Origin of the sequence: Rothia sp. P5766 (genome assembly GCF_048513555.1) — a bacterium.
In the GTDB taxonomy this organism is placed as follows: Bacteria; Actinomycetota; Actinomycetes; order Actinomycetales; family Micrococcaceae; genus Rothia.
In genome coordinates this window covers 1-115,343 of the sequence record NZ_JBLXXS010000008.1, presented here as the reverse complement: position 1 = coordinate 115,343, position 115,343 = coordinate 1, and the positions used below count along the sequence as shown (strand labels likewise).

Genomic DNA, 115,343 nt, shown 5'->3' with positions numbered 1-115,343 from the left:
GAAATCGCTTCAGTAGTACACTTTTTACTCTCATCAGCTTCCTCCCACATCACACTTGCCGAGTTGACCGCCGATGGAGGTGCTACACAACGATGAATGCTAAAAATAAGCTCCCGCTCTTCGACTTTGTAAGCCAAGGTAAACATCTCAGCGTCCCATCAGGTACCTGTCTTAGCCTACCCCTGGCTCAGTGTTCATTAGATGATCTTTTCTCTACCTACGGTGATCAGGACGCAATCATTTGCGGCATCATTCCCTTTGATCCCAAAAGCCCCTCCACGCTCATTCACAGCACAGATTATTCCTTTGCTCCCCACCAGAAAACTGTATCTGTTCCTGAGCCAGACCTGGATTTCATACTTGCCACTGAGGATGACAACCAGATTAATAGGGAAAGTGCTCTGAGCTTCCGGCAGGCTGTAGAGGAAGCACTGACCGAGATTAGCTCAGGAGACTATCAAAAGATTGTTCTTTCCTGGAAAAAAACCCTCGACCTAGCTACTGCCCCAGAGAATATAGCGGCGTTCGATCGCCTTGTCTTTGACCGTTTGAACCGGAACAATCCTCACGCCGACGTCTTCCGTGTCCCCCTATCAGGCCATGAAACATGGATTGGTGCTTCCCCAGAAGTCCTGGTCGATTTAAACTCGGGAAGTTTCACTACCCATCCCTTGGCTGGATCAATTGCAGCCCATCAGGCCAAAGATCTGCAAGAGGCTCAAAAGATTTTGCTCCACTCCCCCAAGGACCTCTTTGAACATTCCCTGGTAGTGGAGCATATCCTCAAGCAACTTGAGCTTTTTGATGGAATAGAGATTTCTAGGCCCAGTGGCCCTGAGGTCATGTCTACGGATTCAATGTGGCACCTTGGTACTCCTATTAGGGCTCAGGTCCCTCCAGGTATTAGCTCGCTAGATCTAGCAGCTTCGCTTCACCCAACCCCAGCAGTTTGTGGTGCTCCCCAAGCTCTCGCTCAGCACCGCATTAGCCAGCTGGAGTCTTACCCAAGAGGCTACTACAGTGGGATTGTGGGCTGGGCAGATAGTCAGGGTAACGGGCGCTGGTCGCTGGTGCTTCGTTGCCTGCAAAGAGTCTCGTCTAAGGTTAATGTTTTTGCTGGAGCCGGTATTGTCTCCGGCTCTGATCCTGCCAAAGAACTAGCCGAGACCCAGGCAAAAATGCAAACGGTTCTTGCAGCCCTCAAGGCCAGTGTGCCCGCGGCCAAGAGCTAGGCGCTGGCTTGTCCGCCACAAGGTCTGTTTTTAGCCCACCAGACTAGGTGCCATCTCTTGCGACCTTTTCCTCTTAAGCCCTACCGGAGCTATCACTTCACCAGGGCCCACGTCAGTATCTACCGGCTTGATTTTTGGTGCGCCGCCAACCACCCCGGCCTGGAAAGCTTTTGGACTTCATTGACACAGGCCGAACAGGAAAAAGCCAGCAGACTGGACCTTTTAGATCCCCAGGGCTGTCGTGGCAAGCACTGGGCGCTCACCCGGATACTCCTGCGGCTTAGCCTTTGTCAGCCTTTGGGCCTAAGCCCCGGTCAGGTAGAGATTAGCTATGGCCCCTGGGGCAAGCCCCTGTGCCCCGGAGCTAGCTTTTCACTCTCTCACAGCAACCAGTGGCTTGCCATTGCCCTAGCTCGGCAGGCCCACACCCCTGTCGGAGTAGATCTGGAATGTCTGGCCACTAGCAGAGCAGGTGACTGGCTCCTACCCTATTTACACCCCGCAGAAAAGGAAGAGCTGGGGGACCTTTCCGAGGCCGAACTCACCGAAAGATTAACCTGGCTGTGGACCAGGAAGGAAGCCTACCTCAAAGCCCGGGGGCAGGGCCTGGCTCGTTCTCTGAGCCTAGACTACCTAGGCTGGGAATATCCTGACCAGCAACCGCCCGGACTGGACATGATAAGCATAGATTCGGGGCAGGGCCCTCTTTGCTCCCTGGCTACCCTTGATAGCTGCCTCTAAAACTTCTGGCCCCTCCACCGGGATGTGGAGGGGCCAGAAGTGTGAGGAGTCCTGCCTTAGAGCAAGTGTCTACTACTTAGCAGATGCTTCCACATCTAGCTTGTCCTGGTAGCGGTAGACGAAAGCTGCCATAGCATCGCGCTTGATGGGGGTCAGTGGGCGGAAGGTCTCATCGGGCCAGCCGGTGGTAATACCCTGGTCCTTGAGCCAGGAAATCTCCTTGTAGAATGCAGTGCTTGACTGGACATCCTTGAAGGCACCATCACCTGAGGGGGTGTAGTCGGGTGAACCAGCAGCCCGGTAGAAGAAAGCGGCCATAGCATCACGGTTGATGCTTTCACTAGGACGGAAGGTCCCATCGGGCCAGCCGGTGGTGATTCCGGCCTGCTGCAACCAGGCAATCTCCTTGTAGAAGGGGTGGTCGGTGGAAACATCACTAAAGGGTGATACCTCGGGTGCGTGGTAGCGGGGTGAGCCAGCCAGGCGGTACATGTAGGCCGCCATAGCTCCACGTTCGATGTTTTCAAAAGGCCTATAGGTATTATCAGGCCAGCCCTTGGCAACACCGTGCTCAGCAACCCACATAATCTCCTGCTGGAACATGAGGGATTCCGGCACGTCCTTGAAGCTCACAGTGACGAAGTCTTGATCTGTGGTCTTAGTCAGCTCAGGGTAGCCCTGGAAATCCACCTGGGCAGGGTCGATCTTCTTGGGGCTGACAGGGGTAGCAGCCTGCGGTGCTGCAACAGTAAACTTGAAACCTACCGCCCGGCGCTTGTCATTCTCAGCCATTGACCCGGTCAGGAAGCGCACGTTGTGCTCAGTGCCAGCTGCCCATTCCTGAGGCTCAACACTTGAATTGTCCTGAGTGGGGAAGGGCATGGTGAGGGTCCAATTACCCTGCTCATCTGCGGCAACTGCACCGTAGACGGTCTTATTCTTGATGGGGTCACCGGTGACGGGGTTCTTGACCGGCTCATTGACGCTGACACCACCGTCATCCAGCTTTGCAACAATGACAGAACCCTTGCCGTCTTCGGTGGTCCAACCGGTTCCACTAAATTCTAGAGCCTGGCCTTCCTGTACGGCCTTAACACCGGTTACGGTGACACCGTCAGTGGTCTCAGTTGACTTTTCTGCCTCGGGCAGTGTGGCACCCTTGGCGTCAACAGTCAGGCGAGTAAAGGAATTGACCTCAATGTCGACGGTCTCACCACTGGAGAAAGTGGTTGTACCGGGGGCATTCTGGCCGGTAGCGAAGTCAAGAGCAAAAGGAACGCTCAGGCCGGTCTTGTAGGGGTTCTTATCAACGGCGAAGACAGAACCATCGGCAGCCATAGCTAGGTCGTTAGTCTTGGAGTCACCGGTGTTAACTTCGGCAACCAGCTGACCGGCAGCCGCATCAATAACACCCACTGATCCCTGACCGAAGTCAGCTACGTAGACCAGGTCACGGTCCTCGTCATTGACAATACCCAGTGAACGAGTACCGAAGGGGATGCTCTTCTTGTATTCGTGAGTGTTTAGATCGTAAACAGTCACGCCAGAGTTAGCGCCATCCTTGCCCTGGGAGGAGATGAAGATTTCATTCAGAGAGTGATCGATAGCAACCGCTGAAGGCAGGGTGTCTGCTGCAGGGTCATCTGCGTGAACAGTAAATTCAGATTCCAGGCTGAAAGTGTCCAGGTCCACAATCTGAACAGTACCGCTAGAGCGCTCAGGAACGTAGAGCTTACCGGTCGTCTCATCGATGGTGGGGTTCATGGTCAGAACACGGACATCACTTTCTGGCTTGATGGCCAGGTTCTTGACCTCGTGTGAGGTCAAATCAATCGACCAAACATTGTAGCGACCGGTGACATAGGCCTTATTGCGCTTGTTATCAATAATGATTGACCGGGGGTGCTCAACGTCAGTGTCGGTCGCAAAATAGTCGTAGCTGGTCCAGACCAGCTCCATGCTGTCCTGGTCGTAGACAGAAATCGAGTCGTTACGAGTATTGGTTACCCAAACCTTGTTGTTGGCATCGTCTACCGCTACGCCGTAAACGCCCATGTAGCTGTAGCCTGAGCTCTTACCGCTACCAAAGCGGACGGTCGGAAGCTCTGCGACTGCTTCAATTTTCATGGTTTCAGGATTGACTCGCGCCAAAGATGAAACGGTCATATTACGGCCGAATGAGCCGGTGACCCACATCTTGTTGTTCTTGGCCGAGTAGGATGCCTGGTACTGACCGGGGATACCGGCGGTTTGCTGGGCCTGTACGCTGATATCACGGGCGGGGGCATCGGCTGCCTGTGCGGGCACCATAAAGGAAGAGCCCAAAAGGCTCAGGGCGCACACTCCAACCAGAGCTGAGCTTAGGGTGCGCTTGGGGTGGGGGCTGTTCATAAGATTTTCTCCTTAGGAGACTAAGGCCGGAGGCCTCATGTACTGTGCATTGACAGGGCATCGAGTTTGGCATTCTTCACCCGTCGAGCCCCAATTAAGGATTACCTAATTTCTAACTTATTTCAACCTGATTTAAAAATCAGGGTAACCTTTTAATCCTGATTGAATTAGGAAAGAAAATACTGTACTATTTCAACCCTTCATGGAGCAGGCGGCGCAAAGCCGGGATCAGCGAACCTCGCCAGCAGGCATAATCATGCCCTCCGTTATAGGTCTGATAGTCCACCATGACACCCAGTTCACGGGCACGAGTGACAAAACGTTCGTGGGCTGGTAATAGCACCCACTCTTGCTCCCCCACCTCAAGGAATAAGCGGTGTCTAGGAGAAAGGGCTTGGTCTTGACTGGCATCCTCCAGCTGGCTAAAGGCTATCTCCTGCCAGAGCGAGGCCGACTGGGCGCATGCCGCAGTGAAAACATCAGGGCGTTTAAGTACCGCCAAAAGCGCAGAAAGGCCACCTAGGGACTGGCCCACCACGACAACCTCTTGCTCCCCCAGTTTCTGTGCTGTGCCTTCAAGTGCCTCAACAAGTAACTCATCAGCCAGGAAGTCAGCAAATGGGAAATCACCGGCCTGCTCTTGCCAACGTTGCTCCCGCCCCCCTGAGTGGACAAAAATGAACAGGCAGGAGGGCAGGTACTTATCCTGGTGGGCTGCCATCAGCATTCCCTTAAGCCCCATAGACAACCATTGTTCCCCATCCAGAAGGCAGACAATAGGCGATCCAGGCTCAAGTTGGCCCAACCTACATAGAAAATATTGACGGCCTCCACTGGTCCTCAACCAGGCAGACTCATGCGGCTGGGAGTCAGAGAGGTAGGGTTGTAAGGGCGCCTGCTCTAGTTGTACAACCGAGAGTTCCCGGCCACGACTATTTAGACAGCGTAGGGGGTTGTGGGGATCAGTAACCCCTTCATCCAGAGCCTGCCGGAGCTGCCACTGATTGAAAGCAGCTTCCCAAGGAGCTGCATGATCAAGCTCCTGAACGATAAAACAATAGGAGGCCCGCCAATCCTTCTTCATACGAAAGCTAATGGCAAAGTATGATGACTGGCCCACCGGTTCCATCAGAGAATCAGCTAGATTCCGTTCATCGGTCAAGCGATTGATAAAGATCAGCACTCGCTGAGCAGAAGGGTGCTTGTACAGGAAGGTAACTATCTGTTCATCAGCTGCTGTGGCTTCGGCAGGAGGTGTCTCTACCAGAGGTGTTCCTTGAGCCGTCAGCGCTTCAAGCTCATGATTCAGGCTTGCAGTATCTGCTGGCCCTAACCGGTCCAGGAGGGCACCTAGCAAGGGCGAGCTGACCCGCGGTGCTGGCAGAGGACGGGGTATCTTGGGCGGAGTGGGATGACTCTTCATGGGCTAGGCCCCCTGAGAGAAGGTAGGAATAACCAGGGGCGTACCGGAGCAGGGGTCTTCAATGACCAGGGAATCTAGACCGTACACTTCTTTGATAAGGCTCTCAGTCACAATCTGGCGAGGGTCCCCTTGGGCAAGAATTTTACCGGAACGCATCAAGACTACGTGTGTAGCGTACCGAAAAGCTAGATTAAGGTCGTGAAGAACCACCACCACAGTACTCCCCTGCCGGTACAGTTCCCGAGTCAGATTAAGCACCTCTATTTGATGGGTGATATCAAGATAGGTAGTTGGCTCATCGAGGAGGACCAGGGGGGTCTGCTGAGCCAGGGTCATAGCAATCCAGACCCGCTGGCGTTGCCCCCCAGAAAGCTCTTCGATACTGCGCTCAGCCAAATCTAAAACCTGAGCTGAGGCCATAGCTTGAGTACATATTTCTTGGTCTTGAGCGGACCAGGTTTTCAGAAAACCCTGGTGGGGGTAACGGCCCCTAGCCACAATATCCGCAACAGTCGCACCTGCAGGAATATCCGGTGTTTGCGGCAACATAGCTAGAACCCGGGCAATATCTTTCGATTTGAGCGATTGCATCAGTTCCTGGTCTAAGAGAACCTGCCCTCCTTGAGGTATCAAGACTCTTGACAGTGCTTTGAGAAGGGTAGATTTTCCGCAGGCATTAGGGCCAAGAATGACCGTAAGCTCTCCTTCGAGAACATCCAAGTCAACACCTTCAAGAACAGCCTGAGCCCCGTAGCCAAGGCAGAGGTCCCGAGCCTGAAGTCTCGATTCGGGCTGAGCTAGCACCATCAGCGCTTTCCTTCCATAGCAATCAGGTAGACCAAATATATACCGCCTAAGGCACCGGTAACGACCCCCACCTGTAGAGGGGCCCTGAAGGCGTATTGACCGATAAGATCCGATAGGAGTACCAGGCAAGCCCCAGTAGCTGCTGCACTTGCCAGCCCGGCACCCTGGACTCTAGTAATTTTTCGGGCAAGGTGCGGTGCCGCCAAGGCCACAAATGCCAAAGGACCGGTCACTGCCGTAGCAAGGGAGACAAGCAAAACTCCTACGAAAAGTGCTGTAACCCTGACCTTTGTCAGAGGAACACCCAGCCCTACCGCAATCTGTCCGCCAAAGGTAAGAGAGCCCAGGGGCCTGCTCAGGCTCCAGCTCAGGGGAAGCAAAATGACCAGTCCCAGAGCCAAGAAACTGATTTTTCCCCAATTCATGGTGTTGAGGCTCCCCGCCATCCATGAGGCAGCAGTTTGAGCCTGAGTGAGGGAGGCCCCTACCACCAAGAGAGCATTCAAGGCCGAAAGAGTGGCCCCTAAACCCAGCCCAATCAAGACCAGACGGGTACCGCGAAGCCCTGTTTGACGTGTCAAAAACCAAACGATGAGAGAGCTGACCAAGCCACCGCTAATAGCGCCACAGGCTATCCCTAAGGGGCCAGCATCAAAAATAATGATGTTGATCAGTGCGCCTGTAGCCGCACCATAGGTAAAACCAATGATATCTGGGGAGCCCAGCGAGTTACCGGAAATAATCTGAAAGATAGCGCCGGAAACTCCCAGGGCTAGGCCTACTAAGAGAGCAGCAACAATTCGGGGAGCTCTTACTTCTCTCACAAAATAGCTAGCTAAGGCATCATCAGAACCACCTTTGAGGGCCTGAAGAACCTGAGCGGGAGACAGGTCATAATCTCCCTGAGTCAACGCCCAAAGGCCAAGGGCAAGAATCAGTAGGTAGAGGCAAAGGTTGTAGAAAGCCAGCCGCAGGGGCAGCTGAAAGTTCATCAGGCCAGATACGGCCAGGACCGGCCTGCCCGCCAGATCCCGCGCTCTGCTGATATGTAGACCGCGCTGCTGGGTCAGACTCATAGAACCACCTCTTTACGGCGGCTCATCATGATCACAAAAAAGGGGGCCCCGACCAGGGTAGCTATGATGCCCACATGGGTCTCCTGGGGCGCGAAGATCAGGCGAGCCAGAACATCTGCACTCAGAAGCCAGCAGGGACCCAAAATCATGGAGCCTAAGTTAACCCACCGAAGATCATTACCTACGAAATATCTCACCATATAGGGAACGGCTAGACCGACAAAAGCTATAGGACCAATAGCAGCCGTCACCAAACCTGCCAGCAGTGTTACAACAACCAGAGTCAGGAAATAAGTTTTCTTCAGGTTGACCCCCAAAGATATAGCGCTCTCCTCACCCATAGCCAGTGCATTGATAGCCGGGGTAACCCAGAAAGCAAGGAGAAAACCCAGGCCCAGCAAAGGACTGAGCGCTAAGAATACATCGCTCCCCCGCCCCTGAAGAGAACCGGCAACCCAGAATCTAAACTCGTCATAGGCTTCTTGGTTAGATAGGATCAGGACCTGATTAAGAGCACTCAGAGCAGCCGATAAAGCCACCCCTGCCAGCGCCAGTCTGATGATGGAGGACCGAGCCCCCCGCCCCAGCAGATAAACAGCTAAGGTAGCCAGGCAGGCCCCCACCAGAGCGGCTCCCATATACCTATATATACCGGCAGCTCCCCATAAAACCACAGAAAGGACAACGGCAACCGAGGCTCCCGCGTTGATGCCCAGTAGGCCCGGTTCTGCCAAGGGGTTACGAGTCAAAGACTGCATCAAGGACCCGGCTAGAGCCAAAGCAGCTCCGCAGACCAGGGCTAGGCCCGTGCGGGGGATGCGCTGTTCCCAAATAATCTTCTGAGCTTGATCTGGGCCCTGCCCCCCAAGCACCTGGAGGACAGTACTGCTATCTAGCTGGTGCGAGCCCCAAAAAAGTGATAAAGCGATACTGATCCCAAGCAGGGTCAAGAACAACAGGAACCACCACACAGAGCGCTTACCGATGACCGGCCGCTGGATATCTCCCATGACAGCTTTTGCGTACTTGGCCATTGATGATGCTTAGGCCTGGCGACGACGCCATAGGACAAAGCCAGCAGCCAAGGCCGCTAGGCTCAAGCCAATGATGCCGATCCAGGGAAAAGAACCTTCTTGCTGCTTCTGGCTAGCTGGCTGGTCCTGGGCTACCGAACTGGCCGAAGCAGAGGGATCAGGCGAAGCAGAAGCGGAGCTTGAAGCCGAAGCGGAGGCAGAACCCGAAGCCGATGCTGAAGGCTGGCCTTGCTCCTGCTCTTTCATGAGGGCATCATACTCCTCTTTGCTAATTTGGTTGCCCTCAGCATCCTGATAGATAACTTCCTCTTGGCCGCTGCCATTGCCATCTGTCTGCCCGCTGTCGGTTCGCCCCTGGGAGGTTCCAGAGGTCCCGCTATTAGAGCCCGCATTCTGCTGGCCTTGATTCTGGCCTCCGGAGTTCTGGCCTTGACCTGCCTGCCCCTTATCACCGGGAGCTGCCTGCCCGCCCGAGGAGCCACCCTGGGAGTCCTGCTCCCCGCTCTCAATGGTGAAGGCCGGGGACTGGTTTGAATATCCCCTCGTTCCGTTTTGTTGTCCATCGGAGTTATAGATAATCTCTGTAGCCAGGAACCGTAGGGTATGTTGGCCGGGTGCTAATTCCCGCGACAGCACAAAGGAGCCCGAGGCCTTGCCCTGGGAATCCGTTTTTAGTTGGTGAACCACGCAGGCCCCCTGAGGGGAGTCAGAGGGGCAGGCATCCCCGTTATCAATTTTGACGTTGACTTGCTCGTTGGCAGGGAAACCCGAGACAGTGAAGCTGATGGTGTCACCAGCACGCAGGCTACCAGGAGTAACCGTTGAAGAAGTACCTGGGGTATTGGCGCTAGCCCCACCCGGTGGGATGGCCAGGGCCTGGGGGGCACTGAAAACAAGAGTTGAGCCAAGAACCGTAGCTGCTAGCAGCTTTCTCATGGAGGTTTGTAGAGGCATGTTTTTTGTCTTTCTATCCGAAATTTTAGGCAAGGAGGTCTACTGTTTCTTGCGCGGTAGCAAGACCACAACAAGCACAAGGAGCGCGCCAGCGAGCAAGAGCAGATTATTGAAAAGAGACATATCGGCACCCGGTTCGACCGTCTCTTGGCTAATGAGCGGGTCCTGAGCCGGCTCAACTCTCGCGGATTGGGGGGCCTTTAGGACCCGATCCGAAGCTGAGGGCGTGGGTTTTTTAGAGTCTTGAGGTGCCTGCTTGACCTGGGCTGGGGCAGGAGCCACGCGAACAATCCTGCTCAGTTGAGAACTACTGTTGTTAGCGCCTGTCAGCCCACCAGCGGCTGGATTTTGGGCCCTGCCCAAGACACCAGCCTGACTTGTGACACCAAGTTGGGTTCCCACACTAGCCCTGCTCAGTCCAGTAGCCTGCGCAGCATTGCCACCGGCTAGCACCTTGCTCCAGGTAGCTGACTTACCAGTATCCTGGGACTCTTGCGCTACTTTAAGGCTGGCCCACCCCATCAATTTGCCAAAGCTCTCTTGATCACCGCTCTGGACGACAAACTTGTAATCCCCTGCTGCCAAACTCTCAGGCATGGAGTAGTGGATGCTTCTGTCCTGATCTAGCTGTTGCCATGTACTGCCCCAGCGTGCTCGAATCGAACCGCCCAGGTAGGGATTGACCCTTACCCACTGGCCGGGCTCTGCTTGGGGAACTGTCACAGAGATCTTGAGGCCATCTCGCTTAACCATGACCTCATTGCGGGGGCTAGAGGTAATCTCCTCTTCACTAAGCACATCAGGCATTCTGGTGGGAGCATACTTACCGACGATAAAGTCCAGGGTGCCAGTTCCACCGTAGGAAACCCTCATGTCACCAGCTTGAAGCGAACCTGCCAAGAGCCGTAAGCTATGAGCTCCCTCAGAGAGCCCCGGTTCTGAGTCACTGCCATCAGCGGCAGGAAGCTGAATCCAGGTATCAATTTCTCCGGTTTTGGGGTCAGGTTCGATAATCGCCCAGATAGTCTTATTGCTATGAACCGCCGTATCTCGGTGCGAGATAGCGGCATCATCAATCTTAACCGCTATACGGGGTGCTCCCTTACCTTGGGGGTTACACCAGCCCTGCCCCAGCAGGTGCAAGCTACCGCCTGCCTGAACCGTCTTTTGGGCCAGCCGGGCCGAAGGTGAGGCCTGCTCGGTCTGGCAAGTGACCTGGTCATCTTTCTTCCCCTCCTGAGAGGCAAGCCCATTAACCGGCACCGGCTCAGAACGAGCTGAACGCCGGGTATCTCCGGGGGCAAAGCGACCAGAAAGGGTCTGGACTGCCAGATACTGCCCAGCTTGGGCCTGGCGCAAGGGTTCTGGCACCTCTAGCTCTAGATCGAAGGAACCATCTGAACTGATGAGATAGATGCCCTCTTGAGGATTAGCCACCGACGCATCATCTGTTAGCAGTGCCCAAATAGTCCGGTCCTCCCCCAGCTCAGCTTGCCCCAGGGTTCTCAGATAGGCGTTTTGGGCACTGTTATCTGCCCTCTCATAGAAAGTATCCTGACCGGAGGCCAGTTTGAGGGCTACGACGGACCCGCCCTGACCTTGGCCTTTAACCCAGCCCTGGCCCCGCACCCGGATTTTTTCACCAGATTGGTAGGGCTTAATGAACAGCGAGGCCTGACCGGCGCTTAGCTTGGTCCATTGGCTGGTATCAGGGGCAGGGGCCGGCGAATCAGGCTCGCCTTCAATGGTTACCGGTAGTACCAGGGCTCGCATAGCATCCCCGGCCTTGCCTGAACCTGTCAGAAAATGGAAAATATGCTCAGAGCCTGGCTCCCACTCTTGATCAAAACCGTTAGCCAGGCTGGGGTAGTCGAGAGTGAGCTTGAAGCTACCATCGTCCTCCGCCGTAAAAGTTTTGAGGATATCACTGCCGCCCCGGGTCAAGCCCCTCTTGTCTGCCTTGAGGGTAATGGTAGAACCACCCCCTTCTGGGTGTAGCCAGCCGCTACCGGTCACCTCTATAGTCTGCCCAAATTTTATGGAATCTGGCCCTTTGACTGTAGCCCCCTCGGGGCTAGTGACCTCTACCTGCGGGCTGGCCTCCAGCGCATGAGCACCTAAGCCTAGTCCAGAGGGATCTATACTGGGTTGCACCAGGGCAGGACAGAGGACCAAACCCGATGAAAGAGTAAGCGCGGCTAGGTAGCGACGCCCTCGAATAGCTTTGGGAGAGTTTTGACTCATCACGAATTCTTACCTAACGCTCGTTATTTTCTAGGGACCTTGAGAATCTACCGGGCAGAATCTGTCAGTAATACCTCACGGATATTCTCAGCAATTCCCTTCATGAGCAAGGGACCACCTGTTGATGTCCATAGCGAGCCGTCAACCAAAATAATATGGTCCTGACGATAGGCTTTGAGATCGGTAAAGCCTGATGTCTCTTGAGCAGCCTCTAAAGCTACTTGCGCGCCCTGACGATCAGCCCCGGTCTCGGAGTGGGGGTTATCTTGGCTGGCGCCACCCAAGGTGCCAAAAAACATATAGTCAGCATCAATGAGAGATAGGTTCTCCAGGGATACAGGTTCAGAATGCCCCCTACCCAAACGATCCTGACCAGCAGGTCTGGCCAATTTAAGGTCTGAAAGCACCTGACCGGCCGGTAGTTCCTTAAGAATCAGAGAGGGCCCGCCCCCCTGCCAGCGAACTACAGAAAAGGTTTTATCCGAGTATTGAGGGGCAAGTTCTTGGGCTAAAGAACGTGTCAGCTGGGCATATTCATCTTTAACCTGCTGGCCCCGATCTTGCAGATTCAGTGCCTGGGCCACAAAGTCCAGATTGGTCTGCCACGGACCACCGGCATACCCACAAAAAACCAAGGGAGCTATGGCCTTTAAAATATCCAGAACATCGGGGCGGTTATTGATACTGGTGCCATCAGCCAAGATCAAATCTGGCTTGAGAGCCCCAATGGCCTCATAGTTGAGCTCCGAGACAGAACCCAGGATTTTAATATCTGCTGCTTTATCTTGAAGATAGTGGGGTACTGTTGCCTGCCCCCTGCCTGAAACTGTACCCGCCGGCATAACCCCTAAGGCCAAGGCCGCATCTAGGGTCGGTTCAGAGAGAGTCACTACTTTCTGAGGTCGCTCAGGCAACCTGACCTCATTACCTTCAACATCTACTACGATCCGGCTGGCTCCAGACTGAGCGGCCGATGAGGTCTCCGCCTGTGAGCAGGCGGTAAGCCCGCTTGCTGCCGCTAAACCTGTTGTCAGAAAAAAAGTACGTCTATTAAGGGGTAACAAAGTGAAGCCTCAGAAAGTGGTTGGGATAATAAGCTAAGCCTTACCTTACTTTATTGAGTCATGGGCTTCAAGCAGAAGCAGGGCGCAAAAAGGTGCCCTCCCCCAAATAATAATGGGAAAGGGCACCTTGAAAAGTCAGCACCAGGTCTGACTCATCTCTAGGGCTTACTTAGCCTTTTCGATGATCTCCACGACGCGCCAGCGCTTGGTAGCGGATAGCGGACGGGTCTCAGCCAAGAGAACCAGGTCACCAATACCAGCAGTGTTCTGCTCATCGTGTGCCTTGATCTTGGAACTACGGCGCATAACCTTGCCGTACAGTGCGTGCTTCACGCGGTCCTCGACCTCAACGACTACAGTCTTGTCCATCTTGTCGGACACAACGTAGCCGCGGCGAGTCTTGCGGTAGCCGCGCTCTTCAGTCTTTACTTCACTCATGTGATTTAACCTTCGGTTGCGGGACGAATACCGAGCTCGCGTTCGCGAAGCACAGTGTAAATACGTGCAATGTCGCGCTTGACCGAGCGGATACGACCGGGATTTTCAAGCTGACCAGTGGCTGCCTGGAAACGGAGGTTGAATAGCTCCTCCTTCGACGCACGCAGCTTCTCTACCAGATTCTCGTTGGAGAGCTCTGCGAGGTTGTCGATGCTCAGATCCTTTGATCCAACTGCCATTTCTATTCACCACCTTCGCGACGCACAACGCGTGCCTTCATCGGGAGCTTGTGGATTGCGAGGCGCATAGCTTCGCGAGCCACTTCTTCGGATACACCGGAGAGTTCGAACATAACTCGACCGGGCTTTACGTTTGCGACCCACCATTCGGGTGAACCCTTACCGGAACCCATACGGGTTTCAGCAGGCTTCTTGGTTAGCGGACGGTCGGGATAAATATTGATCCAAACCTTACCGCCACGCTTGATGTGACGGGTCATTGCAATACGTGCAGCTTCAATCTGACGGTTGGTGACGTATGCGGGAGTCAGAGCCTGAATGCCCCACTCACCGAACGCTACCTCGGTGCCACCCTTAGCCATACCTGAACGCTTGGGGTGATGCTGCTTGCGGTACTTAACTCGACGGGGAATTAGCATTTATGCCTCACCGTTTTCTGCAGTCTTTGCTTCAGTGGGTGCTGAAGCGTTGTCGGAACGACGTTCACGGCGGGGCCCACGGCCACCTGCACGACGACGGTCGCCACCACGGTTGTTGCCGCGACGGTTACCAGAAGCCTGCTGTGCAGCAAGCTCCTTGTCGGTGAGGTCACCCTTGTAGATCCATACCTTGACGCCAATACGGCCGAAGGTGGTCTTTGCTTCGAAGAAACCGTAGTCGATGTTCGCACGCAGGGTGTGCAGGGGCACACGGCCTTCGCGGTAGAACTCTGAACGTGACATTTCAGCGCCACCCAGACGGCCGGAGCACTGGATACGGATACCCTTAGCACCTGCACGCTGTGCGGACTGGATTGCCTTCTTCATTGCGCGGCGGAATGCTACGCGTGAAGCAAGCTGCTCTGCGATGCCCTGGGCAACCAGCTGAGCTGACAGATCGGGGTTAGCAACCTCGAGGATGTTCAGCTGAATCTGCTTGCCGGTGAGCTTCTCGAGCTCGCCACGGATACGGTCTGCTTCGGCGCCGCGGCGGCCGATAACGATACCGGGGCGTGCGGTGTGGATGTCCACACGAACACGGTCACGGGTACGCTCGATCTCAACCTTTGCGATGCCTGCGCGTTCCATACCCTTTGACAGGAGTTCACGAATCTTTACATCTTCGCGAACGTAGTCTGCGTAGCGTTCGCCTTCCTTGTTGGAGTCAGCGAACCACTTTGAAACGTGGTTGGTGGTGATACCAAGTCGGAAACCGTTGGGGTTAATTTTCTGACCCATTTAGCGGCCCTCCTCCTTCTCCGGGGTAGCAACTACCACGGTGATGTGGCTGGTGCGCTTGTTGATGCGGAACGCACGGCCCTGGGCACGAGGCTGGAATCGCTTCATGGTGGGACCTTCGTTCGCGTATGCTTCGCTGATGAACAGCTCCTCCTCCTTGAAGGGCAGACCCTGCTGGGTTGCCTTCTGGCGAGCGTTTGCAACAGCTGATGCAACGATCTTGTATACCGGTTCTGAAGCGCCCTGAGGAGCGAACTTCAGAATCGCCAGAGCCTCTTCCGCCTGCTTGCCACGGATAAGGTTGATGACGCGGCGTGCCTTCATAGGCGTAACGCGTACGTACGACGCAGTTGCCTTGGCTTCCATTGCCTATCTCTCTTTCGTCTATTGCCGAAAGGGAAACGTATCTAAAAACGGTTACCCGTTCTTAGCGACGCTTGCCCTTGCGGTCGTCCTTAACGTGGCCACGGAAAGTACGGGTCGGTGCAAACTCGCCGAGCTTGTGTCCGACCATGGACTCAGTGATGAACACGGGTACGTGCTTGCGTCCGTCGTGCACTGCGATGGTATGACCGAGCATGTCGGGAATAATCATCGAGCGGCGGGACCAAGTCTTGATAACGTTCTTGGTGCCCTTCTCGTTCTGAGCTGCAACCTTTACAAAAAGGTGCTGATCAACGAAAGGGCCCTTCTTCAAACTACGAGGCATGTTTCAGGCTCCTTAGCGCTTCTTGCCAGTACGACGGCGACGAACAATGAGCTTGTCGCTTTCCTTGTTGGGGCGGCGGGTGCGGCCCTCGGGCTTACCGTTGGGGTTAACCGGGTGACGGCCACCTGAGGTCTTACCTTCACCACCACCGTGGGGGTGGTCAACGGGGTTCATGACGACACCGCGAACGGTCGGGCGGATGCCCTTCCAGCGGTTACGGCCTGCTTTACCCCAGTTGATGTTTGACTGCTCAGCGTTACCAACCGAACCAACGGTTGCGCGGCAACGGACATCAACGTTGCGGATTTCGCCGGAGGGCAGACGCAGCTGAGCGTACTTACCTTCCTTTGCAACCAGCTGGATAGATGCGCCAGCTGAGCGGCCCATCTTGGCACCGCCACCGGGGCGGAGCTCAACAGCGTGGATCACGGTACCCACAGGGATGTTACGCAGGGGCAGGTTGTTGCCGGGCTTAATATCGGCCGCGGGACCTGACTCAACGATGTCGCCCTGAGCAAGCTTGTTGGGGGCGATGATGTAACGCTTGGTGCCATCAACGTAGTGGAGCAGTGCGATGCGAGCGGTACGGTTGGGATCGTACTCGATGTGTGCAACGCGTGCGTCAACACCGTCCTTGTCGTGACGACGGAAGTCGATCAGACGGTACTGGCGCTTGTGTCCACCACCCTTGTGACGGGTGGTGATGCGACCGGTGTTGTTACGGCCGCCCTTCTTGGGGAGCGGACGGACCAGGGACTTTTCCGGGGTTGAGCGGGTGATTTCTGCGAAATCTGATACGCTCGAGCCACGGCGACCCGGGGTCGTCGGCTTGTGTTTACGAATACCCATTTAGATATTTCTTTCCTTCGCTAAAGTGGTCTCCGGAGCCTATGCTGCCGGACCGCCGAAGAGGTCGATTGCGCCTTCTTTGAGGGTTACAATCGCACGCTTGGTGTTCTTACGAGCACCCCAACCGTGGCGGGTGCGCTTGCGCTTGCCTGCACGGTTGGCGGTGTTGATGGAAGCAACCTTGACATCGAAGATGGTCTCGATGGCCTGCTTGATTTCCAGCTTGTTGGAGCGGGGGTCTACGAGGAAGGTGTACTTACCTTCGTCGAGCTGACCGTAGCTCTTTTCCGACACGACGGGAGCGATAATCACGTCGCGGGGATCCTTGAAAGTTGAGGTGGTAACAGACATTACTTAGCAGCCTCTTTCTTGGCCTTGGAAGCAACTGCGACAAATACGTCGTAGGCATCCTTGGTGAAGATAACGTCATCTGAGATCAGAACATCGTAGGTGTTCAGCTGATCTGCGTAGATAACGTGTACGTTCTCCAGGTTGCGTGCTGACAGTGCTACCAGGTCGTCCTTGCGGTCGATGACAACCAGTGCATTCTTGCGGCTGGTGATCTCTGCGATTGCTGCCTTAGCTGCCTTAGTGGAAGGCTTGGGGCCTTCAACCAGGGTTTCGACAACGTGAACGCGATCGTGACGAGCGCGATCGGAGAGAGCGCCGCGCAGGGCAGCTGCAATCATCTTCTTGGGGGTCCGCTGAGCGTAGCTACGGGGGGTCGGGCCATGTACAACGCCACCACCGGTCATGTGGGGGGCGCGAATGGAGCCCTGACGTGCACGGCCGGTACCCTTCTGCTTGAAGGGCTTACGGCCTGCGCCGGAAACTTCGCCGCGGTTCTTGGTCTTGTGAGTACCCTGACGAGCTGCTGCGAGCTGGGCAACTACCACCTGGTGAAGCAGGGGTACAGATGCCTGAGCGTCGAAGATATCAGCGGGCAGGTCTACCTTTACGGTCTTGACAGCCATGGTGTATTAGGCTCCCTTCACAGCGGTGCGAACCAGAACAACGCCGCCCTTAGGACCGGGGATTGCGCCCTTGATCAAAAGAACATTGTTTTCTGCATCTACACCCTGAATAGTGAGGTTCATGGTGGTGTGGCGTGCAGCGCCCATACGGCCTGCCATGCGCATACCCTTGAACACGCGTGCGGGGTATGATGCGCCACCGATTGAGCCGGGCTTACGGTGGTTCTTGTGGGCACCGTGTGATGCACCTACACCTGCGAAGCCGTGACGCTTCATAACACCGGCGAAGCCCTTACCCTTGGTCTTGCCTACTACGTCAACCTTCTGGCCAGCTTCGAAGAGCTCAACGGTCAGTTCCTGACCGAGTGAGTATTCTGCAGCGTCTGAGGTGCGGAGTTCAACGAGGTGACGGCGAGGAGTTACGCCTGCCTTCTCGAAGTGACCGGCGAGGGGCTTGGTTACCTTGCGAGCTTCGATAGCACCGAAACCGATCTGGATAGCTTCGTAGCCATCGGTTTCAGCCTTGCGCAGCTGGGTAACAACGTTTGAATCGGCCTTGACGACAGTAACGGGCACGAATTTGCCGTTTTCGTCCCAGACCTGGGTCATGCCAAGCTTGGTGCCCAGCAGGCCCTTAACCTGGCGCTCGAACTTGTTAGTCATTTAGATGCGATCCTCTACAGCTTGATTTCGATGTTTACGTCTGCCGGAAGGTCAAGACGCATGAGGGCATCAACAGCCTTGGGGGTCGGATCAACGACGTCGATCAGACGCTTGTGCGTGCGCATTTCAAAGTGCTCGCGGCTGTCCTTGTACTTGTGAGGCGAACGGATAACGCAGTACACGTTCTTTTCGGTGGGTAGGGGCACGGGGCCAACTACCGTAGCGCCTGCACGCGTAACTGTCTCAACGATTTTCCGAGCTGAAGAATCAATGACCTCGTGGTCGTATGACTTCAGACGGATGCGGATTTTCTGTCCCGCCATCTGTCGGACTCTCTTTCTTGTCTACTTCCCTGTAACGGAGCGGTTGCTCCTTTTTATGGCGCTTAAGGTAAAGAGATGAATCTTCATTTCTTTCGCGCCGCCTCTAACAGGCTGAATCCGGCATCTGCCGGGTTCCTCACCCTGCCGAGGCACCGACCCCCGAACTCGGGCGTGTCGCCTATGCAATGCATAAAAAGCGCGCACTATTCCCTCGAACTGATCGATTGGGTCATATTTGGGTTTGCCTTCACCATCTATCAGAACTGCTATCTGGCTACTTTCAGCGGGCAAACGCTTGAACAACGTACTCAATCATGCCAGAGTTATCTATTCTTAGCAAGATTTTCTTTCTTGAAGTGTTCAGACCCACATATATTAACAGGTACCCTGCTAGAGCCACCCCTCAAAGAGCCTCCCTGAGATCAGAGGTTTCCAAGACGCAAGGACTCAAAAGGCTACACAATATAAAAGGGCTGGCCCCGCAGATTACTCTGCGGGGCCAGCCCTTGCGCTTCTACCCTAGGGGTAGTTGCAGATCTTAGGGTAAGTCAGACTTACTTGATGATCTTGGTTACGCGACCTGAACCGACGGTGCGACCGCCTTCGCGGATTGCGAAGCCCAGGCCCTCTTCCATAGCGATTTCCTGGATGAGCTCAACGGTCATCTCAGTGTTGTCGCCGGGCATAACCATTTCGGTGCCCTCGGGAAGGGTGATAACACCGGTAACGTCGGTGGTGCGGAAGTAGAACTGAGGACGGTAGTTCGAGTAGAAGGGGTTGTGGCGGCCGCCTTCATCCTTGGAAAGGATGTAAACGTTAGCCTCGAACTGGGTGTGGGGGGTGATTGAGCCGGGAGCAACAACAACCTGACCACGCTCTACGTCATCGCGCTTGAGACCGCGAAGCAGCAGACCACAGTTCTCGCCTGCCCAAGCTTCGTCGAGCTGCTTGTGGAACATCTCGATACCGGTAACGGTGGTCTTCTGGAGGGGACGGATACCAACGATCTCAACTTCGGAGTTGATCTTGAGGGTACCGCGCTCTGCACGGCCGGTAACAACGGTACCGCGACCGGTGATGGTGAAGACGTCCTCGATGGGCATGAGGAAGGGCTTGTCCTTCTCACGTACGGGGTCGGGAATGTAGTTGTCAACCTCTTCCATGAGCTCTTCAACCTTAGCAACCCACTCGGGGTCACCTTCCAGAGCCTTCAGAGCGGAAACGCGAACAACAGGAGCGTTGTCGCCATCGAATTCCTGTGAGGACAGAAGTTCGCGAACTTCCATCTCAACCAGGTCGAGAAGTTCTTCATCTTCAACCATGTCTGACTTGTTGAGAGCAACAAGCAGGGTGGGAACGCCAACCTGGCGAGCCAGCAGAACGTGCTCGCGGGTCTGTGCCATGGGGCCGTCGGTGGCAGCAACAACCAGGATTGCGCCGTCCATCTGAGCAGCACCGGTGATCATGTTCTTGACATAGTCAGCGTGGCCGGGAGCGTCAACGTGTGCGTAGTGGCGCTTCTCGGTCTGGTACTCGATGTGAGCAATGTTAATGGTAATACCGCGCTGGCGCTCTTCGGGAGCGGAGTCGATCATACCGAAGTCGCGCTTCTCGTTCAGGTCAGGGTACTTGTCTGCAAGAACCTTAGAGATAGCAGCGGTCAGAGTAGTCTTACCGTGGTCAACGTGACCAATAGTACCGACGTTTACGTGAGGCTTGGAGCGCTCGAACTTAGCTTTTGCCAAGAGTTTTTCCTCCTATAGAGAAGATTTGAGAACCTGCACTCGGGTTTGATACCGGCGCACTCCGCCATAGAAGGCGGTCTAGCTACCACAATAGCGGATAAGGCCGGTCAGGCGAAACCCAGAGAGGTTCATTTATTAGGTTTTTTGAAAAGCGGTACGGCTCACATTAAGCGAGCCGTACCAGGGCGAGAATTATTCGCCGCGGCTCTTCTGAATGATTTCATCAGCGACGTTCTTGGGAACCTCTGAGTAGCTGTCGAACTCCATGGAGAAGACGGCACGACCCTGGGTCTTTGAACGGAGGTCACCGATGTAACCGAACATTTCTGACAGCGGAACAAGAGCGTGAACGATCTTGACGCCTGCTGCATCTTCCATCGACTGGATCTGACCGCGGCGTGAGTTCAGGTCGCCGATCACGTCGCCCATGTACTCTTCCGGGGTACGAACTTCAACAGCCATCAGGGGTTCAAGCAGAACCGGGTTAGCGCGACGTGCGCCTTCCTTGAAGACCATTGAGCCAGCAATCTTGAAGGCCATTTCTGATGAGTCGACGTCGTGGTAAGCGCCGTCAATCAGAGTAGCCTTGACACCGACTACGGGGTAGCCAGCCAAGATACCCAGCTGCATTGCGTCCTGGATACCGGCATCAACAGAGGGGATGTATTCGCGGGGAACGCGACCACCGGTAACGACGTTATCAAACTCGTAGAGCTCTTCTGCGTCCAGGGGAACGGGTTCGAAGGAAACCTGAACCTTAGCGAACTGACCAGAACCACCGGTCTGTTTCTTGTGGGTGTAGTCAACCTTCTCGACAGCCTTGGTGATGGTTTCGCGGTAGGCAACCTGGGGCTTACCCACATTTGCTTCAACCTTGAATTCACGCTTCATACGGTCAACGATGATGTCCAGGTGGAGCTCGCCCATACCGCCAATTTCGGTCTGGCCGGTTTCTTCGTTGAGTGAAACAGTGAAGGTGGGGTCTTCTGCAGAAAGCTTCTGAATCGCAGTTGACATCTTCTCCTGGTCACCCTTGGTCTTGGGCTCAATGGCCACGAAGATCACGGGTGCGGGGAAGGTCATGGATTCCAGAACCACGGGGTTAGCAATATCGCAGAGGGTGTCACCGGTGGTGGTGTCCTTCAGGCCGATAGCTGCGTAGATGTGGCCTGCCTGGATCTCTTCAACAGGGTTCTCCTTGTTGGAGTGCATCTGGAAGAGCTTACCAATACGTTCCTTCTTACCCTTGGTGGCGTTCAGAACCTGCTGGCCCTGTGCAGCCTTACCGGAGTAAACGCGGATGTAGGTCAGCTGACCGTAGAAGGGGTGTGCTGCGACCTTGAAGGCCAGAGCCGCGAAAGGCTCATCTGCTGAGGGCTTGCGGGTTACTTCTGCCTCTTCGTCGGTGGGCAGGTGACCAACCATAGCAGGAACATCCAGCGGTGAGGGCAGATAATCCAGAACAGCGTCAAGCATGGGCTGCACGCCGCGGTTCTTGAATGCTGAACCACACAGAACCGGGTAAGCCTCATTGTTGACGGTCAGCTGACGGATACCGGCCTTGATTTCCTCAAGGGTCAGTTCCTCGCCTTCCAGATACTTGTTCATGAGTTCTTCGGAGGACTCAGCTACAGCTTCAACCAGCTGTGAACGGTACTCTTCGGCCTTCTCAACCAAGTCCGCAGGAATCTCGCGGGTTTCGTAGGAAGCGCCCATGGTAACGTCGCCCTTGGCATCGCCGGGCCATACGTAGGCCTGCATCGTGAGCAGGTCAACGACGCCAATGAAGTCGTTTTCAGCGCCGATGGGGAGCTGTAGGACCAGGGGGGTTGCGCCCAGACGCTTGACGATGGTGTCTACGGTGAAGTAGAAGTCAGCGCCCAGCTTGTCCATCTTGTTGACGAAGCAGATGCGGGGAACTTCGTACTTGTCAGCCTGACGCCAAACGGTTTCAGACTGAGGCTCAACGCCTTCCTTACCGTCGAACACGGCTACAGCGCCGTCGAGGACGCGCAGTGAACGCTCAACCTCAACAGTGAAGTCAACGTGGCCGGGGGTATCGATGATGTTGATCTGGTTGTTCTTCCAGAAGCAGGTGGTAGCCGCGGAGGTAATGGTAATACCGCGTTCCTGTTCCTGAGCCATCCAGTCCATGGTTGACGCACCGTCGTGGGTTTCACCAATCTTGTGGTTAATACCGGTGTAGAAGAGGATGCGTTCGGTTGTGGTGGTCTTACCGGCGTCAATGTGCGCCATAATACCAATGTTGCGGACCTTTTTTAGGTCTGTAAGCACGTCTAGTGCCACTTTGTTCTCCCTTGTGAGAAACTCCGATAGCCTACCGCTATGTACTTTTGTACATAGCGGCAGGCTACGAAAAAATTACCAGCGGTAGTGTGCGAAGGCCTTGTTGGACTCTGCCATCTTGTGAGTGTCTTCGCGACGCTTCACAGCTGCACCGAGACCGTTGGAAGCATCCAGGATCTCGTTCATGAGACGCTCGGTCATGGTCTTCTCGCGACGAAGCTTTGAGAAGCCAACGAGCCAGCGAAGAGCCAATGCGGTTGCACGGCCTGCGCGAACCTCGACGGGGACCTGGTAGGTCGCACCGCCAACGCGGCGTGAGCGGACCTCAAGTGAAGGCTTGACGTTGTCCATAGCCTTCTTGAGGGTTGCTACGGGATCTGCGCCGGTCTTCTGAGCAACGCCTTCGAGTGCACCATAAACGATGCGCTCAGCGGTTGACTTCTTGCCGTCCAGCAGAACCTTGTTGATGAGCTGGGTGACCAGCGGTGAACCGTAAACAGGATCGTTTACGAGGGGACGCTTAGGAGCGGGACCCTTACGAGGCATTACTTCTTCTCCTTCTTTGCGCCGTAGCGTGAACGAGCCTGACCGCGGCCCTTAACGCCCTGGGTATCCAGTGCGCCACGTACAATCTTGTAACGAACACCGGGGAGGTCCTTCACACGACCACCGCGCACCAGCACGATAGAGTGTTCCTGAAGGTTGTGGCCCTCACCGGGGATGTATGCGGTAACCTCGATGCCGCCGTTGAGCTTAACACGTGCGACCTTACGCAGTGCTGAGTTCGGCTTCTTCGGGGTAGTGGTGTATACACGGGTGCATACGCCACGCTTCATGGGGTTGCCCTTAAGTGCGGGCGCCTTGGTCTTGACGACCTTGGGTGCACGGCCCTTACGGACCAACTGCTGAATTGTAGGCACTTGTTCTCCGTTTGGTTTCGGCTGGGCTGTTAGGCTCAACCGGCTTTACTTGCCTTCTGCAACTTGGAAATAAGTGCAAAAGAAATTCTTACGCTTAGCAGAATGTACCCAGACATAACAAAAAATGGCATTTAGGCCTCAAGATCACTTTTCGACCGAAGTCGAGAGTGAACAAGGCCAAAGGACGGTGTCCATTCTGCCATTGGTTCTCATGTACTGAGCTAGGAGCTTACGCCACTGCTAAGTACTCCAGGTATGACTATAGCCTGTTTTGCGCGCTTTAATCTACCCCAAAGCCTGCTCAACCTCAGCTTTAAACCCGCGATCGTGGTGATATGAGGCACTTAAGACAGGTTCCACCCTCCTTTACCTACAAAAATGGTGCCCGCCCCTCACATAGAAGAAGGACGGGCACCGCAAGAAGTCACAAGGTGCTAGCTGACCTTAAACTCCCGGCTGGTTCCAGTAAAGGGAGTAATCTTTCCGTTGGCTTGCTTTGAATCACCGTAGTAGACAAGGCGATAAGTACCGGGCAGAGCCTCCTCAGGTACCTGCCATTCAATGCTGACGCGCGATTGGGCAGCCCAGTGCCGCCGCCAATGGAACTTGGTATTGGGGTCGTTATCGGCTGCAACCCTCACCCAACTGTCCCCTTGCTTTCGCTGAACCTCAAGATAGGTGGCGTTGAGCTTGTGATTATTATTGGGGTGCGCGCCCACAAAGAGAGCGCTTACCTGGCCCCCAGCATGAGTATCACGCGGTTGAGCCAAAACCTTGCCATAGTAGTTACCCCAGCCGGGGCTGTCATACCAGACCTTGCCGACAGTCGACTCCATAGGCTTGCGCATAAGAGGCTTATCACCAATATTCAGTTCTCTACCCTCTTTCAGGGAGCTACCCACAGTCTGCAAGACCTGACGGAAGGCACCCATCTCGTTGATGCCAAAGACAGTTGCTCCGCCTTCATACTGCTGGGTCACATATTCCTGAGGCGTGGTCACATAATGGCTATAAGCATTAGTGTAGCCCTGAACAATGATATGAGATACATCTACCCCAAACAGTTCTGCCATATCCTGCCGGTATTGCGCCCCCACAGCGCTCGTCAGTTCACCGGGCATACCCAAAAGGTAGTAGTCACCAAAACGCATGACCTGAACCGGTAACTTTTGCTGGATCTGCTGATGAACCGCCAAAAGATTTGCCTTAGGGTACTGGCAGGCGGTCAAGTCCGAGGATGCGCTATAGGCAAGCCAGTTAAAGCCGCTCCACACCTTATTAGCATTTACCCCCTCATTGAAACCATCAGCTCCCGGCCCATCTTCCACACTGCCGGCTGCGAAAGGTGCACCCAGGGAAGCATTACAGGTTCGCCCGGCATAACCAGTGCCCGTGAACTGCTGGCTCACATTTACTGAAGAGAAATCCGTATACGTAATTCGGGAGTCCAAGCCCCGGCCAAGGGGCACTCCGGGGTTTGCCAACTGCTGCCGGACGGCATCAGCCTGGCGGCTACCCTGGATCTTCAGGTTTTCAAACTGATCATCGGTGGGGCCCATTCCAGGTTTCAACCAGGTATTGGGTGAGACATCACCAGCGCTACTATTAGCAAAAGCAGCCACAAAATCAGGCTGATCACTTTCCTGATTAAGGTCCACCCCGTGATCGACCGTCTCTAGCAGGTACTCGGCATAGCCCTTATTATCAGAAGAAACCAGAGTATTTTGGTTGGTCAAAGACGTAGCATGCACCGCATACCAGTTGAGAACCGCCCTTGTTACCCCATTGTGCTCGAACCGAAAAGTAGTGCTGGAAGGATCTACACCATCAGTCAACATCCGCAAAAGTTCCGGTGGATCTTGCCGCTGAGCAACAGCCGAACGGTTGACACCGACCCCGGTCAATTCAGACTGGGAGACCGTGACGTTCCCGGGCGCTAGATCAGCTAGAGCCTGGCGAATAGCGCGCATGGAGCCAGTGACCTGAGCATCAAAAGTAGCCTTGTGGAAGCCCAAGGTAGTGATGTTATAGAGGGCATCCTTACTCACTCCCCCAGGAGTGGCATGCGTATGGCTGGCTGTAATCATGATATTGGCCTCTGAAAACTCAGGGCCAAACTCAGCTCGAATCTGATCCACCAAAGCCTCACGCAGACTACCCCAACCACTGAGAGCGTCCAAAACCACTATCAGGTTACGTTGCCCGTCTACCGGATCAATCACAACAAAGGCACGGGCATACTGACGAGTATGCAGACCGCTGCCCTTCTGTGTGGCCGTCCCATAGCCAATAAAGCCCACCTCAGCTACCTCACCGGTAATATCGGAAACCCCGGCTCCCACCAAAAAAGGATTAAGCTCTGTTGGCTGACTAGAACGGATTAGGTCCGAGACGCTGGCAGCGCTGACTGTCGCGGGGGTTACCTGGTTGGCAGCCTCTGCAGGCATCAGAGAGCTACCGGCGACAAGAGCCAACGTAGCACCCAGGGTAGCTATCCCCGACCCTATTCTCTTCTTTGACATCATGGTGACCTCAATATGTGCGATTGCTTTGTACTAAGCAATAGAGTGATATGTACGGTTATAGACTACGCCTCCACAGACACCCTTGAGCCTCAGAAAAACGGCAAGGAAAGCCAGACCCCGATTTTGATGCAGGTCAGCACCCAAACCCGATCGAATGTTACTTTCCGCACGCACCGATAGTCCATCGACCGCTCGCCGCCTCATCAGCCAAGCCTCCTCCCCCTCCTTTTCAGAGCTCCTCTCCCAGAGAGGGCCAACCAGCTAACCTCAAACCGCCATCAGCTCAGAAACTGCCGGACAGGGCAAAGGGCGCTCCCCCACCAATGTGGAGAAGCGCCCTTAACTTTGCGGCCTAGAAGCTGCCTGGCCTAGAGACTAGCGAATCTCGTAGTCATCCAGCGGAATAGCCTGGAACTCGGGGCTGATAGCACCCTCATTGGTCTCAGCGTAGCTGAAATCGTTGTAAGGGGTCGCGGTCTGAGCGAACAGGGCCTCACGCGCCTCGTCGGTAGGTTCAACCTCAATATCGTTATAACGAGCAAGACCGGTACCGGCGGGGATCAGCTTACCAATGATGACATTCTCCTTAAGGCCGACCAGCGGGTCTTCCTTGCCTTCCATCGCAGCCTGGGTCAGGACGCGAGTGGTTTCCTGGAAGGAAGCGGCCGACAGCCACGACTCGGTAGCAAGTGATGCCTTGGTGATACCCATCAGCTCGGGACGGCCCGAAGCGGGGCGCTTACCCTCAGCAACTGCCGCACGGTTAGCGTTCTGGAAAGCCACGTTCTCAACCAGCTCACCGGGCAGCAGGTTGGTCTCACCGGAATCAATCACGGTAATACGGCGGAGCATCTGACGAACGATAACCTCAACGTGCTTGTCGTGGATACCTACGCCCTGTGAACGGTAGACGCCCTGAACCTCATCCACCAGGTGCTTCTGAGCCTCACGGGGACCGCGAATACGCAGGATCTCCTTAGGATCAACAGCACCGGCAACCAGCTGGGTACCGACGGTGATATGGTCACCCTCGGCAACTTCCAGGCGGGCACGACGCAGAATGGGGTAAGCGATAGGATCATCGCCGTTATCAGGGGTGATGACAACCTTGAGGGACTTCTCAGTGTCCTCAATGCTGACGCGACCGGTGACCTCGGAGATCGGGGCAACACCCTTGGGGGTGCGAGCCTCGAAGAGCTCCTGAATACGGGGCAGACCCTGGGTAATATCGTCAGCCGATGCGACACCACCGGTGTGGAAGGTACGCATGGTCAGCTGGGTACCGGGCTCACCAATGGACTGAGCCGCGATAATACCGACGGCTTCACCAATGTCGACCAGGTTACCCGAAGCCATGGAGCGACCGTAGCAGAGGGCACAGACACCAACAGCGGACTCACAGGTCAGAACCGAGCGAACACGAACTTCCTGGATACCGGCCTTGAAGAGATCATCAATAACGATATCTGAAACGTCAGCGCCAGCTTCTGCCAGAACGGCGCCGTCCTCAGCCTTGATGTCCACAGCAAGTGAACGACCGTGGATTGAAGACTCAACATTCTCGTGCAGGGTTACTGCACCGCTAGCCTGGTCAACCTGAACCAGGGGCAGAGCCAGACCACGGTGGGTACCACAGTCGTGCTCACGCACAATGACGTCCTGCGAAACGTCCACCAGACGACGGGTCAGGTAACCCGAGTTAGCGGTACGCAGCGCGGTATCAGCCAGACCCTTACGAGCACCGTGGGTAGCGATGAAGTACTCCAGAACCGACAGGCCTTCGCGGTAGGAAGACTTAATCGGGCGAGGCATAATTTCACCCTTGGTGTTAGACACCAGACCACGGATACCGGCAATCTGACGGACCTGCATCCAGTTACCGCGAGCACCAGAAGTAACCATGCGGTTAATGGTGGTGTTCTTCTCAGCCAGATTTTCCTTCATAGCCTCAGCAACCTCATCGGTTGCCTTAGTCCAGATGTCAATCAGCTCGGTACGACGCTCATGGTCGTCAATCAGACCCATAGCGAACTGGGACTCGATGTTAGCAGCCTGAGCCTCGTAGCCTTCCATAATGGCGGGCTTGGTGGGAGGCGCAGCGATATCGGTAACCGCAACGGTCACACCTGAGCGTGAGGCGTAGTAGAAACCGGTGTTCTTGAGTTCATCCAGTGAGCGAGCAACCACGTGCATGGGGTACTTCTCAGCCAGATCGTTAATCAGGGCACCCAGGCTCTTCTTGTCTGCGACACCGGTATACCAGGGGTAGTCAGCGGGCAGGGTCTGGTTGAAGATAACCTGACCGACAGTGGTCTCCACCAGCACGGGCTGACCGGGCTCGTAGCCCTCGGGGGCTTCCCAGCCCTCGTAGGGTACAAAGTCGTCAAGAACAATCTTGACCTTGGTGTAGAGCTCAATCTCGTGGCGGTCCAAAGCCATAATGGCTTCGGCGTATGAGGAGAACAGGCGACCCTCGTTCTTCTCACCCTCCCGAGCGGTGGTCAGGTGGAAGAGACCGATAATCATATCCTGGTCAGGTACCGCAACAGGGCGGCCATCTGAAGGCTTCAGGATGTTGTTAGATGAGAGCATGAGGATGCGAGCCTCAGCCTGCGCCTCGGGTGAGAGGGGCAGATGCACAGCCATCTGGTCACCGTCGAAGTCCGCGTTGAAAGCGGAGCAAACGAGCGGGTGCAACTGGATAGCCTTACCTTCAACCAACTGGGGTTCGAAGGCCTGAATACCCAGGCGGTGCAGGGTAGGTGCACGGTTAAGCAGAACGGGGTGCTCGGTGATGATCTCTTCGAGAACGTCCCAAACCTGGGGGCGGAAACGCTCAACCATGCGCTTAGCAGACTTGATGTTCTGAGCGTGGTTCAGATCAACCAGGCGCTTCATGACGAAGGGCTTGAAGAGCTCCAGCGCCATCTGCTTAGGCAGACCGCACTGGTGCATCTGCAGAGTGGGGCCACCGACAATAACGGAACGGCCTGAGTAGTCAACGCGCTTACCCAGAAGGTTCTGGCGGAAACGCCCCTGCTTACCCTTAAGCATGTCCGAGAGGGACTTGAGGGGGCGGTTACCGGGACCGGTCACAGGGCGACCGCGGCGACCGTTATCGAACAGGGAGTCAACAGCTTCCTGAAGCATACGCTTTTCGTTGTTGACGATAATCTCGGGGGCACCGAGTTCCAGCAGACGCTTGAGGCGGTTGTTGCGGTTAATAACGCGACGGTAGAGGTCATTCAGGTCGGAGGTGGCAAAGCGACCACCGTCAAGCTGAACCATGGGGCGCAGTTCCGGAGGAATAACGGGAACGTAATCCAGAACCATACCCAGCGGGGAGTTATCGGTGGTCAAGAAAGCGTTGACAACCTTCAGACGCTTGAGCGCACGGGTCTTCTTCTGACCCTTGCCGGTCTGAATGATGTCCTTGAGAGCCTCAGCTTCCGCTTCCATGTCAAAGCTCTCAAGACGCTTCTTGATAGCCTCAGCACCCATGGAGCCTTCAAAGTACATGCCGTACTTATCGACCATGCCACGATAGAGCGACTCGTCACCTTCAAGGTCAGCGACCTTGAGGTTCTTAAAGCGATCCCAGACGCGCTCGAGCTGCTCGATTTCGCGTTCTGCGTTCTTACGAACCGCAGCCATCTGACGCTCAGCGGCATCACGGAGCTTACGCTTCTCAGCGGCTTTACCACCCTCAGCCTCAACGCGAGCGAGTTCCTCTTCGGTCTCGCGAGCAATCAGGTTAATGTCGGCGGCAAGCTGATCCTCCAGGACCTTCTTATCGCGGTCGTGAGCGGCCTGCAGGTTAGGCAGGTCCTCGTGGCGGGCTTCTTCGTCAACATGAGTAATCATGTAGGCGGCGAAGTAAATAATCTTTTCCAGGTCCTTAGGAGCCAGGTCAAGCAAGTAGCCCAGACGGGAGGGGACACCCTTGAAGTACCAGATGTGGGTGACAGGAGCTGCCAGCTCAATGTGACCCATGCGCTCACGGCGCACCTTGGCACGGGTTACCTCTACACCACAGCGCTCACAGATGATGCCCTTAAAACGGACACGCTTGTACTTACCGCAGTAGCATTCCCAGTCGCGGGTGGGGCCGAAGATGCGCTCGTCGAAGAGGCCTTCCTTCTCGGGCTTTAGGGTTCGGTAGTTGATGGTTTCAGGTTTCTTAACCTCGCCGTAGGACCAATCCAGAATATTCTGGGAGGTCGCCAGGCCAATACGCATCAAACCAAGTGAAGATTCGTTGGACATTTGGTCCTTATCTCTTTCCTAGTGTTTTGAAGTCTTTGAGAACAGATGAGGAATCTAACCGCTTAGGGGTTAGACCTCTTCGACAGAGCTGGGCTCTGCGTGGGACAGGTCAATACCCAGGTCATCTGCTGCACGGAAGCCTTCTTCTTCTCCATCGCGCATTTCGATGGTCTTACCGTCAGTTGAGAGAACCTCAACGTTCAGGCAGAGGGACTGCATTTCCTTGATCAAGACCTTGAAGGACTCGGGAACACCGGGTTCGGGGATGTTCTCGCCCTTAACGATAGCCTCGTAGACCTTAACGCGGCCGTGGACGTCATCGGACTTGACGGTCAGGATTTCCTGCAGGGTGTAAGCGGCACCGTATGCTTCCAGTGCCCACACTTCCATCTCACCAAAGCGCTGACCACCAAACTGGGCCTTACCGCCCAGGGGCTGCTGGGTAATCATGGAGTAGGGACCGGTTGAACGAGCGTGGATCTTATCGTCCACCAGGTGGTGCAGCTTGAGGATGTACTGGTAGCCCACCGAAACGGGTTCGGGGAAGGGCTCACCGGAACGGCCATCAAGCAGACGTGCCTTACCGGAACGGTCAATCAGACGATCGCCGTCGCGGTTGGGGTTAGCGTGATCAAGTAGCTCAAAGAGTTCCTCTTCACCGGCACCGTCGAATACCGGGGTTGCCACGTTGGTGGGGCCGGTTTCCTTGGGGAAGTTGTGAAGCTTATCGAGCCAGGCGGGGTTGCCCTCAATCTTCCAGCCCTGCTTAGCCAACCAGCCGGTGTGAACTTCGAGTACCTGACCGATGTTCATACGACCGGGAACGCCCAGCGGGTTGAGGATGACGTCAACGGGGGTGCCGTCTTCCATGAAGGGCATATCCTCAACGGGCAGGATCTTGGTGATAACACCCTTGTTACCGTGGCGACCTGCCAGCTTATCGCCAACAGTGATCTTGCGCTTCTGAGCAACATAGACACGGACCAGCTGGTTAACACCGCTGGGCAGGTCTTCGTCTTCGTTTTCGCGGTCAAAGATACGAACGCCAATAACGGTTCCGGACTCACCGTGGGGAACCTTCAGGGAGGTGTCACGGACTTCGCGGGACTTCTCACCGAAGATAGCGCGCAAGAGGCGCTCTTCGGGGGTCAGCTCGGTCTCGCCCTTGGGGGTGACCTTACCGACCAGGATGTCGCCGGCTTCAACCTCTGCACCGATGTGGATGATGCCGCGCTCATCAAGAGCAGACAGGACCTCTTCGGAGACGTTGGGGATATCGCGGGTAATCTCTTCGGCACCCAGCTTGGTGTCGCGGGCATCAATTTCGTGTTCCTCAATGTGGATTGAGGTCAGCACGTCATCGGAGATCATGCGCTGGGACAGGATGATACCGTCCTCAAAGTTGAACCCTTCCCAGGACATGTAAGCAACCAAGAGGTTTTTACCGAGGGCAAGCTCGCCCTTGTCGGTGGAGGGGCCATCGGCAATCAAGCCGCGAGCTTCAACCCGGTCGCCCACCTTAACAACAACACGGTGGTTGTAGCAGTTACCGGGGTTGGAGCGCTGGAACTTGAGAATCGGGTAGGAGGTGGTGGTGCCGTCATCGTTGCGAACAACAACCAGGTCAGCTGACACCTCAGAAACCACGCCAGCTTTCTTAGCCAGAACAGAGTCACCGGAGTCAATCGCTGCATAGCGTTCCATGCCGGTACCTACAACGGGAGCCTCAGACTCCAGCAGGGGAACAGCCTGACGCTGCATGTTAGCACCCATGAGTGCTCGGTTAGCGTCATCGTGTTCCAGGTAAGGAATCAGAGCGGTTGCAACAGACACCATCTGGCGGGGTGAAACGTCCATGAACTCAATCTCGGAGGCATCAACCAGAACAGCTTCACCGGATCCATCGCCTGCACGGCAAAGGACCTGCTCTTCAGAGAAGGTCATGTCGGCGGTCAAGGGGGCGTTAGCCTGCGCAATGGTGTTGCCCTTTTCATCGTCGGCGGTCAGGTACTTGACCTCGTCGGTGACCTTACCGTTACGAACGATACGGTAGGGGGTTTCGATGAAACCGAAGGGATTGATGCGGGCGTAGGTTGCCAAGGAGCCGATCAGACCGATGTTGGGGCCTTCAGGGGTTTCGATGGGGCACATACGGCCGTAGTGGGAAGGGTGGACGTCTCGAACTTCCATGCCCGCACGGTCACGGGACAGACCGCCGGGGCCCAGTGCGGACAGACGGCGCTTGTGGGTTAGACCTGCAAGCGGGTTGTTCTGGTCCATGAACTGGGAGAGCTGGGAAGTGCCGAAGAATTCCTTGATAGAGGCAACAACCGGGCGGATGTTAATCAGGGTCTGAGGGGTGATAGCCTCAACGTCCTGGGTAGTCATACGCTCGCGGACAACGCGCTCCATACGGGACAGGCCGGTACGAATCTGGTTCTCGATCAGTTCGCCCACCGCACGGATGCGACGGTTGCCGAAGTGGTCGATATCATCAACGTCAACGCGGACGTCAACTTCCTGGCCGTCACGGACACCCTTGATAGTGGTGCCACCTGCGTGCAGAGTGACCAGGTAGCGAATCATAGCCGCGATGTCGTCCTGAGACAGAACAGAAGCAGAAGGATCGTTAACGGGAGTATCAAGGCCCAGCTTGCGGTTAACCTTGTAGCGGCCGACCTTGGCCAGGTCGTAGCGGCGGGGGGTGAAGTACATGTTGTCCAGCAGAGCCTGAGCAGCATCAACTGTCGGGGGTTCACCCGGGCGCAGCTTGCGGTAGATATCCAGCAGAGCTTCGTCGCGGGTCTGGACGGTGTCCTTCTCAAGGGTGGCGCGGATTGAGTCGAATTCACCGAATTCAGACAGAATCTTAGCCTCGCTCCAGCCAAGAGCCTTAAGCAGGGTGGTCACGGACTGCTTACGACGGCGGTCAAGACGGACGCCGACCTGGTCGCGCTTATCGATTTCAAGTTCAAACCATGCACCGCGGGAAGGGATAATCTTCGCGCTGTAGATGTCCTTATCGGAGGTGCGGTCTGCGGTCTTTTCGAAGTAGGCACCGGGTGAACGGACTAGCTGCGAAACGACGACGCGCTCGGAACCATTAATCACAAAGGTGCCGGATTCGGTCATCAGGGGAAAATCGCCCATGAACACGGTCTGCTGTTTGATTTCACCCGTGTTGTTATTCATGAATTCGGCCTTGACGTACAGCGGAGCCGAGTAGGTCGCGTCGCGATCCTTGCACTCTTCCATGGTGTACTTGGGGTCAGCGAACTCGGGATCGGAGAAGGACAGGGACATGGTGCCCTGGAAGTCCTCGATCGGAGAGATTTCTTCGAAAATATCTGCCAGGCCAGAAGTTTGGCTGACGGAGGTGTCACCGGTTTCGGCGGCTACAGCGGCTTTTGCCGCCCAGCGTTCGTTACCGACGAGCTGATCAAAGCTGTCGAGCTGGAGCGCCAGCAGGTTGGGTACCTGCAGGGGCTCAGCGATTTTTGCGAATGAGATTCGACTGTGCGAATCTACGCCGTTAGCGGCTTTAGTATGAGAGGTGCTCGAGGCGACCAAGATGGGATCCTTCCACAGACATGTCTGTTCGTACCCGCTCCCCCGCCAGGGGTGGTACGCGAAGAACCCTGAAAAAGACAACTTGCTAAATGGGCACCTGTGCCGTGCTGGTTAGCTAGAGTATGTTCGAGGGTACTGGGGCGTACTTAAAACCTGTAACAACCTGCCCACCGCTATATGAAGGCACAGAAGATTAGGGAAGCGCAAATATTCATACTACAGCAAGCCAGCAAACTTGTCTATACCGAATATGGCCGCTTTGTGCAACCCTCCCCCTCAGAGGCCCCTTTGCCTACCAAAGGCCGCTACCCCCTCTAGAACGGTAGCGGCCCCCATGTTTTGGCTTCTAGCACTCCACCACGTTGACCGCCAGGCCGCCCATGGAGGTCTCCTTGTAACGGTGGGACATGTCCTCACCGGTCTGGCGCATAGTCTCAATCACCTGGTCCAGGGAAACACGATGCTGGCCGTCCCCACGCAGGGCCATCTTGGCCGCAGTCACAGCATTTGAGGCCGCCATAGCATTGCGCTCAATACAGGGAATCTGCACCAGGCCACCCACCGGGTCGCAGGTCAGGCCCAGGTTGTGCTCCATAGCGATCTCGGCAGCATTCTCTACCTGCTCATTGGTTCCGCCCATCACCTGGGCCAAACCGGCAGCGGCCATAGAGGAGGCGGTCCCCACCTCACCCTGGCAACCCACTTCAGCGCCCGAGATAGAGGCTCGTTTCTTGTAGAGCGCACCGATGGAGGCAGCGGCCAAGAAGAAGTCCACCACAGCATCATCCACCACTTTCTGCCCGCGGTGGCGCACCGCTGGAAGGTAGTTCAGGGCGTAGTGCAGGACGGCGGGAATAATCCCCGAGGCACCGTTTGTGGGAGCAGTGACAATCCGGCCGCCAAAAGCGTTTTCCTCGTTGACCGCCAGCGCTATGAGGTTCACCCAGTCGATAGCGAACTCGGGTGATTTTTGGGGATCCTCAGCCAAGAGGTCACGGTGCCACTGGCTGGCACGGCAACGCACTTTCAAAGGCCCGGGCAGATACCCCATACGCTCTAAGGAGGAACCGATACACTCCTTCATGACCTGGCGGATGTGGAGAATACCCGCGCGAACTTCTTCTTCGGACCGTACGGTTTTCTCGTTCTCCATTTTGAGCTGGGCAATAGAAAGACCCGCGGTGTTGGCCATATCCAGCAGCTCAGCACCCGATCCGAAGGGGTAGGGAGCCTGGGTTAGCCCGCTAGAGCCAGCACTTTCCTCATTCTCTTCCACGATGAAGCCACCGCCAATGGAGAAGTAGGTACGCTCTAAGAGCACCTGCTCCCCCGCTTTTGCGGTCACCTTAATGCCGTTGGTATGACGGGGCAAGACGGTCAGCGGTCGCAGGGTAATATCCAGCTCGCGGTAGTTCACAACCGGACCTATTATCTTGGGGGTAGCTGCACCGGGGGCGCCCTCGGCAAAGGCGGCTGATGGGTAGCCGGCAAGGGGCAGAGTGCCATCGACCTGGTTACGGTCCATGAGCGCTTCAGCTGCCAGGATATCAATAGTTTCAGGAACAAAACCGCACAGGCCTTTGAGGGCAGCGCTCATAGTTCCGTGACCTGTCCCGGTGGCAGCCAGCGACCCGTACAGGTCAATGTGCACACCGGTGACACGGTCGAGATTGCCCGCATCAATCAGCTCAGCAATAAAACGGTTGCTTGCCCGCATAGGGCCTACAGTGTGTGAACTAGAAGGCCCAATACCAATAGAGAAAAGCTCAAAAACACTGATGTCATATTCCAGGGCTTCAGCCTGCCTCTGGATACTCGGCTGGGGTGTCTTGTGCCCCGGGGAAAAATCAGGGACGTAATCAATCTCCAAGAACTTTCTGGCCTTTCCTTAAAGAGAGCGGGTGGCCTTTCAAGGGGCCACCCGCTCACCAGATTCTCTACTTACTTCTGGCGGGTGTAAAAAGGTAGTTCAACAATGTCGAAAGGTGCTACCTTACCACGGATATCGACGCTGACTGTAGCTCCCGTTTGAGCGTACTCACTGGCTATAAGAGCCATAGCAATGGGGTATCCCAGGGTCGGTGAGGGAATGCCCGAAGTGATTTCACCGATCACCTGTCCCTGCTCGTCCAAGAGCTGGGACCCGGCCCGCCCGGGGCGCTTGCCCTGGGCCTTCAAACCAACCAGGCTACGGGCGGGAGTCTGCTCTGCGGCCTCGGCCAGGGCAGCCCGACCCAGGAAGTCTGCGCTCTTCTTGGTCAGGGCAATCTCTACCAGCTTGCCCATGCCCGATTCCAAGGGGGTAATGTCCAGGCCCAGCTCGTGGCCGTAGAGGGGCATGCCTGCTTCAAGGCGCAGTGAATCACGGGCGGCCAAGCCAGCGGGCAGAATACCGTGCTTCTGTCCGCGCTCGGAGGCCAGCGCCCACAATTCAGCTGCTCTCTCGTTGGCAACATAGAGCTCAAAACCATCCTCGCCGGTGTAGCCGGTGCGGGCCAGGAGTACACTCACGCCGTTCAGTTCCAGGGGCACCGCAGCGTAGTAGCCCAGGGAGGTGACCAGCTCGGGATCAGACGGGTCCATATCCAGCACAATGGCCTCGGAGGCAGGGCCCTGGATAGCAACCAGTGAAGTGCTAGTGGTTTCGTCGGTCAGGGTCACGTCAAAGCCCTCGGTGCGAGCGCTCATAGCTTGATAATCAACTGCTACGTTGGCAGCGTTGGGAATGACCAGGAACTCTTCTTGGCCCAGCCGGTAGGTGATCAGGTCGTCAATGACCCCGCCTGCCTCATTCAGGAGCAGGGAGTATTTGGCTTTGCCGACCTTGAGGATAGACATATTAGAGAGCAGGGCGTAGTCCAGGAAGGCGGCAGCATCGGGACCGGTGACGCGGAACTCCCCCATGTGGGAGAGGTCAAAGAGGCCAGCTGCGGAGCGGACCGCGCGGTGTTCTTCAACATCGTTGGTGTATTTGAGGGGCATGTCCCAGCCGCCAAAGTCGGTGAAGGAGGCACCCAGGTCGGCGTGGACCTGGTAGAGGGAGGTTTTCTGGGGTGACACGGTGAACCTTTCAGGCAAAAGAAGGGGTGATGGAGTGCCGCCCCGCCCCCGGTGAGGGCGGTGGCAGCCGGGGCAGACTCTCGGTCGCTAGAAGGACTCAGTGGGCAGGTGCCCCAGGGTCTGGGCGCACGTCTTAAGCGCTCGGAGCTTCTAGGTCGAAGGCTTCCATGGGCGGGCACTCGCACACGAAGTTACGGTCGCCGCCAGCGCCGTCAATACGGGCTACCGGGCTGAAGTACTTGTTCTGGCGCAGTGCCGGGAGTGGGTAGGCGGCCTGGCTTCGGCTGTAGGGGCGGTTCCACTCATCGGCGGTGACGGCCTCAACGGTGTGCGGGGCCTTACGGAGTACAGACTCTTCGGCGCTCACCCTGCCGTCAATGACCTCCTGAATCTCGGCGTGAATCTGGGTCATGGCATCGATGAAGCGGTCCAGCTCTGCTAGGGATTCTGACTCGGTGGGCTCGACCATGAGGGTACCGGGAACGGGGAAGGCCAGGGTGGGGGCGTGGAAGCCGTAGTCCATGAGGCGCTTGCAGACATCCTCGGCGGTGATGCCGGAGGCGGCGGTCAAATCTCGCAGGTCCAGGATGCATTCGTGGGCCACCAGGCCGGTGTCGCCGCTGTAGAGCACGGGGTAGAGTTGGCCCAGCTTCTTGGCAATGTAGTTGGCCGAAAGGATAGCTACCTCGGAGCAGGCGCGCAAACCATCGGCTCCGGTCATGGCAATGTACATCCAGGAGATAGGTAGCACACCGGCTGAACCGAACATGGCCTGGGAAATGGGCAGGGGTGCCTGGGTTAGCTTGCCCTGCTCATCGGCTTGGTAACCGTTACCGGGCAGGTACTTCTGCAGGTGGGCACCCACCGCAACCGGTCCAACTCCGGGGCCGCCACCACCGTGAGGGATAGCGAAGGTCTTATGCAGGTTCAGATGCGAGACATCCCCGCCGAACTTACCGGGCTGGGCAAGTCCCATCTGGGCATTCAGGTTAGCGCCGTCCACATAGACCTGTCCCCCGGCCTGGTGGACCAGCTGGCAGACCTCAACAACCTGCTCCTCGAAGACACCGTGGGTGGAGGGGTAGGTAATCATGATGCCCGCAATGGTATCGCCGTACTTGGCGATCTTGGCTTTGAGGTCCTCTACGTCAATGGAGCCATCGGGTGCGGTGGCAACACCGGCTACGCTCAGACCGGCTAAGGCGGCGGAGGCAGCGTTGGTGCCGTGGGCGCTCATAGGGATCAGGACCACGGTGCGCTGGGTGTCGCCCCTGGCTTCGTGATAGGCGCGGATAGCGCGTAGACCGGCGTACTCACCCGATGCCCCGGAGTTAGGCTGCAGGGAGATAGCGTCGTAGCCGGTAATCTCAAGGAGCCAGGCGGAGAGTTCCTCAATCAGGGCCTTCCAGCCGGCGGCCTGGTCAGCGGGTACGTTGGGGTGGATTCCGGCAAATTCAGGCCAGGAGATGGGTTCCATCTCGGAGGCCGCGTTGAGCTTCATAGTGCAGGAACCCAGCGGAATCATGGTGCGGTCCAGGGCCAGGTCCTTATCAGCCAAAGAACGCAGGTAACGCATCATGGAGGTCTCTGACCGGTAGAGGTGGAAGACCGGGTGAGTCATGTACTCATCGGTGCGCAAGAGGGTTTCAGGAATCTCGTAGGCATCGCTCTCCCCCAGGGTGCCGCCCAGGGCAGTGACCAGGTCTTGGAGTACCTGCTCGCTGTGGGATTCGCCCACCGAAATGGAGATGCGGTCAGCGGAGAGGCGGCGGATGTTGATTCCGGCTTCCAGAGCTTTATCTACCAGCTGGTCGGCCTGCCCGGGGGCCTCAAAGGCTACGGTGTCAAAGAAAGTCTCGTGGACCGGGCGCAGGCCTACCTGGGCCAGAGCTTCAGCGACCCGTGCCGCCTTATCGTGCAGGCAGGTGGCAATGGCGCGCAGACCTTCGGGGCCGTGATAGACGGCGTAGGCACCTGCGGCAATAGCTAGCAGGGCCTGGGCAGTACAGATGTTGGAGGTGGCCTTTTCGCGGCGGATATGCTGTTCGCGGGTTTGCAGGGCCAGGCGGTAGGCGGGCTTACCGAAGGCATCCTTGGAGACACCGACCAGACGACCGGGCAGGTTGCGTTCCAGACCTTTGGTGACGGCCATGAAAGCGGCATGGGGGCCACCGTACCAGAAAGGCAGACCGAAACGCTGGGAGGAGCCAACAGCGATATCGGCCCCCTGGTGACCGGGTGCAACCAGCAGGGTCTGGGCTAACAGGTCAGCGATGACGGTGACTAGGGCACCGCGTTCTTTGGCGGCCTGGATGAGCGGGGCGATGTCTCGGACCTGGCCGTCCTGGCCCGGGTTAGAGATGATGATGCCGTAGAGGTCGCCCTCGGGCAGGCCCTTTTCAAAGTCGGTAATAACGAAGTCAATGCCCAGGGCTTCGGCGCGGCCGCGTACCACGGCCAGGGTTTGGGGCAGGGCGCGGGAGTCGATGGCGAAGAAGCCGTTTTTGACCTTGCGGTTGGCTCGCTGCATCATGACGGCGGCTTCGGCGACTGCGGTTGCTTCATCGAGCAGGGAGGCGTTGGCGATAGGCAGGCCGGTCAATTCCATGACCGTGTTCTGGAAGTTGAGGAGGGCTTCTAGGCGGCCCTGAGAGATTTCAGGCTGGTAAGGGGTGTAGGAGGTATACCAGCCGGGGTTTTCTAGGATGTTGCGGCGGATGACTGCGGGGGTGATGGCATCGTAGTAGCCTGCTCCAATCATCTGGTGCTTGACCTGGTTAAGGGCAGCGTAGGAGGCAATTTTTTGCTGGGCTTGGTGCTCGCTCAGGGGTGCAGGCAGGTTAAGGTCATCGGCCAGGCGGATGTTGGCGGGGATGACCTCGTTGATGAGGTCGCTCAGGGACTCGTAGCCGAGGACGGAAAGCATGCTTTCCTGGTCAGCGGAACGGGGCCCAAGGTGGCGGTCAAGGAAGGACATGGTAACTCTCCAAGGTAAAAGTTAAACCTGCCTACAGGGTGCCCTGTAGACGGTGTCCTCCCCGCTCTGTTACAACCTGAGAGTTTTGGTTCGCGGCTTTCCTTTCACGCCTGGAAAGCGGGTGCGAATTTTGCCCCTTCGGTGGGGGTTTGACGCCCCTCTCCAGAGTTGCCTTAGCTGAGCGGTACGTGTGCCTGAGAGTTTCCCGGGGAGGGTTTGCTCCTTCGGCGCCGGCCTGGCGGTCCCTCAACCGCCGGGTATCCGGTCTCTCCCGCGCCAGTTATTAGCGACGTTTTAGTTTATCAACCCTTATTGTGCCACACATTACACAGGGGTACCATACTGGGGTACCAGATAGGGGCACAGAACTGGTTTGAAGAGTCTCAACGATTAAGCCAAACACCGCCCCTGCCCGTAGCAGAAGCGGTGTTCACAGTGGATAAAAACTGGAGTTTAGGCTTTTTTATCTGACTTCATCCAGAGTGAGATAGCCAGAGAAACCAGGCAGGCAGCAGAGAGGGCAAGAAGGCCCCAGGAGTAGTGGCCGGTTGATGTGTAGGCGGCCCCCATAATCAGCGGAGGGAAATAACCGCCCAAACCACCAGCGGCAGAAACAAGGCCCGATACAGTACCGGTTTCTTGAGGCTTAACAACCTTACCCAGCCAGCCATAGATGGTGCCGGTGCCAAAGCCCACAAAGATAGCCATCAGCACGTGTAGCAAGGTATTGGCTGCGGTACTGGCAGGTTCAAAGGAGATCAGTACGGCTAGAACAGCCATAGCTAAGAAGGCTATCAAGGTGGTGAGCTTGCCCCCGAACTTATCTGCCGCTACGCCACCGCAGGGCCGGGCAAGCACGGCGCAGACGGCGAAGAGGGCTGCGAAGCTACCACCTGCAACGGCTTCGTAGCCGTAGACGTTTTGCATGTAGGTGGAGAGGAAGTTGGAGAAGGCAACGAAGGCCCCAAAGACTACAGCGTAGATAAAGCAGAGCTGCCAGGTGATGAGTTCCTTGGAGACAGCAAGGATCTTGGGCAGCATTGGTTGAGGGGTGCGGGCCTTCATAACCGGTGAATCACGGATAACCAGCCAGACCACTGCTGCATAGGCCAGGGCTACACAGGCCATAATGACATGGGTTGGGAAATAACCGAAGGCTTTGAGCATGCGAGGGTTGAAAAAGGCCGCGCAGGCTGTACCGACCATACCCATACCGAAGATACCCGTTGCTAGACCCTTGCGGTGGGGTTCAAACCAGGCGGCTGAGAAAGGGATTCCAACAGCAAAGATAGCGCCCCCGATGCCCAGGAAGAAGGCGGTGACCAGCAGCAGGGTGAAGTTACCGGTTTGTCCAACTAAACCGGTGATGAAGACCATGGAACCGGTGAGGGTAAGCATGATGGTAAACATGATCCGCCCACCAAATCGGTCGGTGAGGGCACCTACCGGGATGCGGGCAACAGAACCTACGATGACGGGAGTTGCGATCAGCAGGGAGCGCTGGCCTTCGGTCAGGCCATATTCTTGGGTGTAGTACTTGGCCAGGGGGCCAATCATGGTCCAACCCCAGAAGCCGATCATGGAGGCGAGCGCCGCCATAATGACGTACTTGAACTGGCCAGCTAGCTGTGGGTCTTTTGCAGCAAGAGCTCTTGTAGACATAGTGTTTTCCTTAGTATCAGTCTTTGAAGCAGGTGATCTGTCTCAATGGGGCGGGGATTCCCTGCAACCGGCTGGCTGGGGCTGGAATGAATTGCGACGAGCCCCGGGCCAGGGGCAAGAAGGATAGCCGGCTAAGGGGAATCCCCGTGCCTTTCTTTAGTGGTGGTGGTTCTGCCGTTCGACGGCGCGAGCGTCTTTGTTGACAGAGTCTGCGGTTCCTACCGGTGACCAGCCGCGCTGGTAGTTGCGTTTGCCGCGGGAGCGGTAGACGATGTAGGGCCGGAAGATGTAGTGCAGGGGTGCGGTGAAGGCATGGACCAGGCGGGTGAAGGGCCAGAGGCAAAAGAGGATCATGGCGACAACCACGTGGATGTGGAAGGAGGTGGTGGCGCTGGCCATGGCTTCGACGTTGGGTTGGAAGTAGAAGAGGGAGCGGAACCAGACGGAGACGGTTTCGCGGTAGTTGTGGTGACCTTCGATTTCCATGGCGTTGAAGAGGGTGGCAACTGATCCGAGGACGATAGCGCTGGTGAGGGCAACATACATCATTTTGTCGTTCCAGGTGGTGGCCCGGAAGACGGTTGCGCTGGTGCGGCGGCGGTAGATCATGGCGAAGAGGCCAATGAGAGTGGCGACCGCTGCCACTGAGCCAAGGATGAGAGCGTTGAGGTGGTAGAAGTGCTCTGAGATGCCTACGGTATCGGTCCAGGACTTGGGAATAATCAGGCCCACGATGTGACCTACCAGGACCACGAGGATTCCGTAGTGGAACATGGGTGAGGCGATGCGTAGAAGTTTGGACTCGTACATCTGTGATGAGCGGGTGGTCCAGCCGAACTGGTCGGTCTTGTAACGCCAGATGGTGCCGCCGATCACGGTGGCTAGGGTGATGTACGGGAAGATCCCCCAGAGGAAGAAATCAAGGGCGTTCACTGGTGTGCTCCGTTCTGTGTGTGGGGCATAGCGGGGGCGAGACTGGGTGGGGCGGTGTTTTTGTCCGCACCGATCTTCGCTCCGGGGGTTTGCTCGTGGGGCAGAAGAAGAGGTAGCAGGCGGGGGTCACCCGGTGCTAGGGAGAGGCCTACGCTCTCTGCCGGTGGCCCTGCGGTGACGAGTTTTTGTACTTCCTCCTGGGTTTGGGGTGAAACTCCAGGCAGGGTGTGGCAAACAGCTTCAATCAGCCGGTGGTAGGGCAGCTTGTCATCGCGTAGGGCTAGGCGCAGCAGTTCCAGGGAGGGTCTGTAGGCCTGGAGGGCGGCCCGCCCCGCCCTGGCGTTGACCAGGGCGGTGAACTCAAGGACCATGGGCAGGTAGTCGGGTAGTTCCCCGTGCAGGGTGGTGACCATGCCGGAGTCCCGGTACATCTGTTTGAAGCGGGTGAGAGCCTCACCGCGCCGCCGGGTGTCACCTTCGGTCCAATAGGACAGGTGGAAGGCGTGGCGGCGAGAGAGGTCATATTCCTGCACATACTCGGCCTGAATTTCTTCCAGGCTGTGCTCTTGGTACCAGCGGCTGATGGCGGCAACACCTTCTAGAAGGTCGGTATTGCCGGTTTCAGCGGCGAGTTGGCTGAGTTCAGGTAGTAGGGCCTGAGTCTCTTGGCAGGGGTAACGCATGAGCACGGAGGTGACCTGGTAGATTACGGCGTCCTCAGGGGCACCGCTGCCCCAGTCCATGTCAAAGGGGTCACCCGATGCAGGTAGCTCGGGTTCCGCCTCAGCCGGGGTCCCTTGGATGAGCTTGGAGAAAAAACCAGCCATACCTAGACCTTCTTACTACCGGAGGTATCGGGGAAGAGGGAGTCGGGGCGGGTTTTGCCGTCCCAGAGGAAGATATCGACTTTGCCGTCGGCACGTTGGGCGTTGGCGTAGCTGCCGGCCGATACGGGAACCGGGCGGTCACCGGGGTCGGTGAAGGCGCTGTCGTAGAGCATGCCGGGGCCGCCGTCGGTATCCAGGGAGCAACCGATTTCTTCCAGGTTGTGGGCATCTTCCAGGTGAGCTGGAGGAATGACGTAGCGTTCCTCGTACTTGGAGATAGCCATGAGACGGTACATCTCGTACATTTGGGCACCGGTCATGCCCACTGCCTGGGCGATGTCCTCCTTGCCAACCCCACCTAAGGTGATGTCACGCATGTAGGCACGCATAGCGGCCAGCTTCTTGAGCACATTGACCACGATGGTGGTGTCCCCGGCGGTGAAGAGCTCGGCTAAGTATTCCACGGGAATACGCAGGGCATCGATAGCACCAAAGAGGTTGGCCTTGCTCTCGGCATCGTGACCCTGCTCCTGGAGCAGGTCGATGATGGGTGAGAGCGGCGGGACATACCAGACCATGGGCATGGTGCGGTATTCGGGGTGCAGAGGAAGGGCGATCTTCCATTCCTTAGCCAGCTTGTAGACCGGTGACTTCTGGGCAGCTGTCATCCAGGAGTCGGGGATACCCTGTTTGGCGGCCTCGCGGATTACCTCAGGGTCGAAGGGGTCAAGCATGATATCCAGCTGTGCCTGGTAGAGCTGCTTTTCATCGGGAACGCTGGCGGCCTCGGTGACCCGGTCAGCGTCGTAGAGGAAAATGCCGATGTAGCGCATGCGGCCCACGCAGGTTTCGGCGCAGACGGTGGGGATACCGTGCTCGATACGGGGGTAGCAGAAGGTACATTTTTCGGCTTTACCGCTCTTATGGTTGAAGTAAATCTTCTTGTAGGGGCAGCCGGTGATGCACTGACGCCAGCCACGACACTGGTTCTGGTCCACCAGCACGATGCCATCCTCCTCGCGCTTGTAGATAGCGCCGGAGGGGCAGGATGCCATGCAGGAAGGGTTGAGGCAGTGCTCGCAAATGCGGGGCAGGTAGAACATGAAGGTGCGTTCGAACTCGAACTTGATCTTCTCTTCTGACTGCTGGCGCACCTTCTCAACCAGGGGGTCCAGGTGGCCGTTTTCGGTCGCGCCGCCCAGGTTATCGTCCCAGTTGGGGCCCCACTCGATGGAGGTGTCCTCACCGGTAATCAGTGACTTGGGGCGGGCGGTGGGGAAATCATCGCCCAGCGGTGCGCTGGTCAGGTTCTCGTAGTCGTAGGTCCAGGGCTCGTAGTAGTCCGAGAGCTCGGGCTGGACCGGTGAAGCAAAGAGGGTAAAAAGCTTCTTGAAGCGGTTACCGCTCTTGAGTTCTAGACGGCCGCGCTTGTTGAGAACCCAGCCGCCCTTCCACTTCTCCTGGTCTTCGTAGCGGCGGGGGTAGCCCTGGCCGGGGCGGGTTTCAACGTTGTTGAACCACACGTACTCGGTGCCAGCCCTGTTGGTCCATGCCTGCTTACAGGTCACGGAGCAGGTGTGGCAGCCCAGGCACTTATCGAGCGCCATAATCATTGATACTTGGGCCATAACGCGCATTAGTAGGTTACCTCCTGCTTGCGGCGGCGGATTCTGGAAACAATATCTCGCTGGTTACCGGTAGGTCCCAGGTAATTGAAGGCATAGGACTGGTGGGCGTAGCCACCGATAATGTGGGTGGGTTTAACCATGATGCGGGTGACCGAGTTATGGATACCACCGCGCTTGCCGGTGCGCTCGGCCTTGGGCACGTTGACCAGGCGTTCCTGGGCGTGGTGCACGTAGACAACGCCTTCGGGCATACGGTGGGAAACCACCGCACGGCCCACAAAGACACCGTTGGTGTTCTCGCACTCAATCCAGTCGTGATCTTTCACGCCAATCTTTGCTGCATCCTGAGGGCTCATCCAGGCGTGGGTGCCACCGCGTGAGAGCGTCTGCATGTAGAGGTTGTCGTGGTAGGAGGAGTGGATAGCCCACTTGTTGTGGACGGTGACGTAGCGGACGGCAACGGAGAGGTCGCCGGTCTCGCCCAGCTCGGGCTCGCCAAAGAGGTTGTGCATATCTAGCGGGGGGCGGTAGACCGGGAGCTGCTCCCCCATCTCGCTCATCCAGTCGTGATCCAGGAAGAAGTGCATACGACCGGTCAGGGTGTGGAAGGGCTTGAGCTGCTCAATGTTCAGGGTGAAGGGCGCGTAGCGGCGGCCACCTGTTTCTGAACCTGACCATTCGGGTGAGGTGAAGACGGGAACCGGGCGGTCCTGGGTGTCGCGGAAGCGGATGCGCTTCTCTTCGTTGCCCTCGGCCAGGTGGTGCATCTTTTTGCCTACCCGTTGCTCCAGGGCTTTGAAGCCCTTAAGGGCAACCGGGCCGTTGGAGGTACCCGAGAGTGCCAAGATGGTGTCGGCCAGCTTGACGTCGGTATCTAGGGCGGGAAGACCCGCGCCCTTACCGCTGCCCATCACGCCGTGTTCTTGGGCTAGGGTTGCCAGCTCGTCGTTTACATCGACGGTCACGAACTTGGTGGTGGTTCCCAGTTTGGAGAGCAGGGGCCCCACCGAGGTGTACATGTCATAGAGAGCTGGGTAGTCACGTTCCACCACAGTAAAGACCGGCATATTCTTGCCCGGAATGCCCTGGATCTTCTGGTTCTTCCAGTCCGGGGCGTGACCACCGGGCTGGGCAATCTGGCCGGGGGTATCGTGCTGCAGAGGCACAGAGACCAGGTCCTTACGCACCCCCAGATGCTTCTTAGCCAGCTTGGAAAAGACGTAGGCCAGTTCCTTGAAAATCTGGTGGTCGGTCTTGGTTTCCCAAGGCGGGTTAATTGCCGGTGAGAAAGCGTGAATGTAGGGGTGCATATCGGTCGAGGAAATATCGTGTTTCTCGTACCAGGTAGCGGCAGGGAATACGACATCCGAGGACAGGGTCGAGGAGGTCATGCGGAAGTCGGTGGTGACCAGCAGGTCCAGTTTGCCCACCGGTGCATCGTCCTGCCAACGTACCTCATCGGGGCGGTTCTCGGCGTCCTTGCTGATCTTGGCGTTCTCATTACCCAGCAGGTGGCGCAGGAAGTACTGCTCACCCTTAGCCGATGAACCCAGTAGGTTATTACGCCAGAGCATGAGGGTGCGGGGCCAGTTAGCCGGTGCGTCGGCGTCTTCAACGGAGAACTCCAGATCCCCGGAGTTCAGGCGCTGGGCTACGTAGTCAGCGGGTGACTGGGCGGTACCGGCCTCCGTTGCTTCTGCACCCTTATCAGCCAAATCCAGGGAGTTCTCGGGGAACTGCGGGTAGAAAGGAGTCCAGCCCATGCGCACGGCGCGGGCCAAGAGGTCAGCGGTATGTACGCCGGCCAGTTCGCCCTTGGCCAGCGGTGACTGAAGCGAATCAGCAGAGTATCCGTCCTGACGGAACTGGTCGGTGTGCATATACCAGAAGCTGGTGCCAGCCTGGGTACGCGGCGGGCGGTACCAGTCCAGGGCGTTAGCCATGTGTGCCCAGCCGGTAATCGGGCGGGCTTTCTCCTGGCCAACGTAGTGGGCCCAGCCACCACCGTTACGTCCCTCGGCACCGCACATCATCAGCAGGGCCAAGATGGAGCGGTAGGTGGTATCACCGTGGTACCACTGGCAGATACCGGCGCCCATGATAATCATGGTACGACCGCCTGAATCAATGGAGTTCTGGGCGAACTGACGGGCAGTACGAATCACAGCATCGGCGGGTACCGAGGTAATAGCCTCCTGCCAGGCAGGAGTGTACTGGGTCTCTGCGTCCTCGAAGTTCTCTGCCCAGTGACCGGGCAAGCAGGGGCGGCCCACCCCGTACTGGGCCAGCATCAGGTCGAAGACGGTGGTAACTTCGTGGCCCTCAACAATAATGGTGGGAACGCCACGGGTCACGACCTTGCCTCGGCCTGAGGGCTCATCAAAAGCGGGGAGCTTAAGCTCAGCGGCACTGGTCAGGGTAGCTTGGGGCAAATCTAGGATAGAGAGCGCCGGCCTTACCCCCTCTAGGTCAAGGTTCCACTTACCCTCGTCCTGAGCGTTGTAGCGGTAACCCATAGAACCGTTGGGCACCACAACCTCGCCGGTTTCACGGTTGAAGAGGACGGTCTTGAAGGCGGCATCGGCAGCATGACGGTGAGCGGCCAGGTCAGCGGCGGTCAGGAACTTGGAGGGAACCTTGCTACCATCTTCACGGGTTTCTAGGGTCACCAAGAAGGGAAAGTCGGTGTAGGTGCTGGTGTAGTCCTCAAAGAACTCCACCCGCTGGTCCACAAAGTTCTCTTTGAGAATGACGTGGCCCATGGCCATAGCCAGGGCGGCATCGGTGCCGGGCTGGGCGGGGAGCCATTCGTCGGCAAACTTGGTGTTGTCGGCGTAGTCCGGGGAGACAGAGACAACCTTGGTGCCACGGTAGCGAACCTCGGCCATCCAGTGGGCATCGGGGGTGCGGGTCACCGGAATGTTGGAGCCCCACATCATCAGGTAGGTAGCGTCCCACCAGTCGCCGGACTCCCGCACATCAGTCTGGTCACCAAAGACCTGGGGTGATGCTACGGGCAGGTCTGCGTACCAGTCGTAGAAGCTGGTCATCACACCGCCCATGAGCTCGATGTAGCGGGCACCGGAGGCGTGGGACACCATGGACTTAGCCGGAATGGGCGAGAAGCCGATGTTACGGTCAGGGCCGTAGGTCCTAATGGTGTGAATCTGGGCGGCGGCCACCATTTCTAGGGCTTCTGCCCAGCTACCGCGCACCAGGCCGCCCTTACCGCGCGCGCAGGTGTAGGCACGACGCTTGTCCGGATCCGAGACAATGGAGGCCCAGGCTTCAACGGGATCCCCCAGGCGGGTGCGAGCCTCGCGGTACATTTCCAGGAGTACACCGCGAATGTAGGGGTACTTCACGCGGGTGGGCGAGTAGGTGTACCAGGAGAAAGCCGCGCCACGGGGGCAGCCGCGCGGTTCGTATTCGGGGCGGTCGGGGCCGACTGTGGGATAGTCGGTTGCCTGGGCTTCCCAGGTAATCACACCGTCTTTGACGAAGACCTGCCAGGAGCAGGAGCCGGTGCAGTTGACACCGTGGGTGGAGCGGACTACCTTGTCGTGGCTCCAGCGGTTGCGGTAGAAAACGTCACCGGAGCGGCCACCGGTGAGGAAGGCGGCGCGGCCGTCGTCGGTTTCGTCCCACTTGGTAAAGAACTTGCCGAATTTGATGAGCTTATCGGTCATCGGCCCGTCAGGGCCTGCTGTGTGTGATGCCTGCTGAGTCATGAGTTTTAGTTTACCCAATAACTCGCATAAAAAATACCGAATAAAAATGTGTGCTAATTACCCTCCGCTACCCAGCAGAAAACGGCCTATTGGCCTGGGTCTATCAACAGCTTTGAGAGGGGCGCCGCACCCCTTTTTTTATTCCGAGCCCCCAGCACTCAGCCAGGCGTCCAGGCCACCCTCTATGCTGTAGAGGTCACTAAAACCTGCGGCCGTCAGCAGCTTAAGCGCCTTGAGGGAGCGCACTCCGGTGGCACAGTAGAGGGCATAGCGGCCCTGGCGGCTGGGCAAAATAGCATCAATCGTCGGTTGCAGGCTGGTGTCCTGCCCAGCTTGCTCAATAAGAGACAGGGGTAGGTTAAAGCTCCCGGGCACAGCCAGCGCCCTATGCTCGTGGGGTTCGCGCACATCAAGGAGCGGCACATCGGCAAAATAAGGGGAGCCGCTGATATCTGACCAGGTAACCTCAAGGCCGTACTGGTCAGGCTCGGCACCGTCCGGCTCAGGGAGCTGGTGCGGGCCTGTATTAAGCGCGGAGTTCTTGGCGGCCTCCCCCACCGGCCCGGTGGCAGAAAGAGGCTGGGAAGTCTGAGCACTAGAACCTGAATACGCCCGAGAGGCAAGCAGCGGAATGTATTCCCACCTGCCGGTGAGCCCGCTGTAGTAGCCCACCTGGCCCAGCAGGGGTTGCCCGATACCGGCAAGGAGCTTGACCGTTTCAAGGGCCATAGCTGTGCCCACCACCCCAGCCAGGGCACCTATTACACCGGCTCTTGCACAGTTAGGCACCGATCCCGGATCAGGTTCTGCCGGGTAGAGGTCCTCATAGCGGGGGCCGCGACCCGCCCAGAAAACACTCATCTGAGCATCAAAGCCCAAAATAGCGCCCCAGACGTGGGGGATGCCCAGGTGGGCCGCCGCACGAGAGGCTGTGTAGCGGGTTGGGAAATTATCGCTACCGTCCACCAGAACATCAACATCAGCCAGCAGATCAGCGGCGTTCTCATCACTTAGCCGCACTTTGAGGGAGTCAACCTGCACCAGAGGGTTGAGTTCACGCAGGGTCTGGGCCGCCGAATCAGCTTTCGAGCTACCCACCCGCGCGTAGGAATGAATAACCTGACGGTGCAGGTTCGACAGCTCAACCGCATCATCATCGAGCACCGTAATACGGCCAATCCCCGCGCCAGCCAAATACAGCAGGGCCGGGGAGCCCAAACCGCCCGCACCAATGACGGCAACATGAGCCCGGCTGAGCTTTTCCTGGCCTGCCTGCCCCAGCTCGGGTAGGATCATCTGCCTCCCGTAGAGGCGGTAGGCAAGGGGCGGGAGTTCGGGTGAGATCATGCGTTTTTCCTTCCGGCTACCGGGCGGGGGTGTCTATACCCACCCACTGCACTGATCCGTCGGTTAGTTCCTGTTCTTTCCAGATGGGCACCTGAGCTTTGATGCGGTCAGCGGCCAGGGAACAGGCGGTAAATGCGGCCCCCCGGTGGGCAGCGGCCGCCAGCACAGTCAAGGCTGACTGCCCGATAGGGATAGGGCCCACTCGGTGGGCGGCCCAGAGCCGGATCCCCGGAATCTCCTGTGCTACCGCCGCAAGGACATCTGCCAAAAAGTCAGCGGCCTGCGGGTGGGCACTGTAGGACAGGGCACGGACAGCCTGCCCGTGGTCGTGGTCGCGCACTATACCGTCAAAGACCACCAGGGCACCCATGGCAGCTGTCATGGTGGCCGCCTTGGCCTCTACCAGGAGCGGTTCCAGGGGCTCCTCGGTCACGGCAGTGAACACCACCTGCGATTCGGTAGGTTCTAGCGGTTTGCCTGCATAGGGGTTAGCCGTCGAAGCATCAAGCTGGGCATTCTGAGCGTCTTTAGTGGTCATGATAGTCCTCAAGCTGGCGGCAGATATGGGAGATAAGCGGGGTGAGTACCGTACAGCCGTCGCGCACCCCGCCCTTGGACCCGGGCAGGGTCATGATGAAGCTACGCCCGATCACACCGGCCACCCCGCGCGAGAGCACCGCCGCTGGTGTGTTCTGAAGCCCCTGCGCCCAGAATGCCTGCATGATGCCGGGTACTTCTTTTTCTAGGTGGGGGCGTACAGCCTCTACGGTCATATCGTCACTGTTCAGGCCGGTGCCACCGCTGGTCAGGATAAAGGTGGGCAGGTTCCCAGCCTTGACCAGCTCATCAAAGTAGGGGCCGAAATCAGCATCGGCCACCACCACGGGGGCAGGGGTTTCAAAGCCCATCTGGCGCAACCAGTCAACGGCCAGGGGGCCGGATTCATCGGTGTAGATACCGCGGGCGGCGCGGGTGGAGGCCACAATCACCAAACCGGTGGAGTCGCTCGGCAGGGTGTAGGCCTTACTCATCATTCTTTGCCCCCTTGTGGGCGGCGGGCGATTGGCCTGCAACCGTCCAGTCACCGGACTTACCGCCGCTCTTCCCAAGCACACGGATACCGCTGATAAGGGCCTGCTTATCGACTGCTTTGACCATGTCATAGAGTGTCAGGGCAGCGCCGCTGACGGCAGTCAGGGCCTCCATCTCAACCCCGGTGACCCCGCGGGTTTTAACCAGTGCCTCAAGACGGATCCGGTCCTCCAACCGTTCAAAGTCCAGGGTGATTTTACCCAGGGGTAGGGGGTGGCAGAGGGGGATAATATCGGAAGTTTTTTTAGCCGCCATAATGCCTGCAACCCGGGCCAAGGGCAGGGCATCGCCCTTGGGTAGGTCGGCACCGTAGATTTTGTCGATAACATCGGGCCGGGTTATCAGGTAGCCCTCGGCAATAGCGGTGCGGGTGGTGCTATCTTTACCGGTGACATCGACCATGTGGGCGGTGCCGTCAGCTCTCAGGTGGGTTAGGTTATTGGTGTGGGTCATAGCGTCCTTGGGTTCTGCCGATGATGACGACAGCAATAAATAGGTATCTATTATACGGTATTGGTTTTTGTTGCTCAGAGCTGGTAGTAGCGCACGGTCTCTCCCCCCTTATAGGTCACGCCGGGTTCCAACTCAATCAGGGCATTAGCTTGAGCCGCGCGGTGGAGCAGGTGCGAACCGGTGGCCGTATCCGGTTCGACCAGAGCCTGCCGTGCTCCGCCCTCGGTCACCAGGTAGCGTAAGCGTGCGCGCAAGAACTGGGTCTTCTGGGCAGGAGCCTGTATGCGCTCTCCCAGCACCAACCGGCCTACTGTGCGTTCGGGTTCCCGGCCTTTGAGCCTGCCCAGGACGGGGCGAATAAGGAGGTGATAAGAAATCAGGGTGCTCACGGGGTTACCGGGTAGGCAGAGCACCGGGACGGTGAGGCCCGCTGTTTCCAGCAGGGCGAGCCCTTGGGGGCCTGCAGGCTGTTGGCTGACATGACCAAACCAGCAGTCGGTGACGCCAACTCCCTCGGGTGAGCGCTCGGCCAGGTGTGTTAAGGCCCGGCGAATGACCTCGTATTTGCCGTGGCTAATCCCGCCGCTGGTTACCACCAGGTCAGGCTTTTGACGGGCCAGCTCCCCCACCAGAAGGTTGATAAAGCTCTCCACTGCATCGGTGGACGATACCCGCCGCACCTGGCATCCATCCTCCTGGGCAAGGGCCTGCAGCATAGGTCCGTTGGCATCAAAAATACGGCCAGCCTGCAGCCGGGTGCCCCCGTTAGTCAGCTCATCACCGCCGGTGACGACTAAGAGCCGGGGCGGGGAGTAAATCTCTACTTTCTCTATGCCCTGGGCTGCTAAAGCTCCTGCGAGCGCCGGAGTCACGGTGCTCCCGGCAGGTGCCAGTAGGTCACCGGCTTTAATGTCCTCGCCGGTACTGCGCACAAACTGCCCCGGTGGGGCGGGGGCAAGTTCCACAAACTCCCCCTGAGCGGCAAAGCCGGCATCATCGCCCGGTCCGCTGAGGGGGCGGCTTTGTTCCACAGGAACCACAGTCTCATAGCCTTGGGGCAGGGGTGCGCCGGTCATGATGGGGTAGGCAATACTGTCGTTGATTTCTAGGTTTTTCGGTGCAGAACCGGCGGCAATGTCCTGCCCCACTCTAAAGGTTCGGTTAGCTTGCCCACCGGCCTGTGCGGTCAGGGCGTAGCCGTCCATCTGGGAGTTGGCGAAGGAGGGCGCGGGGTAAAGGGCCTGCAGATCGCTGGCAAGCTGACGACCTAGGCATTGATCCAGCGGTAGGCTTTCGGTGCGCCGGTGCAGCCTGGTGACCAGCAGATCGCTGACCGCCTGGGCGTAGTCGCCCGGAGCGATAGGGGCACGGTCTGGCAGGGAGCTGGGCAGGTGGGTGGTCACGGGCGAAGCCTTCCTTTCAGTCTGCGAAGCCACAGGGCACAGCCTAAGGCGGCCAGAATCATCAGGTAGAGGGCAATGAGCATGAGCGCCCCGCCCAGGGCTTGGGTCATGTCGTTGGAGCTGAGCGCCAGCTCGATAGCTAGGGGGATGGTACGGGTGGAGCCCGCCACGTTACCGGCGAAGGTGACGGTGGCACCGTATTCTCCCAAGGCCCGGGCAAAGCTGAGGACGGCGGCTGTGAGCAGGCCCGGGGCGGCCAGCGGCAGGAGAACCCGGCTGGTGACTTCGGCAGGGCTGGCTCCTTCAAGCCTGGCGATTTCTTCATATTCCACGGGTAGTGCTCTGAGGGTGGTGACGGTGGTGGCGATAAAGAAGGGCAGGGCCACAAAGATTTGGGCCAGCAGGACGGCCAGCGGGGTGTAGCCCACAGATAGACCTGCGGTTTCGAGCCAGCTACCAACCAGCCCCCGTCTGCCCCAGAGGAAGAGTAGCGCCAGGCCCGAGACAACCGGTGAGAAGATAATGGGGGCGTAAATCAGCCCGTAAAGCACCCAGGTCAGGGGTAGGGCGCGGGTTCGTTCAAGAACGGTTGACAGCACCAGCGAAGTAGGAGTTCCCAGGAGGGCGCAGATAACGGTGGCCCCCAGGGCGGTGAGTGTTGAGAGACAGGTGGCTTCAAGTACTCCGGGGTCGTTGAGTAACTGGGGTAACTGCCGCCAGGGGATTCTGGTGAGTAGGGCAAGGAGCGGGCCCAGGATGAGCGCAAGTACTGCAAGGGCTGGTAGAGCCGCATGAGCTGGTACCGAGGTAAAGAGCTTTGCTCGACCTCTTGCGGAGGTGTCCCTGTTTTTGCTCATGGAATCTAGTTTAGGCGGGGTTGAAGCCGTAGTGGGCAAGAATGGCGCTAGCCTGTTCTGATTCGGTCAGCCAGCTGGCAAAATCTCTGGCTGTGGGGTTAGCCTGCCCCGCCTCAGTGAGGGCCATGGGGTAGCTATTGGATTCCAGACCGGGCAGTTCAATAATCGTAATGTTTTGGCTGGCGGAGAGCGCCTTAGCATCGGTGGAGTAGATAAAGCCGGCGTCGGCTTGGCCGCTTGAGATTTTGGTGGTAACGGCTGAGACGTTGGCTTCTTGGGTGGATTTTGCCGGTGTGATATCGGTTTGGGCCAGTTCTTGCTGGGCCAGTCGACCGCAGGGTACCTGGGGTGCGCAGAGGGCGGTAATGACACCGGGTGAGGCAAGATCATTGACTGAGCCGACGCTCGCTGGGTTGCCCGGGGCTGTGGCTAGGACGAGTTTATTGCTTGCAATGACCTGCGGACGGGCTTGGGCTAGAGCGTCTATGTTGGCTTGGGCTGTCTTCATGGTGGCGGTGTCTGCTGTGATGAGCAGGTCAGCGGAGGCTCCTTCCCCCATCTGGGTCACCAGTTGGGACGAGCCTGCGTAGGTGGCGATAATCTCTACGTCAGGGTGTTCGGTGCGGTAGGCGGTTATGAGTTCTTCACCGGCTTGTCCCAGGGAAGCGGCGGCAAAGACCGTGACGGTGTGATCTGTCGTCTCTATTTGGGCAGAAGATGAGGCGCAGGCTGCCAGAGGCAGGGTCAGGCAGGCCAGGACGCCGATAGTGGTTCTGATACGGGGCATTATGACTCCTGGTGGCCTGGGCAGACTGTTTTCTATAGATTAGTGTAGAGCAGAGTGGTGTTCGAGCTCAGGTTTCGATACCCTAAATATTACATTTTAAATACGAATTAACCTGTGGAAGTGTGGGTATGCCCCAGTCCTCTCAAACCAGTGACGCTATTAGCCTGGGGGCAAGTATCCCGGTGCGAGTCCCCCCAGCAGGGCGGGGCTCCGGCCTACCAGCCAGCGGCCCCCTTGCTGACCGCTGGGGCAGGGTTGCTACCGATTTGCGCATCTCACTCATGGATAAGTGCAATCTGCGCTGTGTCTACTGCATGCCGGCAGAGGGTCTTGACTGGCTCCCTACAGCCAGCCTTCTAACCGCCGATGAAATCTTCCGGCTGGTTGATGTTGGGGTGCGAGATCTGGGTATTGAGGAAGTTCGGTTTACCGGAGGGGAGCCGCTGGTTCGTGCCGATCTGCCGCACATTATCCGCCAGATTCGCTCGGCTTACCCCCACCTGCCTATCGCTCTAACCACCAACGGTATTGGCCTAGATAAGAAAGTAGACGCGCTCCTTGAGGCAGGCCTGAACAGGGTCAATGTTTCTCTGGACACCATCTGCCCCGAAACCTTTGCTCAGCTGACCCGCAGGGATAAGCTAGCCAGCGTGCTAGCCGGTATTGATGCGGCGGCTCAAGCGGGTCTGAGCCCTATCAAAATCAACGCGGTTCTGATGCGCGGCATCAACGACGCGCAGGGCCACCAGCTTCTAGCCTGGGCGCTTGAGGGCGGCTACCAGCTCCGCTTCATTGAGCAGATGCCCCTGGATGCAGACCGCTCCTGGACCAGGGAGGGCACCATCACCGCCCATGAGATTCGTGACAGCTTGGCCGCCCACTACGACATGGTTCCGCATGGTCGGCCCAGGGGAGCTTCCCCCGCCCAGCTCTGGGACGTTTTCCCGCTGGGGAGCACCGGGCAGTTGCCGGAGCTGTGGCCGCAGGCCTTGGGTCAGGTCGGTATTATCGCGTCAGTGACCGAGCCCTTCTGCTCGGCCTGCACACGCACCCGGATTACCGCTGACGGTAAGGTGCGCTCCTGCCTATTCTCGCTGACCGAAACCGATCTTATGGGCGCTCTGCGTGGCGGTGCAAGTGACCGGGAACTAGCCAATATCTGGCGGGGTGCCATGTGGACCAAGCCCAGGGCGCACGGTAAAGACCAGGCAGGTTTCGAGGCCCCCGACTTTACCCAGCCCGATCGTTCCATGAGTGCCATTGGAGGCTGACCATGCAGATTAACTTTTTTGCCGCGGCCCGAGCGGCAGCTGGTGTTCCCTCGCTGACCCTAGAGAGCACTGAGCTAACAGAAACCACCTTAGAAGCCCTTATGGCTTACCTGCTAACCCGGTACCCGGGAGCTACTCCCTCGGGTCAGACCCTAGCCGATATTCTGCCCCAGTGCACTTTCCTGATTGATGGGGTGGCTACCTCCGCAAAGGGCAGCCTTCGGGGCGCAAGCAGGGTCGATGTTCTACCTCCTTTTGCTGGCGGGTAAAAGAAACATGGAACAGGCCCTTTCTTTTTCAGCCCTGATTCTGGCCGGTGGGCGTTCGAGCCGGTTGGGTGGAGCCCCTAAGGCCCTGCTCACGGACGGCCACCAGACCCTGCTAGAGAACGTCCTCTCAGCCTGCCAGGGAGCCAGCTACCGTGTGGTGGTTGGCCCCGATTCTCTGCCTCTACCCCGCCAAGTGCTGATTACCCGTGAAAGCCCTGCTTTTAGCGGGCCCGCCGCTGGAATCACAGCAGGTACCCGCGAACTGGTTAAGCATCTAGCACCCGAAGCTCAGCACCAGCACTGGGTTCTTCTACTTTCCTGCGACCTGCCTCGGGCGCACAAGGCCGTGCCTGTGCTCTTGGCCGCCGCGGCTCATGCCCCCCTGCAAGTACAGGGCTTCTGGGCGCTAGCAGAGGGCATCACTCAGCCGCTGCTGGGTATCTACCGTCTCGATTCGCTCACCGCCGCCTTTAACCGGGACACGGCTCATGCCTCAGTACGCCGTTTCCTGGTACAGCTCGCACCGCAAGAAATCCCCCTGGAGGCAGCCTGGGCAACCGATATTGATACTTGGGAGGCGGCCCGTGCCGCAGGCTATAGCTACCCAGCCCCATAAGAACCGCATAAGCCCATACATCCCTTAGTCCGCCACTGCCATCGAAAGGACCACCCGTGCATTCTGTGAGCTGGAACCATGCCCGTGCCCTCCTTTACCGCGACGGTCAGGCTCTGCCCCTACCCACCGAGTGGGTACCCCTGGGGCAGGCCATCGGGCGGGTTCTTGCCGAGCCGGTGCGCACGGTCTTACCGGTGCCCCACTACGATTCATCGGCCATGGACGGTTTTGCGGTGAGTGGCCCGCCACCCTGGCAAATTCTCTGGCCAGCCCCGGCTGAACCGGGTGAGAATATCCACCGGCAGGTTAGCCCCCTCCTCCCCGGTCAAGCTAGGCCCATTCTGACTGGCGGCCTACTCCCGCCGGGGGCCGATGCAGTCCTGCGGCAGGAAGAGGCACTGGTTACCAGCCATAGGCTTAGCCCACGGTCGGGGGCTTTCTCCCCAGAGCGCCCCTACCCGGTAGCCGGGGCAGATATCCGCAGGGCCGGGGAAGAACTGCCCGCTGGCTCACAGGTAGCACAGGCCGGGACTCTGCTCAGTGCCCGCCATATCGGCGCCCTTGGCGTGCTGGGTCTTGATTGGCTGACTCTGTATCAGCAACCCCGCATAGCTATCGCCTATACCGGGAACGAGGTCATTACCAGTGGACTGCCCCAGCCCGGTCAGGTTCGGGACGCCTTTTCCCTGCAATTCCCGCAGATTCTTGCAGACTTTGGTGCTCGCTGTGTCAGCACCACCCGTCTGGTAGATACCCAGGAGGACTTCTTTACCTGGCTCACCACCGCCGAGGCCGACCTGCTCCTGCTGACCGGTGGCTCGTCCACTTCCAGCGCCGACTGGCTGCGCCGTACCCTGGCAGAGATGGACGCTAACTATCTCTTCGAGTCAGTCTCTGTGCGCCCGGGCCACCCCGCTCTGGCCGCCAGGCTCCCCCACACCGCCAACCCAGCAGCGCCCCTGGTTCTGGGCTTACCGGGCAACCCGCTTGCGGCTCACACCGCCCTCTACTCTTATCTGCCTGCCTGGGTGGCAGGTTGCTACGGGCAAGATCTTCAGGAACTGCCCCTAGGCACCCTGGCAGACGCTATCCCCGGCTATCGGAAAGCAGAACTCCGGTTGCTCCCGGTTACCCTCGATACACGGGCCAATGGCCATGTGCTTACCCCGCTTGCAAAAACCCGCTCCCACATGCTCACCAGCTTTGCCTATGCGCAGGCTCTTGCCCTGATCCCTGCCCAGGGGGCTGAGGCAGGTTACCAGGTGCCTTATCTTCCACTTGTCTCTGCGCACTAAGCTGACTTATGAACCTTGGGGCTTAGCCTGTGCTTTTTCCAGCTGGCTGATGGGGGCCGGGTGGAGCATGCCCAGGGTAGGTTTACCGCTTTTGAATTTGAAGAGTTCTACAAAACCGTGGCGGGAGTATAGAGCGGCATTTCTGTAGGTTGAAGCTTCCAGGTAGGCCGGGTACTCACCCAGCTTTTCCCGGCGAAAATCAAGCAGTAGTCCCCCTACCCCCTGGTTGCGGGCTGTCTCGTGGACGCCGATAGTGTAGAGGTACCAGTGATCAAATTTGGGGCGGGCGGCCAGGAGCCTAAGTTCGGTCATGGTTGCTCGCAGTAAATTGCGCCCCAGCACCTTGTAATAGTCCGGCAGGGCCATAATATCGGCCAGCAGGTTACCTTTCTGTCCCTGGGGTGAGAGCCACAAGGCCGCCCCCACGATTTTTCCCTCCCGGTCGGTGGCAACGTCGATCAGCCCCTTAGGGCCGTAGGTGGTTCGGATCTGGAAGTCGAAGAGAGCTGCCACCAGATCTGCTCGGCCTTTGCCGCCTACTGCCTCACTCATCACCGGGTCATCTTTGAAGGCGTTGGTGAGAGTTTGGGTTACGGCTGGGTAGTCCGCTTCGGTAGCTTGACGGACGGAATATGCTGGGGTGTTCATGGCGCTAAACTCCTGAATGTATCTGTTTTTCTTCCCTTACTTTACAGCCCGGTCGGGATCTTCAATGAAAAGATGGGGTGTTAAGAAAAGGGAGTTTTCCTTGGCCGAGGTCCTTATAAGTTAGGGTTTTGTACCCGGTGACGCTAGCCCTCAACAGGTTCCTGGGTTCTCTATTCTCAGGGGCACAGAGCTAGCTGAACTATAAGAGCTGCATGATCAGAACCTCCAATAACCCGACTTTGCACAGAGAGAGCGCGGGCGGGGTCAGGCTGGTTTATTAAAACATGGTCGATAGGAGCCCTTAGCCCAAACCGGTTCAAGATCCCATTAACAGGCCAGGTACCTTCAACCGCGTCGGCGGATAGAGCCGCGTCTTTACCCTTCAAAGATCCAAGCCCCGCGTAGCTGGCCAAGGAACCGTGTAGCAAAGTGGCGTTAAAGTCGCCGGCTATAAGGTCCACCTGACCTGCGGTAGCTACTGCTTCGATAGTCTCCAAATCTTCTTGCCACCTGCTCATATAGGTTGGTATAGGTGGCGCAGTGTGAACCGCCAGAAGTGATGGCCCAGCACCTTCAAGAGGTTTCAGTAAAAGCGCTCCAAAGGTCATAGGGATGTCACTAGCGCAGTAGCGGCCCAAAGGATCTTTAACGAGCACCAGTGTGGGCGCAACAAATTCCGCAGTGCTTGAGGAGTTGAAAAGCTGGTAGCCTTCTACCCCACCGGCAAGAGCTGGGGTCTGTGGTGAGACCTCCGGAAGTACAAGAAAATCGGGGTTTTGCGCCAAGAGTTCCGCGAGATCTTGCTCTGTGAGTGTGTCCAGGGCGTTATAGGTAATGACAGTGTATTTGGTGGTATCTGTGCAGGCTATCGCGGATCTCCCCCTGACCTGGTAGCGCTTGGCCCCGTAAGGGTCCATAAAAGCGGTTATGCTGGCAAGTCCCATCACCAGGGCGGTCCCGCCAGCAAGCACCCTGGTCAGCCGCGAGACTTTCTTGCGGGAAAGTGTAAACAGCGCAAACAGTGCCAGCCCACTACTTACCCAGGCCAGAAAAGCGGGGAAAGCTATGGCTTGAGCTAGCGGCAGCTGTACACTCAGCCAGGAGATAAGAGGAGTTCCTGGCAAAAACAGGATAGACACCCAAAGTAAGCCGGCTAGCAGTAGTAATCCCCAGAATAGCTGTGCAACGTATTTACCCATGCCCTCAGTATAGGGACTGGGCTTTAAAAGCCGCAGGGGCGGCTCCCACTTTCGTGGGTGCCGCCCCTGCGCCAAAGATTAAGAATCTGAGAAAGATTACTTGAGGGTGACGGTTGCGCCAGCGCCTTCGAGAGCTTCCTTAGCCTTCTCTGCGTCTTCCTTGGAAACACCTTCAAGAACGGGCTTGGGAGCGCCGTCAACCAGGTCCTTAGCTTCCTTCAGACCCAGTGAAGTCAGGGCACGAACTTCCTTAATAACGCCGATCTTCTTGTCGCCAGCAGCTTCAAGGATAACGTCGAATTCGGTCTGCTCTTCAGCAGCTGCAGCTTCGCCACCGGCAGCACCGGCAACAGCTACGGGAGCAGCAGCAGTAACGTCGAATTCTTCTTCGAATGCCTTAACGAATTCGGAAACCTCAACGAGGGAGAGTTCCTTGAATGCTTCAATGAGTTCTTCGATTGAAAGCTTAGCCATGAGTTTGGCTCCTTCTGTAATCTCTTGCAGGCTCTTGTTGGCCTGCGAGCTGAAAATTTTTTTGCGGGTGACCCGGTGGGTCAAAAGTCTCTTGTTTAGCTACAGCAGAAGCAATTACTCAGCTTCGGGTGCTGCGCCTTCCTGCTCTTCGAGCTTGATACGCAGAGCGTCAACGGTGCGAGCAACCTTTGCGATTGCGCCCTTTGCGCCACCTGCGACCTTGGCAAGAAGTACCTCGCGTGATTCGAGGTTTGCAAACTTGTTGATACCAGCTTCGTCGAGAGCTTCGCCCTCAAAGTAACCGCTCTTAACGATCAGCTGGGGGTTAGCCTTGGCAAAGTCACGCAGACCCTTCGCAGCATCAATGAAGTCGCCCTTGATGAATGCGATTGCGCTCGGGCCGTGGAGCTGACCATCGAATGCATCGATACCAGCTTCCTTAGCCGCGATAGCGGTCAGAGTGTTCTTTACCACGGCGTACTCGGTCTCAGCACCCAGTGCACGACGAAGGTTCTTCATCTGTGCAACGGTGAGACCACGGTACTCGGTGAGAATTACGCCGTTCGAGGTTTCAAGGAGTTCCTTGATCTCGGAAACAGCAGCAATCTTATCCTGTGTTGCCATGGTGTTCCTTCCAGTTCTTAATCCCGCCAGGCCAATAAAAAAAATGCCTCGATGCGCAGGCAACGAGGCATAATACTTTCCAGCAATTTCTGGTCAGTATTTCTGTTTCGGCACCTACGCAGGTGGCTTATCAGCCCTTACCGTACCCTGTTCAGGCACAGACCGGCGGTCTTTGGTTACTCCATCTAACCACGGCCGGCTACTTTAAAGCAAGCCGTGCTCTAGGTTAAGCGGGCTTAATCACTTAAAAGTAGTGCAGGTTCTCTGCATCAACTGCCCAGTACATTGTTTTTCCCAGCTCTACCCAGGGCAGACCGGGCAGAACAGCGGTGATAACCATACCTGCGGGCAGGCACAGAAGCCCTTGTGCTGTGCTCAGCTCAGTATCTCTGGCTATCAAGGCCTCCACCCGGGTTCCTGAGGTGTAGGCCCAGGCACTCCGAGGTATGACCGGCAGGGCACCCTGCCCTGCCTCATACCGAGGTGAAAATCCGTGGGCGGAAATGCCGACCGTCATAGTCTGCCCCTCCAGTTCAGCAGGTAGCTCGTTATAGAGCGGGTTGAGCAGGCGGGCTACTTGCAGGTTTGCGGGCTTCTGTAGCAGCTGGCGGGCAGGCCCCGTCTGCACCAGTTGTCCTTGCTCCATAACAGCAATTTCCTGGCCCATCTGGAGGGCTTCATCGGGTGTGTGGGTCACATAAAGGCCGGTAAAGCCTAGCTGGTGGTGCAGAGTGAGAATATCAGCCCGGATAGCTTGGGCTAGGTGGGGATCCACGTTAGAAAGAGGCTCATCAAAAAGCACCAGGGGGGTTTTGCGCACCAGGGCGCGGGCAATTCCGGCCCGCTGGGCTTGGCCGCCAGAAAGCTGACTCGGCTTCTTATGCAGGTACTCCCCCAGCCCCAGGGTGCCGATCAGGGAGGTAAAGTGCTCGCGGTCTAGGGCGGGGGCCTTAGCTAGCCGGTAGGCAAAAAGGATGTTCTCTTGGACATTAAGGTGGGGGTAGAGCACTGGCTCTTGGAAGATAAAGCCTACCTGTCCGTTACTGATAGGTTCACCGGCGTAGCTGACGGTACCGGTGTCGGCTTGTTCAAGCCCGGCAATGATGCGCAGCAGGGTTGACTTGCCGCTACCGGAAGCCCCCATGAGTGCGGTGACTTGCCCCATTGGTATGTTCAGGCTGAAGTTGTTAAGAACAGCCTCCGAGCCGAAGCTCTTGGTGAGGGCATCTATACGCAGGGAGACTGGGGTCATGCTCTTAAGTCTAAAAGAAAGGCAGGCCCCGCACAGTGCGGATCCTGCCTTTATCTCTAGGGTTTACAGACCTGGGACTACCAGCGATTGCGGTTCAGTCCAAGGAGGCTACAGTCCATCAGAAAACCCCTCCACACTAATTCTTTCGTCGGGGAAACGTAATTCGCCTGCTTCCACCAATGCCCTGTATGCTTCCGGTAATTTTCGCCCGGTAAGCCCGGGCACCAGCCCTACCTGCTCTGAATCATTCCACAGCGTTGGCTTAAGGTGCAATCCCCATTTCAGAACCTTGTCATCAGCATCGGCTGTATAACCTACCAGTCGTGGTGCTTCGGTGCCTTCACCCGACGCAAAGACAGCGCGGGGCTGTGTTACATGTACTAAACAGCTTGGAAGTCTATCTGCTGGATACCTTGCATCCGCCCCTGGAGCGTAGGCAAACCAGCCGAACTCCTGTGTAGCTTCCACCGCAAACCAGTGAAGCGTGTAGCCCTCATAGTTTTTCTCGGTGACAGCTAATTCACTTCGCAGTAGCTCTGGGATATTCCAGACCGCAACCTGCCCCGGTTCAAGGAGCTCCGGTTGTTTGGTGGGCGCACTGGCTAAGTGCTCGATCATAGCCGCCACCTGCCCGTGCGCCCAGTGACCGAGGTTCTGTTCTCCCCAGGATATTTCACAGGTTCGGGTAAAGTAGCCTCGCCCAACCAGGGGCCGGGGCCACCGCCGGGCATGAGTCTCAGCTTCAAAGCTATAGATAGGCTCAGCATCGGCGCGGTACCCCTGGTTAAAGTCATGTTCGAGCGAGATACTCACAACTAGTTCTGAATTCTCGCGATTGCTCGTATAAGCACAGATGGTGTATTCAGGCGGGATATCACCTTCATACTCTGCTTCAAACCGGTAAAGGTGTATGTGATGGGTTGCTGGCTCTTACACAGCGAGCAGGCCTGGGTAAAGCGCCGTGGGGTTCACATAGCGCGGTGCATCGGAGGGGCGAGGGTACGGAAAGTACGCGACACGGTACACGGGAGGTGCCTCCTTGCAACCTTCTAACTAACACTGGCCGTGCTTTCAGCCTACCGGCCTCTTTGCTCACAAACCAGACTTACTTACTTCCGCTGAGGGTAAAAGACAGGTGCCCTGCCCCTCATAGGGAGGAACAGGGCACCTGTCTTGCTACCTAAAGTCTCTATAAATTTAGGCTACGCTTGCGGGGTCTACGGGTACACCGGGGCCGAAGGTGGTGGCAATGGTGACCTTAGAGATGTAACGGCCCTTTGAGGATGAGGGCTTGAGGCGGTTGACCTCTTCCAGAGCTGCTTCGAAGTTCTCGGTCAGCTGCTGCTCGGTGAAGGAAGCCTTACCGATCATGAAGTGCAGGTTGGAGTTGCGGTCAACACGGAAGTCAATCTTACCGCCCTTGATGTCTGCAACTGCCTTAGCAACGTCCATGGTGACGGTACCAGTCTTGGGGTTGGGCATGAGGTTACGGGGGCCCAGAACCTTACCCAGACGACCAACCTTGCCCATCATGTCGGGGGTTGCAACTGCTGCGTCGAAGTCGACCCAGCCACCGGCGATCTTTGCGATCAGTTCGTCTGAACCAACGTAGTCAGCGCCTGCTGCTTCTGCTGCTTCTGCCTTCTCGCCTGCGGCGATAACGACAACGCGGGCAGTCTTACCGGTGCCGTTGGGCAGGTTGACGGTACCGCGTACCATCTGGTCTGCCTTACGGGGATCAACGCCGAGACGCAGAGCGACCTCAACGGTTGAGTGGGGCTTGTCTGCCGCGATTTCCTTTGCTACTGCAATAGCCTCGGCGGGTGCGTAGAGCTTGTCCGCTTCGATCTTGGCTACAGCTGCCTGGTACGCTTTGCTGCGCTTTGCCATCTGCTTTTCTCCTTTGCAGGTGTGGTCTCTTATGAGCCGCGCTCGGCTCTGCCACATGCCAACCGGCTATCTACCGGTGGGCTCTTACATATATGTCTTGGTGAGGTTTTGAGGCCTCGGTATCTAGCCTGAGCTAGGGGGAAGGGTTTTAGCCTTCGACGGTGATACCCATGGAGCGGGCAGTGCCGGCAATGATCTTTGCGGCAGCATCAATGTCGTTAGCGTTGAGGTCTTCCATCTTGGTCTGGGCGATTTCCTTGACCTGATCCATGGTCAGTGAGCCGACCTTCTGGGTGTGGGGAACACCTGAACCCTTAGCAACGCCTGCAGCTTTCTTGATCAGCTGGGCCGCCGGAGGGGTCTTGGTGATGAAGGTGAAGGAGCGGTCCTCGTAGACGGTAATTTCTACGGGGATGATGTTACCGCGCTGAGATTCGGTTGCGGCATTGTAAGCCTTGCAGAATTCCATGATGTTGACACCCTGCGCACCGAGCGCGGGGCCAACGGGGGGAGCCGGGTTAGCGGCGCCTGCCTGGATCTGCAGCTTAATGATGCCTGAGACCTTCTTCTTGGGAGCCATTGGTATTTGGTCCTTTTCTTAGCTGGTGGACCGGTACACAGGAGTATGTACCGGGCGGTGGCGGGCCATGGCGACGGCCCAACCGCGCAGTGTGCGCCAAGCGTGCGCGCACACATACAGTCCTCTATCTTAGTACCTTAAGACTTTTTAAGCCATTGCCCCGGGGAGCCTGCGGGCTGGGGTCTTGCTCACAGGCGGGTCAGGGATTCAATGGGGTCAATCCGGGCGGCTTTGCGCGCCGGATAGATTCCGGCCAAGACACCTAACGCTAGGCCAACACCCGCTCCCATTCCTATCACTGCGGGGCTGATAATGGGTGTCCAGGAATTAAGGAGGCTGAGGATGGCAATGGCGTTGATGGAGAAGAGCACACCGGCAAAGGATCCCAGCAGGCTGGTAATGATGGTTTCTATGGCTAGTTGCAGGGTAATACCTGCCGGTTTAGTGCCAATGGCTAGACGCAAACCTATTTCTTGGCGGCGCTCCATAACCCCTACCAGGAAGGTGTTCATGGTACCCACTGCGCCGATGACCAGGGTAATCAGCGACATGGCAATCAGCAGAGTTTTCTGTTGCTCGTCCACAGCGTTTTTCAGGGTTTCGGGTGCGGGCGGGATACTAGCGCTGTAGGCGGGGCAGCCCAAAAAGGCAACAAAAAACCGCCCGGCCTGAGCCTTAGAGCTCAAACCGGGCGGTACATGTTTTATACCCTCTGGGGGTTACATCTTAGTGACCTGTGAGAAGTTCAGGGTCACAGGGGTCTCACGTTCGAAGACAGAAATCAGTACCACCATCTGAGAAGCCGCCGCGTTAATCTCGGAGATAGTAGCGGGCATACCCTCAAAGGGGCCGTCCTTAACGGTGACAGCCTCGCCCACCTCGTAGCCGGTCTCCACAGCGGGAGCGGGCTTGGGCAGTTCGCCTGCTTCGGCCTGCTCAGCTTCAAAGACGGGAGCCAGCATATCTACAACCTCATCCAGGCGCAGGGGCACAGGGTTATAGGCGTCCTGTCCAACGAAGCCTGTAACACCGGGGGTGTGGCGTACTACACCCCAGGTTTCATCGGTCAGGTTCATACGCACCAGGGCGTAGCCGGGAACACGAACACGGCGCACCAGTTTCTTGGCGGTGTTCTTGACCTCCATGACCTCTTCCATGGGGACCTGAACCTCAAAAATGTCATCTTCGGCGTTCAGAGTCTGCACTCGAGATTCCAGATTGGTCTTAACCTTGTTCTCGTAGCCAGCGTAGGTGTGAACAACGAACCATTCACCCTCCTGGCGGCGGAGCTTAGCCTTAAACTCTTCCAGCGGATCTACAGCAGGTTCAGTGACTTCCTCGGCGGAGGTAGCTTCTTCTACCTCTACAGTTTCAGTCTCTGCCAGATCCTGGTCGGTTGCCTGCTCTGCAGGTTCTACAACCTCTTCGGCTTCAGTGTGCATTTCCTGCTCGGACACGCTTTCCTGCTTTCGTCGTTGGAGTTCTATGAGGAGCGCCGTGCGCCCTACATACAAAAGATTTTATGGGGTGGGGCGGGCTTAGAGCCCGGCTCTACTACAGTTAGCTGATGCCATTGCCGAAAAGCCAGAAGGCGCCCTGCCCGAAGAGGTAGTCCAGCCCAGAGATGAGCAGGAGCATAAAAACAACGAAGGCAAGAACAACAATCACATACTGCACCAGTTCTTTACCGGTGGGTGTAGTAACTTTTTTGAGCTCTGCGAATACTTGGCGCAAAAACTGGAAAATACGACCGAAAAAGCCCAGCTTCTGGTGGGCGCCTGGTTCATTAGAATCGGCGGTCCTAGCGGCGATTGATTTAGCCATGTGAGGCCCGCCCCTTTCTAGACTCATCATGAACCGTTCGGTTCGATTGACAAAAAACCTGTGAGGCAAAAGCAGGGCGGACAGGACTCGAACCTGCAACCTGCGGTTTTGGAGACCGCTGCTCTACCAATTGAGCCACCGCCCTTTGAAGGTTACCCCTTCAAGGATGACCCAGGCGCACGGGCATAGGTCAATAGTTGTTCGGTTGCGAACAACGGTACCTACTTTAGAACATAATTTTCTCTTTGGCAATTTGAGGACAGCCCTCCCCAGCCCCACAGCCAACCACCTATGCTTAAGGGTGTAGGCCTCAGCATAGTTTTTGTTGCACCTACAGGCATCAACCACCCAACGGTCCTAAGTCACTAGGACAGAAGCGAGAACCCTCCCATGTCTCAGCGCGTATCCCGCCGCATTGGCGCTATCGCCCCCTCGGCCACCCTCGTTGTCGACGCGAAAGCCAAGGCACTCAAGGCCCAAGGACGCCCGGTGATTGGCTTTGGCGCCGGTGAGCCTGACTTCCCCACGCCCGACTACATTGTCGAAGCCGCCCGCAAGGCTCTGGATGACCCTAAGAACTTCCGTTACACCCAGGCAGCAGGCCTCCCGGAACTCAAGCAGGCTATTGCAGATAAAACTAAGCGGGATTCCGGCATTGAGGTTGACCCTTCACAGATTATTGTGACCAACGGCGGCAAGCAGGCCGTCTACCAGGCTTTCGCCACCGTCATCGACCAAGGCGATGACGTTCTCTTGCCCGCCCCCTACTGGACCACCTACCCCGAGGCAATTCGCCTGGCTGGCGGTAACCCCGTCGAGGTCTTCGCGGGTGCCGACCTTGACTACAAGGTCACCCCCGATATGCTCGAGGCCGCCTACACCCCAGCTACTAAGGCCCTCATTTTTGTCTCGCCCTCCAACCCCACCGGCGCGGTCTATTCCCCCGAAGAAACCAAAGCCATTGGTCAATGGGCACTGGCTAAGGGCATTATGGTGCTGACCGATGAAATCTATGAGCATCTCACCTACGACGGTGTCCCCTTTACCTCCATTCTTAAAGCTGTGCCCGAGCTGGCTGAGAACACTGTTATTCTCAATGGTGTTGCCAAGACCTACGCCATGACCGGCTGGCGTGTGGGCTGGATGATCGCTCCGGCTGATATCACCAAGGCCGCTACTAACCTACAGTCCCATATGACCTCCAACGTCAACAACGTAGCTCAGCTTGCAGCACTTGAAGCGGTCTCCGGCCCACTCGATGCTGTCCATACCATGCACCAGGCTTTTGATCGTCGCCGCAAGACCATTGTTGAGGGACTGAACGCCATCGAGGGTGTTCGTTGCCCCACCCCCAAGGGTGCTTTCTACGCCTACGCCGATGTCACCGGCCTGCTCGGTAAGACCATTGCGGGCAAGACCCCGCAGACCTCGGCCCAATTAGCCGAAATTATCCTGGAAGAAGCCGAAGTAGCGGTAGTGCCGGGTGAAGCATTTGGCCCCTCAGGCTACCTGCGCCTGTCGTACGCGCTAGGCGACGATGATTTGGCAGAGGGCCTGGCCCGTATGCAGAAGCTACTCGCTACAGCCCAGTAGAAAACTCTCAGTCGGCGGGTGTACCCTGCGCAAGCACACCTCTGGTAGCTTCATGTCTTTCATATGCGGTTGGCATCAGCTAGCTCTTGGGTCAGTTTGCTTTGGGTACACCTGCCACTTCTTTTACCGGCCTCCCACCCACAATAAAATCGTTTTTGACCCTAACGTAGAGGCTGAAAACATATAACCCAAGCTATCCCACAGCTACCCACTCAACCCCAAATTCACTAGAATAGAAAACAACAAAGACCAACATGTCGGTTGCTCTCCGGGAGAAAACCGCCTAAGGTCCCACCACCACCGTTCCCCACCAGGAATATTTAGGAGACTCTCCATGAAGATCGGTCTGCTCACCTCCGGCGGCGACTGCCCCGGCCTGAACGCTGTCATTCGCGGCGCCGTCCTCAACGGCATCAAAACCTACGGCGACGAATTCGTCGGCTTCCGCGATGGCTGGCGCGGCGTTGTGGAGGGCGACTACATGGATCTGCCCCGCACTAAGGTCCGCGGTCTGGCCCGCCAGGGTGGCACCATTCTGGGCACCTCCCGCACCAACCCCTTCGACGGACCCAAGGGCGGCCCCGAAAACATCGAAATCATGATGGAGCGCAACGGCATTGATGCCATTGTTGCTATCGGCGGCGAAGGTACCCTAGCAGGCGCAAAGCGCCTAGCCGATGCCGGCCTGCCCGTAGTTGGCGTCCCCAAGACAATCGATAACGACCTCCAGGCAACCGACTACACCTTCGGTTTCGATACCGCCGTTTCCATTGCAACCGACGCGCTGGACCGCCTGCGTACCACCGGCGAGTCCCACCACCGTGCCATGGTCGCAGAGGTTATGGGCCGCCACGTTGGTTGGATCGCCCTGCACTCCGGTATGTCCGGTGGCGCCCACGCCATCCTGATTCCCGAAGTCAAGGTATCCATGGAAGAGGTAGCAGGCTGGGTCAAGGAAGTTCACGACCGCGGTCGCTCACCCCTGATCGTTGTAGCTGAAGGCTTCATCCCCGAGGGCTTTGACGATGTACTGGCCGGCAAGGGCCAGGAAAAGGACGGCCGCCCCCGTCTGGGTGGCATCGGTGAGTGGGTTACCCAGGAAATCGAACGTCTGACCGGCATTGAGACCCGCAACACCATCCTGGGTCACATTCAGCGTGGCGGTGCACCTACCGGCTTTGACCGCGTTCTCTCAACTCGCCTAGGCATTCAGGTTGTGGATATGATTCACGATAAGGAGTGGGGCAAGATGGTTGCCATGCAAGGTACCGAAATCAGGCGCGTAGACTTTGCCGAGGCTCTGGACGGCCTCAAGAAAGTTCCTGCTGACCGCTACCAGGAAGCCAAAGTACTTTTCGGTCGCTAAACAGGCGGGCGACAAGCTGTATAGAGAGAGGGCGCTACCCTTGGTTCTGAAATTTTTAAGAATCAAAGGTCGGTTGATGTAGCTGGTGACGGTAGCCAGGCCCCCCGGGTTGCTACCGCAGTCCCCATCACTTTTGCAGACTAGGGTATCGAGACCCCAGCTAGCGCTTGGTCTGCCTTGAAGATGACGGCTCCAACCAGGTAGAGCTCCTAGCCACCAAGGCTTACTCAAGGCTCACATACAGATTTAGGCCCCGGATAGCTTGCACAGCAAGCTGTCCGGGGCCTTTAGACTGCCTGGGTTTTTCCCTAACTCAGGAACTGGCCTTTGGTACGCCGCCCCACCACCTGGCCGGCGTCGGGAGCAACAATCAGAGTCTGCGAGCAGGCGTACTCAGTAGCCGGTGCAGGGTTGCCCTGCGCATCAAAGTCGCCGCCGTCAATAGCTCGTAGCTCAGCATCGGGAGCCACCGACCTTTTCAGAAGGGCTAAGGCAATAGGCCCAGCTTCATGGTGCAGAGCAACAGAGGTAATGACACCCACCTGCTTGGCCCCGTTCATCACGGGGGTCCCTACCGCGGGGAGAGTATGTTCAGAGCCATCAAGATCCAGGAAAGTCAGGCGACGGGGCGGGTGCCCTAAGTTGTGCACGCGCGCCACTGTTTCTTGGCCCTTGTAGCAGCCTTTCTCCAGGTGGACTGCTGTACGCATGAGGTCAAGTTCGTGAGGAATTGTTTTCTCATCAGAATCCACCCCCACCCGGGGACGCCAGGCCTCAATGCGCAGGGCATCGGCGGCCCAGGAGCCCGCTAGCTGGCAACCGTCAACGGCATCGAGTAGGCGGTGAGCAGGAATGATAGTCAGGTACCGGTGGTAGTCAGCTCCGGGGTGTTGGTTCTCTTCAACCGCGCTGTAACTGTAACCGCCAGCAGCAACACCTGCTGCCCAGGGGTCCTGCCAGATGACTCCAGCAGCCAGTGCCGGGGAGGCATCCTTACAGGTGCGAGGGTCCACCGTCGAGCCAAGAACAGCGTAGCTCTCGGTTAGGTCGGTGACTTCCACCTCTAACATAAACTTCATGCGCTTGAGGTAGTCCGCCAGCGGGGCGGCCTGAGCGCCTTCGGTTATCAGCCAGACCCTACCCCCCTGCTCCACTGCATAAGCGGAAAACTCAATGCGCCCCTGCGGGGTCAGCAAGAGAAGCTCAGTGCTAGACCCCTCCCCCAGGCCAGTAAGCACCTGGGTCGAGAGTGTCGTCAGCCAGCTCAAACGGTCAGGACCAGCCACCGTCACAATACCCAGGTGGGAGTAGTCCACTAGGGTCAGCTTGCTTCGGCGGGCAAGCGCCCGCTGCTCGGCAATCGGGTTACCGTAGTGGGCGGCGACACCGGCATCGGCTCCCGATGCAGCAAAGGCACCGGGACGGCGAAGCAGGGGGCTACTGTAGCCGCTGGGGCTAGTCAAGGTTCTCTCCACCGAACATGGTGGTGCCCAGGTCGTCACCGGTCATAGAAGAAGTCTTGCGCAACTCTGCTGATGCGTGCTTTTCTAGCTTGCCGGTGACGGGGTGAGCGGTTTCCCAGTCCCACATGAGGTTGCCGTTTACCAGGCCCCAGAGCCGGACAGAACCTGCGTATTCTTTGGAAATGTCATCTTTGAGCATGTTGCCGGTCTGCATACGCACCACCGGGCCTTTAATCATGCCCACATAGTTTTCAGTCAGCCCGCCGGGGTGAGCAATGGTGGCAAGCAGGTTAAAGCCGCCGTCTTCATTACGCAGGGCTTCTACCGATTCGGCGTCCTGGTGTACTGGGACCACTGCTGCCGGGACCAGCCCGGGGCCAAGATCACCGTCTACCTGGGGTCGGTCAATCTGCCAGAAGCCGGTTTCAAGGGTGATGGTGCGGAGCTTCTTGCCTGCATCATCAAGCAGGAAGCTCTCAGCCCTGTACTCGATAAAGGGCAGGCCCTCCTGGGCGAAGGTAATAATTTGCCCGAAGGGGGTCTGTTCAGAGCCTTCGTACCAGAGGGAGCCGGTACCTTCCCAGGTACCAAGCAACCAGGAGAAGGGGACGAGCTCGGGGGTAAGGTTGGTGGGAATTTCAATAGCCATACCCCTTAGTCTAGTAGCTGCTTGACTCCGTGAGCTGGGCTTAGCGGTCAGCGTAGGTCGGGCAGAGAAAAAGCCCCCGCGCTTCGGTGCGCGAGGGCCTGGTGGTTTCTACTGAAAGCTGTTTACTTCTGCCCGCGGAAAAGACCGGTGAGCACAAAGCCGATGCAGGTGAAAATAGCCAGACCTGCCAGCCCCAGCAGGACGAGGAAGAAAATTTCTAATGCAAGAATACTCATGTGGCTAGCCTATCACGCGCGTGAGGAAAGTCGCACATACATACCCAATAACTCCGATGAAAGCTACCGGCGTGACACCCAATGTCACTGCCCCGCGGCGCGGTCCTTCTTTGGGGCCTGCCGAGATGACCCGGATCCCGATGATGCCCAGCAGGATACCTACGCCCACACCAATCATGACAACCGGCTGAGCGGTTTCGGCGTGCTTGGCTAGAATAGCCAAACCCACCCATCCGGCAACAGAAACAGAGGCCAGTACCCCTGAAACACAGCTAATCACCGACTCCAGCTTGCCCTGTGCGCCCTCACCGCGGGCAAGCTCAGTCATAAAGCTGGAGACAATACCAACAGCAGCAATAGCTGGTAAGAAGGTAAGCGGGGACTCCCCGGGGTTAATCCAGGCATAAAGAACCGAAGCTAGCCCGGATAAGAGAATAATGACCGAATGTGACGTTACGCGGTGGCGCCCACGGAGTTCAGCAATACCGGTGGCAGCAGGCCAGCCGCCAGCGATGAGAAGTACAGCACCCAGACCGGCTGCTGCCGCAACTGTTGGCGAGATAATGGCAGAAACCACCAGCGCGAGAAGGGCAAGCACCCCTGAGAGAGCAACCAGGGTGTAGCGGGAGCGCCGGGTAGCACCGATTCGCCCTAAGGGCCCTTGGTAAACAGTTTTCTGCTGAGCTCGGCGGAACCTACTGAGCTCAGGAACAAAGGTTCGTATTGCTCGTGTGGAGTTCTCTTTGGTGGTCACAGTAGCCTTCGGGGTGCGGTAAGTGATGGGCCGGGTTCATAATCCCGGCTTTATCTTTATATCTTCCCGTATTACGAGCCTTTTTATCAACGTCCGGGTACCGCGTTTTATACTGGTCAATAGTTGCTGTATAGCGAGGAGTGATGGTGTGCTGCATATTGTCGTGTTGAGTGATTCATCGACCGATGGCGCTGACGTCACCCAGTCTTTGGGTTTATTAGCACACCGGTTTTCTGTATTGCCTTTAGGTTCCTCCCTTGCCCCTATCCAGGGTTTGGGGCCGGATGTGGTCATGGTCGATGCCCGCGAGGAACTGGTCGCTGCTCGCAACTGTGCCCATCTCCTGAAGGGAGCCGGGCTTAATGTGCCCTTGCTGATGGTGCTAACCGAGGGCGGCATGGCGGCTGTAGCAGCTCATTGGATGGTTGATGATATCGTTCTTGCATCGGTTGGACCGGCTGAGCTAGAAGCCCGTCTACGCCTGCTATCAGCTTACCGTGACCACCTAGCTCAGGCTCAGGATTCTATTATTCGGGTGGGGGGCGTAACGGTTGACGAGGCTTCCTATTCGGCTCGTTTGCAGGGCTCACCGCTCAACCTGACCTATAAGGAATTCGAACTCCTTAAGTTCTTGGTCCAGCACCCTGGCCGTGTTTTTACCCGCTCCCAGCTTCTATCTGAGGTGTGGGGCTATGACTACTACGGCGGCACCCGCACCGTCGATGTTCATATTCGCCGTTTGCGTTCCAAGTTAGGGCCTGACCACGAACAGTTGATTACGACGGTGCGCAATGTTGGCTATAGCTTCAACTCCCCCAGAGGTGAGTCTCGTTAGAGTAAGGAGGAAGGCTCATGGTGAGTGGAGGAGGTACCTATGAAGGCTCTTGAGGTGGTTGAATCTACCTTTGCTTCTGACTTACCCCAAGGCATGCAGGCCCTAGCTAGCTTGGCCCAGGGACAGGACGGAGCAGCTCCTTTTTCGGAGCAGGCCCATGTTGAAGTTATCCGAGCAGTGAACCAACACGAGGCGGTTCCGGCTTCTGCCGTGAAGGCCTTTGAAGCGCGGGTAGCAGACCAGCTTGTAGGCTTAGCGGTGCTTGTTCTTGAAGGTGATACCTGGGTTCTTGAGGCAGCAGTAAGCCCTCAAATGCGCGGGCAGGGTATCGGCCTTACTCTAATTACCTCCGCTCTTAAAGCTCTGGAGGGCCAGCCTCTAGCGGCCTGGATCCACGGAGGCCCGCAGGAGCAAACCCCCGCTCTGGAAGCTGCCCTTGCTATTGCTCAGCATTTAGGGTGGAAGGCAAGCCGGGAACTCTACAAACTAGAACTACCCCTAACCGAAGTATCGAGGCAACGCATCCTTGACCTAGCTGATCAGGCTCAGCTCCCCCATGGTCTCGAACTTATCACCTACTCACCGGAGCAAGCCCATCACTGGGTTGAACTGAATGCACGCGCTTTTGCGCATCACCCCGAGCAGGGCAGGCTGACCCTAAAGGATCTGCAGGTTCGCACGGAATCTGCCTGGTTCCGGCCCGAAGGTTTCTTCTTGGTTCATGTCTCTGACAGTACCGCAGAGGCAGAATCTAAGTGCGGCTCTGCCCTGGCCGGCTACCACTGGACCAAAATCCCCACAGACCAGGGAGCAGAGCCAGAAGGTGAAGTCTATGCCATCGGCATCGACCCCCGGTGGCAGGGCCGGGGCCTGGGTAAAGCCCTCACTTTAGCAGGTATGGCTTACCTAGCTCAGACATCCGACGAGCAAGGAAAAGCCCTAGACCGTATAGTTCTCTATGTCGATGCGGATAATACGGCGGCAGTCAGCCTCTACCGCTCTCTCGGTTTCACCCCGCTCACCGTTGACCGACAGTACCGACCCGGTGCCCCGGCAGAAGCCACCCCCTCAAGATCCAGCTGACGGGCACCCCACCGGCCCGAAGCCCCAAGACCCACACTTTGTATTGACCGCAACCGCGAAAGGCTCACCATGACCAAGGCACCAGAAGAGATACCCAACCGCATCCCCATCGGGAGTGACATCAGCAAGCTAGAACGCGCTGAAACACGCGTAGACCGTATCGATATAGGGAAGAAAATTAAGCTCCCCAACCTCGAGGGTGACTTTGGCTCCGATCGTTTCCTTGACCGCGAAATAAGCTGGCTAGACTTCAACACCCGGGTTCTCGAATTGGCAGAAGATCCCAACCTCTACTTGCTTGAACGCCTGAACTTCCTCTCTATCGTTACCAGCAACCTCGATGAGTTCTTCATGGTCCGGGTAGCCGGGCTCAAGCGCCGTATCGCCACCGGTATCGCCATGCCCTCAGCCGCAGGCCTCACCCCTGAAGAGCAGATGGAAGAAATCGCCGAAGCCGCTCACGCCCTGCAAGAGCGTCAGGCACGGGTCTTCCACGAGCAGGTCTACCCAGAACTCGAAAAAGAAAACATTCGCATTGTCGGCTGGAGCGATCTGAGCACCGCTGAGCAGGACCGCCTCTCCAACTTCTTCCGAACCGATGTCTTCCCGGTGCTCACCCCGCTAGCCGTTGACCCGGCCCACCCCTTCCCCTACATCTCCGGTCTATCGCTCAACCTGGCGGTCATTGTCCGCAATCCCCAGACCGGCAAGGAACTCTTTGCCCGTCTCAAGGTCCCCGAAACCATGGACCGGATGGTCGCCGTTGATGGCTCACGCTCGGTACGTTCATCCTCCGGTGAGGTACGCTTTATCCCCCTCGAAGTGATTATCGCTGAGCACCTCGATATTCTTTTCCCCGGCATGGAAGTACTGGAACACCACGCCTTCCGTGTAACCCGTAACGAAGACCTCGAAGTAGAAGAGGACGATGCTGAGAACCTTCTCAAAGCACTAGAGAAAGAACTGCTCCGCCGCCGTTTCGGCCCACCGGTACGCCTAGAGGTTGAAGACACCATCAACCCAACCATTCTGGAACTCCTGGTCTCCGAGCTAGGCATCGATGAGCACGAGGTCTACAAGCTCCCCGCGCCCCTGGACATGCGCGGTCTCTCCGATATCGCTAAGACCAACCGCCCTGCCCTGCACTACCCCAAGCATGTAGCCCACACCTCCCGCTGGCTCAACGCCAACGAAACCTCCAAGGCTGCCGACGTTTTCGCCGCAACCCGCGATCACGATGTCTTACTCCACCACCCCTACGATTCCTTTGCGACCAGTGTTCAGGCCTTCCTCGAGCAGGCAGCCTCTGACCCCGCTGTACTGGCTATCAAGCAGACCCTCTACCGTACCTCCGGAGACTCCCCCATTGTCGATGCCCTCATCGAAGCAGCCGAAGCTGGCAAACAGGTCCTGGCCCTGGTCGAGATTAAGGCCCGCTTTGACGAGCAGGCCAACATCGAATGGGCCCGCAAACTGGAGCGCGCCGGTGTTCACGTGGTCTACGGCATCGTGGGCCTCAAAACCCACTGCAAGCTCTCCCAGGTGGTCCGCAAGGAACCCGATGGTCTACGCCGCTACTGCCATATCGGCACCGGCAACTACCACCCCTCCACCGCCCGCTTCTATGAGGATCTCGGTCTGATTACCTGCGACCCTCAAATCGGTGAGGACGTCTCCAGGCTTTTCAATCAGCTCTCCGGCTACGCTCCCAAGACAACCTACAAGCAGTTGCTGGTTGCCCCCCGCTCCCTGCGCTCGGGCCTGATTGACAACATCAATAAGGAAATAGAACACAAGCAGGCCGGTCATTACGCCAAGATTCAGATTAAGTGCAACTCGATGGTCGATGAGGCTATCATTGACTCCCTCTACCGTGCTTCACAGGCCGGAGTAGAAGTCAATGTACTGGTACGCGGCATCTGTGCCCTACGCCCCGGTGTTCCTGGGCTCTCAGATAACATCAAGGTGCGTTCGGTGCTGGGGCGTTTCTTGGAGCACTCCCGGGTTTTCACCTTTGAAAACGCCGGTCAGCCCAAGACCTACATCGGCTCAGCCGATATGATGCACCGCAACCTGGACCGCCGTGTTGAGGCCCTGGTACATGTTAAGGAACCTGCCCATGTGGCTTACCTGCTCCAAATGTTTGAGAATTACCTCTCGGACAAGACAAGTAACTGGCACCTGAGCGCCAACGGTTCCTGGGAACGCCATCATTTGGATGCCGAAGGTCAGCCTCTGCGTGATGTCCAGGCTTTCTACTTGGCTAGCCGGAGCAAGAAACGCAATAAGCGCTCCTAACAGTTAGCTTTGACAGGATAACTTATCCGCCCGATTCCCTCTCCAGGGCAGTCGAGGGAATACAATGTCCTTGGGTTAAGGCAAGGTTAACCCAGGGACATCTTAAATGCCCGCCCCACTATTGGAGCTCCACATGCCGCACACAGACACCTTTTACACCGCACACACAGCAGACGGGGAACTATCTATCCGCCGAGGTCCCCGCAACAAAGCCGCCGTCAATGCTGCTGGCGCGCTAATTTGGCGGCGTCACCACGACAAGCTCGAGGTACTCATCATTCACCGCCCCCGCTACGATGACTGGTCCTGGCCCAAGGGTAAGCAGGATCCGGGGGAAACACTGCCCGAGACCGCTGTGCGTGAGGTCCGTGAAGAAGTGGGTCTCCAAGTCACGCTAGGCGCACCGCTTGCGGTGACCGCCTATAAGGTCAAGGGAAAGCCCAAGGAGGTCTACTACTGGGCCGCTGAGCTCCCCGCTGGTGCACGGGCACAGGCTGATGAGGGTGAAGTTGATGAACTGCGCTGGGTAAGCCCCAAGCAGGCACGGGCGATGCTGACCAGCCCCACCGATCAGGAACCCCTGGATGCCCTGCTCCGTTTAGAGTCCGCTCAGGATCTCAAGACTCGCCCCGTAATTGTGATGCGGCATGCTAAGGCCAAGCCTCGTTCTAAGTGGGCAGGGGCAGAAGGCGAGCGCCCGCTGGCCGCTACAGGCAAGAGACAGGCTCTGGCTGTTGGGCGGTTATTACAGGCTTGGTCCCCTGAGCGGGTTGTTTCCTCGCCCTGGGTCAGGTGCATGCAAACGGTCTACCCTTATGCTAAGGCAAGTGGCCTGACCATTAAGGAAAAGCGAGGGCTGACAGAGGACAGTAATAGACGTTCACCCAAGCATGCGCGTAAAGTAGCAGAGTCGCTCTTTGAGAAGCGTGACCGTTCTGTTGTCTTGTGTACCCATCGTCCGGTACTTCCTACGGTCTTGGAGGTGCTGGGTGGGCATTTGGGCAAGTCTCTGCGCAAGCATCTGCCCGCTGCTGATCCCTACCTGAAGCCGGGTGAAATGTGGGTCATGCAGGTGTCAGTTACTCACCCTATGACCGTGGTTTCTTTAGAACAGATTAAGCCTTTTGATGACTGATTCCTTGAGGTGAGTGCCCCCGGCGCTCCCTGCCCCCTTGACTGAAAAGAAGATAATGACTGTTCCCACCCCCTACGAAGACCTACTTCGTGAGATTATGGCTACCGGCGATCTTAAGTCTGATCGCACCGGTACCGGCACCAAGAGTGTCTTTGGTCGCCAGCTGCGTTTTGACCTGGCGGAGAGTTTCCCGCTGATTACCACTAAACGGGTTCACTTTAAGTCGGTTGCTCTTGAGTTGCTCTGGTTTCTGCGGGGTGAGTCCAATGTGCGGTGGCTTCAGGAACGCGGTGTGAGTATTTGGGACGAGTGGGCTGATGAGGACGGCGAACTGGGCCCGGTCTACGGCGTACAGTGGCGTTCCTGGCCTGCCGGGGATGGGCAGACCATTGACCAGATTGCTAAGGTCATTGAGTCGCTCAAGACTAACCCTGATTCTCGTCGGCATATCGTCACGGCCTGGAACCCCGCTGAGGTCGATGATATGGCTCTGCCGCCTTGTCATGCGCTTTTCCAGTTCTACGTCAAGACCCGCCCGGACGGCACCCGTGAGCTCTCGTGCCAGCTCTACCAGCGGAGCGCCGATATGTTCTTGGGCGTTCCTTTCAACATCGCTTCCTACGCTCTGCTGACCCAGCTTATTGCCGGGCAGACGGGTATGGTTCCCGGTGAGTTTGTGTGGACCGGCGGGGACTGCCATATCTACTCCAACCACTATTGGCAGGTTGAGGAGCAGCTCAGCCGGCAACCCTACCCTTACCCCAAGCTGATCATCAAGAATAAGAAACCCTCCCTATTTGACTATGAGTTTGAGGACTTTGAACTGGTGGATTACCGGCACCACCCCACCATCAAAGCCCCTATCGCGGTCTAGGGGCAGGCTATGAGCGTAGCTGAAAGAGATTTGCCGGTACTGGGCGCCATCTGGGCCCAGGCGGGCAAGGGCGTGATTGGTCGGGCCGGTGATATGCCCTGGTACGCGCCCGAAGACCTAGCCCACTTCAAGCAGGTTACCTGGGGGTGCCCCGTGATTATGGGGCGCGCTACCTGGGAGTCCTTCCCGCCTCGTTTTCGTCCTTTACCGGGGCGTCCTAATATCGTTATTTCCTCCTCCCTTTCTGACCCCACCCTCCGCGACGGGGCTACCTGGGTGCCCTCCTTAGCCATAGCCCTTGAACAGGCGGCCCAGCTAGCACCCGATGCCACTGCCTATTGGGTGATTGGTGGCGGTCGTGTCTATGCGGAGGCTCTCACAGCTCGGAACCTGCCGCAGGTAGCTGGCGGTTGCGTGAGCCGAGTGGAAAGAACCGTCTTTGGCCTTGAATTAGAGGGCGACACCTACGCACCGGCTTTAGATGACCGCTGGGAATTACTTGCGTCCACCGATACGCTCACCAGCGTTAAAGGCTACGGCCTTGAAGCCACTGGTGATAAGGTCGCTCTACCCTACCGTTTTGAGAGCTGGCAGTTACAGGGGTAGCCTTTTCCCTGTCTACCTCGCTTTGGGCTGTAACACGAGGCTGTTCCCCTCACGCGTGCAGCGGAATAAAGCTAGACTGAAACCATGACTTTTACACCCGGTGATTCAGTAGGTTTTGTAGGCTACCGTGGCATGGTGGGCTCCGTCCTCATGCAGCGCATGCTCGAAGAAGGAGATTTTGAGGGTATTAGCCCCGTCTTCTTCTCTACCTCGCAGGCTGGTGCCCCCGCCCCTACCTTCGGCGGGGCCCTTGAAGAAGCCACTCTCAAAGACGCACACGACCTGGACGAGCTGCTTAAGCTCCCCGTGATTGTGACTGCTCAGGGTGGCGACTACACCAAGGCCGTTCATTCTGCTCTGCGGGAGCGCGGCTGGCAGGGTATCTGGATTGATGCAGCCTCCACCCTGCGCATGAACGATGATGCTGTGATTGTACTTGACCCCATTAACCGCGATGTTATTGACCGTGGCCTGGACTCTGGCGTCAAAGACTTTATCGGCGGCAACTGCACCGTCTCCTGCCTGCTCATGGGCTTAGGTGGCCTGTGGAAGCAGGGCCTGGTGGAGTGGGGTACTTCCATGACCTACCAGGCGGCTTCCGGTGGCGGTGCCCGCCACATGCGCGAGGTCCTCAAGCAGTTCGGTGACCTAAACGGCACCGTCAAGGCTGAACTGGCTGATCCCGCTTCAGCGATTCTTGAGATTGACCGCAAGATTCTGGACAAGCAACGTTCTGGCGAGCTGGACACCACCCAGTTCGGTGTACCGCTTGCAGGTTCCCTCATTCCCTGGATTGATTCAGACTTGGGCAAGGGGCAGTCTCGCGAAGAGTGGAAGGCAGAGGCTGAATCCAACAAGATTCTGGGCCTTGAAGGCGATAGCCGGGTCGCTCTTGACGGTCTGTGCGTCCGTATCGCAACCATGCGCTCCCACTCACAGGCACTCACCCTCAAGCTGACCGAAGACCTGACGGTTGAGGAAATTGAGAAGATCATTGATGAAGATAACCAGTGGTCCAAGGTAGTTCCCAACGAGCGCGAAGCAACTATGCGCGACCTTACCCCGGTAGCGGCCTCTGGCACCCTGGACATCCCGGTTGGCCGTATCCGCAAGCTGAGCATGGGACCTCAGTACATCAGTGCTTTCACTGTAGGTGACCAGCTCCTGTGGGGTGCCGCTGAGCCGGTGCGCCGCATGCTGAAGATTGCGACCGGCACCCTCTAAAATAGAGCTATGACCAAGCCTCAGATGCCCCCGATTCATGAGTCCCATCAGGAGCTCTGCGGGGGCATCCGTGCCTTAAACTTCAGGGTGGATAAGGCATCGGATGTTCCCCCCTATTCCCAGTTACGGCGCGCAATTATTGCGGCTAGATTTGATGGCCGCTTGGCGGCCGGTGACAGGTTACCCCCTATGCGGGCTTTGGCGGCAGAAACAGGTCTAGCAGTCAATACCGTGGCCAAGGCCTATAAGGAGCTTGAAGCTGCTGGGGCTATTGAAACCCACGGACGAGCCGGCTCCTTTATTACGGCCCTTGATTCCACGGCCCACAAGGCTCAAACACTTACCGAAAAGTATGTAACTGCCATGCGCAAGCTAGGCTACGAAGACCCCAAAATTCTTGAGATTATTGGCCATATGCTGGGGTTAGAAGAAGCATCAGAGGGCTAGCCCCTTACCTAAAAAGGGCCCATGCACCAGGTGGTGGTGCATGTGCCCTTTGAGCTGTTTTAGCGGCCGGGTTTGCTTGTGCGGTAGTGGCATCCGCTGGGGCAGTAGTGGCTATGGTTGCTTCGCTTAGCCCATCGTTGGGCAGTTTTACGCCGGTGCCTGCGGTGGCGAGCTGCTTCAAAGGACCGCCAGGTGGCAAGCACCTTGGCACGAACCCAGAGGTTGAGCCGGTGAGCCCAGTGAAACTCGGTACCCCAGAGGCTCATGCCCATGAAGATAAAGAGCCAGCCCGGCCCAGGGGTAACCAGCATGATGATGCCGGCAAGAATACAGAGAAAGCCCAGAAGAATGACCAGGGCCCGATAAAGCAAGAGGAAAAGAGGGTGACGGCCCATAAAAGCACGTACCCGCTGCATCCGCCGGTGCAAGAGACTCCCGTCGCTACCGGCAATTTCCCGTTCAAGGCTCATAGCGTAACGTCAGGGGCTAGAGTTCAAAACCAACGACAACGGGCTCAGCAACCAGATACACGCCAAAGCGTTCTTCAACACCGGCTCGCACAGCTCGCGCGATAGCGGCAATATCGGCTGTAGCCGCACCGCCTCGGTTAGTGATGGCCAGGGTGTGCTTGGTTGAAAGTGAGGCGCGACCGCCGGAAAGCTGCTGGGCCTGGCCCTCTAGACCAAAGCCTTTCTCAAAGCCAGCCTGCTGAATCAACCAGGCAGCACTGAGCTTGACCTTACCTTCAACCGTTTGGCCGGTGGCTGTGGTCACCGGGTAGCGGGGAGCGTCCTCGGGCAGAGTATCAAGGGCGGCGCTATCCACAATGGGGTTAGTGAAGAAAGAGCCGGTGGAGTAGGTATCGCGGTCTGCCGGGTCAAGAACCATGCCTTTCCCCGCGCGAAGACCCAGGACAGTCTTGCGCACCAGGGCAGAGCTGGCACGCTCCCCCACAGTAACGCCCAGCTGGCGGGCAAGCTCAGCGTAACGAATGGGGGCAGACATGCTACCGTGCGGTAGCTGAAAATCAACGGTCAGCACCACATAGCGGGGTGTGCCGTTGACGCTTGACTGCTTGAGGATTGAGTCACGGTAAGCGAACTTGAGGTCGGCGTTAGCGAAGGTTTTGTAATTGCCGGTTTGACGATCCCAGGTACGCACCGAAGCAATGGTGTGGGCGACCTCTGAGCCGTAAGCACCGACGTTCTGCACGGGGGTTGCGCCAACGGTACCGGGTATACCGGAAAGAGCCTCAATACCGGAGTACTGGCGTTCTACGGTGTAGGCGACGAAGGCATCCCAGTTGTGCCCTGCTTGCACGCGCAGGTTGGCGCCGCCGCAGGCGTAGTCACCGATATTTTCGATTCCCTCCGATGCGATGTGAAGCACCGTACCGGCAAAGCCCTCATCTGCCACCAGCAGGTTAGAACCGCCGCCGACAAGGAGCAGGTCCTCCCCTGCCTCATCGGCGGTGCGGAGAGCGGCGATAATTTCTTGTTCTGTTGTTGCGCGGACGTAGGTGCGGGCGGGGCCACCGACAGCGGCGGTGGTCAGTTCACTCAATAGCTTCTCAGTCACGGGTTCCATTCTACCGGCTGGTGGCAAGCCAGTATGTACTCATTCCTGGGTCCTTCCAGATAAGCTCCCTCTGAGCCTGCTGGGTGTTTGCTAGATCCTGATAGCAAGAAGCTCATCCCTATCTTTTCTGGGTGTCAGCTGGCTAGTCAGCACCAGCGAGAGCAGCACAAAAATAAGCACGGCAATCAGCCCCTTACGAATACCGAAGTGCTCGCCTAGTAAGCCCAGCAGGGGCGGGCCACCTAAGAAGGCTGTGTAACCGATGGTAGAGACAACCGATACCCGCACGGCGGCTTTCATCGGGTCGTCGGAGGCCGCCGACATACCGGTAGGGAACCCCAGAGAGGCTCCCAGACCCCAGATCAGCAAACCCACAAAACCGACCTGGACCTTGGGAGCAAAGATAAACAGGCTCAGGCCAGCGATTGCCAGGGAGCAGGTTATCCGCAAAATAAGTACCCGCCCGTACCTGTTGAGTAGTGCCGTCCCACCGAATCTGCCAACCATCATGGCCACTACAAAGGTGAAATAGCCCAGCGAGCCGATTGTCTTGCTGGTGCCGTAGTCATGGGTGAGGGCTAGGGCTACCCAGTCATTTGCTGAGCCCTCAGCCAAAGCTACACCCAGCACGAAAAGCCCAATCAGGATCGTGTGCTTATCTCGCCAGGCATCACGGACCTTATAGGCCCCAAGGGTTGCGAGCGCCTTGGTATCGTCCTGACCGTAATTTTCGGTCTGGCAGCGGGTTAGCGAGAATGCAACCAGCGCTGCCACCACCACCGCATAGCTCATCATATGGGCGACGAAGGGGAGCCCTAGCTGAGTGCCTAGAGCGCCCAGAGCTGCACCCATGACGGTGCCAATGGAGAAGAAGCCGTGCATAATCGGGGTGACGTACCGCCCCAGGGCTCGCTCGTTGGCGACCCCCTGCACGTTGGAGGCTACGTTCGACACTGCGCTCCCCAGCCCCTGAAGGCTCAGCCCCACCAGGGTCATGGGGACGCTCATATAGTAGACACCGCAACCGATCAGGGCCATACCGGTAACAGTTGTTGCGTAGGCGGCGGCTATACAGCGGATCGCGCCGAAGCGGGCTACCAGGGCACCGGAGAAGCTGACAGCGCAGAAGGAACCGGCGGTCATGCCCAGAAGGAGCAAACCCATAGGTCCGGAACTCAGATTCAGCCCGGTAGCTAGGTCGGGAAGACGGGTAAGTAGCGCCGAAACCACCAGGCCGCTGGCAAAGAAGAGACTAAGGACAGCCCGGTACCAGGTACGAATCTGGGTGTCAGTCAGCTGATAAGGGACTGTACTCGATGTGGGCATACCAGGGCGTTTTCTCTCGTTCTAATTCTTTGTGTCGGCTGTCTATTCTAGCGCTCTGCTCATGTACCCTAAGGGGGCATGATGGGGACACCTTGAGAAGTAAAACAGTAAGCACTCACGGTAGGCCGTCTCTCATTCACCGATATTAGTGGGGCCTTCCTCTTGCAAGAGGAGCACCCCTGGCATTTTTAGCCCCCTAAGGAGACTAGGCTAGCTGGACCAGCGCTTGGGCTTTCATGAGCACTTTCTGCTCTTTGCCCTGGGCGTCGGGGGCAGTGACGGTCAGGTCGACGCGGGCGGTGCGGTTTTCTTGGTCCAGGGCACCGATTTTACCGGCCACAGAAATGACGTTGCCGCCGCTGGCAGGTGAGCTCTCCCGCTCTGCGTCGGGTACCGGCACCGGCTTGGAGAAGCGGGTCTGGTAATCCACAATCGCACCGGCGTCCCCCACCCAGTTGGTCACCAGCTGGATAGCCACACCCATGGTAAACATACCGTGAGCAATCACCCCGGGTAGCCCCACCGCATTGGCAAAACGCTCGTTCCAGTGGATAGGGTTGAAGTCCCCTGAAGCACCGGCGTAGGCCACCAGATCTGCGCGGGTCACGGGAATCTGACAGGCACCAATCTCAGCACCCTTTTCTAGGGTCTCAAAAGTTATAGCAGTCATGAGTCCTCCGCCCGAACCAAAAGTGATGAGTAGCAGGTAGCTACTTTTTCACCGGAAACCGTGGTGATTTCTTCGCGGGTGCTAAGCATGGCCCCAGCCCCCATCACCCGCAGGCTATCAACGTGAACTTCAGTCAGGAGCTTATCGCCCGCTACGATGGGGCGGTGGTGGGTAAAGCGCTGGTCAGCGTGAACCACGCGGGAGAAATCGATACCAGCCTCGGGGTCAGTAATCAGAGCCGCGTCGGCCTTCTGCGCCAGAATAATGGCGAAAGTCGGTGGTGCTACCAGGTCGGTGTAGCCTGCTGCTTGGGCGGTCTGCAGATCGAAGTGCAGGGGGCTGGTCGCTTTAACAGCAGTCGCAAATTCACGGATTTTTTCACGGCCCACAGCGTAGGGCTCGGTGGGCGGGTAAAGGCGGCCCACAAGGTCTTGGTTAATAGCCATAGTCCTACTCTAGGCCCTAGGCTTCCACTCTTTAAAATATTTGCTAAATTTTCCCAAATTGTAGCCCTGTAGCGACTGCGGCCCTGGGCGCGAAAGAAGCCAGGGCGTAGAAAAAACCTCCCCAACCGTGAGATTGGAGAGGTTTTGAAGCTGAGCCCCGACCGGGAATCGATCCCGGGACCTCCATCTTACCAAGATGGCGCTCTACCACTGAGCTATCGGGGCGTAGCGGTGGACGGGCTCGATCCGTCGACCTCACGATTATGAGTCGTGCGCTCTAACCAGCTGAGCTACACCGCCATGTATGTGCCTTATTACGGGCTCATACCAGAGCCCCGACCGGGAATCGATCCCGGGACCTCCATCTTACCAAGATGGCGCTCTACCACTGAGCTATCGGGGCAACAGATAATACTCTACGGTACATCTGAGCCTGCGCGCAAACTGAAAGCCAGATTTTTCTGGGTGTTCTGAGGCACAGCCTTTTTCTTGTGTAAGCAAGGGCAGAAGAAGGCCCCCCTGCCCATCCCGAGGCTGGCATAACCAACTAAGGAATAGAAAGCCAGGAGGGGCTCCCCCTTACATTTCTACGAGAACGAGCCTTTCAAAAGTCTCTAGGTTCTCACGGCACAAAGGTTTAGAACTTCTTACGGCCCTTTTTCTTACCGCCGAAGCCGCCACGGTCATCACGGTCATAGCGCTTACCAAAGCCACCGCGGTCCTCACGATCAAACTTCTTACCACCGAAACCGCCGCCGCCCTTGGGGCCACGGTCGCGCTTGATGTTGATGAACTCGCCAGCAACCTGGGTGTCACGCAGGCGGTCAAAGAAGTCACGGGGTAGCTCAGCCTCAGGCAGGCCCACAATGGTGAAGTGCTGGCGGATATCAATCGAACCGATCTGCTTACCGGTCAGGCCACCCTCATTGGTGAGGGCACCCACGATAGCTGCGGGCGAAACGCGTGATGCGCGGCCTACGTTGAGCTTGAAATCAACCATGCCTTCGTCCTTGTGGCGGCGGCCGCCACGGGGCTTATCATCACGGTCAAAGCCGCGGTCATCACGATCGCGGGTCTTGCGCTTGGGCTCAGGAGTTTCTTCGGCCAGGAAGGGGCGACCCTGCTGGGCGATAACAGCCAGTGCAGCTGCAATCTCTTCGCCTTCGACGTCGTGTTCCAGAGCGTAAGCATCAATGAGGGTACGGAAGAAGCTCAGGTCTTCACTCTCAATGGTGTCAGTAATCTGCTGAGCAAAGCGCTGCTTGCGGGTGTCGTTGACGTCGTCAACAGTGGGCATGTGCATCTGCTCAACCTGCTGGCGGGTAGCCTTTTCAATCTGGCGGAGCATGTACTTTTCACGAGGGGTCATGAAGAGGATAGCTTCGCCTGCACGGCCTGCACGGCCGGTACGGCCAATACGGTGCACGTAGGACTCAGTATCGTGAGGAATGTCGAAGTTAACAACCAGTGAGATACGCTCAACGTCTAGGCCACGGGCCGCAACGTCGGTCGCAACCAGGATATCGATACGGCCTTGGCGCAGAGCCTCAACGGTTCGTTCACGCTGAGCCTGGGGAATGTCACCGTTGATGGCGGCGGCCTGGAAGCCACGAGCCTTGAGCTTTTCAGCTACTTCTTCGGTTTCTTTCTTGGTGCGTACGAAGGCGATGATGCCGTCGTAGTCCTCAACCTCAAGCACGCGGGTCATTGCCTCGAGCTTGTGGGAGTGCATGACCTGCATGTAGCGCTGACGGATATTGGCGCTGGTGGTGGTCTTAGACTTGACGCTTACTTCAACGGGGTTGTTGAGGTACTTCTCCGCAATCTTGCGAATAGTCTTGGGCATGGTGGCGCTGAAGAGGGCTACCTGCTTGGTGTCAGGAGTTTCTGACAGGATTGATTCAACGTCCTCGGCAAAACCCATGCGGAGCATCTCGTCGGCCTCATCAAGTACCAGGTACTGGAGGTTTGAGAGGTCCAGGGAGCCCTTCTTGAGGTGGTCAATGACACGGCCGGGAGTACCGACAACAACCTGTGCGCCGCGCTTGAGGCCGGCTAGCTGGGGGCCGTAGGGTGAGCCGCCGTAGACGGGAAGAACGGTAAAGTTCTCCATGTCGGTGGCGTAAGAAGAGAAAGCTTCTGCTACCTGTAGAGCCAGTTCACGGGTGGGTGCAAGAACCAGAACCTGGGTGTCCTTGGAAACACCATTGACGTCGGCGAGCTCAGCCAAGGTGGACAGGGCAGGCAGCGCGAAAGCAGCGGTTTTACCGGTACCGGTCTGTGCCAGGCCAACAACATCGCGACCTTCAAGAAGTAGGGGGATAGTCTGTGCCTGGATGGGTGAGGGCTTTTCGTAGCCTACCTTTTCCAGTGCCGCGAGGACGCGTGCATCCAGGCCTAGATCAGTGAAGCGGATACCCTCGTCATCAGACTTTTCGGTCTGAGTTTTGGGGGCAGTATGGGTGTCTACAACCGGTTCCTGGAAGACAGGTTCAGTTGCGGTTTCTGCGTTCACAGCAGTATTTTCAGTCAATGTATTCCTCATCGAGTGGGGTTGTGCACGCACCGGTTTTGTGTGGTGCGTTTACGGGTTTCCCCGTGGAATGCTCGCGAGGGGCCTTACGCTTAGGTGAGGTCTTCGGTTCGTGGGCGCTGTAGCTAACTTGGGTTGCGCGCTTGGGCGAGCTGATTACACATCAGGTTCTCTATCGTTGGTTCAACGTTCTGCTTAGCCAAAGTATGGTCGTCGAACGCGCGTAGCCCTGTGATTAGTTGCCTAGCTGGGCGTGAGCGCTAAGAGAAAATTTCGGGGTTCCCGATTCTTACACTCTCAACTCTACCCTAGTTTGTAGGTTTTGGTTCCCCGTGGTGATAGAGGGTACAGCACTTAGTCGGCCCGGACGGCTATCTCAATTGTCCCGATGGTTCGGTAGGGCAGGTAGGCTGCTGACCCGTACCTGCCGGTGGCATAGGCTACGGCGCTCGAGGGCGGGTTGCTGCCCCATGCGCTCCCCATACGGTCGATGACCACATAATCTGGGGCGGGTTCACCGGAGTGTCCGATCCAGTAGGCGGTGTGTTCTGGGACCAGGTAGGTCAGTACCGAGAGGTCAGCGGCCACGGTACTTCCCTGTGGAATAGCCGCTACAGCTTCTGCTTTCATCTCATCGGTCAAGCTGAGCGTGGAGCTAGCAAAACTAGGTTGGCCCAGCTGGGCAAGAGGCTGCCAGGGCAGGGTTCCTAAAGCAATAAGCAGGGTGAGAGCGGGCAAGATAATAGGTGCCTGATGCTTCATTCCATCCAGGAGCGACCTGCGGGTACCAGCCAGCGGGCCCTTGCCGAGGGGGCGGGCAGGAACCTGAGTACCTGCCTGCGCCCGGGCCAGAGTGTCCAGCAGGGCGGTGAAGATGATGGGCATGAGAACCAGGTTGTAGTGCCAGGTAGGTTCCCAGTAGCCTTCTTGCGGTGAGAGCAAGCGCCAGATAAGAGTCGGTACCGCCACCCAGGCAATGGGGCTAATAGCCCAGGCTAGAACCCCCGTGAGTAGGAGTAGACCGAGAGTTGCGCTTTTCTGCCAGGGGTAAAAGAGCTGGGCGAATGCTCCCAGGGGGTCTCCTAGAGCGGCGGCGACGTCAAGCTTATCGGAGTAGTCGAAGACTCCCCCTGTGTTGAAGTAAGGCAGGATCAGCCCGATAGCAAGCAGGGGCCAGATCAGCCCCCAGAGGGTAAGCAGACTAGCTTCCGCCACAGCCGGGGTGCTCATCCAAGAACGCAGGAGCGTTTTGCTCCGTTGTGTCAGAGTTGCCGGAGCAGCGCTTGCAAGAGGAAAGAGGATTCCTGCAGCTGTGCGGAACCATCCTGTTCGCCAAAGAATAACCAGACCGATAGCAAGAACCGTAATTCCCATGTCCTCTTTGACAAACACCAAGGGGAATGCCCAGTAGACAGCCCGGCGTAAAAAGGGGCCGCGCTCGGTTTCAAGCCGCATGATCGCTAGGTTGCCCAGGCTCATGACCAGGAAGGGTAGGGCGAAAGCTACTTCGTGGAATTGAACAGAGACAGCTTGCTGGATACCGAAGCTCAGGGCGTAGGCTAGCCCGAGTGTAAGAGCCGCCCAGGGCTTCACTATTTTTTGGGCAAACCTGATCAGCAAATAGACAGAGAGAGCGACCAGTCCGTTTTGCACATAGAGCAGGGTCGCTGGGCTGGGCCATAACCAGTAAAAGGGGGTCAGGGCAATGGTAATGGGGTGAAAGTGGTCCCCCAGGAGGTTAAAGCCCTCCCCCTTGATAGGAACAATAGGGGCCTGACCTTGGGAGTAGGCTTTGGCAAGCTGGGCGAAGATTCCTAAATCCCAGGAGGGCACAAGATAGTGCCGCCACTGGAACCAGGAGTAAGTGCTGTAGAGACCAAAGACTGCCAGAGCTAGGGTTGTTGCGGCAATTCGCGCAGGAACCGGCTGGGGGTGTTCAAGCAGTTTCTTAATGGCCATTGTTCTTCTCTGTTGGGGTGCAGTCTTTGGTAAGTATAGACAGTCGAGCTGAGTAAGACTTATCGGGTCTTCCAATATGCCCGGCACATGAGACGATAGAAAACATGTTGCGCGCCTCTTTTGTTCTGGAACCAACCCATGCGGTGCACCTGGGACAGACTTTTGCACCCTTGCAAAGAGGCCAGGCTGATCCGCTGATGCGAGCGGTTTCCACCCCCGCCGAGACCATCCACTGGGCAAGTGCTCATGAGCAAGGCATCAATATCCTCCTTCGGTGTGCACGCCTAGCAGGGGCGGGTCTATCTGCCCCGTTCAATGTGACGCTGTGGGCACCCGGTCCCTCCTCGTCCACACATTCAGGAACCCTCTCCCCAGCCAGCGCTTTGGAAGCCTTCGCTGAAAAGGTTGGAGGCTGGGTAGGCGAGAATGACTGCTGGTCGCCCTTCTATGCTTCCCCTGCCTGGCAACAACTACCCGAACGCCTCAAGCAGGCAAGGGCAGAGGCTCCGGGTCTAAGACTCCCCTCCATTGGCCTGCTTTCCCAAAATCTTCTGCTCGCTATCTCAGAACAGCGGGTAACTGGTATAGAGGCGATGGGAGGTATGCGGGCGCTCCTTGGCCGATACGGCCAGCAGGCCCCTCAGACCGGCTACCCCGATCAGCCGGCGGATTTGCTCTTTTTTCCCCCGGCTGATGTCTTTGCGCAGATTCCTGAGTGGGACTACCACCGGGCTGGTTTTGACCGTTCGCGCTCCTCTACTATGGTCCATTATGCGCGCCAAGCCGCCTCTTTCGAACGGTTTGCGGAAGAAAGCACTACAGGGGAGCTGGCCCAGGTTCTTGCTGGGATACCGGGTGTCGGCCCGTGGACAGTTGCAGAAACACTCCAGCGGTACTGCGGCCACCCCGATGCCGTCAGTGTGGGTGACTACCATTTAGCCCACCACCTTACCTACGCCTTTGACGGGGTCCGCGGCGATGACCACCGCATGTTAGAACTCCTAGCCCCTTATGCCGGGCATCGGCAACGAGTGGTCAGCCTCATTAAAGCCACCGGTATCCACGAACCCCGCAGGGCGCCCCGCTACGCCCCGCAAGACTTCCGTTCCTTCTAGCTCCACGACATAGCAAAGCCATCGAACTCCCCTGCTGGGGGAGCCCGATGGCTAAGGTCTATAAGTATTTTTTGAAGCTTAGTTTTCTTCGGCCTGCTGAGCGGCTTCTGCCTCAGCAACCTGCTTGTGAACCTCAGCCATGTCCAAGCCCTTAACCGCCTCAATGATCTGGTCGAACTGTTGAGCGTTCAGCGCACCGGGCTGGGAGAACACAAGGACACCCTCGCGGAAACCCATCACAGTAGGAATTGAGGTGATGTTGGCGGCCGCGGCCAGCTGCTGCTGATCTTCGGTATCGACCTTGCCAAAGGTAATCTCGGGGTGCTTCTCAGAGGCTTCCTCAAAAATGGGGCCAAACTGCTTGCAGGGGCCACACCATTCAGCCCAGAAGTCGAGGAAGAGGATATCTGATGATTCGACCTGCTGGGTGAGGTTTTCCTGGGTAATTTCAATGGTTGCCATGATGAACACGCTACCCCTTTTACCCCTGCATGTCTAAAGCCCGGTGCCAGTTTCTCTGATAATGAAGAGGAGTTAACAAAAAATCCCATCTCGTGATGAGATGGGATTTTCGCTGTGGCAGATGAGGGATTTGAACCCCCGTAGGCAATGCCAGCTGATTTACAGTCAGCCCCCTTTGGCCGCTCGGGTAATCTGCCGTATTCAATTTCTTGAATCATTCGTATCAACGAACAGTAGACTACTTTACACACTTTTGCCACGGTTGCCAACTTGGCACCCCTTTTTGTTGCCAAGCCCACTTCTAGAAAGAAGGAGCTCCTGCAGTCATGACTGCAGGAGCTAGTGAGCATATTGTTTTCCGCTAGGACGTCAGTGCGGATTCCTGCTCTAAAAGAAGCGTGATTTCAAGGTTCTCCAAGTAGGCGTAGGCTTGGTCCGGGGTACACATGCCACCCTTGATTTCTCGCTCGAGATTCTCTTTAACACCCTCAAAACGAGCAATGATGGCAGGGTTCTTCAAGGTAGACCCTAGCTCGGGGGCAAAGAGTTCCGCTTGCTTATGCTCTGCCCCAGCGTTGGGAAGAGCTTCAAAGAGGAAATCGTCTGCAGACAGATCTGCCATGAGCGCTTCATAAGCCCTCTGCATGCTTTCGTCTGTTACTGCAGTTATCTGGTGCGCCGCCGGAGTGGTTCCTGAGCCGGACGGTATTCCGGCTTGAGCGTGGGCAGCTGTTTTCTTTTCAGCCATACTTTCATCCTTTCAAAGCAAAATGAAGTTTTGCTGAGAATGGAGTCACATTTTTATAACGATTCTAGAAATATGCTGACAGCCACTCTAACAGGGTACGGTTATAGTGAGAAGCACTCAGGTTCAAAAACCTTGTGCCCCAGTCCCTGACTATTACTTACGAAAGAGGTGCCCTGCATGGCAAGCGACTCATCATTTGACGTTGTATCTAAGGTCGATAAGCAGGAAGTTTCCAACGCGCTCAACCAGGCCCAGAAAGAAGTAGCCCAGCGCTATGATTTCCGTGGCGTTGGCGCTGAGATTGATTTTTCTGGCGAAAAGATTCTGATTAAGGCTAATTCTGAAGAACGTGCCCTAGCTGTTCTTGATGTCTTCCAGTCCAAGCTGGTTAAACGCGGAATTTCTCTTAAGTCCCTGGATTCCGGTGACCCCTATGCTTCGGGCAAGGAGTACCGCATTGAGTCTTCTATCAAAGAAGGTATTGCCCAGGACCAGGCCAAGAAAATCACCAAGCTGATTCGTGAAGAAGGGCCCAAGAGCGTCAAGGCAACCATCCAGGGTGACGAGCTCCGTGTCTCATCTAAGTCACGTGATGATCTGCAGGATGTTATCGCCCTGCTGAAGGGTGCTGACCTCGAAGTTGATCTCCAGTTTGTCAACTACCGCTAGGTTTTAGCCCGCGCTTCACTCAAGCACATAGAAGGTGCCCTCTGTTCTTTGAAACAGAGGGCACCTTTCCCTAGGCAGGGCAAAATATTCACCCGCTTACTGACGCGAAAACGGCAGGGCTAGATTTGCCCCTTGGCGCGCGCCATCGCTTCAAGTCTGGCGATGCGGTCAGCCATGGGAGGGTGCGACGCCATCAGGTTCTGAATCTGACCCGCGCGGAAAGGGTTGGCGATCATCATCGAGGCTGTGCCAGCAACTTTAGGGTTCTCAGGGTCCAGGGGGTAGCGCGAGACACCGTTTTCAAGCTTGTGCAGTGCAGAGGCCAGAGCTAACGGGTCATCGGTGAGCTGGGAACCGTCTTGGTCGGCATCGTATTCTCGTGTGCGGCTAATAGCCATCTGCATTACGCCCGCCACCAGGGGTGCCATCACAGCAAGAAAGAGCGTGAAGATGAGCCCTCCACCGCCCCGGTTGTCATTGTTTCGGTTACCGCCAAACATCAGGCCAAAGCTCATGACCTGAGAGATGGTTCCCACAACAGAAGCCAAAGCCGCAGCGATGGAGCCAATCAAAATATCCCTGTTATAGACGTGCATCAGCTCATGCCCGATGACACCGCGCATCTCACGATGATCAAGGAGCTGCAAGATCCCCTCGGTGCAACAAACGGCCGCATTCTGGGGGTTACGCCCCGTAGCAAAAGCATTAGGGGTCAAGCTGGGAGCAACGTAGAGACGCGGCATTGGTTGATTGGCCTTGGCTGAGAGCTCCTCAACAATTTCGTAAAGACCGGGGACCTGATCGCGAGTCACGGGATAGGCGTTCATGGAACGGATAGCGATTTTATCGGAGTTCCAGTAGGAATAGGCCACCATGCCCACGCCCACCAGGCCCATAATCATAATCCACACAGAACTACGGGTATAGGCAGCTAGCCCCGCCCCAATGAGCAAGAGAAAACCGACCATCGAACCCAGTAAAAGAGCAGTTTTAAGCCCGTTGTTATGGCCGTGCACCCTATTACACCTTTCTCAGGAAAGTTATTGTTGCTTTATAGACTAGGGTCTTTAGCTGGGTAGAGGCTGTGCTTTTGCGAAGAGCATATTATGACCGGCCTAACTCATTCAGGAGGCAGGCCGGTCGCTATCTTAATGTCTCCTAGACGCAGGTAATCTCTGTAATCGCCTCTAGCCCAAAGTAGCTCTCTAGAACATAGAGCGCATAGGGGGAGTCAAGAATAATCTGCGGAATGTAGGTTCCGAAGCTGACCAGACTACCCGAATAGATATAGGTAATCCTGCACATACGGTTGTCATTGACTGGGCTACCGATTGTATCCCAGGGCACCTGCGCCATCCACTTGTAGTATTCGGGGGTTCCTACCCAGTCCTTGGGGTCGGGAACTCCAGGGTCACTTGGCTCAGCTGGGTCAGTTGGGTCGGTCGGTATAGAACGATCCACTGGAGTGTCAGGATCAGCAGGTTCTTTAGGCTCAACCGGGTCGCTTGGCTCAACAGGCTCTGTTGGTTCAACAGGCTCTGTTGGTTCAGCCGGGTCAGTTGGTTCAGCCGGGTCAGTTGGGTCAGCCGGGTCAGTTGGGTCAGCCGGGTCGGTCGGCTCAACAGGCTCAGTTGGTTCAGTTGGTTCAGCTGGGTCGCTTGGCTCAACAGGCTCAGTTGGCTCAGCTGGGTCGCTTGGTTCAGTTGGCTCAGCCGGGTCGGTCGGCTCAGCCGGGTCGGTCGGCTCAGCTGGGTCGCTTGGCTCAACAGGCTCTGTTGGCTCAACAGGCTCAGCTGGGTCGCTTGGTTCAGCTGGCTCAGCCGGGTCGGTCGGCTCAGCTGGGTCGGTCGGCTCAGCTGGGTCGGTTGGTTCAGCTGGCTCAGCCGGGTCGGTCGGCTCAGCTGGGTCGCTTGGCTCAACAGGCTCTGTTGGCTCAGCTGGGTCGCTTGGTTCAACCGGATTAGCCGGGTCAGCCGGGTCGCTTGGCTCAACAGGCTCTGTTGGTTCAGCCGGGTCGGTCGGCATAGAACGATCTACTGGAGTATCAGGATCGGCAGGAGCAACTGGCTGGGTACGGTCTACAGGATTAACAGGCGCTACAGATTCCCCCGGTGGCTGACTATCCACGGGCAAAGTTGATCTTACCGGGGTATCGCTCTCGGGCTCAGCTACCGGAGGCTGCTGAGTATCACCGGCTCCAGCGGCACCATCTGGCTGGTTTGAGAATACTAAAGAGCTCGCAAGATCGGCTGACTCCTTGGACGCCCCATGAGCCCCCATCGTGTCATCCTGCCAGGGACCGGTCAGAGCAGAGAGAGTCTGACCTTGAGGGATTTCCACCGATGGTCTTCTTATTACGCTAGTACCGGCTGAAGAGTCAGCGGCATCCCCAGCGCTTGCGCGACTGTGAGAGGCCTTCTGCCCCAGCTGCCCGCGCGGTGAAGCAGCAGAATCAAAAGTCTGGGTATCCACCAGCATGCTAGGCGCTGCTGCAGCAGGAGCCCTAAAAGATTCTACGGGGACGCTCGAGCCTGAGCTTTGGGGCGAATCAACAAGAGCATCAACGATGCCGCCTACCTCTTCCGAAGGGCTTGAAGCTGGTGCGGTTTCAAGCTGAGAATCGGCACTAATCACCGTTGAATTAGAGGACGAGCTATTGACCAGTGCTATGCCACCGGCCACCGCACCAATAGCGGTTACAGCGGCAGCGGCCCCCACCAGAGAGGGTTTGGAAGAAGCCCAACGTCCGGGGATCAAAGAGGCAAGCCCCGCTCCCCCACTGTGACTTGCACCAGCCAGGGCTAGGCTACCACCGGCGATGTACGGGAGAATAACCTTAGAACTGTCAGTAAGAATCGGCGTAAGCCCTGCAAGCACGGGGAAAACCCACGTGCGCATAGTCTTGTTGATACCGATCAGATTCAGGTATTCAGAAGAGCAAAATGAGCATGTTGAAAGGTGAGCTCGTAGAGTTTCGCTACGCTTCTTAGTCAGCGAGCCACGGACCATAGAGCTGAGGTGAGGTGAATACTGCGCGCACTCAGCAGTTTTGGGAGCGTGTTGATGTGCTCGCAGAAACCCCTCGCGAAGGCTTTCCCGTGCGCGAGCAGCTAGAGCGGAAACAGCATTAGCCGACAGGTTCAGAGCTGTAGCTACTTCACGGGGCTTTTTATTCTCAACCTCGGTCATCCACAGAACAGACTGCCAACGTTCCGGCAAACTGGTGAATGCAGAAATCAGTTCATCGGACTCATGCAGTTTAAGAACAGTCTCATCCAATGACCCAGCCAGCTCTAGGTCATGCTCTTCGCTCAGCACCTCTTTTTGCGCTATAAGACCGTTCTCAGCAGCCAGATGAGCGAGTGTTGTGGCAAGATATCCGCCCATGAAAGCGCGAGGGCCCTTGCCATTCTTAAGAGCCTGCAAAATTCTGACGAAGGCCTCAGATACGAGATCCTCTGACAGAGTCTGGTTTGAGGTATGCCTATAAGCAATAGCGCGCGCCATGACCACATAGCGCTCATACAAAACACCAAACGACTCAAGCTGACCCTGGCGAACTTCAGAAAGCAAAACTTCGTCGGCAGGGCCAGACTGGCCAGTTTGAGCAGAATTGTATGATCGCATAAATCTCCCCGTGTAGATACTAGCCGCGCTAAGGAAAACGACTTCCTTTCAGCTTATCGGGATTTTCTGCGTTACGGTATATTTCCCCAATATGTAAAGCGCATGCAGGCCATCACATACCGCATGCCCTCTTTAGCCCACGAACTAAACACTATGATTCCAGTCACCAGCAAACCAAGACACCATGCGACCCTCATGATGTTTTCCGTGTACAGAACCCGCGAACGGCCCTGTACACGGTAAATGCTTGCGCAGCATGCAGGATCGCTTCATTATCTGGTTCCAGCAGCAGCGACCCGGCACCCGGTGACAGCACAATGCTTTAGCGCTGGCTATCAAGGGTCCCTAACCTTGATAGCCAGCGATTGCACTCGCTCAATCCCCACGATTGATGAGCGCCCATTATTCCCTTATGCCTGGCAAGGCTTCCCATAGCGCCGCCAGGTTCTTGCTATCCTCAAGCCCCAGACAGCTTGTAGGTAACAGCCGATGATTTTCACCATCACTTATTAAGAGCGGTTTCCACTTGTTTCATGACGCGAAATTTAAAAAAGTTTGAAAAATTTTTTACCGTCAACCAAAAATCTATCGCGGCGCTCCTGGCACCACAAAACTTTCTTCAATAACTTTTCTCGCCAGAACGATTCCAGAGCATATCCGCCAAGAGGTCTAGCAGCAAAACCTTTCAAGCACCCCCGCCGGGAAGAGGTAGACCTGATCTACCACACAGTCAGACTCTATTGTGAAAGATTCATAATAAGGGTAGGATGGTGACATGATGTCAACAAGGAGCATGCCTGCCACCGCAGGCTGCCAGCACATGCCAGAAGCCCCGAAAGCACCAGCTAGCTCCCACAGGGAAACCTGGTCAGCTCAGCTCAGGGCCAAGGGGCGTCGCGTCACAAAGCAACGACTCGCTGTTCTGAGCGCAGTTCACGAAAACCCGCACTCCACAGCCGATGCAATTGTTACAGCAGTGCGCCAAGAGCTAGCCGGTATCACAGTCCAGTCGGTCTACGTGGTCCTAGCTGATCTAACTGACATCAAAATGCTCCGTAAATTTGAGCCTCCAGGGTCAGCAGGGCTCTACGAAACCCGTACCGGAGATAATCACCACCATGCCTACTGCATCCGCTGCGGAAAAGTGGAGGATGTAGACTGCGCGGTTGGTGAGGCCCCCTGCCTGACCCCCAGCGATTTTCACGGCATGGCCCTGCTCAGCGCAGACGTTCTCTACCGAGGCATTTGCACCGACTGCCAGAAGCCAGAAGAAAAAGATGTAGCGCTCGCTCAGCAACAGGCTGCACAAGAACTCACCGTTAGCTAGCGCTCACAGCTCCGGTCGTTTCCCTCACCTCTCACGGTGAAGAGCTCCAGAGCATAACCCCACACAGGAAAGTAGGAGAAATGAACAATCCGATTAAGCCCGGTTCATTTACCACCACCGCTCAAGGTGCACCCGTTGCATCAGACAACGATTCACTGACTGTAGGCAACGATGGTCCCATCGTCCTGCACGATGCCTACACCGTTGAAAAGCTCGCTCAGTTCAACCGCGAACGCGTACCCGAGCGTGTCGTTCACGCTAAGGGCACCGGTGCCTTCGGTGTATTCGAAACCACCGAGGATGTCTCACAGTACACCCGCGCAGCGCTCTTCCAGCCCGGTGTTTCTACCGAAATGGCTATCCGCTTCTCAACCGTTGCCGGTGAACAGGGGTCACCTGACACCTGGCGTGACCCCCGCGGCTTCGCCATCAAGTTCTACACCACCGAGGGTAACTACGACCTCGTAGGTAACAACACCCCGGTCTTCTTCATTCGTGATGCCATCAAGTTCCCCGACTTCATTCACTCACAGAAGCGTATGCCCGGCAGCGGCCTGCGTGACAACGACATGCAGTGGGACTTCTGGAGCCTGCGCACCGAATCAGCTCACCAGGTCACCTGGCTGATGGGTGACCGCGGCATCCCCGCCACCCTGCGCCACATGGATGGCTTCGGCTCACACACCTACCAGTGGATCAATGCCGAAGGCGAGCGTTTCTGGGTCAAGTACCACTTCAAGACTGACCAGGGCAACGACTTCCTCACCCAGGAAGAAGCAAACCGCATTGCAGGCGAGAACGCTGATTACCACCGTCAGGACCTACACGACGCTATCGCACGTGGCGAGTTCCCCTCATGGACCCTTTACGTCCAGGTCATGCCCTACGAAGATGCAAAGACCTACCGCTTTAACCCCTTCGACCTGACCAAGGTATGGCCGCATGCCGACTACCCCCTGATCAAGGTCGGCAAGATGACTCTGAACAAGAACCCCGAGAACTTCTTTGCCCAGGTTGAGCAGGCTGCCTTCTCACCCTCCAACTTTGTTCCCGGTATCGGCCCCTCCCCCGACAAGATGCTCCTGGGTCGTATCTTCTCCTACCCCGATGCACACCGCTACCGCGTAGGCACCAACTTCGCGGACCTTCCGGTTAACTACGCTCGGAATGCAGAAGTAAACAACTACAGCCAGGACGGCGCTATGCGCTACTCCTTCAAGACTGCAGATACCCCGGTCTACGCACCCAACAGCCTGGGCGGCCCCCACGCTGATCCTGCACGCGCCGGTGAGGGCTCCTGGGAAGCCGATGGCGCGCTGGTTCACGCCGCTGCCACCCTGCACGCAGAAGACGACGACTTCGGCCAGGCTCGTACCCTGTACACCGATGTTATGGACGAGGCCGCTCAGGAACGTCTGGTCTCCAACATCGCGGGCCATGTTGGTGCTGTGAAGTCAGATGAGATCCGTGAACGTGCATTCAAGTACTGGGACTCTGTCCATGAGGAACTCGGTGCTCGTGTACGCCAAGCAGTAGCAGGTAAGTAGCCTGCCAGGTAGCTACCTTGCTTAGCCAGGTAGCTGCCCCATAATAAACCGCCCTGCGGTGTCCTCTTGGATACTGCAGGGCGGTTTTCATGTTTGAAAGTACCTAAGCTTTAGCGCTGAAGCCGCACTTAGGCGATGTGCTTGGGTGCGTCCTCGGTCTTGCGGTTCTTCTTCTCGAAAGGCCACCACCAGGCGACATCCCCCAGCAGGTACATGGTTGCAGGAATAAAGGTGGTCCGAATCAAGAAAGCATCCATAGCCACGCCCAGGGCCAAGGCAAAACCGATAGGCCGCACAGCTGTCAGGTGTGAGAAGACGAAACTGGCGAAAACCGCGACCATAATGACACCGCAGGCAGTCACAACCCCGCCACCCTGCTTGTAGCCGATGGCGACAGCATCCAGAGCAGTATGGCCCTTACGGTAAGCATCACGCATGCCGGAGACAATGAAGATTTGGTAATCCACGGAGAGACCAAACAGAATACCGATGAGCAGGATGGGCAGGAAAGCCAAAATCGGACCCGGCTGGGTTACCCCAAAGAGGTCACCCATCCAGCCCCACTGGTAGACGGCAACGACAGCGCCAAAGGAGGCCAGGGTTGAGAGCAAGAATCCGATGGTTGCCATGACAGGAACAATAATTGACCGGAAGACAAGGGCCATCAAGATCAGACAGAGCAGAATAACGACAGAGAGATAGAGTGGAATTGAAGTAGAAATCTGCTCAGAAATCTCGATGTTAGCTACAGTCTGCCCGGTTAAGCCAATACTGGTTGCCGTGGCTTTCTCCGCAGGCTCAACCTTATCGAGCATTGCGTGCACAGCATCCTGGGTGCTCTGGGCTGAGGGGCCTTCCTTGGGGAAGAATGCCAAAACTGCGGTGGCGTTGTCTTCGCTCATCCCTACGATAGCGACACTTTCGATGTCCTTGTTATTAAGCTTGCCGGCAACGTTCAAGGCAACTAGGCGCAGGTGTTCCTGGTCACCCGGAACGGAAAGGGTGACACCGGCAAGGATAGGCCCGTTAAAACCCTCACCGAACTTGTCACTAATGGTCTGGTAGGCGCGGTAGGAAGTTGAGTCGCTAGCCTGGTAGGAACCGTCGGGCAGACCAAGTCGAAGTGAACTGGTCGGGATAATGGCAAGAATCAAAATCGCAACTGATACCAGTGTCATGGTAATAGGATGGCGGGTTACAAAACCACCCCACCCCTTATAGGCAGCCTCAATTTCAGCGAATGCTTCACGGCGGTTACGTGGCTTGTGAGTTTTGTCTGAGATCCGGTGCAGGTCCTTGCGGCGCTCTTCCTGCTGCTTCTTGGTCAAAACCTTGGTGCCCAAGAGAGAAAGAACCGCAGGGACCAGAGTCAAGGACGAAGCAACAACCAGCGCAACAGAGAAAGCACCCGCAAAGCCCATGACGGCCAAGAATGGTAGACCGGTCAAAAAGAGAGCAGAGAGTGCAACGATATTGGTCATACCCGCAAAGAGGACAGAATGACCTGCCGTTGAATTAGCTATTGCAACAGCCTCCCGAACATCGACTCCGTCCATAAGTTCTTCACGGAAACGATGAAGAATCAGCAGAGCATAGTCAATGCCAATCCCTAGCCCCAGCATCAAAGCTAGAACCGGGTCGGTAGCGGTCATGCCGATAAAAGCGGTACTGGTGTAGACCAGGGCAACTGCGGTACCCGCCCCGATAAGTGCCAGAATAAGAGGCAGACCGGCTGCCACAACTGTACCGAGAGTAATCAGCAGAACGACGAATGCCACCGCTAGACCAATCGCTTCCGAGGCACCAAAAACTTTAGAAACGTCCTGGTCAAGCTCGTAGCTGTAGTTGACAGTAATGCCCTTGTCTTCAAGCGCCTTGAATGTTTCAAAAACCTTCTGACGGACTTCCGGAGTCAACGAGTTAGTGTCCTTGTTAAAAGCAACACTGACAATTGCTACGGTTCCGTCTTGGCTGACAAGGTTGGCCTCGGCCATGGCATCAAGTTCACGCTGACCGGTATCTACTTTAAGTTTGTTGGCCCTTAAGGTGATACGGGCCTGTTTCAGGCTTTCTTCCTGTGCAAGGAGGTCTGGGGCAAGCTCTTTGAGCTCTTCCTGGCTGATATCTGTAGGTAGAGCGGCCCGAGCTTGATCGACCTTAGCCTGGCCTTGGCTAATCTGAGCCTGAAGCTGATCTAGCTGAGCTTTTGAGTTTTCAAGGGTAGTAGTTGCCTGGGCGATAGCGTCTGCCGCCTCAAAGGGATTAACGGAACCTGCAACGTCCTCAACCTGGTGGGAAGTATCGACCGCCTGTGCGATGGCCTGCTTCTGCTCATCGGTGAAACCGCCAGCTGACTCAAGCACAACGTAACCACTAGAGACACCGTTATCAGGGAGCTTAGTCTGAAGGTCCGCACGGACAGCATCGAACGATGCTCCGGGCATGGTATAGCTGGCTGTTGCACCCCGAGCTAAAGTCAGGGCACCAGCTCCAGCGATCACGAAGAGCACCAGCCACAGTGCAATGGCTGCGCGAGCATGGTTGGCTACGGTGTGGCCAATTTGGCGCAGTGCACCGGTCATTGGAGATACTCCTGGTGTGTATGACTAGTTTGGTTTACTGCGATTCTACTACTGAAATAAGCTCGCAAATTTGAGTCATAGGCAAGGTAGCGTGCGGAGCAAGGGCGTTAATGCGCACAGCTGTACTAGCACCAGCAGCCAATAATTTGAGCATGTCAAGGGCCGGGGCACTTCGCACCTGCAAGGAGGGATCAAGCGCAGCAATCTCTGCAACAGTGGTAAAAACCAGTGCAACAGACTGGTCCTCAGAATCCTCATTTTTGAGGATGACTGGGCGACCTGCTGGATCATCGGCACGGACACCCATCAGGAGCGTGGAAGCCGGAGCAACCAGGGCAAGGAGCAGGTCGTGCATGTTCCCCTCCATAAGCGCCCGCTGTACTGGCATATTGTGGGGCGAACCGACGACCCACTGAATCTGAGATTTTTCTATGAAACACTCGTGTCTACTACCGGGGTCAAGTACCAGGACGTCAATTGACGCATCGTGGGCTACCTGTAAAAACACTTTCATAGCGTGCTCGGTAGTCAAACGCGGTATATCTAGACCGAGGACATCCACGGAATATTCGCAGGCCCGTTCCTCCGAGGAATAAGCTGTGAGCGCACGCATGCCATTCGACAGGCGGAGAACCTGATAGCTGGTCTGGAGCTGGCCTTCGGAGTTATCGACGCTCTGGGAGATGTCCATGACCAGGTTACCGCCCTGGGCAGAACGCACAACATTGGCAAGGGCCTGGTCACTCCGGTCCTGGGAAAAGGCCTCAAGGGCCTCCACCAGGTAGGTGTTGGCGGTCTTTGCAGGCTGCGCCTTGGCCGTATCATCCTTAAAACCAGGAGCGCGACGACCTGCCAGGCGTGTGGCGGCCCAGTCCGGGATATGCTCATCCGCACGCGGGAAGGTTTCAAAATGAGTGCGGATATCGCGACCGGTCAGGCCCCCCTCGCCCTTCCAGTCAACAGGCTCCTGAAGGCGGTCATAGGACGCACCAATCTGGTATTTTGGCTCGGGCCAGTCGCTTGCGGTGATGACCACAGAAGCAGTGAACCAGGTTCCCTCATCCTCTGCATAGCAAGCATGCTGTAGCTGTTCAATAGCCTCAAGGATTGGGCTATCAGATTTAAGCGGGCCCACGCTTCCCAGGTAATCGTCTTCATCGCGAGATTCAGTGATTCTCACAAAGACGGTCTCTGAGAGTGGCTTAATATCTAGGACCAGCTCATTCCAACCGGGCTCTACGGACACTACCCCCAGCATCCAGCTCCCAATTGAGTTAAGAGCATCTTGAACCATGGTGGGGCGTTCAATCTCTGCGTATCTGGGACTATAGTGCGACATGAAATTCCTGAATTGTTTGGGACGAATACCTCCACACCCGTTGGTGCCATATGGGAAGAGGCTTACCAATACCTACCAATACCTATCAATACCTATTAAAGCAAGAATTCTTGCACTTGATATGCGTGTTCCTTGTGTTTGGTCAAGTTATTTGCGACTACCCTGTCTAAAAAACATGTGGCAACCGTAATATTTATTTTTAGCCGCACGCCCCCTGAATTTGTGTCTTTCTTGCTCACGGAAGAGGGAAGGAACCAAGTGGGTAGAACCTGGTAAAAGATAGAAAATACAGGTCCCCACGGGTATAAAAGGTGCGTGAGCACCCCAAGAGTTGCTAGCCTTAACCCATGACTAAAACACTGCAGGATCTGATTGATGATTCGATCTTCATCTCCACCGAGTACCAGGCCCGTCTCGCTGAGATCAGCGGCGACGCAGAATGGACGGTGGATTTCTCTGCGCCGTCATTCACCCTCCAGTCTGATGCTTCCGTACGTCTCACCCCTTACCTGTTGGGCACTGAGTCTGAGAACCGCGGTTCCTGGATTTGGTCCTGGCAAGAACTCGGTCACTTCCCTGACCGCGTTGTTTCGGCAGCAATCCAGGCGCGTGAAGGCGGGGCACAGCACACCATTACGGAACTCACCACCGATGAGCTCCCCCTGGACTCCGGCCTAGCGCGCAAGCTCACCCTCGCAACCAAGGCACTGACCGGCATCTATGCCCACTACCCCGTCACAGCTGGGGCAGGTGTCCGTGCATGGGTCCTTCTCGAAGGCTCTCAGCTTGACCTGGATGCCCCCACCGTTAACCGCATGGGTCAGGTCATGGCTCAGGCCCTGCAGACCGGCACCGCTGTTAACCACTTGCGCGCTGTTGACTCCTATGCCAAGCTCCGCGGCGCACATATCGCCTGGGACACCGAAGCAACCGCTGTCATCACTGCGGCAGACGGTGCGCTACGTCTTTGGTTCGATAAGGGCAAGATTTCGGGCATTGAGGCAGCCGAGCCCCAGGTCGGGGCCGATGAGCTAGCCCGTCTTGCCAGTCAAGCTCGTGATCTGCGTGAACAGCTCGAAGCAGAACGCCAGGGTATTGAAACCCTCGCCGCGCGTGAGGCCGCAGCTCAAATGGCCCAACGAGAAGAAGCCGCCCGTCTAGCCGCTGAGGAAGCAGCACAAGCAGAAGCGCAAGCTGAAGCGCAGGCAGGTTCCGAGCAGGAAGAGGCTACCGCAGCCGAGCCTCAGACCTTTACGGAAGCTCCTACCCAGGAATCCGTGGCAGAACAGAGTGCCCTCGAAGATGAAGTCGAAGGTACTATCACCACAGACCGTGTCTACCCCAATGCGGACCAGCCCTATGACCAGGACCCTGCCGAAGATGTACGCCCGGGCCGTGTTACCACCAGCACTATTGCTGAAGAGAACATTGTGCAGGACCAGCCTGCCGCCCCTGTGCAGAGCGCCGAAGAGCCTGACGAAGCCCAGCAGGCGCCCACGGGTTACGAGTCAGCTGAAGACACCCGTGATGCACGGGAGATTCGTTTGGCAGGTCAGGCACCTGACCTTGAGGCCGAACGCGCTGAGGCCTCTAAGAAGCCCCAGCCCAAGGAAGATAAGAAGGGCTTCTTTAGCCGCTTCTTCGGTCTGTAAGACCAAGATACCCCTGCTCTAGGGGCTGTCTCTGGCGGTGGCTCCCCCTATAGGTGGGGGCCACCGCCTTTTCTATGGTGAGCATTCGCCCAAGGAGCTAGAACTCCCCCGCCCATAGAAAGCACTGACCTATACTTGCAGGGACCTAATGAATCAGCACAGAAAGAAAAACAGGTGCCTACTAACCAGAGAAACTCGGGTATTCTTGCAGCTTTCCTCTGCTACCTTATCTGGGGCCTCTTCCCCCTCTATTTCCTGCTAACGGTACCGGCTAGCCCCCTCGAAATTGTGGCTGAGCGGGTGCTCTTCACCCTGCTTTTCTGTGCTTTCCTGATACCGGCAACCCGTCAGGTTCAATCACTCATGGCAGTACTTAAGCGCCCCAGAAAGCTCCTTGTGCTCGGGGCCGCAGGCCTACTCATTTTCTGTAATTGGCTGCTCTACGTTATCGCCACAACAAGCCACAATGTGATGGAAGCGTCACTGGGCTACTACATCAACCCCATTGTTTCGGTAGCGCTCGGCGTTCTCTTCCTGGGTGAAAAACTCCGCCCACTCCAGTGGGCTGGTATCGCGGTAGCTGCCTTAGCAGTGCTTGTCATGTGTTTCTTTTACGGCTCAATCCCTTGGTTGGGCCTGGGCCTGGCTTTCAGCTTTGGCCTCTACGGTCTGCTCAAAAAGTACGCTGGAGCTGTCCCCGCCGTCGTGTCGCTGAGCGTAGAGACCCTGGTTCTTGCACCCATGGCAGCTGTCCTACTTGCTCACTTTGCCCGCCGAGGTGATCTTACTCTGTTTGCTGAGGGTCAGGCTCACTTTTGGATTCTGGCTGCCTCGGGTCTAGTCACAGCGGTTCCGCTCCTGCTCTTTGCGAGCGCGGCCTCGCGGGTTCCGCTGTCCCTGATCGGCATGATTCAGTACCTCACCCCGACCATGCAGTTCCTGCTGGCTCTCTTTGTTACCCATGAGACCCTCACCGCTGGCAGGTGGGTAGGTTTTGGCCTGATTTGGGTAGCCGCAGTTTTCTTTATAGCCGACTCGTGGAGAGCCCAGAAACCACGGTTAAGGACCTAGCGTCTACGATTGCTGGGTGGGGTTCAGCACACGTGAGAGGAAGAGCTGGGTGCGCTCCTGTTGGGGGTTGCCGATGACCTGTTCAGCGGGGCCTTCCTCTACCACAAGGCCGCCGTCCATGAAGACCACGCGGTCAGCCACATCACGGGCAAAAGCCATCTCATGGGTTACGACCACCATGGTCATGCCCTCGGTAGCCAGCTGGCGCATGATACCCAGAACATCACCTACCGTCTCGGGGTCCAAAGCACTGGTGGGCTCATCAAAGAGCATGAGCTGGGGGTTCATAGAGAGGGCACGAGCGATAGCTACGCGCTGTTGCTGACCTCCAGAAAGCTGATCCGGGTGCCGCTGAGCCTTATCGGCCAGCCCCACCTTCTGCAGGTTAGCCATGGCAATTTTCTGGGCCTCGGCCTGGGAACGTTTGAGCACCTTAATCTGCGCTACCGTACAGTTTTGGAGTACGGTCAGGTGCGGGAAGAGGTTGAACTGCTGGAAGACCATGCCCACAGAGCGGCGCATAGCATCGACATCGACGTCGGGGTGGGTCACCGCATGCCCTGCTACCTCAATAGTTCCGCTGTTAGGTGTCTCCAGCAGGTTGACGCACCGCAGAAGAGTTGATTTGCCCGAGCCGGAGGGGCCAATCAGGCAGACAACTTGGCCGGGAGCTACGGACATATTGATGCCTTTGAGGACTTCCACCTCACCGTAGGATTTATGCAGGTCGGTAATGCTAACTGAGGCGGGTACAGGATTTTCGGTCATGGCTGTATTCCTTGAAACGGTAGTGGCGGTTACGTGCGGGAGCGGGCCTGGGCACGCTTCTCGAAGTGGCGGGCAAGGAAACCGAGCGGGACAGTGATAATCAGGTAGCAGACACCGGCAAGAACCAGCGGGGTCAGCCCGGCACCGGAGCCGGAAATTCCTTCGCGACCAAATTTGGTGAGCTCATACTGGGCAACAGACATACCGAGTAGGTAGACCAGCGATGAGTCCTTGGTCAGCAAGATAATCTCGTTGGTCAGCGGGGGCAGAACGATCCGGAAAGCCTGGGGAATAATAACGGTCACCATGGCGCGGGTATGGCTCATACCCAGTGATCGTGCGGCCTCATACTGGCCCTTGGGCACAGCCTCAAGACCGGCCCGCAAAACTTCACCGATGTAGGCCGCAGCTACCATACCCAGGGCAAGCATCACGGTCACATAGTTGTTCAGGCGTAGCCCAAAGGCCAGCGGAATACCGTAGCCAAAGGCGATAAAGACAAGAAGCGCGGGCAGGCCGCGGAAAAGCTCAATGTAAAGCGAAGAAATCCACCGGTAGGGTGCGATAGAAGAAATCTTCATGAGGGCAAGCAGAATACCGCCTGACAGACCCACCACAAAACCCAAAGCCGTGTAAATCAAGGTGTTCTTCAGGGCAACAGTGATGATGTTGGGGAACTGCTTGGCGATGATTTCAGGGTTAAAGACCTTCTCACGCAGGGTTGCCCAGTCGGCAACAAGAACAATGATCAGGGCGATCACTGCCAGAAGAGCATACTGGGAGTAGCGGGCATAGGTCTGTTTCTGCCGGGTAGACAGTGCCATGGTTCTCATCCTCGGTTACGTGCTGGGGGCAGGCTCCTCTGAGCCCACCCCCGGTTTCTTAGAAGGTAGCTACCGCAAAAGCGGCTACTTACTGGGAAAGACCCAGGTACTTTTCCCGCAAGTCAGCTAGGCGGCCGTCGTCTTGCATCTTCTTCAGAGTCGCATTGGCAGAGTCCAGCAGTGCAGTGTTTTCGGTGGAGACAGCGGCAGCAATCTTTTCGTTGGTCTCAATCTCCTGAGCTACTTTGAGGCTGCTATCTGCGGTCAGCATTTCAGACAGAACAGTAATGTTACCGACCACGGCATCGACCTGGCCGGTCTGCAGGGCCTGAAGGAGCAGACCGTTGTCCTCATACTGGACGGTGTCAGCGCCGGCGTCCTTGGCGTACTTTTCACCGCTGGTGGCCTGCTGGACGCCGACCTTACGGCCTGACAGGTCAGCTTCACCGGTGATAGAAGAATCGGCGGGCACCAGGATTGCTAGATTGTCATCGACGTACGAGGAGGTGAAGTTCATGACGGTTTTGCGCTCATCGGTCACAGTGATACCGGAAAGCGCGATATCGCACTGACCGGAGGAGAGCGCAACACCTGACTGGATCCCCTCGAAGCTGGTGGTGTACATTTCGGCTTCTACAGCCAGGTCTGAGGCGATAGCGGCGGCAATGTCAGCGTCAAGACCAACAATTTTGCCGTTTTCTTCGTACTCGAAGGGGGCGTAGGGAGGGTTAGTGCAGACGGTGAGTTTACCCTCAGAGATCAGGGATACCCCGGACTCAGTTGTGGCGGAAGTACCTGATGAGCCACAGGCGGTTAGGAGCAGGGCAGTAGCGGCAAGTGCCAAGGGCGCCTTCTTCATGGTTGGTTACCTCATTCATACGGTGTGTAAGTGGGTTAGCGTTGAAGTTCATTCTGCCCCCGAATGATTAAAAATGCAAACATCTGCATGATTATTCATAATGGTGTTTCATCGCTCACCAATATGAGCTTTTGCCCTAAACGTGACAAAATAGCTAGGGTGAACCGAGCAGACCTTAACAAAAAGACCACCGATATCGCCTCCATGTTCGACCAGGTGGCTGAACGCTACGACCTCATGAACGGCATTATGTCACTGGGGCAGCACCTCTACTGGCGTAAGCAGACCGTGGCCGCTGTCCATGCCCGCCCCGGCCAGAAAGTCCTCGACGTAGCCGCAGGTACCGGCACCTCATCTGAGCCTTTTGCCGATGCCGGCGTAACCGTCATTGCCGCCGACCTTTCCGAAGGCATGCTCGCCGTAGGCAGGCGCCGCCGCCCCGACATCGAATTCGTGCAGGCTGATGTCACGGCCCTCCCCTTTACTGATAACGAGTTTGACGCCGTCACCATGTCTTACGGTCTACGCAACGTCGCCGACTACCCCAAAGCACTGCGGGAACTCTACCGAGTCACCAAACCCGGCGGTCGAATCGTCATCAACGAATTCTCCACCCCCACCTTCGGCCCCTTCCGCACCCTTTACCGGAACTACATCATGAAACTGATTCCGCCCATCGCGCGCAAGGTATCCTCCAACCCCGAAAGCTACGAATACCTAGCAGAGTCAATTCTGGCCTGGCCCAACCAGGACGAACTGGCCCGCCACTTTGCCGAAGCCGGTTGGCAGGATGTTCGCTACCGCAACCTCACCGGCGGTATCGTCGCTCTACACCGTGCATACAAGCCCCAAGCCTAGACCAGGTAGACTAATACCAGCCCGAGCACGGCCCCCGGCCGATAGTGTACGACCCAAGAAGTGTGAAAAATCATCGTGACTGACTCCACCAGCTCCCCCGTGAGCGCAGAAGCATTCATGCCAGAGGCTGATTTCAGTCTGCCTAAAGGCTTTGAACTCATCGCGCAGGACGCTGAACTGGGCCCCAAGATCCTTGAGGCTCTCACCGAAATTGAGCAGCGGCTTGAACGCTCGGTAAATCAGACAAACCACCTGGCAGATGTTGCTTCCCGCCACCTACTCTCCGCCGGCGGCAAGCGGATTCGCCCCCTCCTGACCCTTCTGGCAGCAGAAGCTGGCGGCGGCATCAACGACCGGGTACTGGATGCGGCCGTGGTTGTTGAACTAACGCACCTGGCTACCCTCTACCACGACGATGTCATGGACGATGCCCCCAAACGTCGCGGGGTAGACACCGCCCAGAATATCTGGGGTAACTCGGTAGCTATTCTGACCGGTGACCTCATTTTCTCCCGCGCTTCGCTCATAGTTTCCGAACTGGGTGGGCGCGCCCTAGCTGTTCAGGCTCAGACCTTTGAGCGCCTCGTGCTCGGCCAGCTCTTTGAAACCACCGGCCCCGAGAAACATGAGGATATCCTCAACCACTACATCAAGGTCATTGAGGGCAAGACCGGCTCCCTGATTGCCGCTGCAGGTTCCTACGGCACCATCCTTTCTGACTCCCCCGAGTCCCTTATCCAGATGCTGGCCCGCTACGGTGAACTGGTAGGCGTAGCCTTCCAGCTTGCCGACGATGTCATCGACGTAACCAGCTCGTGTAAGTCATCGGGCAAAACCCCGGGCACCGATTTGCGTGAAGGTGTACCAACCCTACCCACCATTCTGCTTGAACGGGCAGCATTAGCAGGTGACCAAGAAGCCCAGCGTATCCAGCAATTAATTGAGGGGGACCTTACCAGCGACGAGGCTCTAGCCCAGGCCGTAGCCGCGCTCTCAGCCCACCCGGTCACCCAAGAAGCCTGGGATATTGCCTACCGGTGGGCCGATGATGCAATCGCCGCTATCGAGCCGCTACCCGATACGGTTATTAAGGAAGCACTCAAGTCCTTTGCTCACGCCGTTGTGCACCGAGACTCCTAGAAGCTATACCGCGTCACGGTAAAATTTTATAAGCCCGGCTAAGATACATGGCCGGGCTTAATTTATAGCCCGAAAACTTCCACTATCTGAGATTTTTTCGCGCACTTGTCCGCTCTTCGAAGATACTACAAGAAAGATTAACAGGATTCTGCCAGGAGCCCACCCCGCTCCGAGGCCACCGCATCACCTCTTAGCGGATTCCTCATGAACCAGCCACCACCCCCGGCACCAGTGTTCACACCACCGGTTGCGCCTCTAGCAGGTGCAGTTTTAGTTTCTATCCATGAGCGAGGGACACTCACATGAGTACGACCAAGACCTCAGCGCCTCAAAAACGAGAAGGCTTCTCCAGCCGTAAGGTCTTTATCTTTGCCGCCATCGGTTCCGCCGTTGGCCTCGGTAACATCTGGCGCTTCCCCTACGTTGCCTACGATAACGGCGGCGGTGCCTTCATGATCCCCTACCTGGTTGCTCTGCTGACCGCAGGCCTACCCTTCCTCTTCTTCGACTACGTCATCGGCCACCGGGCACGTGCCTCCTCCCCCCTGGCTTTCCGCCGTCTGAACCGCAAGACTGAGTTCATCGGCTGGTGGCACATGGGCATCAACTTCATTATCGCTATCTACTACGCGGCGATTCTGGCATGGGCGGCCCGCTACCTGTTCTACTCCTTTGATCACGCCTGGGGTGATGACCCCCAGACCTTCCTCTTCTCTGAGGTCCTCCAGGTAGCTGACCCCGCCGGCCTCACCTTTGACTTCGTACCCGGGATCTTGATTCCCATTGTGGTGATTTGGGTCCTGCTCGCAGTCATTATGTCCTTGGGCGTGCAGAAAGGTGTCGGTCTGGCTAACCTCTTCTTTATCCCCGTCCTGATTATTATGTTTATCGTGCTAGTGGGCTACTCACTGACCCTCAATGGCGCTATGACCGGCCTGGACGCTCTCTTCACACCGGATTGGGGTGCCCTCACCAAGCCCGAAGTATGGGTTGCAGCTTACGGCCAGATCTTCTTCTCGCTCTCCATCGGCTTTGGCATCATGATTACCTACGCCTCCTACCTCAAGAACAAGACCGACCTGACCGGTACCGGTGCTGTCGTTGGTTTTGCTAACTCGTCTTTCGAACTCCTGGCAGGCATTGGCGTTTTCGCAGCCCTTGGTTTTATGGCAACCGCAGCTGGAACCTCAGTCTCTGAGGTGGCGACCTCCGGTATCGGCCTGGCTTTTATCGCCTTCCCTACCATCATCTCTCAGGCCCCCGGTGGTACCTTCATTGGTGTGCTCTTCTTCGGCTCCCTGCTCTTTGCAGGCTTTACCTCCATGATTTCAATTATCGAGGTTATTGTTGCGGGCGTTGAAGATAAGTTCAATCTGGGCCGTGTCCGCTCCACCCTGTTTGTGATTGCACCTATCGCTCTTATTTCAACGGTGCTGATGGCAACCACCTCGGGCCTCTACGTTCTGGATATTCTCGATAACTTTGTCAACCAGTTCGGTATTCTGGCAGCAGGCCTGGTCTCCATCATTGTAGTTGCCTACCTGCTCCGCGGCCTGCCCATTCTGCGCAATCACCTCAATGAGCGTTCCTCCTGGAAGATGGGTCGCCTGTGGATGCTACTGCTGGCAGTTATCACACCCATCATCTTGGGCTACTCACTGATCAACACCTTTATGGGTCTGATGAAGGAACCCTACGGTGGCTACCCTGACCAGATGCTCAATATCTTCGGCTGGGGCATGGTCATTGCTCTTCTTGTAGCAGCTGTCATCCTGTCGATGTTGCCTTGGTCGAAGACCTCGCGTGCGGCGCTCACTCCCCCTGCTCCCCCGATCTCCGGTGGCAAGGTTGTGCATGACCACGTTGATGCTACCGTCAAGAACGTAACCGCCCGGGGAGGTAAATAATTATGAGCTCATCAGCAATCATCATGCTCATTGTTGCTATCGCACTCATCTGGGGCGGGCTAGCTACCGCTCTGGTTCACCTGTCACGCCACCCCGATCAGTCGGGCACCGATGATGAACAGGCTGATACTTTAGCCCCCTGGGCCCACGAAGCCTAAGCTCCTGCTCACCCAGCGGTAGAAACAAATGCCGGGGTCCACACCAGTCAGTGTGGACCCCGGCTTTTCTCTGCTGTCTGAGCGGCTAGGGGGTAACGACCCGTAGACTAAACCCGTTATCTCCCCAGGCTCCGGCTAGCGCCTGCAGATTTGCGGTGTGTGGAGTCGTAAAAAACCGCTGAACGGTTGCAGTGTAGCGGGAATCTGCGGCAAGGGTCCCATGTTCCAGGGTAGAGAAAATACCGCCGCCCCGGTCATCGTAGACCAGCACCTCAACATCGGGCTTACGTTCCAAGGGGCCAATGTTAAGCGAGCCGACATCGTGCAGGAAGGTCAGGTCGCCCAAGAGCACACGCACCTTCCGCCCCAGCCCCAAAGAAATACCAGCAGCAACTGCCAGGGTGCCATCAATACCCGCTAACCCGCGTTGAGCAAAAACGAGTGGGCTCGAAGCCGCAGAGGGAGCAATCAGGTCTAGGTCTCGAATCAGATTAGAGGAACCTAAGACCAGAACGGCATCATCAGAAAGGCATTTCTCCCAGGTATCAAGGGCCGTAGAAAGAGCAGCTGTGCGGTCAGCCGAGTCGCTTAAATCCCCTCTATAGGTGCCTGCCCGGTAAGCTGCTACCCGCTGGTGGAGTTCTTCTTCCTGTATTTTGCCCTTTTCTAGCCAGCCCTCTAACCAGCCAGCGGGAGCTTGCCCAGCAAATTCTGCCAAACCCTGGAGGGTAGGTACCAGGTGCAGATCAAGGGCTCCAGGCTCATGCCAGGGTGCAGGAACCGGAGCATAAAGTGCTCTTTCAAGACCTGAATTGGCCATCAGGGCGGCAACAGGACGTGAGAGTGTGGGATGCCCAAAGATGACAGCCCGCTCGATGGAACCTGCCAGCTCTCCAGCTAGTAGCTGGCGGTAGGCGGGTACAGCAACCGGCGAGAACCTAGCCTGGGAGGACGGTTCGGCTAGAAGCGGTAGTCCCAATTTTTGAGCAAAAATTTGAGCCAGAGGCCCCGCCCCGTCCCCGGCGATCACAACGGTAGGGTAACTATATTCAGGCAGTTGGGCTGAACGGGGCCAGCTCAGGGCAGAAAGGTCTGGGTTTTCGGGGAGCAGCCGCACTCCCTGCTGTGCAAGCGGCACGAGGCTGTGCGCCCAACGCCGTAGCATCTCTTGCTCGGTAGGGCCTGGGGTGAGCGGAGTATCAAAGGCCAGGTTAATCTGCACCGGCCCACGGGGTTGGTCTGCTGGGAGATTCCAGTTACTTTCGCTCCGCCCGGTCAAGGCCGCTAGCGCCCGATTAAGGTCGCCGCTTTGGGGATCAGCAGGGTCAGCCGAATAGTTTTCCAGGGTGAGACTGGCACGCGTGTGGGCCGGTGCCAGCCCAGCTTGTCGGGTAGTTTGGTTGGCCCCTGTGCCCTGGAGGTGGGCGGGTCGATCCGCCGACAGTAGAGCAAGGGGGAGGCCCGAATGGTAGGCCTCCATGAGGGCGGGTAGGCACTCCCCTACCGCAGTACCACTGGTGGTTATTAGTCCCACAGGTTGACCGGTGGCCTTTGCTAAGCCCAGGGCCGTAAAGGCCGCTGAGCGTTCATCGATTCGCACATGGGCTTCAAGAACTCCGGCATCGGCTAGCGCCCCCACAGCATAGGCTAAAGGCGCAGAACGAGAACCTGGGCAGATAAGAACATGCCGCATACCTGAACGGATCAGGGTATCGAGCACGCTGATTGCGGTGATAAATGAGGGCGCTGGGGCGGAAGTCACCCCACCATCTTACTCACTTGTGCCAATACTTAGCTTGGGCTCTCTCTTTCCAAAAGTCGGTAGCAGGCAAAAATACGTTCATGCCACCAGCGCTGGCGATCCGGTGGTGCTAGAAGCTGATCGAGCAGACCGGCATCGGGTTCTACAGTAGGTAAGGGAAGATTACCGTTCACTGCCACGAGGGGGAAAGCAGAAACGTCCTGCTTGAACAGCGACACCGTCCCCAAACCGCAGCCAAAAGGTAGCTCCGGCAGGGCCGCCGCCAGAGCCGCCCCAGTACGAATGCCCACCGAACTTTCCAGGGCCGAAGAGACAACAACGGGTAGGCCTGCCCGGCGCACGATCTCCAGCGAACGGCGAACCCCACCCAGAGGAGCGGCCTTAATGACCAGCAGGTCTGCAGCTCCTAGTCGCGCTACAGTGAGCGGATCATCGGCTTTGCGGACCGCCTCATCGGCGGCAATCCGCACGCCATTTCCACGCCGTCGCAGTTCTTCTCTCACCCTGGCCAGACTCTCGATGCCGGGCGTTGGCTGCTCCGCGTACAGCAGGTCATAATCCTCCAGTTCCATGAGAGCGTGAACTGCCTGCGCCTCGGTCCACCCACCGTTTGCATCCACTTTTAGGCGCGCCTGGGGCAGAACCCGGCCAACCGCTTTCACCCGGTTAAGGTCTTGGGCTAGAGATTCTTCAAAGGCTAGGCCGGCTTCGGCCACCTTAATTTTGACCTCACGAACCTCCCCGCAATAGCGGGCCAGCACACTTTCAACAGCCTGAGCATCAACAGCAGGAACCGTAGCGTTGAGAGGGATACTATTTCGGCGGGCATCGGGGTAGGGCAACCAGGCAGCCTCAAGTGCAGAGGCAAGCCAGGCGGCAGCCTCAGCAGGTTCGTATTCCGTGAAGGGAGCGAACTCCCCCCAGCCCGCCGGTCCCTGAATCAGAGCGGTCTCACGGACCTCAAGCCCCCGGAACCTCACCTTCATAGGAAGGGCAAGGACCCTGGTGTTGGCTAAAATCTCATTGATCGGGGGCAGGGTCAAGGAGGTAAGCGGTAGCGATGCTGTCATAGGCTCTAATCTACTCCGAGCATTGGCTCCATGCTCCAACCCAGGACTGCTAAAATTTTGAGGGTTAGATTGCCACCCAAACCTTAGGCTTTCTCCCAGGAAAGTCCCATCTGAGTTTGGCAGAATGATATAGCGAGCTCAAGCTCGAGTACTCAATGAATTTATTTATTTGGACTCGTTTCAGTGTATTTTGCTTGATAGGCTCGTGAAGGTACCTAACAGGCGGCAGAAAGGTAGTTGGGGTTTACTGTGAGTTTTAAAGAGCGAGACACCCGGGCTATCTCAGGCGTCCCCGACGATGCTACCGAGGTGCTGGCTACTCCCACCGTAACCACCCGTCTGGTGCCCCAGCCAGAGGGCCAAGACCCCACTA

The 115,343-nt window shown here is 57.0% G+C and carries 100 protein-coding genes, 5 tRNA genes and 1 riboswitch (1 of these 106 running past the window's edge); of the genes, 27 read left to right on the top strand and 78 right to left on the bottom strand.

What is annotated here, in order from left to right; genetic code table 11:
- The 3 genes in view from ACN08V_RS05910 to ACN08V_RS05900 are tightly spaced (at most 57 nt apart) and all read left to right on the top strand, a layout consistent with a single transcriptional unit that may run on beyond the window.
- Positions 1–96 carry the 3' end of an SDR family oxidoreductase gene (locus ACN08V_RS05910; protein ID WP_419099308.1) on the top strand. Its footprint begins 699 nt before the window's first position, so 96 of the gene's 795 nt are visible here — the last part of the coding sequence; its start codon lies beyond the left edge, outside the window; the stop codon is at positions 94–96.
- A complete protein-coding gene (locus ACN08V_RS05905; protein WP_419104866.1) occupies positions 93–1,232 on the top strand; it encodes an isochorismate synthase in 1,140 nt (379 codons plus the stop codon). The genes ACN08V_RS05910 and ACN08V_RS05905 overlap by 4 nt, the downstream gene beginning before the upstream one ends.
- A 57-nt stretch (positions 1,233–1,289) precedes the next feature.
- Positions 1,290–1,973, top strand: a complete 684-nt coding sequence (locus ACN08V_RS05900) for a 4'-phosphopantetheinyl transferase family protein (protein ID WP_419104865.1) — start codon at positions 1,290–1,292, stop codon at positions 1,971–1,973.
- Positions 1,974–2,045: 72 nt separating this feature from the next.
- Here ACN08V_RS05900 and ACN08V_RS05895 read toward each other — a convergent pair whose 3' ends face one another.
- The 41 genes from ACN08V_RS05895 to modA form a co-directional block, all read right to left on the bottom strand.
- A complete protein-coding gene (locus tag ACN08V_RS05895) occupies positions 2,046–4,364 on the bottom strand; it encodes an S-layer homology domain-containing protein (RefSeq protein WP_419104864.1) in 2,319 nt (772 codons plus the stop codon).
- Positions 4,365–4,551: 187 nt separating this feature from the next.
- Positions 4,552–5,787 carry an alpha/beta hydrolase-fold protein gene (locus ACN08V_RS05890; protein WP_419099304.1) on the bottom strand — a complete coding sequence of 412 codons (1,236 nt, stop codon included), beginning with the start codon at positions 5,785–5,787 and terminating at the stop codon, positions 4,552–4,554.
- 3 nt (positions 5,788–5,790) lie between these two features.
- A complete protein-coding gene (locus ACN08V_RS05885) occupies positions 5,791–6,594 on the bottom strand; it encodes an ABC transporter ATP-binding protein (RefSeq protein ID WP_419099303.1) in 804 nt (267 codons plus the stop codon).
- On the bottom strand, positions 6,594–7,670 hold the full coding sequence (locus ACN08V_RS05880) for a FecCD family ABC transporter permease (RefSeq protein WP_419104863.1): 1,077 nt from the start codon (positions 7,668–7,670) through the stop codon (positions 6,594–6,596). Before ACN08V_RS05880 ends, ACN08V_RS05885 begins: the two co-directional genes overlap by 1 nt.
- Complete coding sequence (locus ACN08V_RS05875) at positions 7,667–8,704, bottom strand: FecCD family ABC transporter permease (protein ID WP_419104862.1); 1,038 nt, start codon at positions 8,702–8,704, stop codon at positions 7,667–7,669. Before ACN08V_RS05875 ends, ACN08V_RS05880 begins: the two co-directional genes overlap by 4 nt.
- Positions 8,705–8,713: 9 nt before the next feature.
- Complete coding sequence (locus ACN08V_RS05870; protein WP_419104861.1) at positions 8,714–9,658, bottom strand: LPXTG cell wall anchor domain-containing protein; 945 nt, start codon at positions 9,656–9,658, stop codon at positions 8,714–8,716.
- Between the two features lie 39 nt (positions 9,659–9,697).
- A complete protein-coding gene (locus ACN08V_RS05865; protein WP_419104860.1) occupies positions 9,698–11,902 on the bottom strand; it encodes a hypothetical protein in 2,205 nt (734 codons plus the stop codon).
- 47 nt (positions 11,903–11,949) lie between these two features.
- Positions 11,950–12,792, bottom strand: coding sequence for an ABC transporter substrate-binding protein (locus tag ACN08V_RS05860; protein WP_419104859.1), 843 nt, complete (start codon positions 12,790–12,792; stop codon positions 11,950–11,952).
- Between the two features lie 339 nt (positions 12,793–13,131).
- Entirely contained in the window at positions 13,132–13,404 is a 273-nt protein-coding gene (gene rpsQ / locus ACN08V_RS05855; protein WP_419099297.1) for a 30S ribosomal protein S17, read from the bottom strand.
- A gap of 5 nt (positions 13,405–13,409) precedes the next feature.
- Entirely contained in the window at positions 13,410–13,643 is a 234-nt protein-coding gene (rpmC, locus tag ACN08V_RS05850) for a 50S ribosomal protein L29 (RefSeq protein ID WP_419099296.1), read from the bottom strand.
- A 2-nt stretch (positions 13,644–13,645) separates the two neighbouring features.
- On the bottom strand, positions 13,646–14,062 hold the full coding sequence (rplP, locus tag ACN08V_RS05845) for a 50S ribosomal protein L16 (RefSeq protein WP_135012890.1): 417 nt from the start codon (positions 14,060–14,062) through the stop codon (positions 13,646–13,648).
- On the bottom strand, positions 14,063–14,860 hold the full coding sequence (rpsC, locus tag ACN08V_RS05840; protein WP_419104858.1) for a 30S ribosomal protein S3: 798 nt from the start codon (positions 14,858–14,860) through the stop codon (positions 14,063–14,065). It lies immediately after the preceding gene.
- The gene (gene rplV, locus ACN08V_RS05835; RefSeq protein ID WP_419099294.1) at positions 14,861–15,226 is read right to left on the bottom strand and encodes a 50S ribosomal protein L22; all 366 of its coding nucleotides are present in this window, start codon (positions 15,224–15,226) and stop codon (positions 14,861–14,863) included.
- 61 nt (positions 15,227–15,287) lie between these two features.
- Positions 15,288–15,569, bottom strand: coding sequence for a 30S ribosomal protein S19 (gene rpsS, locus ACN08V_RS05830; RefSeq protein ID WP_083090719.1), 282 nt, complete (start codon positions 15,567–15,569; stop codon positions 15,288–15,290).
- A gap of 12 nt (positions 15,570–15,581) precedes the next feature.
- Entirely contained in the window at positions 15,582–16,418 is an 837-nt protein-coding gene (gene rplB, locus ACN08V_RS05825; RefSeq protein WP_419099293.1) for a 50S ribosomal protein L2, read from the bottom strand.
- Positions 16,419–16,457: 39 nt separating this feature from the next.
- On the bottom strand, positions 16,458–16,769 hold the full coding sequence (rplW, locus tag ACN08V_RS05820) for a 50S ribosomal protein L23 (protein WP_419099292.1): 312 nt from the start codon (positions 16,767–16,769) through the stop codon (positions 16,458–16,460).
- The gene (gene rplD, locus ACN08V_RS05815) at positions 16,769–17,392 is read right to left on the bottom strand and encodes a 50S ribosomal protein L4 (RefSeq protein WP_419099291.1); all 624 of its coding nucleotides are present in this window, start codon (positions 17,390–17,392) and stop codon (positions 16,769–16,771) included. The genes rplW and rplD overlap by 1 nt, the downstream gene beginning before the upstream one ends.
- Before the next feature lie 6 nt (positions 17,393–17,398).
- Positions 17,399–18,055 (bottom strand): 50S ribosomal protein L3, encoded by a 657-nt coding sequence (gene rplC, locus ACN08V_RS05810; RefSeq protein WP_419099290.1) that lies wholly within the window; start codon positions 18,053–18,055, stop codon positions 17,399–17,401.
- A 14-nt stretch (positions 18,056–18,069) separates the two neighbouring features.
- Complete coding sequence (gene rpsJ / locus ACN08V_RS05805) at positions 18,070–18,378, bottom strand: 30S ribosomal protein S10 (RefSeq protein ID WP_068169589.1); 309 nt, start codon at positions 18,376–18,378, stop codon at positions 18,070–18,072.
- A 554-nt stretch (positions 18,379–18,932) separates the two neighbouring features.
- Complete coding sequence (tuf, locus tag ACN08V_RS05800; protein WP_419104857.1) at positions 18,933–20,123, bottom strand: elongation factor Tu; 1,191 nt, start codon at positions 20,121–20,123, stop codon at positions 18,933–18,935.
- Between the two features lie 192 nt (positions 20,124–20,315).
- The gene (fusA, locus tag ACN08V_RS05795; protein ID WP_419099288.1) at positions 20,316–22,430 is read right to left on the bottom strand and encodes an elongation factor G; all 2,115 of its coding nucleotides are present in this window, start codon (positions 22,428–22,430) and stop codon (positions 20,316–20,318) included.
- Positions 22,431–22,505: 75 nt separating this feature from the next.
- Entirely contained in the window at positions 22,506–22,976 is a 471-nt protein-coding gene (gene rpsG / locus ACN08V_RS05790; protein WP_185174277.1) for a 30S ribosomal protein S7, read from the bottom strand.
- Positions 22,976–23,350: a 30S ribosomal protein S12 gene (rpsL, locus tag ACN08V_RS05785; protein WP_419099287.1), complete on the bottom strand. Its 375-nt coding sequence runs from the start codon at positions 23,348–23,350 to the stop codon at positions 22,976–22,978. Before rpsL ends, rpsG begins: the two co-directional genes overlap by 1 nt.
- Positions 23,351–23,784: 434 nt before the next feature.
- Entirely contained in the window at positions 23,785–25,875 is a 2,091-nt protein-coding gene (locus tag ACN08V_RS05780) for a neutral/alkaline non-lysosomal ceramidase N-terminal domain-containing protein (protein WP_419104856.1), read from the bottom strand.
- Positions 25,876–26,250: 375 nt separating this feature from the next.
- Positions 26,251–30,141: a DNA-directed RNA polymerase subunit beta' gene (locus ACN08V_RS05775; RefSeq protein WP_419104855.1), complete on the bottom strand. Its 3,891-nt coding sequence runs from the start codon at positions 30,139–30,141 to the stop codon at positions 26,251–26,253.
- 69 nt (positions 30,142–30,210) lie between these two features.
- A complete protein-coding gene (gene rpoB / locus ACN08V_RS05770) occupies positions 30,211–33,711 on the bottom strand; it encodes a DNA-directed RNA polymerase subunit beta (protein WP_419099284.1) in 3,501 nt (1,166 codons plus the stop codon).
- A gap of 346 nt (positions 33,712–34,057) precedes the next feature.
- Positions 34,058–35,524 carry an L-serine ammonia-lyase gene (locus ACN08V_RS05765; protein ID WP_419104875.1) on the bottom strand — a complete coding sequence of 489 codons (1,467 nt, stop codon included), beginning with the start codon at positions 35,522–35,524 and terminating at the stop codon, positions 34,058–34,060.
- 128 nt (positions 35,525–35,652) lie between these two features.
- On the bottom strand, positions 35,653–36,771 hold the full coding sequence (gene gcvT / locus ACN08V_RS05760; RefSeq protein ID WP_419104854.1) for a glycine cleavage system aminomethyltransferase GcvT: 1,119 nt from the start codon (positions 36,769–36,771) through the stop codon (positions 35,653–35,655).
- Positions 36,772–36,904: 133 nt separating this feature from the next.
- Positions 36,905–39,748: an aminomethyl-transferring glycine dehydrogenase gene (gcvP, locus tag ACN08V_RS05755; RefSeq protein WP_419104853.1), complete on the bottom strand. Its 2,844-nt coding sequence runs from the start codon at positions 39,746–39,748 to the stop codon at positions 36,905–36,907.
- 172 nt (positions 39,749–39,920) lie between these two features.
- Positions 39,921–40,032: riboswitch (glycine riboswitch) on the bottom strand.
- Between the two features lie 169 nt (positions 40,033–40,201).
- Positions 40,202–41,410 (bottom strand): MFS transporter, encoded by a 1,209-nt coding sequence (locus ACN08V_RS05750; RefSeq protein ID WP_419099281.1) that lies wholly within the window; start codon positions 41,408–41,410, stop codon positions 40,202–40,204.
- A 156-nt stretch (positions 41,411–41,566) separates the two neighbouring features.
- Complete coding sequence (gene narI, locus ACN08V_RS05745; protein ID WP_419099280.1) at positions 41,567–42,343, bottom strand: respiratory nitrate reductase subunit gamma; 777 nt, start codon at positions 42,341–42,343, stop codon at positions 41,567–41,569.
- Positions 42,340–43,170, bottom strand: coding sequence for a nitrate reductase molybdenum cofactor assembly chaperone (narJ, locus tag ACN08V_RS05740; protein WP_419099279.1), 831 nt, complete (start codon positions 43,168–43,170; stop codon positions 42,340–42,342). Before narJ ends, narI begins: the two co-directional genes overlap by 4 nt.
- 2 nt (positions 43,171–43,172) lie before the next feature.
- A complete protein-coding gene (gene narH, locus ACN08V_RS05735; protein WP_419099278.1) occupies positions 43,173–44,807 on the bottom strand; it encodes a nitrate reductase subunit beta in 1,635 nt (544 codons plus the stop codon).
- Positions 44,807–48,529 carry a nitrate reductase subunit alpha gene (locus ACN08V_RS05730; RefSeq protein ID WP_419104852.1) on the bottom strand — a complete coding sequence of 1,241 codons (3,723 nt, stop codon included), beginning with the start codon at positions 48,527–48,529 and terminating at the stop codon, positions 44,807–44,809. The genes narH and ACN08V_RS05730 overlap by 1 nt, the downstream gene beginning before the upstream one ends.
- Positions 48,530–48,667: 138 nt before the next feature.
- Complete coding sequence (locus ACN08V_RS05725) at positions 48,668–49,876, bottom strand: ThiF family adenylyltransferase (protein WP_419104851.1); 1,209 nt, start codon at positions 49,874–49,876, stop codon at positions 48,668–48,670.
- Positions 49,877–49,892: 16 nt separating this feature from the next.
- Positions 49,893–50,414, bottom strand: a complete 522-nt coding sequence (locus ACN08V_RS05720; RefSeq protein ID WP_419104850.1) for a molybdenum cofactor biosynthesis protein MoaE — start codon at positions 50,412–50,414, stop codon at positions 49,893–49,895.
- A complete protein-coding gene (locus ACN08V_RS05715) occupies positions 50,404–50,910 on the bottom strand; it encodes a MogA/MoaB family molybdenum cofactor biosynthesis protein (protein WP_419099274.1) in 507 nt (168 codons plus the stop codon). The genes ACN08V_RS05720 and ACN08V_RS05715 overlap by 11 nt, the downstream gene beginning before the upstream one ends.
- Positions 50,900–51,421: a cyclic pyranopterin monophosphate synthase MoaC gene (gene moaC / locus ACN08V_RS05710; protein ID WP_419099273.1), complete on the bottom strand. Its 522-nt coding sequence runs from the start codon at positions 51,419–51,421 to the stop codon at positions 50,900–50,902. Before moaC ends, ACN08V_RS05715 begins: the two co-directional genes overlap by 11 nt.
- A 74-nt stretch (positions 51,422–51,495) precedes the next feature.
- Positions 51,496–52,824 carry a molybdopterin molybdotransferase MoeA gene (locus ACN08V_RS05705; protein ID WP_419104849.1) on the bottom strand — a complete coding sequence of 443 codons (1,329 nt, stop codon included), beginning with the start codon at positions 52,822–52,824 and terminating at the stop codon, positions 51,496–51,498.
- On the bottom strand, positions 52,821–53,681 hold the full coding sequence (locus ACN08V_RS05700; RefSeq protein WP_419104848.1) for an ABC transporter permease: 861 nt from the start codon (positions 53,679–53,681) through the stop codon (positions 52,821–52,823). Before ACN08V_RS05700 ends, ACN08V_RS05705 begins: the two co-directional genes overlap by 4 nt.
- A 10-nt stretch (positions 53,682–53,691) precedes the next feature.
- On the bottom strand, positions 53,692–54,468 hold the full coding sequence (gene modA, locus ACN08V_RS05695; protein ID WP_419104847.1) for a molybdate ABC transporter substrate-binding protein: 777 nt from the start codon (positions 54,466–54,468) through the stop codon (positions 53,692–53,694).
- 128 nt (positions 54,469–54,596) lie between these two features.
- Between modA and moaA the strand changes: the two genes are divergently transcribed.
- The 4 genes from moaA to ACN08V_RS05675 are packed head-to-tail and all read left to right on the top strand — an operon-like array spanning position 54,597 to position 57,919.
- Positions 54,597–55,739, top strand: coding sequence for a GTP 3',8-cyclase MoaA (moaA, locus tag ACN08V_RS05690; protein ID WP_419099269.1), 1,143 nt, complete (start codon positions 54,597–54,599; stop codon positions 55,737–55,739).
- A 2-nt stretch (positions 55,740–55,741) separates the two neighbouring features.
- Positions 55,742–56,008, top strand: a complete 267-nt coding sequence (locus ACN08V_RS05685; protein ID WP_419104846.1) for a MoaD/ThiS family protein — start codon at positions 55,742–55,744, stop codon at positions 56,006–56,008.
- A gap of 7 nt (positions 56,009–56,015) precedes the next feature.
- Positions 56,016–56,624, top strand: a complete 609-nt coding sequence (gene mobA, locus ACN08V_RS05680; protein WP_419104845.1) for a molybdenum cofactor guanylyltransferase — start codon at positions 56,016–56,018, stop codon at positions 56,622–56,624.
- 56 nt (positions 56,625–56,680) lie between these two features.
- A complete protein-coding gene (locus ACN08V_RS05675; protein WP_419104844.1) occupies positions 56,681–57,919 on the top strand; it encodes a molybdopterin molybdotransferase MoeA in 1,239 nt (412 codons plus the stop codon).
- A gap of 6 nt (positions 57,920–57,925) precedes the next feature.
- Here the strand turns inward: ACN08V_RS05675 and ACN08V_RS05670 are convergent, their stop codons facing one another.
- The 12 genes from ACN08V_RS05670 to ACN08V_RS05615 form a co-directional block, all read right to left on the bottom strand.
- Positions 57,926–58,567, bottom strand: a complete 642-nt coding sequence (locus ACN08V_RS05670) for a GNAT family N-acetyltransferase (RefSeq protein ID WP_419104843.1) — start codon at positions 58,565–58,567, stop codon at positions 57,926–57,928.
- Between the two features lie 176 nt (positions 58,568–58,743).
- Positions 58,744–59,691 carry an endonuclease/exonuclease/phosphatase family protein gene (locus ACN08V_RS05665; RefSeq protein WP_419104842.1) on the bottom strand — a complete coding sequence of 316 codons (948 nt, stop codon included), beginning with the start codon at positions 59,689–59,691 and terminating at the stop codon, positions 58,744–58,746.
- A gap of 171 nt (positions 59,692–59,862) precedes the next feature.
- Positions 59,863–60,240, bottom strand: a complete 378-nt coding sequence (rplL, locus tag ACN08V_RS05660) for a 50S ribosomal protein L7/L12 (protein WP_419099263.1) — start codon at positions 60,238–60,240, stop codon at positions 59,863–59,865.
- Positions 60,241–60,354: 114 nt separating this feature from the next.
- Positions 60,355–60,864 carry a 50S ribosomal protein L10 gene (gene rplJ / locus ACN08V_RS05655; RefSeq protein ID WP_419099262.1) on the bottom strand — a complete coding sequence of 170 codons (510 nt, stop codon included), beginning with the start codon at positions 60,862–60,864 and terminating at the stop codon, positions 60,355–60,357.
- A gap of 244 nt (positions 60,865–61,108) precedes the next feature.
- Positions 61,109–62,116: an ABC transporter ATP-binding protein gene (locus ACN08V_RS05650; RefSeq protein ID WP_419104841.1), complete on the bottom strand. Its 1,008-nt coding sequence runs from the start codon at positions 62,114–62,116 to the stop codon at positions 61,109–61,111.
- A 108-nt stretch (positions 62,117–62,224) separates the two neighbouring features.
- The gene (locus ACN08V_RS05645; protein WP_419104840.1) at positions 62,225–62,929 is read right to left on the bottom strand and encodes a hypothetical protein; all 705 of its coding nucleotides are present in this window, start codon (positions 62,927–62,929) and stop codon (positions 62,225–62,227) included.
- A gap of 384 nt (positions 62,930–63,313) precedes the next feature.
- On the bottom strand, positions 63,314–64,006 hold the full coding sequence (gene rplA / locus ACN08V_RS05640; protein ID WP_419104839.1) for a 50S ribosomal protein L1: 693 nt from the start codon (positions 64,004–64,006) through the stop codon (positions 63,314–63,316).
- Between the two features lie 148 nt (positions 64,007–64,154).
- The gene (gene rplK / locus ACN08V_RS05635; RefSeq protein WP_419099258.1) at positions 64,155–64,586 is read right to left on the bottom strand and encodes a 50S ribosomal protein L11; all 432 of its coding nucleotides are present in this window, start codon (positions 64,584–64,586) and stop codon (positions 64,155–64,157) included.
- Between the two features lie 188 nt (positions 64,587–64,774).
- Positions 64,775–65,272 carry an ABC transporter permease gene (locus ACN08V_RS05630; protein ID WP_419104838.1) on the bottom strand — a complete coding sequence of 166 codons (498 nt, stop codon included), beginning with the start codon at positions 65,270–65,272 and terminating at the stop codon, positions 64,775–64,777.
- 33 nt (positions 65,273–65,305) lie between these two features.
- Positions 65,306–66,043 carry a transcription termination/antitermination protein NusG gene (gene nusG / locus ACN08V_RS05625; RefSeq protein WP_419099256.1) on the bottom strand — a complete coding sequence of 246 codons (738 nt, stop codon included), beginning with the start codon at positions 66,041–66,043 and terminating at the stop codon, positions 65,306–65,308.
- A gap of 103 nt (positions 66,044–66,146) precedes the next feature.
- Positions 66,147–66,410 carry a preprotein translocase subunit SecE gene (secE, locus tag ACN08V_RS05620; RefSeq protein WP_419099255.1) on the bottom strand — a complete coding sequence of 88 codons (264 nt, stop codon included), beginning with the start codon at positions 66,408–66,410 and terminating at the stop codon, positions 66,147–66,149.
- A 72-nt stretch (positions 66,411–66,482) separates the two neighbouring features.
- Positions 66,483–66,555, bottom strand: a tRNA-Trp gene (locus tag ACN08V_RS05615).
- Positions 66,556–66,800: 245 nt separating this feature from the next.
- Between ACN08V_RS05615 and ACN08V_RS05610 the strand changes: the two genes are divergently transcribed.
- Together ACN08V_RS05610 and ACN08V_RS05605 are read left to right on the top strand one after the other, a co-directional pair.
- A complete protein-coding gene (locus ACN08V_RS05610) occupies positions 66,801–68,003 on the top strand; it encodes a pyridoxal phosphate-dependent aminotransferase (RefSeq protein ID WP_419099254.1) in 1,203 nt (400 codons plus the stop codon).
- 334 nt (positions 68,004–68,337) lie between these two features.
- A complete protein-coding gene (locus ACN08V_RS05605; RefSeq protein ID WP_419099253.1) occupies positions 68,338–69,369 on the top strand; it encodes a 6-phosphofructokinase in 1,032 nt (343 codons plus the stop codon).
- 308 nt (positions 69,370–69,677) lie between these two features.
- Here ACN08V_RS05605 and ACN08V_RS05600 read toward each other — a convergent pair whose 3' ends face one another.
- From ACN08V_RS05600 to ACN08V_RS05590, 3 genes are all read right to left on the bottom strand, one after another.
- Positions 69,678–70,832, bottom strand: coding sequence for a YgfZ/GcvT domain-containing protein (locus ACN08V_RS05600; RefSeq protein WP_419104837.1), 1,155 nt, complete (start codon positions 70,830–70,832; stop codon positions 69,678–69,680).
- A complete protein-coding gene (locus tag ACN08V_RS05595; protein ID WP_419099251.1) occupies positions 70,825–71,481 on the bottom strand; it encodes an FABP family protein in 657 nt (218 codons plus the stop codon). Before ACN08V_RS05595 ends, ACN08V_RS05600 begins: the two co-directional genes overlap by 8 nt.
- 240 nt (positions 71,482–71,721) lie before the next feature.
- Positions 71,722–72,471: a hypothetical protein gene (locus tag ACN08V_RS05590; RefSeq protein WP_419099250.1), complete on the bottom strand. Its 750-nt coding sequence runs from the start codon at positions 72,469–72,471 to the stop codon at positions 71,722–71,724.
- A 148-nt stretch (positions 72,472–72,619) separates the two neighbouring features.
- On the opposite strand from ACN08V_RS05590, the gene ACN08V_RS05585 reads away from it, so the two are divergent.
- The 8 genes from ACN08V_RS05585 to ACN08V_RS05550 all read left to right on the top strand — a co-directional run bounded on the left by ACN08V_RS05585 (position 72,620) and on the right by ACN08V_RS05550 (position 80,973).
- Complete coding sequence (locus ACN08V_RS05585; protein WP_419099249.1) at positions 72,620–73,306, top strand: winged helix-turn-helix transcriptional regulator; 687 nt, start codon at positions 72,620–72,622, stop codon at positions 73,304–73,306.
- Positions 73,307–73,345: 39 nt separating this feature from the next.
- Positions 73,346–74,389: a mycothiol synthase gene (gene mshD, locus ACN08V_RS05580; RefSeq protein ID WP_419104836.1), complete on the top strand. Its 1,044-nt coding sequence runs from the start codon at positions 73,346–73,348 to the stop codon at positions 74,387–74,389.
- A 69-nt stretch (positions 74,390–74,458) separates the two neighbouring features.
- A complete protein-coding gene (locus ACN08V_RS05575) occupies positions 74,459–76,687 on the top strand; it encodes an RNA degradosome polyphosphate kinase (protein ID WP_419104835.1) in 2,229 nt (742 codons plus the stop codon).
- Positions 76,688–76,820: 133 nt separating this feature from the next.
- Positions 76,821–77,822: an NUDIX hydrolase gene (locus tag ACN08V_RS05570; protein ID WP_419104834.1), complete on the top strand. Its 1,002-nt coding sequence runs from the start codon at positions 76,821–76,823 to the stop codon at positions 77,820–77,822.
- Positions 77,823–77,877: 55 nt separating this feature from the next.
- Positions 77,878–78,696, top strand: coding sequence for a thymidylate synthase (locus ACN08V_RS05565; RefSeq protein ID WP_419099245.1), 819 nt, complete (start codon positions 77,878–77,880; stop codon positions 78,694–78,696).
- Positions 78,697–78,705: 9 nt separating this feature from the next.
- The gene (locus ACN08V_RS05560; protein ID WP_419104833.1) at positions 78,706–79,302 is read left to right on the top strand and encodes a dihydrofolate reductase; all 597 of its coding nucleotides are present in this window, start codon (positions 78,706–78,708) and stop codon (positions 79,300–79,302) included.
- An 84-nt stretch (positions 79,303–79,386) separates the two neighbouring features.
- Complete coding sequence (gene asd / locus ACN08V_RS05555; protein ID WP_419099243.1) at positions 79,387–80,526, top strand: aspartate-semialdehyde dehydrogenase; 1,140 nt, start codon at positions 79,387–79,389, stop codon at positions 80,524–80,526.
- Positions 80,527–80,535: 9 nt separating this feature from the next.
- Positions 80,536–80,973 carry a GntR family transcriptional regulator gene (locus ACN08V_RS05550; protein ID WP_419099242.1) on the top strand — a complete coding sequence of 146 codons (438 nt, stop codon included), beginning with the start codon at positions 80,536–80,538 and terminating at the stop codon, positions 80,971–80,973.
- A 59-nt stretch (positions 80,974–81,032) separates the two neighbouring features.
- Here the strand turns inward: ACN08V_RS05550 and ACN08V_RS05545 are convergent, their stop codons facing one another.
- The 10 genes from ACN08V_RS05545 to ACN08V_RS05500 all read right to left on the bottom strand — a co-directional run bounded on the left by ACN08V_RS05545 (position 81,033) and on the right by ACN08V_RS05500 (position 89,485).
- Positions 81,033–81,443 carry a PGPGW domain-containing protein gene (locus ACN08V_RS05545; protein ID WP_419104832.1) on the bottom strand — a complete coding sequence of 137 codons (411 nt, stop codon included), beginning with the start codon at positions 81,441–81,443 and terminating at the stop codon, positions 81,033–81,035.
- A gap of 16 nt (positions 81,444–81,459) precedes the next feature.
- Positions 81,460–82,551, bottom strand: a complete 1,092-nt coding sequence (locus tag ACN08V_RS05540) for a UDP-N-acetylmuramate dehydrogenase (RefSeq protein WP_419104831.1) — start codon at positions 82,549–82,551, stop codon at positions 81,460–81,462.
- Between the two features lie 90 nt (positions 82,552–82,641).
- Positions 82,642–83,877 (bottom strand): MFS transporter, encoded by a 1,236-nt coding sequence (locus ACN08V_RS05535; RefSeq protein WP_419104830.1) that lies wholly within the window; start codon positions 83,875–83,877, stop codon positions 82,642–82,644.
- Between the two features lie 205 nt (positions 83,878–84,082).
- Positions 84,083–84,547, bottom strand: coding sequence for a MaoC family dehydratase (locus ACN08V_RS05530; protein ID WP_419104829.1), 465 nt, complete (start codon positions 84,545–84,547; stop codon positions 84,083–84,085).
- Positions 84,544–84,993 carry an FAS1-like dehydratase domain-containing protein gene (locus tag ACN08V_RS05525; protein ID WP_419104828.1) on the bottom strand — a complete coding sequence of 150 codons (450 nt, stop codon included), beginning with the start codon at positions 84,991–84,993 and terminating at the stop codon, positions 84,544–84,546. Before ACN08V_RS05525 ends, ACN08V_RS05530 begins: the two co-directional genes overlap by 4 nt.
- A 153-nt stretch (positions 84,994–85,146) precedes the next feature.
- Positions 85,147–85,218, bottom strand: a tRNA-Thr gene (locus ACN08V_RS05520).
- A 1-nt stretch (position 85,219) separates the two neighbouring features.
- Positions 85,220–85,293: transfer RNA gene (locus ACN08V_RS05515), tRNA-Met, on the bottom strand.
- Between the two features lie 31 nt (positions 85,294–85,324).
- A tRNA-Thr gene (locus ACN08V_RS05510) sits at positions 85,325–85,396 on the bottom strand.
- 234 nt (positions 85,397–85,630) lie between these two features.
- Entirely contained in the window at positions 85,631–87,538 is a 1,908-nt protein-coding gene (locus ACN08V_RS05505) for a DEAD/DEAH box helicase (RefSeq protein WP_419104827.1), read from the bottom strand.
- Between the two features lie 342 nt (positions 87,539–87,880).
- Complete coding sequence (locus ACN08V_RS05500; RefSeq protein WP_419104826.1) at positions 87,881–89,485, bottom strand: DUF2079 domain-containing protein; 1,605 nt, start codon at positions 89,483–89,485, stop codon at positions 87,881–87,883.
- A 104-nt stretch (positions 89,486–89,589) separates the two neighbouring features.
- On the opposite strand from ACN08V_RS05500, the gene ACN08V_RS05495 reads away from it, so the two are divergent.
- A complete protein-coding gene (locus ACN08V_RS05495) occupies positions 89,590–90,600 on the top strand; it encodes a DNA-3-methyladenine glycosylase family protein (protein WP_419104825.1) in 1,011 nt (336 codons plus the stop codon).
- A 78-nt stretch (positions 90,601–90,678) separates the two neighbouring features.
- Here the strand turns inward: ACN08V_RS05495 and trxA are convergent, their stop codons facing one another.
- The 3 genes from trxA to ACN08V_RS05480 all read right to left on the bottom strand — a co-directional run bounded on the left by trxA (position 90,679) and on the right by ACN08V_RS05480 (position 91,810).
- Complete coding sequence (trxA, locus tag ACN08V_RS05490; protein ID WP_419099233.1) at positions 90,679–91,062, bottom strand: thioredoxin; 384 nt, start codon at positions 91,060–91,062, stop codon at positions 90,679–90,681.
- A gap of 115 nt (positions 91,063–91,177) precedes the next feature.
- Positions 91,178–91,259: transfer RNA gene (locus ACN08V_RS05485), tRNA-Tyr, on the bottom strand.
- Between the two features lie 164 nt (positions 91,260–91,423).
- Entirely contained in the window at positions 91,424–91,810 is a 387-nt protein-coding gene (locus tag ACN08V_RS05480) for a hypothetical protein (protein WP_419104824.1), read from the bottom strand.
- 177 nt (positions 91,811–91,987) lie between these two features.
- On the opposite strand from ACN08V_RS05480, the gene ACN08V_RS05475 reads away from it, so the two are divergent.
- On the top strand, positions 91,988–92,479 hold the full coding sequence (locus tag ACN08V_RS05475) for a YajQ family cyclic di-GMP-binding protein (RefSeq protein ID WP_419099231.1): 492 nt from the start codon (positions 91,988–91,990) through the stop codon (positions 92,477–92,479).
- 119 nt (positions 92,480–92,598) lie between these two features.
- Here ACN08V_RS05475 and htpX read toward each other — a convergent pair whose 3' ends face one another.
- On the bottom strand, positions 92,599–93,495 hold the full coding sequence (htpX, locus tag ACN08V_RS05470) for a zinc metalloprotease HtpX (RefSeq protein WP_419104823.1): 897 nt from the start codon (positions 93,493–93,495) through the stop codon (positions 92,599–92,601).
- A 142-nt stretch (positions 93,496–93,637) separates the two neighbouring features.
- The gene (locus ACN08V_RS05465) at positions 93,638–96,106 is read right to left on the bottom strand and encodes a sigma-70 family RNA polymerase sigma factor (RefSeq protein ID WP_419104822.1); all 2,469 of its coding nucleotides are present in this window, start codon (positions 96,104–96,106) and stop codon (positions 93,638–93,640) included.
- A 793-nt stretch (positions 96,107–96,899) separates the two neighbouring features.
- Between ACN08V_RS05465 and ACN08V_RS05460 the strand changes: the two genes are divergently transcribed.
- Positions 96,900–97,433 (top strand): Fur family transcriptional regulator, encoded by a 534-nt coding sequence (locus tag ACN08V_RS05460; protein ID WP_419104821.1) that lies wholly within the window; start codon positions 96,900–96,902, stop codon positions 97,431–97,433.
- An 80-nt stretch (positions 97,434–97,513) separates the two neighbouring features.
- The gene (locus ACN08V_RS05455) at positions 97,514–98,980 is read left to right on the top strand and encodes a catalase (protein WP_419099227.1); all 1,467 of its coding nucleotides are present in this window, start codon (positions 97,514–97,516) and stop codon (positions 98,978–98,980) included.
- Between the two features lie 128 nt (positions 98,981–99,108).
- On the opposite strand, the gene ACN08V_RS05450 is transcribed toward ACN08V_RS05455, so the two are convergent.
- Both ACN08V_RS05450 and ACN08V_RS05445 read right to left on the bottom strand, forming a co-directional pair.
- Entirely contained in the window at positions 99,109–101,562 is a 2,454-nt protein-coding gene (locus tag ACN08V_RS05450; protein ID WP_419104820.1) for an MMPL family transporter, read from the bottom strand.
- A 34-nt stretch (positions 101,563–101,596) separates the two neighbouring features.
- Entirely contained in the window at positions 101,597–102,901 is a 1,305-nt protein-coding gene (locus tag ACN08V_RS05445; RefSeq protein ID WP_419104819.1) for an SseB family protein, read from the bottom strand.
- A 347-nt stretch (positions 102,902–103,248) separates the two neighbouring features.
- Between ACN08V_RS05445 and ACN08V_RS05440 the strand changes: the two genes are divergently transcribed.
- Positions 103,249–104,553, top strand: a complete 1,305-nt coding sequence (locus ACN08V_RS05440) for a DUF6882 domain-containing protein (RefSeq protein ID WP_419104818.1) — start codon at positions 103,249–103,251, stop codon at positions 104,551–104,553.
- 174 nt (positions 104,554–104,727) lie between these two features.
- Positions 104,728–105,624 carry an EamA family transporter RarD gene (gene rarD / locus ACN08V_RS05435; RefSeq protein ID WP_419104817.1) on the top strand — a complete coding sequence of 299 codons (897 nt, stop codon included), beginning with the start codon at positions 104,728–104,730 and terminating at the stop codon, positions 105,622–105,624.
- Between the two features lie 3 nt (positions 105,625–105,627).
- Here rarD and ACN08V_RS05430 read toward each other — a convergent pair whose 3' ends face one another.
- The 3 genes from ACN08V_RS05430 to ACN08V_RS05420 form a co-directional block, all read right to left on the bottom strand.
- Entirely contained in the window at positions 105,628–106,392 is a 765-nt protein-coding gene (locus tag ACN08V_RS05430; protein WP_419104816.1) for an amino acid ABC transporter ATP-binding protein, read from the bottom strand.
- Positions 106,393–106,421: 29 nt separating this feature from the next.
- Entirely contained in the window at positions 106,422–107,216 is a 795-nt protein-coding gene (locus ACN08V_RS05425; RefSeq protein WP_419104815.1) for an amino acid ABC transporter permease, read from the bottom strand.
- Positions 107,217–107,304: 88 nt separating this feature from the next.
- Positions 107,305–108,075 carry an ABC transporter substrate-binding protein gene (locus ACN08V_RS05420; protein ID WP_419099220.1) on the bottom strand — a complete coding sequence of 257 codons (771 nt, stop codon included), beginning with the start codon at positions 108,073–108,075 and terminating at the stop codon, positions 107,305–107,307.
- Positions 108,076–108,198: 123 nt separating this feature from the next.
- Between ACN08V_RS05420 and ACN08V_RS05415 the strand changes: the two genes are divergently transcribed.
- The 4 genes from ACN08V_RS05415 (at position 108,199) to ACN08V_RS05400 (ending at position 112,138) form a co-directional block, all read left to right on the top strand.
- Positions 108,199–108,933, top strand: coding sequence for a demethylmenaquinone methyltransferase (locus ACN08V_RS05415; RefSeq protein ID WP_419104874.1), 735 nt, complete (start codon positions 108,199–108,201; stop codon positions 108,931–108,933).
- Positions 108,934–109,050: 117 nt separating this feature from the next.
- Entirely contained in the window at positions 109,051–110,073 is a 1,023-nt protein-coding gene (locus ACN08V_RS05410; RefSeq protein ID WP_419104873.1) for a polyprenyl synthetase family protein, read from the top strand.
- A gap of 302 nt (positions 110,074–110,375) precedes the next feature.
- Complete coding sequence (locus ACN08V_RS05405; protein ID WP_419104814.1) at positions 110,376–111,980, top strand: sodium-dependent transporter; 1,605 nt, start codon at positions 110,376–110,378, stop codon at positions 111,978–111,980.
- A 2-nt stretch (positions 111,981–111,982) separates the two neighbouring features.
- Positions 111,983–112,138, top strand: coding sequence for a methionine/alanine import family NSS transporter small subunit (locus ACN08V_RS05400; RefSeq protein WP_419099218.1), 156 nt, complete (start codon positions 111,983–111,985; stop codon positions 112,136–112,138).
- An 85-nt stretch (positions 112,139–112,223) separates the two neighbouring features.
- Here ACN08V_RS05400 and menD read toward each other — a convergent pair whose 3' ends face one another.
- Together menD and ACN08V_RS05390 are read right to left on the bottom strand one after the other, a co-directional pair.
- A complete protein-coding gene (menD, locus tag ACN08V_RS05395) occupies positions 112,224–113,900 on the bottom strand; it encodes a 2-succinyl-5-enolpyruvyl-6-hydroxy-3-cyclohexene-1-carboxylic-acid synthase (protein ID WP_419104813.1) in 1,677 nt (558 codons plus the stop codon).
- Positions 113,901–113,929: 29 nt separating this feature from the next.
- Positions 113,930–114,970 (bottom strand): o-succinylbenzoate synthase, encoded by a 1,041-nt coding sequence (locus ACN08V_RS05390; RefSeq protein WP_419104812.1) that lies wholly within the window; start codon positions 114,968–114,970, stop codon positions 113,930–113,932.
- Positions 114,971–115,343 lie beyond the last annotated feature (373 nt).

Excerpts from the sequence above, each read along its gene's own strand:
- ACN08V_RS05905 (WP_419104866.1), top strand. The coding sequence starts at position 93 with ATGAATGCTAAAAATAAGCTCCCGCTCTTCGACTTTGTAAGCCAAGGT.
- ACN08V_RS05895 (WP_419104864.1), bottom strand. The coding sequence starts at position 4,364 with ATGAACAGCCCCCACCCCAAGCGCACCCTAAGCTCAGCTCTGGTTGGA.
- ACN08V_RS05890 (WP_419099304.1), bottom strand. The coding sequence starts at position 5,787 with ATGAAGAGTCATCCCACTCCGCCCAAGATACCCCGTCCTCTGCCAGCA.
- ACN08V_RS05885 (WP_419099303.1), bottom strand. The coding sequence starts at position 6,594 with ATGGTGCTAGCTCAGCCCGAATCGAGACTTCAGGCTCGGGACCTCTGC.
- ACN08V_RS05880 (WP_419104863.1), bottom strand. The coding sequence starts at position 7,670 with ATGAGTCTGACCCAGCAGCGCGGTCTACATATCAGCAGAGCGCGGGAT.
- ACN08V_RS05875 (WP_419104862.1), bottom strand. The coding sequence starts at position 8,704 with ATGGCCAAGTACGCAAAAGCTGTCATGGGAGATATCCAGCGGCCGGTC.
- ACN08V_RS05870 (WP_419104861.1), bottom strand. The coding sequence starts at position 9,658 with ATGCCTCTACAAACCTCCATGAGAAAGCTGCTAGCAGCTACGGTTCTT.
- ACN08V_RS05865 (WP_419104860.1), bottom strand. The coding sequence starts at position 11,902 with ATGAGTCAAAACTCTCCCAAAGCTATTCGAGGGCGTCGCTACCTAGCC.
- rpsQ (WP_419099297.1), bottom strand. The coding sequence starts at position 13,404 with ATGAGTGAAGTAAAGACTGAAGAGCGCGGCTACCGCAAGACTCGCCGC.
- rpmC (WP_419099296.1), bottom strand. The coding sequence starts at position 13,643 with ATGGCAGTTGGATCAAAGGATCTGAGCATCGACAACCTCGCAGAGCTC.
- rplP (WP_135012890.1), bottom strand. The coding sequence starts at position 14,062 with ATGCTAATTCCCCGTCGAGTTAAGTACCGCAAGCAGCATCACCCCAAG.
- rpsC (WP_419104858.1), bottom strand. The coding sequence starts at position 14,860 with ATGGGTCAGAAAATTAACCCCAACGGTTTCCGACTTGGTATCACCACC.
- rplV (WP_419099294.1), bottom strand. The coding sequence starts at position 15,226 with ATGGAAGCCAAGGCAACTGCGTCGTACGTACGCGTTACGCCTATGAAG.
- rpsS (WP_083090719.1), bottom strand. The coding sequence starts at position 15,569 with ATGCCTCGTAGTTTGAAGAAGGGCCCTTTCGTTGATCAGCACCTTTTT.
- rplB (WP_419099293.1), bottom strand. The coding sequence starts at position 16,418 with ATGGGTATTCGTAAACACAAGCCGACGACCCCGGGTCGCCGTGGCTCG.
- rplW (WP_419099292.1), bottom strand. The coding sequence starts at position 16,769 with ATGTCTGTTACCACCTCAACTTTCAAGGATCCCCGCGACGTGATTATC.
- rplD (WP_419099291.1), bottom strand. The coding sequence starts at position 17,392 with ATGGCTGTCAAGACCGTAAAGGTAGACCTGCCCGCTGATATCTTCGAC.
- rplC (WP_419099290.1), bottom strand. The coding sequence starts at position 18,055 with ATGACTAACAAGTTCGAGCGCCAGGTTAAGGGCCTGCTGGGCACCAAG.
- rpsJ (WP_068169589.1), bottom strand. The coding sequence starts at position 18,378 with ATGGCGGGACAGAAAATCCGCATCCGTCTGAAGTCATACGACCACGAG.
- rpsG (WP_185174277.1), bottom strand. The coding sequence starts at position 22,976 with ATGCCTCGTAAGGGTCCCGCTCCTAAGCGTCCCCTCGTAAACGATCCT.
- ACN08V_RS05780 (WP_419104856.1), bottom strand. The coding sequence starts at position 25,875 with ATGATGTCAAAGAAGAGAATAGGGTCGGGGATAGCTACCCTGGGTGCT.
- ACN08V_RS05775 (WP_419104855.1), bottom strand. The coding sequence starts at position 30,141 with ATGTCCAACGAATCTTCACTTGGTTTGATGCGTATTGGCCTGGCGACC.
- gcvP (WP_419104853.1), bottom strand. The coding sequence starts at position 39,748 with ATGTCCTTCCTTGACCGCCACCTTGGGCCCCGTTCCGCTGACCAGGAA.
- ACN08V_RS05750 (WP_419099281.1), bottom strand. The coding sequence starts at position 41,410 with ATGTCTACAAGAGCTCTTGCTGCAAAAGACCCACAGCTAGCTGGCCAG.
- narJ (WP_419099279.1), bottom strand. The coding sequence starts at position 43,170 with ATGGCTGGTTTTTTCTCCAAGCTCATCCAAGGGACCCCGGCTGAGGCG.
- narH (WP_419099278.1), bottom strand. The coding sequence starts at position 44,807 with ATGCGCGTTATGGCCCAAGTATCAATGATTATGGCGCTCGATAAGTGC.
- ACN08V_RS05730 (WP_419104852.1), bottom strand. The coding sequence starts at position 48,529 with ATGACTCAGCAGGCATCACACACAGCAGGCCCTGACGGGCCGATGACC.
- ACN08V_RS05725 (WP_419104851.1), bottom strand. The coding sequence starts at position 49,876 with ATGATCTCACCCGAACTCCCGCCCCTTGCCTACCGCCTCTACGGGAGG.
- ACN08V_RS05720 (WP_419104850.1), bottom strand. The coding sequence starts at position 50,414 with ATGACCACTAAAGACGCTCAGAATGCCCAGCTTGATGCTTCGACGGCT.
- ACN08V_RS05715 (WP_419099274.1), bottom strand. The coding sequence starts at position 50,910 with ATGATGAGTAAGGCCTACACCCTGCCGAGCGACTCCACCGGTTTGGTG.
- moaC (WP_419099273.1), bottom strand. The coding sequence starts at position 51,421 with ATGACCCACACCAATAACCTAACCCACCTGAGAGCTGACGGCACCGCC.
- ACN08V_RS05700 (WP_419104848.1), bottom strand. The coding sequence starts at position 53,681 with ATGAGCAAAAACAGGGACACCTCCGCAAGAGGTCGAGCAAAGCTCTTT.
- modA (WP_419104847.1), bottom strand. The coding sequence starts at position 54,468 with ATGCCCCGTATCAGAACCACTATCGGCGTCCTGGCCTGCCTGACCCTG.
- moaA (WP_419099269.1), top strand. The coding sequence starts at position 54,597 with ATGCCCCAGTCCTCTCAAACCAGTGACGCTATTAGCCTGGGGGCAAGT.
- ACN08V_RS05685 (WP_419104846.1), top strand. The coding sequence starts at position 55,742 with ATGCAGATTAACTTTTTTGCCGCGGCCCGAGCGGCAGCTGGTGTTCCC.
- mobA (WP_419104845.1), top strand. The coding sequence starts at position 56,016 with ATGGAACAGGCCCTTTCTTTTTCAGCCCTGATTCTGGCCGGTGGGCGT.
- ACN08V_RS05670 (WP_419104843.1), bottom strand. The coding sequence starts at position 58,567 with ATGAACACCCCAGCATATTCCGTCCGTCAAGCTACCGAAGCGGACTAC.
- rplL (WP_419099263.1), bottom strand. The coding sequence starts at position 60,240 with ATGGCTAAGCTTTCAATCGAAGAACTCATTGAAGCATTCAAGGAACTC.
- rplJ (WP_419099262.1), bottom strand. The coding sequence starts at position 60,864 with ATGGCAACACAGGATAAGATTGCTGCTGTTTCCGAGATCAAGGAACTC.
- ACN08V_RS05650 (WP_419104841.1), bottom strand. The coding sequence starts at position 62,116 with ATGACCCCAGTCTCCCTGCGTATAGATGCCCTCACCAAGAGCTTCGGC.
- rplA (WP_419104839.1), bottom strand. The coding sequence starts at position 64,006 with ATGGCAAAGCGCAGCAAAGCGTACCAGGCAGCTGTAGCCAAGATCGAA.
- rplK (WP_419099258.1), bottom strand. The coding sequence starts at position 64,586 with ATGGCTCCCAAGAAGAAGGTCTCAGGCATCATTAAGCTGCAGATCCAG.
- secE (WP_419099255.1), bottom strand. The coding sequence starts at position 66,410 with ATGGCTAAATCAATCGCCGCTAGGACCGCCGATTCTAATGAACCAGGC.
- ACN08V_RS05610 (WP_419099254.1), top strand. The coding sequence starts at position 66,801 with ATGTCTCAGCGCGTATCCCGCCGCATTGGCGCTATCGCCCCCTCGGCC.
- ACN08V_RS05605 (WP_419099253.1), top strand. The coding sequence starts at position 68,338 with ATGAAGATCGGTCTGCTCACCTCCGGCGGCGACTGCCCCGGCCTGAAC.
- ACN08V_RS05595 (WP_419099251.1), bottom strand. The coding sequence starts at position 71,481 with ATGGCTATTGAAATTCCCACCAACCTTACCCCCGAGCTCGTCCCCTTC.
- mshD (WP_419104836.1), top strand. The coding sequence starts at position 73,346 with ATGAAGGCTCTTGAGGTGGTTGAATCTACCTTTGCTTCTGACTTACCC.
- ACN08V_RS05575 (WP_419104835.1), top strand. The coding sequence starts at position 74,459 with ATGACCAAGGCACCAGAAGAGATACCCAACCGCATCCCCATCGGGAGT.
- ACN08V_RS05570 (WP_419104834.1), top strand. The coding sequence starts at position 76,821 with ATGCCGCACACAGACACCTTTTACACCGCACACACAGCAGACGGGGAA.
- ACN08V_RS05565 (WP_419099245.1), top strand. The coding sequence starts at position 77,878 with ATGACTGTTCCCACCCCCTACGAAGACCTACTTCGTGAGATTATGGCT.
- ACN08V_RS05560 (WP_419104833.1), top strand. The coding sequence starts at position 78,706 with ATGAGCGTAGCTGAAAGAGATTTGCCGGTACTGGGCGCCATCTGGGCC.
- asd (WP_419099243.1), top strand. The coding sequence starts at position 79,387 with ATGACTTTTACACCCGGTGATTCAGTAGGTTTTGTAGGCTACCGTGGC.
- ACN08V_RS05550 (WP_419099242.1), top strand. The coding sequence starts at position 80,536 with ATGACCAAGCCTCAGATGCCCCCGATTCATGAGTCCCATCAGGAGCTC.
- ACN08V_RS05545 (WP_419104832.1), bottom strand. The coding sequence starts at position 81,443 with ATGAGCCTTGAACGGGAAATTGCCGGTAGCGACGGGAGTCTCTTGCAC.
- ACN08V_RS05535 (WP_419104830.1), bottom strand. The coding sequence starts at position 83,877 with ATGCCCACATCGAGTACAGTCCCTTATCAGCTGACTGACACCCAGATT.
- ACN08V_RS05530 (WP_419104829.1), bottom strand. The coding sequence starts at position 84,547 with ATGACTGCTATAACTTTTGAGACCCTAGAAAAGGGTGCTGAGATTGGT.
- ACN08V_RS05525 (WP_419104828.1), bottom strand. The coding sequence starts at position 84,993 with ATGGCTATTAACCAAGACCTTGTGGGCCGCCTTTACCCGCCCACCGAG.
- ACN08V_RS05505 (WP_419104827.1), bottom strand. The coding sequence starts at position 87,538 with ATGAGGAATACATTGACTGAAAATACTGCTGTGAACGCAGAAACCGCA.
- ACN08V_RS05500 (WP_419104826.1), bottom strand. The coding sequence starts at position 89,485 with ATGGCCATTAAGAAACTGCTTGAACACCCCCAGCCGGTTCCTGCGCGA.
- ACN08V_RS05495 (WP_419104825.1), top strand. The coding sequence starts at position 89,590 with ATGTTGCGCGCCTCTTTTGTTCTGGAACCAACCCATGCGGTGCACCTG.
- trxA (WP_419099233.1), bottom strand. The coding sequence starts at position 91,062 with ATGGCAACCATTGAAATTACCCAGGAAAACCTCACCCAGCAGGTCGAA.
- ACN08V_RS05480 (WP_419104824.1), bottom strand. The coding sequence starts at position 91,810 with ATGGCTGAAAAGAAAACAGCTGCCCACGCTCAAGCCGGAATACCGTCC.
- ACN08V_RS05475 (WP_419099231.1), top strand. The coding sequence starts at position 91,988 with ATGGCAAGCGACTCATCATTTGACGTTGTATCTAAGGTCGATAAGCAG.
- ACN08V_RS05465 (WP_419104822.1), bottom strand. The coding sequence starts at position 96,106 with ATGCGATCATACAATTCTGCTCAAACTGGCCAGTCTGGCCCTGCCGAC.
- ACN08V_RS05460 (WP_419104821.1), top strand. The coding sequence starts at position 96,900 with ATGCCTGCCACCGCAGGCTGCCAGCACATGCCAGAAGCCCCGAAAGCA.
- ACN08V_RS05455 (WP_419099227.1), top strand. The coding sequence starts at position 97,514 with ATGAACAATCCGATTAAGCCCGGTTCATTTACCACCACCGCTCAAGGT.
- ACN08V_RS05450 (WP_419104820.1), bottom strand. The coding sequence starts at position 101,562 with ATGACCGGTGCACTGCGCCAAATTGGCCACACCGTAGCCAACCATGCT.
- ACN08V_RS05445 (WP_419104819.1), bottom strand. The coding sequence starts at position 102,901 with ATGTCGCACTATAGTCCCAGATACGCAGAGATTGAACGCCCCACCATG.
- ACN08V_RS05440 (WP_419104818.1), top strand. The coding sequence starts at position 103,249 with ATGACTAAAACACTGCAGGATCTGATTGATGATTCGATCTTCATCTCC.
- ACN08V_RS05430 (WP_419104816.1), bottom strand. The coding sequence starts at position 106,392 with ATGACCGAAAATCCTGTACCCGCCTCAGTTAGCATTACCGACCTGCAT.
- ACN08V_RS05425 (WP_419104815.1), bottom strand. The coding sequence starts at position 107,216 with ATGGCACTGTCTACCCGGCAGAAACAGACCTATGCCCGCTACTCCCAG.
- ACN08V_RS05420 (WP_419099220.1), bottom strand. The coding sequence starts at position 108,075 with ATGAAGAAGGCGCCCTTGGCACTTGCCGCTACTGCCCTGCTCCTAACC.
- ACN08V_RS05415 (WP_419104874.1), top strand. The coding sequence starts at position 108,199 with ATGAGCTTTTGCCCTAAACGTGACAAAATAGCTAGGGTGAACCGAGCA.
- ACN08V_RS05410 (WP_419104873.1), top strand. The coding sequence starts at position 109,051 with ATGCCAGAGGCTGATTTCAGTCTGCCTAAAGGCTTTGAACTCATCGCG.
- ACN08V_RS05405 (WP_419104814.1), top strand. The coding sequence starts at position 110,376 with ATGAGTACGACCAAGACCTCAGCGCCTCAAAAACGAGAAGGCTTCTCC.
- ACN08V_RS05400 (WP_419099218.1), top strand. The coding sequence starts at position 111,983 with ATGAGCTCATCAGCAATCATCATGCTCATTGTTGCTATCGCACTCATC.
- ACN08V_RS05390 (WP_419104812.1), bottom strand. The coding sequence starts at position 114,970 with ATGACAGCATCGCTACCGCTTACCTCCTTGACCCTGCCCCCGATCAAT.